At 61.6% G+C, this 112084-nt stretch carries 112 protein-coding genes and 3 pseudogenes (2 of these 115 only partly in view); 71 read left to right on the forward strand and 44 right to left on the reverse strand.

Going from position 1 to position 112084, the window contains the following annotated elements:
* The 5 genes from GA0061105_RS20850 to GA0061105_RS20870 all read left to right on the forward strand — a co-directional run.
* On the forward strand, positions 1–108 hold the end of the coding sequence (locus tag GA0061105_RS20850) for a P-II family nitrogen regulator (RefSeq protein WP_003543684.1). It extends 243 nt beyond the left edge of the window; 108 of the gene's 351 nt are visible here — the last part of the coding sequence; its start codon lies beyond the left edge, outside the window; it ends in the stop codon at positions 106–108.
* A gap of 29 nt (positions 109–137) precedes the next feature.
* Positions 138–1562 carry an ammonium transporter gene (locus GA0061105_RS20855; RefSeq protein ID WP_092752580.1) on the forward strand — a complete coding sequence of 475 codons (1425 nt, stop codon included), beginning with the start codon at positions 138–140 and terminating at the stop codon, positions 1560–1562.
* Positions 1563–1806: 244 nt separating this feature from the next.
* The gene (locus GA0061105_RS20860; RefSeq protein WP_092752582.1) at positions 1807–4479 is read left to right on the forward strand and encodes a DNA translocase FtsK; all 2673 of its coding nucleotides are present in this window, start codon (positions 1807–1809) and stop codon (positions 4477–4479) included.
* A 140-nt stretch (positions 4480–4619) separates the two neighbouring features.
* Positions 4620–5288 carry an outer membrane lipoprotein carrier protein LolA gene (locus GA0061105_RS20865; RefSeq protein WP_064696601.1) on the forward strand — a complete coding sequence of 223 codons (669 nt, stop codon included), beginning with the start codon at positions 4620–4622 and terminating at the stop codon, positions 5286–5288.
* Positions 5289–5441: 153 nt separating this feature from the next.
* Positions 5442–6245, forward strand: a complete 804-nt coding sequence (locus tag GA0061105_RS20870; protein ID WP_064696650.1) for an exodeoxyribonuclease III — start codon at positions 5442–5444, stop codon at positions 6243–6245.
* Positions 6246–6251: 6 nt separating this feature from the next.
* Here GA0061105_RS20870 and GA0061105_RS20875 read toward each other — a convergent pair whose 3' ends face one another.
* Together GA0061105_RS20875 and GA0061105_RS20880 are read right to left on the reverse strand one after the other, a co-directional pair.
* Entirely contained in the window at positions 6252–6707 is a 456-nt protein-coding gene (locus GA0061105_RS20875; protein ID WP_092752584.1) for a cyclic nucleotide-binding domain-containing protein, read from the reverse strand.
* A gap of 135 nt (positions 6708–6842) precedes the next feature.
* On the reverse strand, positions 6843–7526 hold the full coding sequence (locus GA0061105_RS20880) for a response regulator transcription factor (protein ID WP_011427159.1): 684 nt from the start codon (positions 7524–7526) through the stop codon (positions 6843–6845).
* Between the two features lie 168 nt (positions 7527–7694).
* On the opposite strand from GA0061105_RS20880, the gene GA0061105_RS20885 reads away from it, so the two are divergent.
* Together GA0061105_RS20885 and GA0061105_RS20890 are read left to right on the forward strand one after the other, a co-directional pair.
* Positions 7695–8216 carry a L,D-transpeptidase family protein gene (locus GA0061105_RS20885; protein ID WP_092752586.1) on the forward strand — a complete coding sequence of 174 codons (522 nt, stop codon included), beginning with the start codon at positions 7695–7697 and terminating at the stop codon, positions 8214–8216.
* Between the two features lie 131 nt (positions 8217–8347).
* Positions 8348–9178, forward strand: coding sequence for an aldo/keto reductase (locus tag GA0061105_RS20890; protein ID WP_064696598.1), 831 nt, complete (start codon positions 8348–8350; stop codon positions 9176–9178).
* A gap of 108 nt (positions 9179–9286) precedes the next feature.
* On the opposite strand, the gene leuC is transcribed toward GA0061105_RS20890, so the two are convergent.
* From leuC to ffh, 9 genes are all read right to left on the reverse strand, one after another.
* Entirely contained in the window at positions 9287–10696 is a 1410-nt protein-coding gene (leuC, locus tag GA0061105_RS20895) for a 3-isopropylmalate dehydratase large subunit (RefSeq protein ID WP_092752588.1), read from the reverse strand.
* 243 nt (positions 10697–10939) lie between these two features.
* A complete protein-coding gene (locus GA0061105_RS20905; protein WP_092752590.1) occupies positions 10940–11758 on the reverse strand; it encodes an amino acid ABC transporter permease in 819 nt (272 codons plus the stop codon).
* An 11-nt stretch (positions 11759–11769) separates the two neighbouring features.
* Positions 11770–12567 (reverse strand): transporter substrate-binding domain-containing protein, encoded by a 798-nt coding sequence (locus GA0061105_RS20910; protein WP_092752592.1) that lies wholly within the window; start codon positions 12565–12567, stop codon positions 11770–11772.
* A 139-nt stretch (positions 12568–12706) separates the two neighbouring features.
* Complete coding sequence (gene rplS / locus GA0061105_RS20915; protein WP_064696594.1) at positions 12707–13243, reverse strand: 50S ribosomal protein L19; 537 nt, start codon at positions 13241–13243, stop codon at positions 12707–12709.
* 310 nt (positions 13244–13553) lie between these two features.
* Complete coding sequence (gene trmD / locus GA0061105_RS20920; protein ID WP_092752767.1) at positions 13554–14258, reverse strand: tRNA (guanosine(37)-N1)-methyltransferase TrmD; 705 nt, start codon at positions 14256–14258, stop codon at positions 13554–13556.
* A gap of 5 nt (positions 14259–14263) precedes the next feature.
* Complete coding sequence (gene rimM / locus GA0061105_RS20925) at positions 14264–14830, reverse strand: ribosome maturation factor RimM (RefSeq protein WP_064696648.1); 567 nt, start codon at positions 14828–14830, stop codon at positions 14264–14266.
* Between the two features lie 116 nt (positions 14831–14946).
* Complete coding sequence (rpsP, locus tag GA0061105_RS20930; RefSeq protein ID WP_064696593.1) at positions 14947–15318, reverse strand: 30S ribosomal protein S16; 372 nt, start codon at positions 15316–15318, stop codon at positions 14947–14949.
* 48 nt (positions 15319–15366) lie between these two features.
* A complete protein-coding gene (locus GA0061105_RS20935) occupies positions 15367–15687 on the reverse strand; it encodes a chorismate mutase (protein ID WP_064696592.1) in 321 nt (106 codons plus the stop codon).
* A 16-nt stretch (positions 15688–15703) separates the two neighbouring features.
* Positions 15704–17281 (reverse strand): signal recognition particle protein, encoded by a 1578-nt coding sequence (gene ffh / locus GA0061105_RS20940; protein ID WP_064696591.1) that lies wholly within the window; start codon positions 17279–17281, stop codon positions 15704–15706.
* Between the two features lie 399 nt (positions 17282–17680).
* Here ffh and GA0061105_RS20945 point away from each other — a divergent pair.
* From GA0061105_RS20945 to GA0061105_RS20970, 6 genes and pseudogenes are all read left to right on the forward strand, one after another.
* Positions 17681–17887: pseudogene (locus GA0061105_RS20945) on the forward strand (hypothetical protein); the annotation flags it as partial.
* Positions 17888–18015: 128 nt separating this feature from the next.
* On the forward strand, positions 18016–18921 hold the full coding sequence (dapF, locus tag GA0061105_RS20950; RefSeq protein ID WP_092752594.1) for a diaminopimelate epimerase: 906 nt from the start codon (positions 18016–18018) through the stop codon (positions 18919–18921).
* On the forward strand, positions 18918–20189 hold the full coding sequence (gene mtaB / locus GA0061105_RS20955; protein ID WP_064696589.1) for a tRNA (N(6)-L-threonylcarbamoyladenosine(37)-C(2))-methylthiotransferase MtaB: 1272 nt from the start codon (positions 18918–18920) through the stop codon (positions 20187–20189). Before dapF ends, mtaB begins: the two co-directional genes overlap by 4 nt.
* A gap of 16 nt (positions 20190–20205) precedes the next feature.
* On the forward strand, positions 20206–21798 hold the full coding sequence (gene ftsY / locus GA0061105_RS20960; protein WP_092752596.1) for a signal recognition particle-docking protein FtsY: 1593 nt from the start codon (positions 20206–20208) through the stop codon (positions 21796–21798).
* A gap of 78 nt (positions 21799–21876) precedes the next feature.
* Positions 21877–22521: a septation protein A gene (locus GA0061105_RS20965; RefSeq protein WP_092752598.1), complete on the forward strand. Its 645-nt coding sequence runs from the start codon at positions 21877–21879 to the stop codon at positions 22519–22521.
* Positions 22518–23105 carry a DUF2585 domain-containing protein gene (locus tag GA0061105_RS20970; RefSeq protein WP_092752600.1) on the forward strand — a complete coding sequence of 196 codons (588 nt, stop codon included), beginning with the start codon at positions 22518–22520 and terminating at the stop codon, positions 23103–23105. The genes GA0061105_RS20965 and GA0061105_RS20970 overlap by 4 nt, the downstream gene beginning before the upstream one ends.
* A gap of 36 nt (positions 23106–23141) precedes the next feature.
* On the opposite strand, the gene GA0061105_RS20975 is transcribed toward GA0061105_RS20970, so the two are convergent.
* The 5 genes from GA0061105_RS20975 to ccmA all read right to left on the reverse strand — a co-directional run bounded on the left by GA0061105_RS20975 (position 23142) and on the right by ccmA (position 26257).
* On the reverse strand, positions 23142–23747 hold the full coding sequence (locus GA0061105_RS20975) for a DsbE family thiol:disulfide interchange protein (RefSeq protein ID WP_064696585.1): 606 nt from the start codon (positions 23745–23747) through the stop codon (positions 23142–23144).
* Complete coding sequence (ccmD, locus tag GA0061105_RS20980) at positions 23744–23911, reverse strand: heme exporter protein CcmD (protein WP_064696584.1); 168 nt, start codon at positions 23909–23911, stop codon at positions 23744–23746. The genes GA0061105_RS20975 and ccmD overlap by 4 nt, the downstream gene beginning before the upstream one ends.
* Before the next feature lie 3 nt (positions 23912–23914).
* Complete coding sequence (locus GA0061105_RS20985; RefSeq protein WP_064696583.1) at positions 23915–24676, reverse strand: heme ABC transporter permease; 762 nt, start codon at positions 24674–24676, stop codon at positions 23915–23917.
* Between the two features lie 47 nt (positions 24677–24723).
* Positions 24724–25383 carry a heme exporter protein CcmB gene (gene ccmB / locus GA0061105_RS20990; RefSeq protein ID WP_092752602.1) on the reverse strand — a complete coding sequence of 220 codons (660 nt, stop codon included), beginning with the start codon at positions 25381–25383 and terminating at the stop codon, positions 24724–24726.
* A 229-nt stretch (positions 25384–25612) separates the two neighbouring features.
* Positions 25613–26257, reverse strand: coding sequence for a heme ABC exporter ATP-binding protein CcmA (ccmA, locus tag GA0061105_RS21000; RefSeq protein ID WP_092752604.1), 645 nt, complete (start codon positions 26255–26257; stop codon positions 25613–25615).
* Positions 26258–26518: 261 nt separating this feature from the next.
* Between ccmA and acnA the strand changes: the two genes are divergently transcribed.
* The 3 genes from acnA to GA0061105_RS21015 all read left to right on the forward strand — a co-directional run bounded on the left by acnA (position 26519) and on the right by GA0061105_RS21015 (position 31003).
* Complete coding sequence (gene acnA, locus GA0061105_RS21005; RefSeq protein WP_092752606.1) at positions 26519–29209, forward strand: aconitate hydratase AcnA; 2691 nt, start codon at positions 26519–26521, stop codon at positions 29207–29209.
* Between the two features lie 342 nt (positions 29210–29551).
* Positions 29552–30292, forward strand: coding sequence for a DUF1223 domain-containing protein (locus tag GA0061105_RS21010; RefSeq protein ID WP_092752608.1), 741 nt, complete (start codon positions 29552–29554; stop codon positions 30290–30292).
* Positions 30293–30601: 309 nt separating this feature from the next.
* Positions 30602–31003, forward strand: coding sequence for a DUF2794 domain-containing protein (locus GA0061105_RS21015; RefSeq protein ID WP_064696578.1), 402 nt, complete (start codon positions 30602–30604; stop codon positions 31001–31003).
* 69 nt (positions 31004–31072) lie between these two features.
* On the opposite strand, the gene GA0061105_RS21020 is transcribed toward GA0061105_RS21015, so the two are convergent.
* The 4 genes from GA0061105_RS21020 to GA0061105_RS21035 all read right to left on the reverse strand — a co-directional run bounded on the left by GA0061105_RS21020 (position 31073) and on the right by GA0061105_RS21035 (position 35999).
* Positions 31073–31630: a GNAT family N-acetyltransferase gene (locus GA0061105_RS21020; RefSeq protein WP_092752610.1), complete on the reverse strand. Its 558-nt coding sequence runs from the start codon at positions 31628–31630 to the stop codon at positions 31073–31075.
* Between the two features lie 108 nt (positions 31631–31738).
* Positions 31739–32467, reverse strand: coding sequence for a Bax inhibitor-1/YccA family protein (locus GA0061105_RS21025; protein ID WP_092752611.1), 729 nt, complete (start codon positions 32465–32467; stop codon positions 31739–31741).
* A gap of 284 nt (positions 32468–32751) precedes the next feature.
* On the reverse strand, positions 32752–35295 hold the full coding sequence (locus GA0061105_RS21030) for an ABC transporter permease (RefSeq protein ID WP_092752613.1): 2544 nt from the start codon (positions 35293–35295) through the stop codon (positions 32752–32754).
* On the reverse strand, positions 35292–35999 hold the full coding sequence (locus GA0061105_RS21035; protein ID WP_092752615.1) for an ABC transporter ATP-binding protein: 708 nt from the start codon (positions 35997–35999) through the stop codon (positions 35292–35294). Before GA0061105_RS21035 ends, GA0061105_RS21030 begins: the two co-directional genes overlap by 4 nt.
* A 72-nt stretch (positions 36000–36071) precedes the next feature.
* Here GA0061105_RS21035 and GA0061105_RS21040 point away from each other — a divergent pair, with 72 nt between their 5' ends.
* Positions 36072–36716: an arylesterase gene (locus GA0061105_RS21040; RefSeq protein ID WP_092752617.1), complete on the forward strand. Its 645-nt coding sequence runs from the start codon at positions 36072–36074 to the stop codon at positions 36714–36716.
* Positions 36717–36784: 68 nt separating this feature from the next.
* Complete coding sequence (gene thpR, locus GA0061105_RS21045) at positions 36785–37378, forward strand: RNA 2',3'-cyclic phosphodiesterase (protein WP_064696572.1); 594 nt, start codon at positions 36785–36787, stop codon at positions 37376–37378.
* Here thpR and GA0061105_RS21050 read toward each other — a convergent pair.
* Complete coding sequence (locus GA0061105_RS21050; RefSeq protein WP_092752619.1) at positions 37285–37773, reverse strand: low molecular weight protein-tyrosine-phosphatase; 489 nt, start codon at positions 37771–37773, stop codon at positions 37285–37287. The genes thpR and GA0061105_RS21050 overlap by 94 nt on opposite strands.
* A 148-nt stretch (positions 37774–37921) precedes the next feature.
* On the opposite strand from GA0061105_RS21050, the gene GA0061105_RS21055 reads away from it, so the two are divergent.
* Positions 37922–38227 (forward strand): 4a-hydroxytetrahydrobiopterin dehydratase, encoded by a 306-nt coding sequence (locus GA0061105_RS21055; RefSeq protein WP_064696571.1) that lies wholly within the window; start codon positions 37922–37924, stop codon positions 38225–38227.
* Between the two features lie 50 nt (positions 38228–38277).
* Positions 38278–38670, forward strand: coding sequence for a YkvA family protein (locus tag GA0061105_RS21060; RefSeq protein ID WP_064696570.1), 393 nt, complete (start codon positions 38278–38280; stop codon positions 38668–38670).
* A gap of 39 nt (positions 38671–38709) precedes the next feature.
* Here GA0061105_RS21060 and GA0061105_RS21065 read toward each other — a convergent pair.
* Positions 38710–38902 (reverse strand): annotated as a pseudogene (locus tag GA0061105_RS21065) (RNA polymerase subunit sigma); the annotation flags it as partial.
* Positions 38903–39238: 336 nt separating this feature from the next.
* On the opposite strand from GA0061105_RS21065, the gene GA0061105_RS21075 reads away from it, so the two are divergent.
* The 5 genes from GA0061105_RS21075 (at position 39239) to GA0061105_RS21095 (ending at position 44063) form a co-directional block, all read left to right on the forward strand.
* Positions 39239–39748 carry an invasion associated locus B family protein gene (locus tag GA0061105_RS21075; protein WP_064696569.1) on the forward strand — a complete coding sequence of 170 codons (510 nt, stop codon included), beginning with the start codon at positions 39239–39241 and terminating at the stop codon, positions 39746–39748.
* A gap of 247 nt (positions 39749–39995) precedes the next feature.
* Positions 39996–41225, forward strand: a complete 1230-nt coding sequence (rlmN, locus tag GA0061105_RS21080) for a dual-specificity RNA methyltransferase RlmN (protein WP_092752623.1) — start codon at positions 39996–39998, stop codon at positions 41223–41225.
* 93 nt (positions 41226–41318) lie between these two features.
* Entirely contained in the window at positions 41319–42272 is a 954-nt protein-coding gene (locus GA0061105_RS21085) for an ABC transporter substrate-binding protein (protein WP_064696567.1), read from the forward strand.
* 121 nt (positions 42273–42393) lie between these two features.
* Positions 42394–43272: an ABC transporter permease gene (locus GA0061105_RS21090; protein WP_092752625.1), complete on the forward strand. Its 879-nt coding sequence runs from the start codon at positions 42394–42396 to the stop codon at positions 43270–43272.
* Positions 43269–44063 carry an ABC transporter ATP-binding protein gene (locus GA0061105_RS21095; RefSeq protein ID WP_092752627.1) on the forward strand — a complete coding sequence of 265 codons (795 nt, stop codon included), beginning with the start codon at positions 43269–43271 and terminating at the stop codon, positions 44061–44063. Before GA0061105_RS21090 ends, GA0061105_RS21095 begins: the two co-directional genes overlap by 4 nt.
* Positions 44064–44113: 50 nt before the next feature.
* Here the strand turns inward: GA0061105_RS21095 and GA0061105_RS21100 are convergent, their stop codons facing one another.
* Both GA0061105_RS21100 and GA0061105_RS21105 read right to left on the reverse strand, forming a co-directional pair.
* Positions 44114–44755, reverse strand: a complete 642-nt coding sequence (locus GA0061105_RS21100) for a LysE family translocator (protein WP_092752629.1) — start codon at positions 44753–44755, stop codon at positions 44114–44116.
* A gap of 83 nt (positions 44756–44838) precedes the next feature.
* Positions 44839–45690 carry an SDR family NAD(P)-dependent oxidoreductase gene (locus tag GA0061105_RS21105; protein WP_064696563.1) on the reverse strand — a complete coding sequence of 284 codons (852 nt, stop codon included), beginning with the start codon at positions 45688–45690 and terminating at the stop codon, positions 44839–44841.
* A gap of 178 nt (positions 45691–45868) precedes the next feature.
* On the opposite strand from GA0061105_RS21105, the gene GA0061105_RS21110 reads away from it, so the two are divergent.
* From GA0061105_RS21110 to GA0061105_RS21120, 3 genes are all read left to right on the forward strand, one after another.
* Positions 45869–47092 (forward strand): argininosuccinate synthase, encoded by a 1224-nt coding sequence (locus tag GA0061105_RS21110; protein WP_092752769.1) that lies wholly within the window; start codon positions 45869–45871, stop codon positions 47090–47092.
* Positions 47093–47350: 258 nt separating this feature from the next.
* A complete protein-coding gene (locus tag GA0061105_RS21115) occupies positions 47351–48649 on the forward strand; it encodes a mechanosensitive ion channel family protein (protein WP_092752631.1) in 1299 nt (432 codons plus the stop codon).
* Positions 48650–48776: 127 nt separating this feature from the next.
* A complete protein-coding gene (locus tag GA0061105_RS21120) occupies positions 48777–49418 on the forward strand; it encodes a LysE family translocator (RefSeq protein WP_092752633.1) in 642 nt (213 codons plus the stop codon).
* Positions 49419–49424: 6 nt separating this feature from the next.
* Here the strand turns inward: GA0061105_RS21120 and GA0061105_RS21125 are convergent.
* Positions 49425–49855: pseudogene (locus GA0061105_RS21125) on the reverse strand (hypothetical protein).
* A gap of 204 nt (positions 49856–50059) precedes the next feature.
* Between GA0061105_RS21125 and GA0061105_RS21130 the strand changes: the two are divergent.
* The 4 genes from GA0061105_RS21130 to ppa all read left to right on the forward strand — a co-directional run bounded on the left by GA0061105_RS21130 (position 50060) and on the right by ppa (position 55521).
* Positions 50060–52147, forward strand: a complete 2088-nt coding sequence (locus GA0061105_RS21130; RefSeq protein WP_092752635.1) for a M3 family metallopeptidase — start codon at positions 50060–50062, stop codon at positions 52145–52147.
* Between the two features lie 159 nt (positions 52148–52306).
* Positions 52307–54127: a translational GTPase TypA gene (typA, locus tag GA0061105_RS21135; protein WP_092752637.1), complete on the forward strand. Its 1821-nt coding sequence runs from the start codon at positions 52307–52309 to the stop codon at positions 54125–54127.
* Between the two features lie 200 nt (positions 54128–54327).
* Positions 54328–54834, forward strand: a complete 507-nt coding sequence (locus GA0061105_RS21140; RefSeq protein WP_064696556.1) for a GNAT family N-acetyltransferase — start codon at positions 54328–54330, stop codon at positions 54832–54834.
* Between the two features lie 150 nt (positions 54835–54984).
* A complete protein-coding gene (ppa, locus tag GA0061105_RS21145; RefSeq protein ID WP_064696646.1) occupies positions 54985–55521 on the forward strand; it encodes an inorganic diphosphatase in 537 nt (178 codons plus the stop codon).
* A gap of 4 nt (positions 55522–55525) precedes the next feature.
* Here ppa and GA0061105_RS21150 read toward each other — a convergent pair whose 3' ends face one another.
* Both GA0061105_RS21150 and GA0061105_RS21155 read right to left on the reverse strand, forming a co-directional pair.
* Positions 55526–55837, reverse strand: a complete 312-nt coding sequence (locus GA0061105_RS21150) for a DUF167 domain-containing protein (RefSeq protein ID WP_064696555.1) — start codon at positions 55835–55837, stop codon at positions 55526–55528.
* On the reverse strand, positions 55834–56133 hold the full coding sequence (locus GA0061105_RS21155) for a YggT family protein (RefSeq protein WP_064696554.1): 300 nt from the start codon (positions 56131–56133) through the stop codon (positions 55834–55836). The genes GA0061105_RS21150 and GA0061105_RS21155 overlap by 4 nt, the downstream gene beginning before the upstream one ends.
* A gap of 141 nt (positions 56134–56274) precedes the next feature.
* Between GA0061105_RS21155 and GA0061105_RS21160 the strand changes: the two genes are divergently transcribed.
* Complete coding sequence (locus GA0061105_RS21160) at positions 56275–57522, forward strand: MFS transporter (RefSeq protein ID WP_092752639.1); 1248 nt, start codon at positions 56275–56277, stop codon at positions 57520–57522.
* Positions 57523–57537: 15 nt separating this feature from the next.
* Here GA0061105_RS21160 and GA0061105_RS21165 read toward each other — a convergent pair whose 3' ends face one another.
* From GA0061105_RS21165 to hemC, 6 genes are all read right to left on the reverse strand, one after another.
* Positions 57538–58311, reverse strand: a complete 774-nt coding sequence (locus tag GA0061105_RS21165) for a glutamine amidotransferase (RefSeq protein ID WP_092752641.1) — start codon at positions 58309–58311, stop codon at positions 57538–57540.
* A complete protein-coding gene (locus GA0061105_RS21170) occupies positions 58280–58765 on the reverse strand; it encodes a tellurite resistance TerB family protein (protein ID WP_064696552.1) in 486 nt (161 codons plus the stop codon). Before GA0061105_RS21170 ends, GA0061105_RS21165 begins: the two co-directional genes overlap by 32 nt.
* A 16-nt stretch (positions 58766–58781) precedes the next feature.
* Positions 58782–60392 carry a heme biosynthesis protein HemY gene (locus GA0061105_RS21175; protein WP_208601682.1) on the reverse strand — a complete coding sequence of 537 codons (1611 nt, stop codon included), beginning with the start codon at positions 60390–60392 and terminating at the stop codon, positions 58782–58784.
* A gap of 1 nt (position 60393) precedes the next feature.
* Positions 60394–61665: a COG4223 family protein gene (locus tag GA0061105_RS21180; protein ID WP_208601676.1), complete on the reverse strand. Its 1272-nt coding sequence runs from the start codon at positions 61663–61665 to the stop codon at positions 60394–60396.
* A gap of 68 nt (positions 61666–61733) precedes the next feature.
* Positions 61734–62441: a uroporphyrinogen-III synthase gene (locus GA0061105_RS21185; RefSeq protein ID WP_092752646.1), complete on the reverse strand. Its 708-nt coding sequence runs from the start codon at positions 62439–62441 to the stop codon at positions 61734–61736.
* Positions 62442–62448: 7 nt separating this feature from the next.
* Entirely contained in the window at positions 62449–63378 is a 930-nt protein-coding gene (gene hemC / locus GA0061105_RS21190; protein WP_092752648.1) for a hydroxymethylbilane synthase, read from the reverse strand.
* 72 nt (positions 63379–63450) lie between these two features.
* Here hemC and tsaD point away from each other — a divergent pair, with 72 nt between their 5' ends.
* Genes tsaD through GA0061105_RS21215 form a run of 5 tightly spaced genes read left to right on the forward strand, consistent with a single transcriptional unit; the run spans position 63451 to position 66923 of the window.
* Complete coding sequence (tsaD, locus tag GA0061105_RS21195) at positions 63451–64548, forward strand: tRNA (adenosine(37)-N6)-threonylcarbamoyltransferase complex transferase subunit TsaD (protein WP_092752650.1); 1098 nt, start codon at positions 63451–63453, stop codon at positions 64546–64548.
* Positions 64545–65528, forward strand: a complete 984-nt coding sequence (locus GA0061105_RS21200) for an NAD(P)H-dependent glycerol-3-phosphate dehydrogenase (protein WP_092752652.1) — start codon at positions 64545–64547, stop codon at positions 65526–65528. The genes tsaD and GA0061105_RS21200 overlap by 4 nt, the downstream gene beginning before the upstream one ends.
* A 10-nt stretch (positions 65529–65538) precedes the next feature.
* Positions 65539–65832 carry a YciI-like protein gene (locus GA0061105_RS21205; protein WP_064683805.1) on the forward strand — a complete coding sequence of 98 codons (294 nt, stop codon included), beginning with the start codon at positions 65539–65541 and terminating at the stop codon, positions 65830–65832.
* Between the two features lie 2 nt (positions 65833–65834).
* Positions 65835–66266 (forward strand): EVE domain-containing protein, encoded by a 432-nt coding sequence (locus GA0061105_RS21210; protein WP_092752654.1) that lies wholly within the window; start codon positions 65835–65837, stop codon positions 66264–66266.
* 6 nt (positions 66267–66272) lie between these two features.
* Positions 66273–66923 carry a class I SAM-dependent methyltransferase gene (locus GA0061105_RS21215; protein ID WP_092752655.1) on the forward strand — a complete coding sequence of 217 codons (651 nt, stop codon included), beginning with the start codon at positions 66273–66275 and terminating at the stop codon, positions 66921–66923.
* A gap of 8 nt (positions 66924–66931) precedes the next feature.
* Here the strand turns inward: GA0061105_RS21215 and GA0061105_RS21220 are convergent, their stop codons facing one another.
* Positions 66932–67426 (reverse strand): hypothetical protein, encoded by a 495-nt coding sequence (locus GA0061105_RS21220; RefSeq protein ID WP_092752657.1) that lies wholly within the window; start codon positions 67424–67426, stop codon positions 66932–66934.
* A gap of 314 nt (positions 67427–67740) precedes the next feature.
* On the opposite strand from GA0061105_RS21220, the gene sdhC reads away from it, so the two are divergent.
* The 17 genes from sdhC to lpdA all read left to right on the forward strand — a co-directional run bounded on the left by sdhC (position 67741) and on the right by lpdA (position 85480).
* The gene (sdhC, locus tag GA0061105_RS21225) at positions 67741–68136 is read left to right on the forward strand and encodes a succinate dehydrogenase, cytochrome b556 subunit (protein WP_064696541.1); all 396 of its coding nucleotides are present in this window, start codon (positions 67741–67743) and stop codon (positions 68134–68136) included.
* Positions 68137–68146: 10 nt separating this feature from the next.
* Positions 68147–68527, forward strand: a complete 381-nt coding sequence (sdhD, locus tag GA0061105_RS21230) for a succinate dehydrogenase, hydrophobic membrane anchor protein (RefSeq protein WP_010020712.1) — start codon at positions 68147–68149, stop codon at positions 68525–68527.
* 7 nt (positions 68528–68534) lie between these two features.
* Positions 68535–70376 (forward strand): succinate dehydrogenase flavoprotein subunit, encoded by a 1842-nt coding sequence (gene sdhA, locus GA0061105_RS21235; protein ID WP_064696539.1) that lies wholly within the window; start codon positions 68535–68537, stop codon positions 70374–70376.
* An 18-nt stretch (positions 70377–70394) separates the two neighbouring features.
* Complete coding sequence (locus GA0061105_RS21240; protein WP_092752659.1) at positions 70395–71174, forward strand: succinate dehydrogenase iron-sulfur subunit; 780 nt, start codon at positions 70395–70397, stop codon at positions 71172–71174.
* Positions 71175–71178: 4 nt separating this feature from the next.
* On the forward strand, positions 71179–71997 hold the full coding sequence (locus GA0061105_RS21245) for a nucleotidyltransferase domain-containing protein (protein ID WP_092752660.1): 819 nt from the start codon (positions 71179–71181) through the stop codon (positions 71995–71997).
* Positions 71998–72135: 138 nt separating this feature from the next.
* Complete coding sequence (locus GA0061105_RS21250; RefSeq protein WP_064696537.1) at positions 72136–72651, forward strand: protease inhibitor Inh/omp19 family protein; 516 nt, start codon at positions 72136–72138, stop codon at positions 72649–72651.
* A 65-nt stretch (positions 72652–72716) separates the two neighbouring features.
* Complete coding sequence (gene zapE / locus GA0061105_RS21255; RefSeq protein WP_092752662.1) at positions 72717–73880, forward strand: cell division protein ZapE; 1164 nt, start codon at positions 72717–72719, stop codon at positions 73878–73880.
* 174 nt (positions 73881–74054) lie between these two features.
* The gene (mdh, locus tag GA0061105_RS21260) at positions 74055–75017 is read left to right on the forward strand and encodes a malate dehydrogenase (RefSeq protein WP_092752771.1); all 963 of its coding nucleotides are present in this window, start codon (positions 74055–74057) and stop codon (positions 75015–75017) included.
* Between the two features lie 34 nt (positions 75018–75051).
* Positions 75052–76245 (forward strand): ADP-forming succinate--CoA ligase subunit beta, encoded by a 1194-nt coding sequence (gene sucC / locus GA0061105_RS21265; RefSeq protein ID WP_092752664.1) that lies wholly within the window; start codon positions 75052–75054, stop codon positions 76243–76245.
* 17 nt (positions 76246–76262) lie between these two features.
* Complete coding sequence (gene sucD / locus GA0061105_RS21270) at positions 76263–77165, forward strand: succinate--CoA ligase subunit alpha (protein ID WP_092752666.1); 903 nt, start codon at positions 76263–76265, stop codon at positions 77163–77165.
* Positions 77166–77333: 168 nt separating this feature from the next.
* A complete protein-coding gene (locus GA0061105_RS21275; RefSeq protein ID WP_092752773.1) occupies positions 77334–80318 on the forward strand; it encodes a 2-oxoglutarate dehydrogenase E1 component in 2985 nt (994 codons plus the stop codon).
* 17 nt (positions 80319–80335) lie between these two features.
* A complete protein-coding gene (locus GA0061105_RS21280) occupies positions 80336–80644 on the forward strand; it encodes a YciI family protein (RefSeq protein WP_092752668.1) in 309 nt (102 codons plus the stop codon).
* A 39-nt stretch (positions 80645–80683) separates the two neighbouring features.
* Entirely contained in the window at positions 80684–81934 is a 1251-nt protein-coding gene (gene odhB, locus GA0061105_RS21285) for a 2-oxoglutarate dehydrogenase complex dihydrolipoyllysine-residue succinyltransferase (protein WP_092752670.1), read from the forward strand.
* Between the two features lie 12 nt (positions 81935–81946).
* Positions 81947–82696, forward strand: a complete 750-nt coding sequence (locus GA0061105_RS21290; protein ID WP_092752672.1) for a DUF4241 domain-containing protein — start codon at positions 81947–81949, stop codon at positions 82694–82696.
* On the forward strand, positions 82693–83223 hold the full coding sequence (locus GA0061105_RS21295) for a hypothetical protein (protein WP_092752674.1): 531 nt from the start codon (positions 82693–82695) through the stop codon (positions 83221–83223). Before GA0061105_RS21290 ends, GA0061105_RS21295 begins: the two co-directional genes overlap by 4 nt.
* Complete coding sequence (locus GA0061105_RS21300) at positions 83220–83972, forward strand: SDR family oxidoreductase (protein ID WP_092752676.1); 753 nt, start codon at positions 83220–83222, stop codon at positions 83970–83972. Before GA0061105_RS21295 ends, GA0061105_RS21300 begins: the two co-directional genes overlap by 4 nt.
* A gap of 101 nt (positions 83973–84073) precedes the next feature.
* Entirely contained in the window at positions 84074–85480 is a 1407-nt protein-coding gene (gene lpdA / locus GA0061105_RS21305) for a dihydrolipoyl dehydrogenase (protein WP_092752678.1), read from the forward strand.
* Between the two features lie 84 nt (positions 85481–85564).
* On the opposite strand, the gene GA0061105_RS21310 is transcribed toward lpdA, so the two are convergent.
* The gene (locus GA0061105_RS21310; RefSeq protein ID WP_064696527.1) at positions 85565–86641 is read right to left on the reverse strand and encodes a TraB/GumN family protein; all 1077 of its coding nucleotides are present in this window, start codon (positions 86639–86641) and stop codon (positions 85565–85567) included.
* A gap of 85 nt (positions 86642–86726) precedes the next feature.
* On the reverse strand, positions 86727–87662 hold the full coding sequence (locus GA0061105_RS21315) for a tyrosine recombinase XerC (protein WP_064696526.1): 936 nt from the start codon (positions 87660–87662) through the stop codon (positions 86727–86729).
* 139 nt (positions 87663–87801) lie between these two features.
* On the opposite strand from GA0061105_RS21315, the gene GA0061105_RS21320 reads away from it, so the two are divergent.
* Entirely contained in the window at positions 87802–88752 is a 951-nt protein-coding gene (locus tag GA0061105_RS21320) for a GNAT family N-acetyltransferase (RefSeq protein ID WP_092752680.1), read from the forward strand.
* A 5-nt stretch (positions 88753–88757) separates the two neighbouring features.
* Complete coding sequence (locus tag GA0061105_RS21325; protein ID WP_092752682.1) at positions 88758–89198, forward strand: GNAT family N-acetyltransferase; 441 nt, start codon at positions 88758–88760, stop codon at positions 89196–89198.
* A gap of 17 nt (positions 89199–89215) precedes the next feature.
* Here the strand turns inward: GA0061105_RS21325 and GA0061105_RS21330 are convergent, their stop codons facing one another.
* Both GA0061105_RS21330 and GA0061105_RS21335 read right to left on the reverse strand, forming a co-directional pair.
* Entirely contained in the window at positions 89216–90841 is a 1626-nt protein-coding gene (locus tag GA0061105_RS21330) for a GMC family oxidoreductase (protein WP_064696524.1), read from the reverse strand.
* Positions 90838–91770, reverse strand: a complete 933-nt coding sequence (locus GA0061105_RS21335; protein ID WP_092752683.1) for a dihydrodipicolinate synthase family protein — start codon at positions 91768–91770, stop codon at positions 90838–90840. Before GA0061105_RS21335 ends, GA0061105_RS21330 begins: the two co-directional genes overlap by 4 nt.
* Before the next feature lie 184 nt (positions 91771–91954).
* Between GA0061105_RS21335 and GA0061105_RS21340 the strand changes: the two genes are divergently transcribed.
* The 8 genes from GA0061105_RS21340 (at position 91955) to GA0061105_RS21375 (ending at position 99999) form a co-directional block, all read left to right on the forward strand.
* Positions 91955–94171: a primosomal protein N' gene (locus GA0061105_RS21340; RefSeq protein ID WP_092752685.1), complete on the forward strand. Its 2217-nt coding sequence runs from the start codon at positions 91955–91957 to the stop codon at positions 94169–94171.
* A 78-nt stretch (positions 94172–94249) separates the two neighbouring features.
* The gene (locus tag GA0061105_RS21345; protein WP_064696521.1) at positions 94250–94639 is read left to right on the forward strand and encodes an AGROH133_08824 family phage infection protein; all 390 of its coding nucleotides are present in this window, start codon (positions 94250–94252) and stop codon (positions 94637–94639) included.
* A gap of 255 nt (positions 94640–94894) precedes the next feature.
* Positions 94895–95461 (forward strand): F0F1 ATP synthase subunit delta, encoded by a 567-nt coding sequence (locus GA0061105_RS21350; protein WP_208601683.1) that lies wholly within the window; start codon positions 94895–94897, stop codon positions 95459–95461.
* A complete protein-coding gene (gene atpA, locus GA0061105_RS21355) occupies positions 95461–96990 on the forward strand; it encodes a F0F1 ATP synthase subunit alpha (protein ID WP_064683772.1) in 1530 nt (509 codons plus the stop codon). Before GA0061105_RS21350 ends, atpA begins: the two co-directional genes overlap by 1 nt.
* A 28-nt stretch (positions 96991–97018) precedes the next feature.
* The gene (locus tag GA0061105_RS21360; protein WP_064696519.1) at positions 97019–97903 is read left to right on the forward strand and encodes a F0F1 ATP synthase subunit gamma; all 885 of its coding nucleotides are present in this window, start codon (positions 97019–97021) and stop codon (positions 97901–97903) included.
* 22 nt (positions 97904–97925) lie between these two features.
* Complete coding sequence (gene atpD, locus GA0061105_RS21365; protein ID WP_064696518.1) at positions 97926–99353, forward strand: F0F1 ATP synthase subunit beta; 1428 nt, start codon at positions 97926–97928, stop codon at positions 99351–99353.
* Positions 99353–99592: a hypothetical protein gene (locus GA0061105_RS21370; protein WP_064696517.1), complete on the forward strand. Its 240-nt coding sequence runs from the start codon at positions 99353–99355 to the stop codon at positions 99590–99592. Before atpD ends, GA0061105_RS21370 begins: the two co-directional genes overlap by 1 nt.
* Positions 99592–99999, forward strand: coding sequence for a F0F1 ATP synthase subunit epsilon (locus GA0061105_RS21375; RefSeq protein ID WP_010053653.1), 408 nt, complete (start codon positions 99592–99594; stop codon positions 99997–99999). Before GA0061105_RS21370 ends, GA0061105_RS21375 begins: the two co-directional genes overlap by 1 nt.
* Positions 100000–100143: 144 nt before the next feature.
* Here GA0061105_RS21375 and GA0061105_RS21380 read toward each other — a convergent pair whose 3' ends face one another.
* The 6 genes from GA0061105_RS21380 to GA0061105_RS32915 all read right to left on the reverse strand — a co-directional run bounded on the left by GA0061105_RS21380 (position 100144) and on the right by GA0061105_RS32915 (position 105222).
* Positions 100144–100881, reverse strand: a complete 738-nt coding sequence (locus tag GA0061105_RS21380; RefSeq protein WP_064696516.1) for a sugar transferase — start codon at positions 100879–100881, stop codon at positions 100144–100146.
* A gap of 167 nt (positions 100882–101048) precedes the next feature.
* A complete protein-coding gene (locus tag GA0061105_RS21385) occupies positions 101049–102269 on the reverse strand; it encodes an acyltransferase family protein (protein ID WP_064696515.1) in 1221 nt (406 codons plus the stop codon).
* Positions 102270–102356: 87 nt separating this feature from the next.
* Positions 102357–103367, reverse strand: coding sequence for an ABC transporter substrate-binding protein (locus GA0061105_RS21390; RefSeq protein ID WP_064696514.1), 1011 nt, complete (start codon positions 103365–103367; stop codon positions 102357–102359).
* A 69-nt stretch (positions 103368–103436) separates the two neighbouring features.
* Positions 103437–104237, reverse strand: a complete 801-nt coding sequence (locus GA0061105_RS21395) for an ABC transporter ATP-binding protein (RefSeq protein ID WP_425348776.1) — start codon at positions 104235–104237, stop codon at positions 103437–103439.
* A gap of 8 nt (positions 104238–104245) precedes the next feature.
* Positions 104246–105052 (reverse strand): ABC transporter permease, encoded by an 807-nt coding sequence (locus GA0061105_RS21400; RefSeq protein WP_064696512.1) that lies wholly within the window; start codon positions 105050–105052, stop codon positions 104246–104248.
* The gene (locus tag GA0061105_RS32915) at positions 105049–105222 is read right to left on the reverse strand and encodes a hypothetical protein (RefSeq protein ID WP_156668644.1); all 174 of its coding nucleotides are present in this window, start codon (positions 105220–105222) and stop codon (positions 105049–105051) included. The genes GA0061105_RS21400 and GA0061105_RS32915 overlap by 4 nt, the downstream gene beginning before the upstream one ends.
* Before the next feature lie 523 nt (positions 105223–105745).
* Here GA0061105_RS32915 and GA0061105_RS21405 point away from each other — a divergent pair.
* The 6 genes from GA0061105_RS21405 to fdhF all read left to right on the forward strand — a co-directional run.
* A complete protein-coding gene (locus GA0061105_RS21405; RefSeq protein WP_064696644.1) occupies positions 105746–106516 on the forward strand; it encodes an SDR family NAD(P)-dependent oxidoreductase in 771 nt (256 codons plus the stop codon).
* Positions 106517–106619: 103 nt separating this feature from the next.
* A complete protein-coding gene (locus GA0061105_RS21410; protein WP_064696511.1) occupies positions 106620–106961 on the forward strand; it encodes an ArsR/SmtB family transcription factor in 342 nt (113 codons plus the stop codon).
* 77 nt (positions 106962–107038) lie between these two features.
* Positions 107039–107935: a LysR family transcriptional regulator gene (locus GA0061105_RS21415; protein WP_064696510.1), complete on the forward strand. Its 897-nt coding sequence runs from the start codon at positions 107039–107041 to the stop codon at positions 107933–107935.
* 131 nt (positions 107936–108066) lie between these two features.
* On the forward strand, positions 108067–108546 hold the full coding sequence (locus GA0061105_RS21420) for a formate dehydrogenase subunit gamma (RefSeq protein ID WP_064696509.1): 480 nt from the start codon (positions 108067–108069) through the stop codon (positions 108544–108546).
* On the forward strand, positions 108543–110099 hold the full coding sequence (locus GA0061105_RS21425) for a formate dehydrogenase beta subunit (RefSeq protein ID WP_064696508.1): 1557 nt from the start codon (positions 108543–108545) through the stop codon (positions 110097–110099). Before GA0061105_RS21420 ends, GA0061105_RS21425 begins: the two co-directional genes overlap by 4 nt.
* A gap of 66 nt (positions 110100–110165) precedes the next feature.
* Positions 110166–112084 carry the 5' portion of a formate dehydrogenase subunit alpha gene (fdhF, locus tag GA0061105_RS21430; RefSeq protein ID WP_064696507.1) on the forward strand. It continues 961 nt past the right edge of the window, so the window shows 1919 of its 2880 coding nt (coding positions 1–1919); it begins with the start codon at positions 110166–110168; the stop codon falls past the right edge of the window.

The following is a 112084-nucleotide window of genomic DNA, read 5'->3' on the forward strand; positions in this document are numbered from 1 at the left end:
GCGGCGTCGGCCAAGACCGGCCAGATCGGTGACGGCAAGATTTTCGTCTATTCGATCGATCATGCCGTGCGCATCCGTACGGGCGAAACCGATTCAGAAGCGCTGTAAAGAACGGCAGATCAAGGAGCTTAATTCCAATGTCAATTTCGAAGTTTTCCTCCACCTTTGCGCGGGCCAGCGCAGCAACGGCCGCGCTTTTCGCGCCTGCCGTCGCCTTTGCCCAGGAGGCTGCGCCCGCTGCTGCCGCCGCTGCTGCTCCTGCTCTCACGATGGACAAGGGTGACAATACCTGGATGCTCGTCTCGTCGGCGCTCGTCCTTCTGATGACCATCCCTGGCCTTGCGCTTTTCTACGGCGGTCTCGTGCGCGCCAAGAACATGCTCTCCGTGCTGATGCAGGTCTTCATGATCACAGCCGTCGTGGCACTGCTCTGGGTAACCTACGGCTATTCGCTTGCCTTCACCGACGGCGGCTCTCTGAACAGCTTCGTCGGCGGCTTCTCCAAGGCCTTCCTCGCCGGCGTCAACCCCTCGTCGCTGGTCGAGACCTTCTCGAAGGGCGTTGCGATTCCCGAATACACCTTCATCGTCTTCCAGATGACCTTCGCCTGCATCACGCCCGGCCTCATCGTCGGCGCCTTCGCCGAGCGCATCAAGTTCTCGGCCGTCATGCTCTTCGTCGTGCTCTGGGTCACCTTCATCTACTTCCCGATGGCGCATATGGTCTGGTTCTGGGGCGGTCCGAGCTCCTACACCTCGCCGGCCGGCCTGATCTTCTCTTACGGTGCAATCGACTTTGCCGGCGGCACGGTCGTTCACATCAATGCCGGTATCGCCGGTCTTGTCGGCGCCATCATGCTCGGTAAGCGCACGGGCTATAAGAAGGAAATCATGGCCCCGCATTCGATGACGCTGACCATGGTCGGCGCCTCGCTGCTCTGGGTCGGCTGGTTCGGCTTCAACGCCGGTTCCAACCTCGAAGCCAACGGCTATGCATCGCTCGCCATGATCAACACCTTCGTCGCGACGGCCGCCGCCGCCGTATCCTGGTGCATCGTCGAAAGCCTCGCCCGCGGCAAGGCTTCGATGCTCGGTGGCGCTTCCGGTGCCGTCGCCGGCCTCGTCGCCGTCACCCCGGCTGCTGGCTTTGCCGGGCCGATGGGCTCGATCGTTCTCGGCCTCATCGTCTCGCCGGTCTGCTACTTCTTCGTCGACGTCGTGAAGAACAAGTTCAACTACGACGACAGCCTTGACGTCTTCGGCGTCCATTGCATCGGCGGCATCATCGGCGCTCTCGGCACCGGCATCCTCGTCAACCCGGCGCTCGGCGGTGCAGGCATCGTCGACTATTCGACGGCCGATTTCGCCGCCACCTATGCCGGCACGGCAACTCAGGTCTTGAACCAGGCGAAGGGCGTTCTCACGACGCTCCTGTGGTCAGGCATCGGTTCGGCGATCCTCTTCAAGATCGTCGACGTCGTCATCGGCCTGCGCGTGAGCGTCGAAGCCGAGCGCGAAGGTCTCGACCTCGCGACCCACGGCGAAGCCGCCTATCACTCGTAACATCGGCTTTGGGCGCCCGGTATGAGGGCGCCCTGTATGGCCCGTCGCGGCGCTAACCATGAGCCGCTCTTGGCCCGAACCTTCAACGGTTCGGGCCTTTTTTCATTTCATCGCCGGGAATGGGCACGCCGGCACGCATGGTTAACATCGCTTTAACCCGACTCTGGTTAGGTAGAGCGGACGCATTTGGCATGGCGAGGCTTCGGCGATTCGCATGCCCTCAGGCATTGGACGGGTTAGACACATGGCAAGAAGCACGTCGCCGGCAATGGATGGCCGTCCGGATCGGTTCTCCTTCTCGGCATTCATGCTGCGGCAGATCCAGGCACTCATCGGCTTTGCGATCTTTCTGCTGCTGGCGTTCTCAGTCGCGGCGCTGGCGACATGGAACGTCGCCGATCCGAGCTATTCCTACGCTACCGCCAATCTGCCGACGAATATTCTCGGCTACAGCGGCGCTGCCTTTGCCGACATAGTCATGCAGTTCCTGGGGCTTGCCAGCGTCGTGTCCATACTGCCGATCGTCGCGTGGGCGCTGACGATGATCTCTGGCCGTCGCTTCGACCGTATCCCCGCCCGCATCGGCGCCTGGCTTGCCGGCTCTGTGCTTTCCTCAGCCGTCATCGGCTGTTTCCCGCCGCCGCTCACCTGGCCGATCCCGAACGGTATCGGCGGCGTCATCGGCGACATGATCCTGCGCTTTCCCGCACTTTTCGTCGGTGCTTATCCCACCGGCACTTTCGCCATGGTCGTCGGCTGCATCTTTGCAGTGCCGACCGCGTGGATGATGCTCTTTGCGTCGGGCCTTGTCGGCCGCAGCGAGGCGGATGACGAAATCGAGGACGATTATGTCGAGACGAGGAGCAAGGCGCGGGTCGTCGGAGACGAGGACGAGGAAGATGACGAGTCGCGCTGGGTTGCTTTCAGCGGCGCCATGACACATGCCTGGTACATGAGCCAGGGCCGGCTGCGCCGGCTCTTCGGCATGGGACCGCGCAAGCGACGCCAGGGCGATTTCGAGTCGCCCTATGATTTCAACGATGATGAGTTCGGCACGCTGAACGAACCGGTCCGCGCCAAAGCGCCGGCCGGCCGCGGGGAGCGCATGGAGCCGTCGATGGAACCGCGAGCGGCTTCGTCCCGCCGCGTCGCCGCCCCGCCGTCGCTTTCCATCGACGACGAGGATGAGGATGACGATCCGCCCTTCGACGCCGACATGCCGCCGCGCCCGGCCGACATTCTGCCCGACGATGATGACGATGACTGGATGATCCGCGCGCCGGCGAAAGCCGCCGGCAAGCCGGAGCCTCGCGTCGTGCCTGCGATCGCGCGTCCGAAGCCCGGCGCCCGTGGCGAGCGGGAAGCACAGGGTTCGTTCATTCGTCCGGAGGGGTTCCAGCTTCCCTCGATGCATTTGCTCGCTGAGCCCAGGAACGTGGTGCGAGATTCGACACTGTCGGCCGATGCGCTGGAGCAGAATGCCCGCATGCTCGAGGGCGTGCTCGAGGATTTCGGCGTCAAGGGCGAGATCATCCATGTCCGTCCCGGCCCCGTCGTCACCCTTTACGAACTGGAGCCGGCGCCCGGCATCAAGTCGTCGCGCGTCATCGGCCTGGCCGACGATATCGCCCGCTCGATGAGCGCCATTGCCGCCCGCGTTGCCGTCGTGCCGGGCCGCAATGCGATCGGCATCGAACTGCCGAACCAGACGCGCGAGACCGTCTATCTGCGCGAATTGATCGCGTCGCGGGATTTCGACGGCAGCAAGGCCAAGCTCGCCATGGCGCTCGGCAAGACCATCGGCGGCGAAGCCGTCATCGCCGACCTTGCGAAGATGCCGCACCTGCTCGTCGCCGGCACCACCGGTTCGGGCAAATCGGTGGCCATCAACACGATGATCCTGTCGCTGCTCTACCGCATGACGCCGGAACAGTGCCGGCTAATCATGATCGATCCGAAGATGCTCGAACTCTCCGTCTATGACGGGATTCCGCATCTGCTTTCGCCTGTCGTCACCGATCCGAAGAAAGCCGTCGTCGCGCTCAAATGGACGGTGCGCGAGATGGAAGAGCGCTACAAGAAGATGTCGAAGATCGGTGTGCGCAACATCGACGGCTTCAATACGCGCGTCGAACAGGCGCTGTCGAAGGGCGAGGTTATCTCCCGCACGGTGCAGACCGGCTTCGACCGCCATACCGGCGAAGCCATGTACGAGACCGAGGAATTCGACCTCAGGCCGATGCCCTATATCGTCGTCATCATCGACGAGATGGCCGATCTGATGATGGTTGCCGGCAAGGACATCGAAGGGGCGGTCCAACGCCTGGCGCAGATGGCGCGTGCGGCGGGCATCCACGTGATCATGGCGACGCAGCGACCGTCGGTCGACGTCATCACCGGCACGATCAAGGCGAACTTCCCGACCCGCATCTCCTTCCAGGTCACGTCGAAGATCGACAGCCGCACCATTCTCGGCGAACAGGGCGCCGAACAGCTGCTCGGCATGGGCGACATGCTCTACATGGCTGGCGGCGGGCGTATCCAGCGTGTCCACGGTCCGTTCGTTTCGGATGTCGAGGTGGAAGAGATCGTCTCTTACCTGAAGACGCAGGGTTCGCCGCAATATCTCGACGCGATTACCGCCGATGATGACGAGGACGGCGATTATGGCGGTGGCGGCCCGGCAGGCACGTCGAACCTTTCGGAATCGGAAGATCCCTATGATCAGGCCGTCGCCATTGTGTTGCGCGACGGAAAGGCTTCGACCTCCTACGTCCAACGCCGACTCGGTATCGGCTATAACCGCGCCGCCTCGCTGATCGAGCGTATGGAGAAGGAAGGCATCATCGGACCGGCCAACCATGCCGGCAAACGAGAAATCCTCGTTCCGACCGAGGGTGACATCCTCGACCGCTGAGACAAGCGCCATATATTTCTGGTGGGGCCGCTTTGGCGGAAACGTGATGGCATTAACGCCGGTCTCTTTTCGTGCGCCGATCGCAACGCCTTGAAGACGCCGCCTTTCGGCGGCATCCAGATCGCATAAAGGAGATTTAGATGCGTAACTCCGATTCCTTCCTCTCCGGCCTGGCGATGACGCGCCGCGATCTTCTCGGCGCTTGTGCCGTTGCTGCGGTCGCTAGCACGGTCCCCTTGGCCGCCATCGCGCAGGCGGCAGCGCCGGCCTCCGGCACGGCGCAGGCAATCGCCGATCATTTCTCCGGCGTGACGACGATGCAGGGCGAATTCGTCCAGTTCGGTCCGCGCGGCGAACAGACCGGCGGCAAGTTCTTTATCCAGCGCCCGGGCAAGCTGCGGTTCAACTATGACGACCCGTCGCCGATGAGGGTAATCGCCGACGGCAAGAATGTCGCCATCGGCAATAGCAAGCTCAAGACCTGGGATCTCTATCCGCTCTCCAAGACCCCGCTCAGCCTGCTCCTGGCGCAGCGTATCGACCTTTCCGCCGGCATGGTGAAGGGCGTGAAGGAGGAGTCGGACCTGACGACGATCTCGCTCGGCAACAATACGGTGTTCGGAAACTCGACCATCACCATGATGTTCGATCCGAAGACTTACGACCTGCGTCAGTGGACGATCACCGACAACCAGGGCAAGGATACGTCGGTGATGATCTTCAACGTCAAGACGGGCGTGCAGTTCGACGACCGCGTCTTTCGGGTGCCTTACGAAAGCATTCCGGGCACGGCGGCTTCACGCGACTGAATCCTTTTCGGTTGATCTCCGGCCGCTTTTGCAAGCGGCCGGTTCCCTCACGTGTGCCTTTGTTCTAAAGCCCTTTCATGAAAACGCGCCAGGGTCGAGCCACTGTTCTGTGGTTCGGCTGGCAGGCGTGATCGGATGCAAGAGGGCATGGGCATGGGCTTTTCAATCACCACCTGGAACATCAACTCGGTGCGGTTGCGCATGCCGATCGTTGAGCAGCTCGTTCTCAAGCACAGGCCGGATATTCTCTGCCTGCAGGAGACCAAGGTACCGAACGAGCTCTTTCCGGCCGCGCCGTTGCGGGCCATGGGTTACGATCACATCATCATCCACGGCCAGAAGGGCTATCATGGCGTGGCGATCGCCTCGCGCATCCCGCTGACGGAGGATCACCGGCAGGATTATTGCGGCGTCGGCGATGCCCGCCACATATCGGCGGTGTTCGAGCGCGGCAATCGCCGCATCCGGCTGCACAATTTCTACGTCCCGGCCGGCGGCGACGAGCCGGACCGCACGATCAATCCGAAATTCGGCCATAAGCTCGATTTCATCGAGGAGATGAAGCTCTTGAAAGCCAATGGCGAGGCCAATACGTCGGCCATCCTGGTCGGTGACCTCAATATCGCGCCACTGGAGCACGACGTCTGGTCGCACAAGCAGCTGCTGAAAATCGTCAGCCATACGCCTGTCGAAACCGACGGGCTGCTCGAGGTGATGAAACGCGGCGCCTGGCTCGATCTCATGCGCCAGCACGTGCCGGCCAGCGAGAAGCTTTACACCTGGTGGAGCTACCGCGCCAAGGACTGGGAGGCGGCCGACCGCGGCCGCCGACTCGACCATATCTGGTCGTCATCGGATCTCGGGCCGCATCTCCAGCGGATCGAGATCCTGAAGGAGGCGCGCGGCTGGGACCGGCCGTCGGACCACGTGCCGGTGACGGCGCATTTTGATTTCTGATGGCAATCAACTAAAGCGGTGGAACTGGCTTGCGGCCTTTGCCGCAAGTTCCGCCAGGTTGTCGCGGATGCGGTTTTCGATCAGCCGTGCCGCGTCGGGATATTCCTCGAGCAGCCGATGAAAGAGGGCGCGGGTGATGCGGATGATGCCGGTGTCCTCGCGTGCGATCGCGGTGAACTTGCGCTCCACCAGGGTGACCAGCGCCAGCTCGGAAATCAGTGTTCCCGGCCCGGCGACTGCCTCCGCCCGGTGCATGCCGTCGCTGCTCGTCGTGCTGAGTTCCAGACTGCCGCTCAAAATGACATAAGCGCTTTCGGCCGGCGAACCCTGACGAAACAGCATTTGGCCGGCGGCGATCATGCGCCGGTCGGCGCCGAAGGCGATCAGCCGCAACTGGTCCTCGCTCATGTCCCTGAACAATGGAAGCTGCGAGAGCAGATGAATGTCGTCAGTCAGCGCCATCAGGGCTTTTCGCCTTAGAGCAATTCCAGCAAAAGTGCCTGGCCTCTTGCCAGGCAATGCGTGAAACGCTTTTGCCGGGAACTGCGTGAAAACAAGAGATAGAGCATTCCGTGATTCGGAGAAAACGGAAATGCCCTAGGGTATGATCTTGTAGCCGCCGTTTTCCGTCACCAGGATTTCGGCATTGGACGGATCGCGCTCGATCTTCTGGCGCAGCCGGTAGACATGGGTTTCCAGCGTGTGCGTCGTCACGCCTGAGTTATAGCCCCAGACCTCTTCAAGAAGCACGTCGCGGGTGACGACCTTCTGTTCGGCGCGGTAGAGATAGCGGATGATCGCCGCTTCCTTTTCCGTCAGCCGGATCTTCTGGCCATTGTCGGTTGTCAGCAGCTTCTGACTCGGCTTGAAGAGATAGGGGCCGACGGTAAAGGTCGCGTCCTCGCTCTGCTCGTGCTGGCGCAATTGTACGCGGATGCGCGCAAGCAGCACGGCGAAGCGGAAGGGCTTGGTGACATAGTCATTGGCGCCGGCTTCGAGGCCGAGGATCGTGTCCGAATCGGTATCGTGGCCGGTCAGCATGATGATCGGCGCCTTGAAGCCGCCCTTGCGCAAGAGCTTCACCGCCTCGCGGCCGTCCATATCGGGCAGGCCGACATCCATGATCAAGAGGTCGACCGGCGTCGAACGGGCGGTCGCAACACCCTTGCCGGCGTTGGCTTCCTGCAGAACCGTGAATTCCTCATAAAGCGACAATTGCTCCGTCAGTGTCTGGCGAAGGTCCTCGTCGTCATCCACCAGAAGAATGGTTCGTGCGGTCATGCCGTTGCGTCCTCAAAGTTAAGTCCCCTAGTCCTACGCCAAATTGCAGCTTTGGCAAGGATCGGCCGGCGGGGCTGTTGCCCGGCAGGATTTCATATGATTTCAATTAAGTCCTCAAGCAATGCAAGACATGCGAGAAAAATGGAAAAAGCAAGGCGGAGCCAGCGGATGAGGTCATCCACCATCGTGGTGCGCCCGGCGCCGGGGAAGAAGAGCCGCGCGATCGTCCGCTTCGGCGCGATCACTGTGCCTGCCGCGATCGGCCGCTCCGGCCGCACCATCATGAAACGCGAGGGCGACGGCGCCACGCCGATCGCATCGATGAGGCTGATATCAGGCTTTCGGCGCGGCGAGCGGAACGGCCATCTTTCGACTGCACTTTCCCTACGCCGCATCCGCGCCGACATGCTCTGGTGCGACCAGCCCGGCAACGCCAACTATAACCGCCTTGTCCGGGCGCCGTTCGGCGCGAGCCATGAGGAGATACGGCGCAGCGACGGGCTCTACGATATCTGCCTGGTGATGGACTGGAACATCTCCTCGCGGGCGCGCAATCGCGGCTCGGCGATCTTCTTCCATCTCATCCGGCCAGGTTATGAGCCGACGGCGGGCTGCGTCGCCGTAAGCCTCAGCGACATGCGCCGCCTTCTGCCCCACCTTCGCAAGGGAACGATTGTCCGGGTGCTCTGATTGTTTTGCGGAAGCGCCCGCCTATATGCTTTTGGTGACCGAGCGCTCAGGCTGAAACGCGTTCAGGGACGTCCGTGGATCCGCGGGCGCAATTCATGCCCGTCCATTTTTCAAACTCCCGGAGATATATTGTGACCGCTCAACCCATCATCACTTTCCATGACGGACATTCCATTCCGCAGGTCGGCCTCGGCGTCTGGCAGACGCCGCAGGAGATTGCCGCGCCGACGGTGCGCACCGCCATTGCCGCGGGTTATCGCCATATCGATACGGCATCCGGCTACGACAACGAAGAGGGTGTCGGTGAAGGCATCCGCTCCTCCGGTCTCGACCGCAAGGACATCTTCGTCACCACCAAGCTCAGGAACACCGATCAGGGCTACGACAATACGCTGCGCGCTTTCGATGGCAGCCTGAAGAAGCTCGGTTCCGACTATGTCGACCTCTATCTCGTTCACTGGCCGTCGCCGCATCGCGGCCTCTACACCGAGACCTGGAAGGCCTTCGTGCGCATCCGGGAAGAGGGCCGGGCCCGCTCGATCGGCGTGTCGAATTTCTATCCCGAACATCTCGAGCGCATCATCGGCGAGACCGGCGTCGTTCCGGTCATCAACCAGATCGAGCTGCATCCCGACTTCCAGCAAAGGGCGGCGCAAGACGCTCACCAGAAGCTGAACATCGTCACGCAATCCTGGAGCCCGCTCGGACAAGGCAAGTTCATCTCGAACAAGCTCATTGGCGAGATTGCCAAGAAACATCAGAAGACGCCGGCCCAGGTGATCATCCGCTGGCACATCGATACCGGCCTCGTCGTCATCCCGAAGTCGGTGACGCCGTCGCGCATCGAGGAGAACTTCCAGGTGTTCGATTTCAAGCTCGATGCCGAGGACATGGCGGCGATCGCCACGCTCGACAGCGCCTCCGCCCGCATGGGGCCAGATCCGATGACGGCGTCCTTCTGATCGGAGTTGCGGTCAATACCGCCGATCGGCTGTCGACGCCGCAATGGAAGAAGCCGCCCGATGCGCTGAGACGCACGGGCGGCTTTCTGTTTCATGCCGTCGAACGGGTCAGTTCCACTCGCGGATATCGACGAAGTGCCCGGCGATCGCGGCGGCGGCCGCCATGGCCGGAGATACGAGATGCGTACGGCCCTTGAAGCCCTGGCGGCCTTCGAAGTTGCGGTTGGACGTGGAGGCGCAACGCTCGCCCGGCTTCAGGCGGTCGTCGTTCATGGCGAGACACATGGAGCAGCCCGGCTCACGCCAGTCGAAGCCGGCGGCCTTGAAGATCTTGTCGAGGCCTTCGGCTTCCGCCTGTTCCTTGACGAGGCCGGAACCCGGAACGATCATGGCGTTGACGGTCGAGGCGACGGTCTTGCCCTCGACGACCTTGGCGACGGCGCGCAGGTCTTCGATGCGGCCGTTGGTGCAGGAACCGATGAAGACACGATCAATGCTGATATCGGTCATCGGCGTGCCTGGCTTCAGGCCCATATAGTCAAGCGCACGCCACTTGGAGGCACGCTTCGTCTCGTCCTGGATTTCATCCGGGTTCGGCACGGTGCCCTGAACGGAGACGACGTCCTCAGGCGAAGATCCCCAGGAGACGATCGGCGGCAGTTCGGCGGCGTTGAGCTTGACGATCCGGTCGAAATGAGCGCCTTCGTCTGATTTCAGCGTCTTCCAATACGCGATCGCCTGTTCGAGCGCCTCGCCCTTCGGCGCGCGCGGCTTGCCCTTGATATATTCGAAGGTGATCTCGTCAGGGGCGATCAGGCCGGCGCGGGCGCCGCCTTCGATGGACATATTGCAGATCGTCATGCGGCCTTCCATCGACAGAGCGCGGATCGCTTCGCCGGCATATTCGATGACGTAGCCGGTGCCGCCAGCAGTGCCGATCTCGCCGATAATGGCGAGAACAATATCCTTGGCGGTGACGCCTGCCGGCAGCTGGCCATCGACCTGCACCAGCATGTTTTTGGCCTTTTTCTGGATCAGCGTCTGGGTGGCGAGAACGTGCTCGACCTCAGACGTGCCGATGCCGTGAGCGAGCGAGCCGAAGGCGCCATGCGTGGAGGTATGGCTGTCGCCGCAAACGATTGTCATGCCGGGCAGGGTGAAGCCCTGTTCCGGCCCGATGATGTGGACGATGCCCTGGCGCTTATCGTTTTCGGAATAATATTCGACGTTGAATTCGGCGGCATTCTTGGCGAGCTGCTCGACCTGAATGCGGCTTTCCTCGTTCTTGATGCCGAGATGGCGGTCGGCCGAGGTCGGAACGTTGTGGTCGACGACAGCAAGCGTCTTCTCCGGGGCGCGGACCTTGCGGCCGGACATGCGCAGGCCTTCGAAAGCCTGCGGCGAGGTTACTTCGTGGACCAGGTGGCGGTCGATGTAGAGAAGACAGGTTCCGTCTGCCTGCTCGTCGACGAGATGATCGTCCCAGATCTTGTCGTAGAGGGTACGCGGTGCGCTCATGGCGTTAAGTCCGTTTTTGAAAGCTTTGGAAAATCGGAAAAAGCGGATCAGGCTCCGCCGGCCGTCATTCGATCAACGAAGTCGGCTGTTGAGCGCACCGGATACGCAAGCAAAGAACCGTGCCGGCAGGCGATAATGATCCTGCAGCACGAAAATATGCGCACCAATGCAACTGAACTTGGATTCCATGGCGCTGGATATAGCGATTTTCGATCGAAACGGCAATTCGAATCGTGAGGCGCCTTACCGTCGCGGCATCTGCTTCATCTTCTTCTCGATCCGCCGCAGCGCCAGCGATAGGCCGATCGTCAGGATCAGGTAGATATAGGTGACGATCGAATAGGTCTCGAAGAAGCGAAAAGAGCCGGAGGCATAGACCTTGCCCATTTGCGTGATGTCGGCGACGCCGAGAACGGAAACGAGGGAGGAATCCTTCACCATCGAAACGAAGTCGTTGGAGAGCGGCGGGAAGATCACCCTGATCGCCTGCGGGAAGACGACAAGCCGGAAGCGGCGGTAGCGCGACAGACCGAGCGACTTGGCTGCCTCGATCTGGCCGATATCGACCGATTGGAAGCCGGCGCGGAAGATTTCCGCAATGAACGAGGAATAGCCGATCATCAGTGCGATGATGGCGCGCCACATCAGCGACAGGTCGCGCACGAGGATCGGCTCGGCAATACCTGATTTCACCAAGGGTGTGATCATGAGGTTATAGGCCGTCACGAGACCGGGTGCGCCGACGAAGGCGACGTAGAAAAGCAGCACCAGGATGGGGATGCCGCGGATGATCTCGATGTAGAAGCGGGCGATCTGGCGCAGCACGATACTGTCGGACAGGCCAAGCAACGCGATGCCGAGACCAAGCACTGTCGCCAGCATAAAGGCGACCAGTGTCACGAACACGGTAATGCCGGCGCCATTGACGACGGTCCGGAAGACCTGCGTGTAAATGTCGTTGGTGACGATGACGACGGCGAGTACTACGCCTATCAGTATGAGGAGGGCCAGCCACCAGGGGCGGTCTTCCTTCTCCTGTCGCGGGAATGGTTGCGGCGCCATTGCTCGGGGGATTATTCGCCCATCTTGTAGTCGAGGAACCACTTCTTGTTCAGCGCATCGAAGGTGCCCTCCGCCTTCAACGCGGCGATGGCGGCATTGACGGGGGCGACGAGATCCGAACCCTTCGGGAAGATGAAGCCGAAGTCTTCGGTGCCGAGCGGTTCGCCGACCACCTTCAGGGCGCCGTTCGAGGAATCGACGTAGCCCTTGGCAGCGACGCTGTCGGTCAGGACTAGATCGACGTCGCCGGTCTTCAGGGCCTGAACGGTTGCGCCGAAGGTTTCGAAAAGCTTGATCCGCGGGTTCTGTTCGTTGCCGTCGAGGATTTCATAGACGGCGGTGTAGAAAGGCGAAGTACCCGGCTGGGCGCCGATCAGGCCGTCGTTGAAGGCGCCAAAGGACTTGGCATCGGTGAAGCGTTTTTCGTCGCCGCGCACCAGCATGAACTGCTGCGAGCGCATGTAGGAATCGGAGAAGTCCACCTTCTGCTTGCGGTCGTCCTTGATGGTGATGCCGGTCATGCCGATGTTGTACTGGCCGTCGGAAACCGCCTGGATCATCGCGTCCCAGCTGGTGTTCTGGTATTCGACCTTGAAGTTCAGCCGCTTGGCGATCTCGTTCATCGCATCATATTCCCAGCCGATCGCCTTGCCCGATTTCGGATCGACGAACTGCAGCGGCGGATAGGCATTTTCGGTAACGACGACGACGCTCTTGCCGCCAAGATCGGGCAGTTCGGCGGCCGATGCGGTCAGGGGCAGAAGAGCAAGGGCGGCAAAGCCAGCAAGAACGGTACGACGGAACAACATTGAACGGTTTCCCAAATTGAACGGCAAAAACTGTCACGGAAGATAGGTGTGAGGCAAGGCCGCCGGCTGCATGGGGGCGCAAAAAATAGAAAAGGCGGCCCGAAGACCGCCTTTCCACAAACAGAATTTTGCGCAGATATTATTCTGCTGCAGCTTCCGCTGCGGCAGCTGCTTCAGCAGCAGCCTTGGCTTCCGCAGCTTCGGCTGCTGCCTTCTCGGCGGCGAGCGCCTGGGCGGCTGCGACCTTCTCGGCTTCGATGCGTGCCTTTTCCTCGGCGACAGCGGCGCGCTCGGCGTCGTTGAGCTTGCGGGCGCGAACGCCGGTGTCTTCAACGATACGAGCGGACTTGCCGCGACGGTCGCGGAGGTAATAGAGCTTGGCGCGACGGACCTTACCGCGGCGAACGACGTCGACGCTTTCGATCATCGGCGAGTAAACGGGGAATACGCGCTCGACGCCTTCGCCGTAGGAGATCTTGCGGACGGTGAAGTTTTCCTGCAGGCCGCCGCCGGAGCGGGCGATGCAGACGCCTTCGTAGGCCTGCACGCGGGTACGGTTGCCTTCCGTGACCTTCACGTTGACGCGGACGGTGTCGCCCGGGGAGAATTCGGGGAGGGTGCGCTTGGCTTCGATCTTGGCGGCCTGTTCGGCCTCAAGCTGCTGAATGATGTTCATCGTCTTAACCTTTGGTTCTTCTGAAACAGCCAGAGCGCTCGACACGGATCCTTTGGTCTCGCCTCAGGATTTTGCCCTTTCAGGGCTGGAGCGGATTCGCCATTCTTTGTTTGCTGGCAGACGGGGCTAACCCCATTTCCGCGTGCGCCAATACACCATAGGCCGGGGCTTGTCATCCCTCGCGCGACGTTTTTGTGAAAAGGCCGGCGGAATCGGCCGTTTTTCTCGTCTTACAGGGCCGCGCATCGTTCAGATGCGCAAAAGGACGCTGCAACACTTTGAATCCGCGCATCGTCCTTTGCAAAATCGATTAGGACTTTTGGGCGGATGCGCCGGCCCTTTCGAGCAGATCCGGCCGTCGCTCCCCAGTCAGCCGCAACGCCTCCTGGTGACGCCATTTCTCGATGGCGCCGTGGTTGCCCGACGTCAGAATCGCGGGAATGTCGCGCCCTTCCCATTCCTGCGGCCGGGTATAATGCGGATGTTCGAGCAGCCCGCCTTCGAAACTTTCGTGCAGGCCGGAAAGGTCATTGCCCATGACGCCAGGCAGAATGCGGATGATCGCATCGAGCAGGACCAGCGCGGCCGGCTCGCCGCCCGACAGCACATAGTCGCCGATCGAGACCTCTTCCAACCCGCGCGCCTCGATCACCCGCTGATCGACGCCCTCGAAGCGACCGCAGACGATGATGACGCCGTCACCCGCCGCGAGTTCGCGCACGCGCTGCTGCGTCAACGGCCGGCCGCGCGGGCTCATCAGCAGGCGCGGACGGGCGTCGTCTTGCGAAGCACTGTCGATCGCGCGAGCGAGCACATCGGGTTTCAGCACCATGCCGGCGCCGCCGCCAGCCGGGGTGTCGTCGACGGTGCGGTGCTTATCGGTGGCGAAGTCGCGAATCTGCACCGCATCCAGCGACCATTGCCCGCGCTCCATCGCCTTGCCGGCGAGGGAAAAGCCGAGATGCCCCGGAAACATTTCAGGATAGAGCGTTAGCACGCTCGCCCGGAAGGCCATCGGCGTCACTTCTTCTTTTTCGGCTTATCGGGGGTGAATTGCGAAAGCTCGGGGTCGTCGACCAGTCCGGCCGCCAACGGATCGATCAGCAGCGTCCCGGCTTCGAGATCGATCTCGAGCACAGAGGCTTCGGAGAAGGGAATGAGAACCGGGCGTTTGCCCGGGCCCTTGAGCTCCAGGAGATCGCCGGCGCCGAAATCGAAAACGCCGGTGACCATGCCGTAGCTGACGCCCTTGTCATCAAGCGCTTCGAGGCCTTCGAGATCGGCATAGTAGAATTCGTCGTCCTCAAGCTCTTCGTCGGGCAGGTTGTCGCGCTCGATATAAAGTTCCAGCCCGTTCAGCGCCTCGGCGGCGTTGCGGTCGTTGATGCCGCGGAAACGAACTACGACGACGTTTTTCGTCTCGCGGATTTCGAGGACTTCGAAGCTGCGTCCGTCCATGCTGTGCAGATGGCCGTAATCGCCGAGCGCGGCCGGATCGGCCGTATAGGCCTTGGCGCGCACTTCGCCGCGCAGGCCTTGCGCGCCGCCGATCGTCGCCATCAGAACGGGGTTTTCGAGCTTTGTCATGGGTTCCTTCATGTGAAGCCGGAAAGACAGGCTTCTCATAAACGAAGTGCGGGCGATTGGAAACGAAAACGGGCGGCATGTCGCCATGCCGCCCGCTCGATCGACGGATGTCCCGATTATTCCGCGGCGTCGGCAGCAGCAGCTGCGGCGTCGGCGATCTTCTGAGCCTTTTCGGCGGCACGCTCCTGGGCGCGCTTGCCAGGCTTTGCCTTGACCGGGTTGTTCTTGGCTTCGCGCTTGGCAACGCCCGCTTCGTCGAGGAAGCGCAGAACGCGGTCGGTCGGCTGGGCGCCGTTGTCGAGCCAATGCTTGATGCGCTCGGCGTTCAGCTGAACGCGCTTCTCGTCGTCCTTGGCGAGCATCGGGTTCCAGGAGCCGAGGTTTTCGAGGAAGCGGCCGTCACGCGGGCTGCGCGCATCGGCGAGAACGACGTGGTAGTACGGACGCTTCTTGGAGCCACCGCGGGCGAGACGAATTTTCAGTGCCATGTTCTTTACTCCTTAGGCTTTTCTTGACCGCTTCGTAGGGCGGTATGGTTATCGGGCTGCGGCGCTCTGTTCAGCGTGGTCCGCAGCGATCTGCTCATGATGCCGGATGACTTCCTTGATGACGAAGTTCAGGAACTTCTCGGCGAAATCCGGATCCAGATTGGCGGCTTTCGCCAGCTGGCGAAGGCGTTCGATCTGGTATTCCTCGCGCGCCGGGTCGGCCGGCGGCAGATTATATTTGGCCTTCAGCACGCCGACCTCTTTGGTGCAGCGGAAGCGTTCGGCCAGCATGTGCACGAGAGCGGCATCGATATTGTCGATCGACTGACGATAGCTCGCGAGCTGGGCTTTGACTTCTGGATCAATCATGGGGCAAGCGATCCTTTCACTTCTTCTTCGGCAGGCCGGGCAATCCCGGGAAACCACCGCCAAGACCCGGCAGCTTGGCGCCGCCGAGGCCCGGCAAACCACCCGGCAGACCGCCGAGACCGGGCATACCCCCACCCGGCTTTCCGAGCCCCGCCGCTTCCGCCTGCTTCTGCAGGGCTTCGAGCTGACGGGGATCGATATTCGAGAGATCGGGCATGCCGCCCATGCCGCCGCCGCCAAGCCCCATCTTGCCGGCAAGGCCGCCCATCATCTGCTTCATCAGGCCGCCTTTGCCCTTGCCGCCCATCATCTTCATCATGTCGGCCATCTGGCGGTGCATCTTCAGAAGCTTGTTGATGGCGGCGGCATCGGTGCCGGAGCCCGCGGCGATGCGCTTCTTGCGCGAATGCTTGAGCAGGTCGGGATTGGCGCGCTCGGCCCTGGTCATCGACTGGATGATGGCGATCTGGCGGCCGAAAAGCTTGTCGTCGAGACCGGCGGCGGCCATCTTGTCCTTCATGCCGGCCATGCCGGGCATCATGCCCATGATGCCGCCCATGCCGCCCATCTTCTGCATCTGGCGCAGCTGGTCGGCGAGGTCGTCGAGGTCGAATTTGCCCTTGGCCATCTTGGCGGCCATGGCGGCCGCCTTCTCGGCGTCGATGTTTTCGGCCGCGCGCTCGACGAGCGAAACGATGTCGCCCATGCCGAGGATGCGGTCGGCGATGCGGCGGGGATGGAATTCCTCAAGCTCGCTCATCTTTTCGCCGACGCCGATCAGCTTGATCGGCTTGCCGGTGACGGCGCGCATCGAAAGGGCCGCACCGCCGCGGCCGTCGCCGTCCATGCGGGTCAGCACGAGGCCGGTGATGCCGACGCGTTCGTCAAAATTGCGGGCGAGGTTGACGGCGTCCTGGCCGGTGAGGCTATCGGCGACCAGCAGGATTTCATGCGGGTTCGACTTTTTCTTGATGTCGGCCATTTCGACCATCAAGGGCTCGTCGATATGGGTGCGGCCGGCGGTGTCGAGAATGACGACGTCGTGGCCACCAAGCTTGGCCGCCTGCACGGCGCGGGCGGCGATATCGGTCGGCGACTGGCCTGCGATGATCGGCAGCGTGTCGATATTGGTCTGGGCGCCGAGCTGGCGAAGCTGCTCCTGGGCTGCCGGACGGCGCGTGTCGAGCGACGCCATCAGCACCTTCTTCTTGTCGCGCGTCGACAGGCGATTGGCGATCTTGGCCGTCGTCGTCGTCTTGCCCGAGCCCTGCAGACCGACCATCATGACGACCACCGGGGCCGGTGCATGCAGGTCGATGCCCACGCCTTCGCCACCGAGCATCTCGATCAGTTCGTCATGGACGATCTTGACGACCATCTGGCCGGGCTTGATCGACTTCAGGATCTCGGCGCCGACGGCCTTTTCACGCACGCGGTCGGTGAAGGAACGCACGACGTCGAGCGCGACGTCGGCCTCCAGCAGCGCACGGCGAACCTCCCGCAGCGCTGCGGAAACATCGGCTTCCGAAAGCGCGCCACGGCCTGTCAGTCCATTCAGAATGGATCCAAGACGGTCCTGGAGGTTTTCAAACATCGGCTCTTCCTTATACGTTTCGGGCGGGTTCGATATGCCCGGAAACGTCGTGCTTTTCCGTGACGAAAACAAGACGCAAAGCCAAAAAGCACCCGAGGGCGCATCGCGCTGTCGGGTGTTGACCTCCGGGATCTCGAAGTCCCGGTCGGCGGCTCGGAGTCATGCGGCTCGTCGCGGATTGGGCGCGATAAACAGGAAAGCAGCGGGAAAGTCAAGGCGAATGCGGAGAGACGACCGCATGGGGGCTTTCGAAGCCATGCGACAGGGTGCGAGACGTTATAATTTCCGCTCGAAGTCCAAATTAGCTATACAGCCCCGTTGCAAAATATTCGGCTTACGATTCTACTTTCTTCTTAAGTGCATCCTGTAAAAATGATTCGTGAATATCCTTGATGCCGGATGATCCGGCGGAGATATCGAATGATCAATCCCGATATTGAAAGTTGGGCGCTGGCACGGGCCCATAATATTGTCCTGAACGAAGGCCTTAGTCTTGCAAAAGCGGCACAGGATCTGGACCGCAAACGGTCCCGCTCGCTGGTCTACGAGCTCCGAAAGGTCATTACCGCCGCCATCGTCGAGGCGCATTCAGCGTCGTTCGAGCCCGCGGCGAGCAAGATGGAAGCCGGACTGCCTGAAGCCTCGGCCGGCTGCAACGCCTGCATGACACCCACCCACTGGTAATTCCTTAGCGTTTCCGCCATATACAGCGGAAAGACGGACGGAATGATACCATGAGCGCAACGGTCGAATTCGCGAGGATGAACGGGCTTGGCAACAAGATCCTGGTCGTCGACATGCGCGGGCGGGCGGACAAGGTGACGCCCGCAGCGGCGGTGGCGCTCAATGCCGATCCTGAGACCGAGTTCGACCAGATCATGGCGATCCATGATCCGAAGGCCGACGGCACCGATGCCTTTATCGATATCCTGAACTCCGACGGATCGAAGGCGCAGGCTTGCGGCAACGGCACACGCTGCGTCGTGCAGGCGCTTGCCGCCGAGACCGGAAAGAAGGCCTTCACCTTCCAGACGGTCGCCGGCATTCTCAATGCCGTCGAACACGAGGATGGGACAATCTCCGTCGATATGGGCAGGCCGGTCTTCGATTGGGATAGGATCCCGCTGGCGGAAGAATTTCACGACACCAGCCGGATCGAGCTGCAGATCGGGCCGATCGACAGTCCGGTGCTGCATTCGCCATCGGCGATGTCGATGGGCAATCCGCATGCGATCTTCTGGGTGGACAGGGACGTGATGTCCTATGATCTCGCCCGCTTCGGGCCGTTGCTGGAAAACCATCCGATGTTTCCCGAGCGTGCGAATGTCACGCTGGCGCAGGTGACCTCGCCGACATCGTTGACGACGCGCACCTGGGAGCGCGGCGCGGGGCTGACGCTTGCCTGCGGCTCGGCCGCCTGTTCCGCCGCCGTCAGTGCGGCGCGCACCGGTCGCACCGGCCGCAAGGTGACGATCAATGTGGCGAGCGCCAAACCGCCGGCGACACTTTCGATCGAATGGCGCGAGCGTGACGATCATGTCGTCATGACCGGGCCGGCGGAATGGGAATGGTCCGGCCGGGTCGATCCCTCGACCGGTCTCTGGTCGCACGACGGTCCCCGAGAGGTCGAAGCGCAGTGAGCGGTGTCGAGGTCATTACCTTCGGCTGCCGCCTCAACACATATGAATCCGAAGTGATGAAGGCGCAGGCCGAAAAGGCCGGGCTCAACAACGCCATCCTGGTCAACACCTGTGCGGTGACCGGCGAGGCGGTGCGCCAAGCCCGTCAGGCGATTCGCCGGGCGCGGCGCGACAATCCGCACGCCCGCATCATCGTCACCGGCTGCGCCGCGCAAACCGAAAAACAGACGTTCGCCGCCATGGCGGAGGTCGACGCGGTGCTCGGCAACGAGGAAAAGCTCGCAAGCGCCTCCTATCGCAGCCTACCGGATTTCGGCGTTTCGGCCGAAGAGAAGCTGCGCGTCAACGATATCATGAGTGTCAAGGCGACGGCGCCGCAGATGGTCAGGCACATCGACGGCCATGTGCGCGCCTTCATCCAGGTGCAGAACGGCTGCGACCACCGCTGCACCTTCTGCATTATCCCCTATGGCCGCGGCAATTCCCGCTCGGTGCCGATGGGCGCGGTCGTCGACCAGGCCCGCAAGCTCGTCGACAGCGGTTATCGCGAGATCGTGCTGACCGGGGTCGACGCCACCAGCTATGGCGGCGATCTGCCGGGCGCGCCGACGCTCGGGCTGCTGGCGAAGACGCTGCTGAAGCAGCTCCCGGATATTCGCCGCCTCAGGCTTTCCTCGATCGACAGCATCGAGGCAGACGCTCATCTGATGGACCTCATCGCCGACGAGCCGCGTTTCATGCCGCATCTGCATCTGTCGCTGCAGCATGGCGACGATATGATCCTGAAGCGGATGAAGCGCCGGCATTCGCGCGCCGATGCGCTGCGTTTCATCGAGGAGGCGCGCCGGCTTCGCCCCGAAATGAGCTTTGGCGCCGATATGATCGCCGGTTTCCCCACCGAAACGGAAGAGATGTTCGCCAATGCCGTGCGGCTCGCCGAAGAGGCTGGTATCGCGCATCTGCATGTTTTTCCCTACAGCCCGCGTCCAGGCACGCCGGCTGCGCGCATGCCGCAACTCGACCGGTCGCTGGTCAAGGATCGCGCCGCACGGCTGCGCGCGACTGGACATAGGCTGCATCAATCCCATCTCGATGGCATGGTCGGAACCCGGCAGTGGCTGCTTGTCGAAAACAACGGCCTGGCGCATACGGAGAATTTCACGCTGGTCGCTGCCGCCGGGCTTCGTCCCGGTGAACTTGTGCCGGGGACGATCACCGGCCACAATGGCAAGCACCTCGACATGCAATTGACGGCCGCGGCGGCCTGACTTTTACGGAATCCCCATGGCGCTCAGTTTCATTAAAAAGGTCTTCACCTTCGGCAAGCCGGCTGACACGCCTGTGCCAGAGCCTGTGGAACGGGAGCTCGAGCCGCGCTCGCGCGACGAAGACCTGCCGATTGCGGATGATCCGGTTCTTCCCGAGGAAATGGATACGGCCGGCGGACCGGCTGCTGATATTGACGAGGGCGGGGTCGAGGAGACTGTTGCTGATGTCGAACCCTCGATCCTGCCGACTGCGGACCAGCTGAGCGATATCGGCGTCGTGCCGCTTTCATTGCTGGAGGCCGAGGCGGCAGCGGAAGTGCAGGCCGAAATCCAGGCGCCCGTCGAAACCGTTGCGGAAATACCCCCCTCCGTCTCTCCGGGACATCTCCCCCAAAAGGGGGGAGATCGTTCGGAGCTCAAGGCGCCGGCTCCGATCGAGGAGACCGCGGAAGCCGCAGACGCGCTTCCGGAAGAGATTTCGCCCGAGCTTGATGTGGAGCACGAGATTGCCGTTCAGCCGATCTCCCCTCCTGTGGGGGAGATGCCCGGCAGGGCAGAGGGGGGTATCACACCCGCCGAGCCTTCGGAGACGACCGCGGAACGGCCGAAGGCTGAATCTCCCATTCTCCCAAAAGGCTTCGCAACCGCCCCGAAGGTCGCCGAACCCGAACCGGTTGCCCTGCAGCCGAAACTCAGCTGGTTCCAGCGCCTGCGCAACGGCCTCGCGCGCACCTCCTCGCAACTGACCGGCCAGATCACTGCGCTCTTCACCAAGCGCAAGCTCGACGACGAGACGCTGCAGGATCTCGAGGACCTGCTGATCCAGGCCGACCTCGGCGTCGAGACGGCGCTGCGCGTAACCGATACGCTGGCGTCCGAGCGCTATGGCAAGGATGTGACCGGCGAGGATGTCAGCCGTATCATGGCGTCCGAAATCGCCAAGGTTTTGAAGCCTGTCGCCAAGCCGCTGCAACTCGATCTCTCGCACAAACCTCATGTCATCCTCGTCGTCGGCGTCAACGGCACCGGCAAGACGACGACGATCGGCAAGCTGGCTGCGAAGCTCTCCGGCGCCGGGCTGAAGGTGATGCTGGCTGCCGGCGACACGTTCCGAGCGGCGGCGATCGAGCAGCTGAAGATCTGGGCCGAGCGCACCAATTCCGAATTCATCGGCACCAAGCTCGGGGCTGACGCCGCCGGCCTTGCCTATGACGCCTTCGAACAGGCCAAGGCGAAAAAATGCGACGTGCTGATCGTCGATACGGCCGGCCGGCTGCAGAACAAGGCCGAACTGATGGCCGAGCTCGAGAAGATCGTGCGCGTGCTCGGCAAGCTCGATCCCGATGCGCCGCACACCGTGCTGCAGACGCTCGACGCCACGACCGGTCAGAATGCGCTGAGCCAGGTCGAGATTTTCCGCAATGTCGCCGGCGTCAACGGTTTGATCATGACCAAGCTCGACGGCACCGCCCGCGGCGGCATCCTCGTCGCGATTTCCGCCAAGCACAAGCTGCCGGTCTATTTCATCGGCGTCGGCGAGGGTGTGGACGATCTGGAGCCGTTCGAGGCCGAGGATTTCGCCCATGCCATTGCCGGGCTCGGGCAATGATGCCACAGATATGCCGCCGAAAGCCTGCAAGGGACGGTCGGGAAACGGGTTTTCAGCAATAGCAGGTTTGAAGAACGCATGACTACCGAAAGCGATATCACCCCGAGCGCGGCCGACCGCCATCATCCGATGCTGAAACTGGCACTGGAACTCGGGCCGCTGATGATCTTCTTTTTTGCCAATCTGCGCGGTCAGTGGCTGGTGGAAAGATTTCCCGCCCTTTCCGAACTGGGCGGCCCACTGTTCGTCGCGACAGGGCTTTTCATGGCCGCGACGGTGATTTCGCTTGTGGTTTCGAAGATCGTGCTCGGCCATCTGCCGATCATGCCGTTCGTCTCCGGCATCGTCGTCGTCATCTTCGGCTCGCTGTCGATCTGGCTGCAGAACGAGACCTTCATCAAGATGAAGCCCACCATCGTCAACACGCTCTTCGGGGTGGCGCTGCTCGGCGGGCTTGCATTCGGCAGGTCGCTGCTCGGCTACGTCTTCAACGCCGCCTTCCAGCTCGATGCCGAAGGCTGGCGCAAACTCACCAGCCGCTGGGGCGTCTTCTTCCTGTTCCTCGCTGTGCTGAACGAAGTTGTCTGGCGCAATTTTTCGGATGATACCTGGGTCGCCTTCAAGGTCTGGGGCACAATGCCGATCACCATCATCTTCACGCTGGCGCAGATGCCGCTGGTGCTGAAGCATAGCGTCAATCTGGAAACGGGCAGCGAAAAGTGAGCGCAGCGGACGCCGAATATCGCGTAAGACAGCAGACCTTCTGGTTGGTCGCCTGTCTCGCCGTTCTAGTTGCCCAGGTCGTCGCCGAATATCTGATGGGTCGCGTGCCGATCTGCGCCTGCGGCTATGTCAAGCTGTGGGAGGGCGGGGTCAATACCAGCGGCAATTCGCAGCATCTGTCGGACTGGTACACCCCGTCGCATATCATCCACGGCTTCCTGTTCTACGGCCTCGCCCACTTGGTCCTGCGCCGCAAGCCGCTGGCGGCAAAGCTGCTGCTGGCGCTGTTCATTGAAGCCAGTTGGGAACTGCTGGAGAATTCGCCTCTCATTATCGACCGCTACCGCACGGCGACGATCGCGCTCGATTATTACGGCGACAGCATCCTGAATTCGGCGATGGACACCGTCTTCATGTGCCTCGGCTTCTTCTTCGCCTGGCGCGCGCCGGTGGCGCTGACAGTGGCGATCGCCATCTTTTTCGAGATTTTCACCGGTTACGTGATCCGCGACAACCTGACGCTCAATGTCGTGATGCTGATCTGGCCGGTGGAGGCGATCAAGGTCTGGCAGGGTGGGGGTTGATTCCGCATTGCGGGAGGCCCCTCTCCCAAGAGAAACTTACGAGGCCGGCTTCCCCAACGCCTTTTCCATCGCCGGAAATAGCCCTTCCTTGAGGCTGATATCATCGAAGGGGCCGACCCGCTTGTAGAGGATGGTGCCGTCGGGGCCGACCAGATAGCTTTCCGGAATGCCGTAGACGCCCCAATCGATCGCCGCCTTGCCGTTCGGATCGACGCCGATCGCCTTAAAGGGATTGCCGAGTTCGCCGAGGAAGCGGAGCGCGTTCTCGTTCTTGTCCTTGTAATTGATGGCGACGATGTTCAGTCGGCCATCTTTCGCCAGTTCCTTCAGAATAGGATGCTCGTCGCGGCAGGGGATGCACCAGGAGGCGAAGACGTTCACGAGGGTCAGCTTGCCGATGATCGCCGCGTCGGTCAGCGGCGGCAGGTTGGCGCCTTCGAGCGGTGGAAGGTTCAGCGACGGCGCCTTGGTGCCGATCAGGGCGGAAGGAATTTCGGCAATGTTCTTACCGTGAAAATCCTGGTCGTAGAGCATCTTGGCAGCCGTCGCCGCAATGCCGCCGAACACGATCAGCGGCAGAAGCGCCAACGCATAGCGGCCAAATCCGCGTGGCTTGGCCCTTGTGTCGGGCGTCTCGATCATTCGCCGTCCTTTGGCCGCGCCGAACGGCGGCGGATGCCGGCGGCCTCGAGCGCTGCAAGCTCTCGGCGACGTGCCCGGCCGTCGGCCCAGGTCCACAGGATGATGGCGATCGTCACTACGGCGGCGATGCCATAGGATGCATAGACATAGAAGGCGTGGATCACGGCCTATTCCTCCCGGCTGGCCATGCGGGCGGCGAGACGGCGCTGGGCGGCGACGCGGCGGCGCCAGATCTCGTTTCTCATCGCCATGATGTGCAGCGTGAAGAAGAGCAGCGTGAAGGCGATCGCCATGGCGAAAAGCGGACGCAGGAATTCCGGATCGATTGCCGGGCCGCCGAGGCGCATTACGCTTGCCGGCTGATGCAGCGTGTTCCACCAGTCGACCGAGAATTTGATGATCGGGATGTTGACGAAGCCGACCAGGATGAGCACGGCGGAAACGCGCGCCGCCTTTGACGGGTCATCGATGGCGCGGCTGAGCGCAATCAGTCCGAGATACATCAGAAAGAGGATGAAAACAGAGGTCAGCCTGGCATCCCAGACCCACCATGTCCCCCACATCGGTTTGCCCCAGAGAGAGCCGGTGACGAGCGCAAGCAGGGTGAAGGCGGCGCCGAGCGGGGCTGCGGCCTTGGCGGAGACATCGGCGAGCGGATGGCGCCAGACGAGCGTGCCGATCGCCGAAACGCTCATGATCGTGTAGCACATCATCGAAAGCCAGGCCGAGGGCACATGGACATACATGATGCGCACGGTCTCGCCCTGCTGGTAATCGCCTGCGGTGGCGAAGCTCAGATAGAGGCCGGCCGCGAAACAGAGAGTGGTGATGCCGGCCATCCAGGGAATGATGCGCGCCGCCAGCGCCAGAAACCGCGTCGGGTTGGCGAGACCGCTGAATTTGCTGGTGGCAAGGCTCGTTTGGCTCATGAGCGCTTCCTTACCTTGATCCGGCTTTTGCCGCAATCGAATGCCGATCAATCCGCCGTGTTTCGAAGCGCAAGGGCGGCGGCGGCCGGACCGATCACGGCGAAGAAGAGTGTCAACGCAATCAGGATGAGAAAGGGCGGCAGGAATGGCGCCGGCTCCTCGACTGCGGCATAGGTGGCGCTGACGCCGAAGATCAGCACCGGGATGGTCAGCGGCAGCACGAGGATCGAGACCAGCAGGCCGCCGCGGGGCAGGGCGACGGCGACGGCAGCGCCGACGGCGCCGATGAAGGTGATCGCCGGCGATCCGACGAAGAGCGTCAGCATCGTGGCGCCGATCGCCGTCTCGTCCATATTCATGAAGAGGCCGAGCAGCGGCGAGGCGATGACCAGCGGCAGACTTGTGGCGGTCCAATGGGCGAAGCATTTGACGAGCACAGTGAGGACAAGCGGGGTGTCCTGCATCAGCATTAGGTCGAGCGATCCGTCGTCGCGCTCGGCTTGGAACAGGCGGTCGAGGCCGAGAAGGGCCGCGAGCAGCGCGCCGATCCAGACGATGGCAGGGCCAATGCGGGAGAGAAGCTTGAGATCCGGGCCGACGCCGAAGGGAATGACGGCGACGACTGTGAGGAAGAACAGCACGCCGATCAACGCGCCGCCGCCGGCGCGAATCGAGAGTTTGAGGTCGCGGAGGAAGAGGGCGGTCATGCGGGGCGGCTCTCTATGGCGGGCGGGGTACCCCCCTCTGCGCTGCCGGGCATCTCCCCCACAAGGGGGGAGATCGGCAGTGGGCGGTCTTTCGCCCTGGTCAAACGCCGCAAATGGCTCCACCCGCTTGGCGGACGAGCAAGAGGCAAAGCTGGCGCGTCTTGCCTATTTCCCTCCTTGGGGGGGAGATGCCCGGCAGCGCAGAGGGGGGTAGCCATACAGAGATACATCAACCCCAGACTCCCTGATCCACGCCGGCAAAACCCGTCATCTTCAATTCCTGCACATTCTTCAGCCCCAGCGGTTGATGTGTAGCCGCGAGCACGATTCCACCCTCGGCCAGGTGGCTTTCGATCAATCCGGCAAGCAGCCGGTCGGCACCGGCATCCAGTGCCGCTGTGGGTTCATCGAGGATCCAGACGGGGCGGTGGGCGACGAGCAGCTTGGCAAAGGCGAAGCGGCGCTGCTGCCCGGCGGAGAGATAACCGAAGGGAAGATGGGTGATCCCCGAGAGGCCGACCGCTTCGGCGGCGTCTTCGACAGGGCGGCCAGCGGTGGCAGGATGGCCGAGGAAGGACTGCCAAAAATCCAGATTCTCTGCAACTGTAAGTTCATTCTTCATTGCGTTTCGATGGCCGAGGTAGTGGCTGACCTCGCCGGGATGGCGGCCTTGCAGGCTCTCTTCGTCGCGGAAGATCACCGTGCCTTTTTCCGGCCTCAGAAGACCGGCGGCAACGCGCAGCAAAGTGGACTTCCCCGATCCATTTTTGCCGGTCAGGACAAGCGCTTCGCCGGCTGCCAAGTGGAAGGAAACGTTTACGAAAATGAGATCCTCACCGCGCCTAGCAGCCAGATTTTCGGCGGTGAGATGCATGCGTCTGCTCTTTCTTCGTTACGGCTTTCGGCGGGGCCAAAAAATGTCCGATTTTGATCGTTCTCGGGTATGGCAAGTTTTTAGGAAATTATCTATAAGACCGGCAACCACGCCAGCGGTCGGCGTGAATTTCATCCTTGTGCCGAACTTGGAGCGTCTGTTCCACGTGCGGACAGCGGAAATGGCCGTACCCGCATCCTGATGTGCATTAAGTGCATAGGCGTTCGCACGACTGTGTTGGCTATCAGAACGGGGTCTCTCGTGTCTAAATCTCTTGACAGTTTCAATTGTCGTTCCACGCTTTCCGTGAACGGGAAGGACTATGTCTATTACAGCCTGCCCAAGGCTGAGGCAAACGGTCTGGCCGGCGTATCGAAGCTCCCCTATTCGATGAAGGTGTTGCTCGAAAACCTGCTGCGCTTCGAAGACGGCCAGTCGGTCACCAAGGAACACATCGTTGCCGTCGCCGAGTGGCTGAACAACAAGGGTGCGGTCGAAAACGAGATCGCCTATCGCCCGGCGCGCGTGCTGATGCAGGACTTCACCGGCGTTCCCGCCGTCGTCGATCTTGCCGCGATGCGCGACGCGATGGTGTCGCTCGGCGGCGACCCCGAGAAGATCAACCCGCTCGTCCCCGTCGATCTCGTCATCGACCACTCCGTCATCGTCGACGAGTTCGGCACGCCGCAGGCTTTCGCCAAGAACGTCGAGCTGGAATATCAGCGCAACGGCGAGCGCTACCGCTTCCTGAAGTGGGGCCAGCAGGCATTCAAGAATTTCCGCGTCGTTCCTCCGGGCACCGGCATCTGTCACCAGGTCAATCTCGAATATCTCGGCCAGACCGTCTGGACGAAGGAAGAGGACGGCGAGACGATCGCGTATCCCGATACCTGCGTCGGCACCGACAGCCACACGACGATGATCAACGGTCTGGGCGTTCTCGGCTGGGGTGTGGGTGGCATCGAGGCTGAAGCCGCGATGCTCGGCCAGCCGGTTTCGATGCTTCTGCCTGAGGTCATCGGCTTCAAGCTGACCGGCAAGCTCAAGGAAGGCGTGACGGCAACCGACCTCGTCCTGACCGTCGTGCAGATGCTGCGCAAAAAGGGCGTCGTTTCCAAGTTCGTCGAATTCTTCGGCCCCGGCATGGACAACATGCCGCTCGCCGACCGCGCGACGATCGGCAATATGGGCCCGGAATACGGCGCGACCTGCGGCTTCTTCCCGGTCGACGGCGAAACCATCAACTACCTCACCATGTCCGGCCGCACGCACGACCGGATTGCCCTCGTCGAGGCCTATTCGAAGGCCCAGGGCATGTGGCGCGAAGGCGATGGTTCCGATCTCGTCTTCACCGACACGCTGGAACTCGACCTCGGCGACGTCGTGCCGTCGATGGCCGGCCCGAAGCGTCCGGAAGGTCGCATCGCGCTCGAAAACATCGCTTCCGGCTTTGCCGGCTCGATGGACGCCGACTACAAGAAGCCCGGCCAGCTCGCCAACCGCTACGCTGTCGAAGGCACCGATTTCGATCTCGGCCATGGCGATGTCGCGATTGCCGCCATCACCTCCTGCACCAACACCTCCAACCCGTCGGTGCTGATCGCGGCCGGCCTTCTCGCCCGCAACGCCGTTGCCAAGGGTCTGAAGACCAAGCCGTGGGTCAAGACCTCGCTGGCGCCTGGATCGCAGGTCGTCGGCGAATATCTCGCCAAGTCGGGTCTGCAGGCCGATCTCGACAAGCTCGGCTTCAACCTCGTCGGCTTCGGCTGCACCACCTGCATCGGCAATTCCGGCCCGCTGCCGGCGCCGATCTCGAAGACGATCAACGACAAGGGCCTGATCGTATCGGGCGTGCTCTCCGGCAACCGCAACTTCGAAGGCCGTATCTCGCCTGACGTCCAGGCGAACTATCTCGCGTCGCCGCCGCTCGTCGTCGCTTACGCGCTTGCCGGCACGGTGCAGAAGGACCTGACGAAGGAGCCGATCGGCGAAGACCAGAACGGCAACCCCGTCTACCTCAAGGACATCTGGCCGACCTCGCACGAAGTGCAGGAGTTCATCCAGAAGTACGTGACGCGCGAGCTTTACGAAAGCAAATATGCCGACGTCTTCAAGGGCGACGTCAACTGGCAGGCCGTTCAGGTTCCTCCGGGCCAGACCTATGCCTGGGACGACAACTCGACCTATGTCCAGAACCCGCCTTACTTCGTCGGCATGGGCAAGAAGGGCACCGGCGTCGCAGACATCAAGGGCGCCCGCGTCCTTGGCCTGTTCGGCGACAAAATCACCACCGACCACATCTCCCCGGCTGGTTCGATCAAGGCGGCATCGCCCGCAGGCGCCTACCTCATCGGTCACGACGTCGCGGTTGCCGACTTCAACCAGTACGGCACGCGCCGCGGCAACCATGAAGTGATGATGCGCGGCACCTTCGCCAATATCCGCATCCGCAATCACATGCTTGGCCCGAACGGAAAGGAAGGTGGCTACACCATCCACTATCCGTCTAAGGAAGAGACCTCGATCTACGACGCAGCCATGCAGTACAAGGGCGAAGGCGTGCCGCTCGTCATCTTCGCCGGTGTCGAATATGGCAACGGCTCCTCGCGCGACTGGGCTGCCAAGGGCACCAATCTGCTCGGAGTCAAGGCCGTGATCGCGCAGTCCTTCGAGCGCATCCATCGCTCCAACCTGGTCGGCATGGGCGTCATCCCCTTCGTCTTCGAAGAGGGAACGACCTGGCAGAGCCTTGGCCTGAAGGGCGACGAACTCGTCACCATCGAAGGTCTTGATAAGATCAAGCCGCGCGAGAGGAAGATCGCCAAGATCACCTATGGCGACGGCACCGTGAAGGAAGTTCCGCTTCTGTCGCGCGTCGATACGCTCGACGAGGTGATCTACCTCAACAACGGCGGCATTCTGCAGACGGTTTTGCGCGATCTTGCTGCCTGATTTTCAGAGCATGAAAGTGTGAGCGGTTTTCGGACGACATCATGCTCTTCTTCTTTGATGTAGATCCCAGTTTCAAATTTTAGGCAGGTTCGGCCTAAAATCATCCGGGTCTAGAAGATTTGATTGATATCGGCCGCCGGAGAGCAGTTTCCGGCGGCTTTTCCTTTGCGGCAGCGGTATTTGCCGGAGGCTCACGATGATTTGTTTCGGGCGCGTTCCGGCCGAGCCACGGTCTCACCCGTTCGTGATTTTTCGTTTGGGCCCGGAAGGATTATTCGTACGTTCATATCTCAGAGCCTTTGGTTCCAAACGCCGTCGGCGCTGAAAAAGAGGTGCAGGTGAATGTCCCCCCGTTTTTTGATTCCGCTGATCGCCGGCTTAGCTTTTGCAGGCTCGCTGCACGCCGAAGGCGGCAAGCCAAAAGGCGTCGTCGAACTTTTCACGTCACAGGGTTGCTCCTCCTGTCCTCCCGCTGATGCCGCTTTTCGCAAACTGGTAAACCAGGGCGATGTCATCGCCCTGGCCTATCACATCGACTACTGGAATTATCTCGGCTGGGCCGATACGCTGAGCTCGAAGGAAAATACCGAGCGGCAATATGGCTATGCCAGGACGATGGGCCGCAGCAACGTCTATACGCCGCAAGCCATCGTTAACGGACGCGGTCATCTGGCCGGCGCCGACCTGAACGGCATCAACAGCAAGATCGACAGCTACAGCAGCGAAGGCAACGGCCTGACGGTTCCGGTCAGCGCTGCGATGCGCGGCGATGAGCTGGAGATCAAGATCGGCGCAGGGCAGGGCAAGGCCAATGTCGTGATGGTCTATTTCGATAAGGAAAAGACAATCGACGTCGAAAAAGGCGAAAACAGCGGTAAGAAGATCTCCTATCTTCACAGCGTCACCAATGTCGAAACCGTCGGCATGTGGGACGGCAAGGCGACCAGTCTGACGCTGCCGGCGAGCGTCCTGCAGCGGCCGCAGCTCGAGGGTTGCGCGATCCTGCTGCAGGCAGCGACCGCGGACGGTGATCCGGCGGCGATTCTCGGCGCGACCGTGGTGATGGCGGGAAAAAACATTTGATTCATCCGGTTACGGATGAAGTGCCGGGCGGCCCGGCCGAGCGTATTCGGGGCTGGGGTTAAGGTCGATACGCTCCGCCGGACCCTTTGGCGCGCTGGCGCCAAACCGGGATGCATAAATCCCCTGCAAATGAGGCGCTGTTTTGACTGAAATGCGGCGGTGCGGAGAAAGCGTCCGTCCTCCCCAGCCCGTCGTGCCTTTCCCGTGGCGTCGCAGTGCGGCCGAATGTGACGGGCCGCGCTCTTGCAATTTGCGGCCGCTCGGGCAAACTGTCACTCTCCTGTCACAAGCGGAGGCCTTGGAGACCTGATGACAGATCAGCCGGATTTGCGACACGGCGAAAGCCGCTCCGTCGACCATAGTTCCTCAGTCGTCGTCGATCTCAGAGAATACAAACAGAGCAAGGACCCGCTTCCGGTGACCTTCCACCGGCGCGAGCTGGACGCGATCCTCTGGATCTACGGCCGCATGGTCGGTGAGGGTGAATGGCGCGATTACGCCATCGATCATCTCAAAGACAGGGCGGTATTTTCCGTCTTCAAGCGCTCCGGCGAAATGCCGCTCTTCCGCATCGAAAAGAACCCGAAGCTTGCCGCCAAGCAGGGCGCCTACTCCGTCATCAACGTCAACGGCATGATCCTGAAGCGCGGCCATGAGCTGAATCAGGTGCTGAAGGTGTTTGATAAGGCCCTGAAGCTCGTCGACAAATAAGCTGTATGAATTCTTTTGTTTTCAGGCAATCCGGACGGAAGACCGCTTCACACTTTTCCTGGAATTACTCTAGCCGGAAAACAGCGTGCCGGGATATGCGGACGGATCCGGATCGGTCGTCATGCCCTGACCGAGGCTGCGCTGCATAAGCATCGTATCGAGCCAGCGGCCGTGCTTATAACCGGTGCCCTTCATCAGGCCGACCTCCACAAAGCCTGTATTGAGATGAAGCGCGATCGAGGCGGGGCTCGCGCCGCCGATGACCGCCACCATCTGACGGAAACCGAGAGCGGTGCAGCGGTCGATCAGCTCGGTCATCAGTGCCTTGCCGATACCCCGGCCACGCGCTTCACGCGCCAGATAGATTGAATCCTCAACCATCCAGCGATAGGCGGGGCGGGTGCGGAAGGACGAGGCATAGGCGTAGCCGAGGAAGTTTCCACTCGCGTCTGTCGCGGCGATATAGGGATACTGCTGGGCGACGATGGCCGAAAAACGCTGCATCATCTCGGCCTCGGAGGGCGGCGCAATCTCATAGCTTGCCACGCCGTTCAAAACGGAGTCGCGATAGATCTCCGTAATAGCGGGGATATCGGTTTGCGAAGCATCGCGCAGGAGGAAGGACATTTCGGCGGCTGGTCCATGGAAAAGCAGGGCCTTCCTAAAATCATTCCCGGAAAACCGGCGCAACAAAAAAGGCGGCCGAAGCCGCCTTTTCGATCTCTGTGCGCCTGATTATCTGCGGTTGCCCATGAACTGCAGCAGGAACATGAAGAGGTTGAGGAAGTCGAGATAGAGCGTCAGCGCGCCCATGATCGCCTTGCGGCCGGCGACGGCGACGTCGTCGGCTTCATAGTAGAGTTCCTTGATCCGCTGCGTGTCATAGGCGGTGAGGCCTGCGAAGATCAGAACGCCGATCACCGAGATCGCGAACTGCAGCGCGGACGACTGCAGGAACAGATTGACGATTACGGCGATGATCAGGCCGAAGAGACCCATCATCAGGAACGAGCCCATTGCCGACAGGTCACGCCTCGTCGTGTAGCCGTAAAGCGACAGCGCGCCGAACGAGGCGGCGGTGACGAAGAAGGTCTGGACGACGCTCTGACCCGTATAGACCAGGAAGATCGACGACAGCGACAGACCCACCAGGGCGGCATAGACCCAGAAGGTCGTTTGGGCCGCGGATACGCTCATCCGGTGAATGCGGAAGCTCAGGAAGAAGACGACCGCCAGCGGCGCAAGAATGACGACCCAGCGCAACGGCGACTGGAACAGAAGCGCGCCGAACTGGGTAAGCTGGCCGTCCTGAACAGCGAAGTTGAATCCGAGATATGCGGCCACACCAGTGATCGCCAAACCCAGCGCCATCAGGTTGTAGACCTTGAGCATATATGCGCGCAGGCCTTGATCAATCATCTCGCCGGTCTGAGCGCGGCTTTGATAGTTACGAAGATCAGCCATAGTTTCCTCTTACAAGCTCCGATGGAGGTACGGTGTCGGGTGTTCGACCCGGGCGCCGCTGCGGAGCTCCAGCATGCCTGCAGACAATATGAGGCTTTCGCCCATTGCAAACAAGAGGGCTGCAAAGGTGCGGCCGGTTAAATCGCCGTAAGGTGAAGGCTTTTCGGCCGCGTTATCCGTCTAAAGCGCGTCGCGATCTTTCAGATACGCTCCACGCGCTTTAGGTCTTTGTTTTTACGCATGTCGTGATCGCAAAACCGCCGCATACGTTTGCGCGACATGCTCTAAAGCTCACGCAGTACAGGTGCCGCCTTCTGCCCTAGGATTCGCCAGGTGCCGATGAGGCCGATGCCGACGGTGAGCACCAATGCAGTGACGAGCGTCAGTCCCGCCACATCGGGCAGGAAGGTCGACGGCAGGCGCATGATGCGGGCGACGATGAACCAGGCGGCGACGGCGCCGGCGATCAGCGAGAAGATCGCGGTCGCGAGCCCCAGGATCAGATACTCATAGCTGAAGGCGCGGATCAGCATGGCGCGTGTGGCGCCGAGCGTCTTCAGCACCACGGCGTCGTGGGTGCGCGCCCGGTTTCCCGCGGCAAGCGCACCGGCAAGGACGAGGATCGAGGCGACGAGGGCCACGGAAGCTGCGGCACGGATTGCGGTCGCAAGCTGCGCTACGAGCCGATTGACGATATCGATCGCGTCCTTGACGCGAACGCTGGTGATCGTCGGATAGGTGTTTGTGACGGATTTCAGGATCGCTGCATCCTCGGCCGGCGTCGAGGAGGGATCGGTCAGCGTCGCCAGCCAGGCGTGCGGGGCGCCGCGGAAGGTATTGGGCGAGAAGACCATGACGAAATTGATCGACAGCGATTCCCATTCGACACGGCGCAGATTGGCGATCTTCGCCGTGATGTTACGTCCGAGGACGTTGACGGTGACGGTGTCGCCGATCTTGAGGCCAAGCTCGTGCGCCTCTTCCGAGGAGAAGGAGACAAGCGGCTCGCCGCTGTAATCCTTGTCCCACCAGCTGCCTTCGCTGAGGGCGGCATTTTCCGGGAGGGTGTCGGCATAGGTGATGCCGCGATCACCGTTCAGCACCCAGCGACCGGCGGCCGGCACGTTCAACTTCGAGACGTCCTCTCCGTTGAAGGCGATGATCCGGCCGCGCAGCATCGGCACTTCCATGAGCTTGCCTTCCGGCGCCTGTGACTGGACGAGCTTTCGAAAAGCGTCGACCTCGGCGCTCTGGATGTCGACGAAGAAGAAGTTCGGTGCACCCTCGTTCATGCGGCCGGTCAGCTGCCGGCGCAGGTTGCCGTCGATTAGGGTCAGGGTCACCAGCAATGCCAGGCCGAGCCCGAGCGAAAGCACGACCGAGGGTGTCAGCGCGCCGGGGCGGTGGATGTTGCCGATCGCTAGCCTCAGCGCCGGCGAGTTGACGCGCGGGCTGCGGCGCGCAAGCCAAGCGATCAGTGCCGCGACGAGGCGCAGGACGACGAAGGCGAAGATGATCGCGCCGACGAAGACGACGGCGATAAAGCGGTCGTAGGCGGTGAGGATGGCAAGGCCGGCAAGGGCCGCCATGAAGAGGGTGGCAAGCAGGACATAGGGCCAGGACGGCAGATGACGGGCTTCGAAACCCTGCTCTCGGAAGAGCGCTGTTGCCGGCACTTCGCGGGCATGGCCGAGCGGCAGGATGGCGAAGGCGAGCGTCGTCAGGATGCCGAAGAGGCTGGCGAGCAGCAGGGCGCCGGGGTAAAGGGCCGGCGCTGTCGAGACCGGCAGGAATTGGGCAAGGAACTGCGCTGCAAAGATCGGCGACAGAGCGCCGATGACGAGGCCGGCCGCGATGCCGCCGAGGGCGATGATGGCGATCTGCAAGAGATAGATCAGCACGACCGTGGTTGCCGGCGCGCCGAGGCATTTAAAGGTGGCGATGGTGGTGCGCTTGGAATCCAGGAAGGCGCGCACGGCATTGGCGACGCCGACGCCGCCGACGATCAACGCGGTCAAGCCCACCAGCGTCAGGAACTGCGAAAAGCGGGTGATGTTTTCGGTGAGCGAGGGTGCCGCGCGGTCACTGGTGCGGATCGCCCATCCGGCGGAGGGGAATTCCCGGGATGCGCGCGCCTGAATGCCAGACATCGCACCCCTGTCTTCCAGGCGGATCTTATAGGCATGTTCCACCAGGCTTCCCGTCTGGATCAGCCCCGAGGCTTCGAGCGCGCCGCGGCTGACGATCAGACGCGGGGCAAAGCCGAAACCTTCCGACAGTGCATCCGGCTCGGTCTTCACCGTGCCGGTGATGCTGAGCTTGACGTTGCCGAGCAGCAATTCGTCGCCGACCGAAAGGCCGAGCCGATCGAGAAGCAGGGGCGCCGCCACCGCGCCGTAAGTGCCGCCTTCGCCGGAAAGAAGCGCTGCGATGGGGTAGTTGGGCTCGGCTTCGAACCGGCCATAGAGCGGATAGGCGTCGTCGACCGCCTTGACCTCGACCAGCGCCTGGTCGGAACCGTCGGGCTTGCGGGCCATCGAGCGCAGTCCGGTCGAAACCGAGACGGTGCCGAGACCTTCGAGGAAGCCCAATTCGGCAGGTGTGGCCTCGCGATTGTTGAGCTCGAAGCGGACGTCGCCGGCAAGCAGCTCCTGCCCCTGCGAAGCGATCGTGTCGGTAATCGACTGCGAAACGGAATTGACGGCGGCGATCGCCCCCGTGCCGAGCGCAATGCAGGCCAGAAAGATATAGAATCCGCGAACGCCGCCGCGCAGCTCGCGGAGCGCCAGGCGGAGAGCGAGCGAAATACGTGGCGTGACCATCCTCATGCGAATGCCGCCTCGCTGTGGCGGGCGGCGCTGTCGCCTTCGATCCTGCCCGAGCGGACGCGGATCTGGCGCGAGCAGCGGTTTGCAAGCGAGACGTCATGGGTGACGAGAAGCAGCGTCATGCCGCGTTCGGCCTGCTTGGCAAACAGCAGGTCGGCGATCTGGCGGCCGGTCTCGGTATCGAGATTGCCTGTTGGCTCGTCGGCGATCAGGAGGGCGGGCGAGGGGGCAAGCGCCCTTGCGATCGCCACGCGCTGCTGTTCGCCGCCGGAAAGCTGGCCCGGATAGTGGTTCAGCCGCTCCCCGAGCCCGACCGAATTCAGCTCGCGACGTGCGATTTCGAAGGCGTTCGCAACATTGGCGAGCTCCAGCGGCACGGCGACGTTTTCCAGCGCCGTCATATTGGCGATCAGGTGGAAGGATTGGAAGACGATGCCGATGTTGCGACCGCGAAAATCTGCGACCTCATCCTCGCTTAGCGCGTGGAGCGGCGTGTCGTTGATGTTGATTTCGCCGCTGTCGAGCTTCTCCAGTCCGGCAAGCACCATCAGGAGGGTGGACTTGCCGGAACCGGAAGGGCCGACGATGCCGACGGATTCCCCGGCGTCGATATCGAGATCGATGCCCTTCAGCACATGGACGGAGGCGGCCGCACTGCCAAGTGTCAGATCGGCGCTCTTCAACTCGATGATGGTTTTTGCCAAGGGAAATCGCCCTATATAAATCGGTAATCCAATGGCCGCATAACGGCCCCTCGCCAATCTAGGGAAAGCAGGATGAGATTTAAAGTTGCCGCCCTTCAATTCACCGTCATTGCCATCTCGCTGATCTTTGCCGCCGGCGCAAATGCGCGGACGATCAATCTCGTCGGATTCGGCGACAGCCTGATGGCAGGCTATCAGCTGCCGCCCGGTGACGGCTTTCCCGAAAAGCTGCAGGCTGCCCTGAAGGCGAAGGGGCTGGACGTCGCCATCGCCAATGCCGGCGTCTCGGGCGATACGACGACAGGGGGCCTCGCCCGGATCGACTGGTCGGTGCCGGATGGCACAGATGGCGTCATCCTCGAACTCGGCGCCAATGATGCGCTGCGCGGCATCCCGCCGGAGGAGAGCGAGAAAAATCTCGATCAGATGATTAGCCGACTGAAGCAGCGCGGCATCGCCGTGCTGCTCGTCGGTATGATGGCGCCGCCCAATATGGGGGCGGACTATGCCGCACGCTTCAATCCGATTTATCGGAAACTTTCGGAGAAACACGGAGTTCGGCTTTACGACTTCTTCCTTGATGGGGTGGTGCTTGATGCGGGGCTCAAGCTCAGCGACGGCATGCATCCGAATGCGAAGGGCGTCGATGTCATGGTTCAGAAGATGGAAGCCGATGTCACAAATTTCGTCGGGACGATTTCTTCTGTGAAGAATTAGGGGGTTGCACGGCCGTTGATTGCGTGATTCCGTGTAAGCACCTGCAAAAGATTCGGGGAGTGCTCGTTATGCCGAGACTGTTTACCGCCCTCGAAATTCCGCGAAATGCGGCAATGAGTCTTTCATTGCTGCGCGGTGGTCTCCCCGGAGCACGATGGATCGATGTGGAGAATTACCACATCACGTTACGCTTCATCGGTGATGTTGACGGCCGTACGGCCGATGAAATCGTTGAACGCCTCGACCGGATCGACCGGCCGGAATTCCAGTTCCGGCTCGAAGGTGTCGGCTCCTTCGGCTCGAAGAAACCGCATTCGGTCTGGGCAGGCGTCTCGCAATCGCCTGAGATGTACGCCCTGCAGGCCGAGATCGAACGGATCTGCCAGCGTATCGGGCTGCCGTCGGATCCCCGCAAATTCATGCCGCACGTGACGCTGGCGAGACTCAAATCCTCGCGGCTCGACGATGTCGTGCAATATCTGGCCGGACGTGGCAACTTCCACACCGCGACCTTTACGGCGCCGCGCTTCGTGCTGCTTTCATCGCGCGAATCGGTCGGCGGCGGGCCTTACCTCACCGAGGAAGTGTTCCCACTGCACGAAGTGCGTTCGGCGCCCAGCGTTTCGAGCAGGCTGCTGCAGCCGGTGAAGAGCCTGGTATAAACAACCTCGAAACCGTCCGAGCCGCCATAATAGGGATCGGGGATATTCTCTGCGGTTCCGAGCGCTGCATCGCCGAAAAGGCGGATGTTCGCTTCCGGCGTTGCGATCTTTCGAAGCGCCGCCACATTGTCACGATCCATGGTGAGAATCAGATCGAAATCCGTGAAATCCTTCAGTTGGATGCGCCGGGCGCGTTGTCGCGATATGTCGATGCCGTGGCTTTTTGCGGTGGCGACCGAGCGTCGGTCGGGCTGATCGCCCGCCTGCCAGCCGCCGGTGCCGGCGGAATCGATCGTGGAGTGGTCGATCAGGCCAGCCTCGGCGACAAGATGGCCAAAAATTCCTTCCGGCAGAGCATGATGCCGAAAAGTGTGAGCGGTTTCGGACGACATCATGCTCTAACTCTTAGTTAAGAACAGAATTCAGGATCCGACCTGAAATCATCCTGTTCTGGCGGTGAACGGCATATATTGCGCATGCAAACGAAGAGGATGCTGATGCGTTTCATCAGTAGACCTGCCAGACGGATAGGAGGACCATCGCATGAAATGGGAAAAACTGGAACGTGCGGCAGTAGACGCTGAACTGACCAAGCTTGCAGGCTGGACGCTCAACGACGCGGCCTCCGCGATATCGAAGACATACAAGTTTTCGAATTTCATCGAGGCTTTCGGCTTCATGACCGAGGCTGCCATCGTGGCCGAAAAACTCAACCACCATCCGGAATGGTTCAACGTCTATTCGAAGGTGGAGGTGACGCTGAACACGCATGATTCCGGCGGGCTGACGGAGCTGGATTTCAAGCTCGCCAAGGCCATGGAGAAGGCGGCGGCGCGACGTATTGTTTGAAAGCGGAAGCGCCATCACCATATGTTCGCATGGACGAAAGGATGTGAGGGATGGACGAGGTCAAATTCGGGGAAATCCTGCTGCCGGGCGACGAGGACACGCAGAGCCGCCGGGAAAAGACCGTGCGGCAGAAATTCTGGCCGACCTTCCGGCGGGCGGTGCGGCAGATTCCGTTTTCGCGCGACGTCGTAGCCGGTTTCTACTGCGCCCTCGATCCACAGACGCCGACGAAGGTGCGCGGCGTGCTGCTCGCAGCGCTCGCCTATTTCGTCATGCCGGTCGACATGATCCCTGACATTTTTGCCCTCGTCGGTTTTTCCGACGATATCGCCGTGCTCTCGGCCGCCTTCGCCATGGTCCGCGGCCACGTCCGGCCGGGACATTACGAAGCGGCCGACCGCATTCTCGCCGATAAGCCCGAGGAAGCAATGAAGACGATCTAGAGCATGTCGCGCCAAAGTGTGCAGCGGTTTGCGGCGATAGGCCTTGTGCCAGAGCACGATCATGATCTCCTGCACCGGCTCTTCGGCCTCGCCTGACGTCATCTTCTTGCGCATCAGCCAGGTCTTCAAACGCGGAGCGAAATAGTCGAACAAGATGGAAAGGCCTGTTGGTCGCGATCGTCTGCGAAGACCTTTGCGAGGCAGCGAAACGCTGTCTTACCTCGGCATCAATGTCGTCTCACCAGCCCCCTGCGACGAAAATTTCGTCCCGGATTTCCAAAGTCTTAATGAGGTACAACGGATTTTTGTAAGGTCAAACTCTTGCCTGAATCTTTGTGTCTTAGAGTCAGCCGAACGGCCGGCCGGTGCCATCGGCGCACCGGCATCGCAGCCGATTTCAGCAAGGGGCAAAAGTGGTAGTCGAGCTGAAATGACACAGGCACATACAAATCGCAGCTATTGTTGACCATTTGGTAACCTGAATTAAGTCAAAATAAAGCAGATCGTGATTATGCGCCGCCCGCTATGATCACTTCGGGCCTTGAATCGCAAGAACCGGCAGGAATCCATGTTTGTGAAAAGTATCGTATCCGCCCTCGCCCTCACCCTGACAATGGCCGGAGTGGCGGCAGCGCAGCAGGCCGCGCCGAACCGCATCCAGCAGTTCCAGGCATGGGGCGCCTATTCCTACAAGTCGGGCAGCAGCACCGTGTGCTACGTGCTGTCCGTTCCGACGGCAAAGCAGCCGGCAAGCGTCGACCATGGTGACAATTTCTTCATTGTCTCGCAGCGTCCGGGCCAGAACATCTCCTATGAGCCGCAGGCGATGATGGGCTACACCGTCAAGGAAAATTCGAAGATCAATGTCATCATCGACAACAAGACCTTTGTCATGTTCACCAAGGACAAGGCCGGCTGGGTCGAGAATGCAGCTCAAGAGCCGGCCCTTGTCGCTGCGATGAAGACTGGCCATTCGATGACCGTGAGTGCCGTTTCGCGCAAGGGCACCGGCACCTCCTACAGCTATTCGCTGTCGGGCATCTCGGCGGCGCTGAAGCAGATCGAAACCTGCAAGTAAGCGACACCTCGCCTGAGAAGTTTCAAAAGGCCGGCCTTGTGCCGGCCTTTGTTATTCTCCATCTATGGTGACGCGCGTGTAAAATGATGCTAAAGGCCGCGCCAACTGCGGACACATCGCGATGTCAGTCGCTGTCCGCCATCAATTTCTGCCAATGTGCCGTCATGCGCCCGCAAGTCTTCAGGATCAGACCCTGAAGTCCGCGGCTTGCGGAACGGTTACGTGTTCGAATTCGGGATGAAACACTATGTCGGTCATGGATGCGATCGTCGTCAATAAGCCTCAGGCCGCTCGCCCCTCTTCCGGCGTCGAGAAGCCGTCGCTGATCGGGCTCTCCCGCGAGGAGATGGCGGCCGCACTCCGCGAAAGGGGCGTGGCCGAGAAGCAGATCAAGATGCGCGTCTCGCAGCTCTGGAATTGGATCTATGTGCGCGGCGTATCCGATTTCGATCATATGACGAATGTCGCCAAGGACATGCGTGAAATGCTCAAACAGCATTTCACCATCGAGCGTCCCGAGATCGTCGAAGAGCAGGTCTCCAATGACGGCACGCGCAAATGGCTGCTGCGGTTTCCGCCGCGCGGTGCAGGCCGCCCGGTCGAGGTCGAGACGGTCTACATTCCGGAGGAAGGCCGCGGAACGCTCTGCATTTCCAGCCAGGTCGGCTGTTCGCTGACATGTTCCTTCTGTCACACCGGCACGCAGCGCCTGGTGCGCAACCTGACGGCCGAAGAGATCCTCGCGCAGCTGCTGCTCGCCCGCGACCGGCTCGGCGATTTTCCCGATCGCGACGTGCCGGTCGGCGCCATGGTGCCGTCGGAAGGCCGCAAGGTCAGCAATATCGTGATGATGGGCATGGGCGAGCCGCTCTATAATTTCGACAGCGTCAAGCAGGCGCTGCTGATCGCCACGGATGGCGACGGATTGTCATTGTCCAAGCGTCGCGTGACGCTTTCGACCTCCGGCGTCGTACCTGAGATCTTCCGCACCGGTGAGGAGATCGGCGTCATGCTGGCGATCTCGCTGCATGCGGTGCGCGACGACCTGCGCGATATCCTGGTGCCGATCAACAAGAAGTATCCTCTGAAGGAGCTGATCGACGCCTGCCGGGCCTATCCCGGTCTTTCCAACGCCCGGCGCATCACCTTCGAATATGTGATGCTGAAGGATGTCAACGACAGCCTGGAGGATGCCAAGGGGCTGATCAAGCTCCTGAAGGGCGTGCCGGCGAAGATCAACCTCATTCCGTTCAATCCCTGGCCCGGCACCAACTATCAGTGTTCCGACTGGGAACAGATCGAGAAGTTCGCCGATTTCATCAATTCGGCCGGTTACGCTTCGCCGATCCGCACACCGCGCGGCCGCGACATTCTTGCCGCCTGCGGCCAGCTGAAATCTGAATCCGAGCGTATGCGCAAGACCGAGCGGCTGGCCTTCGAGGCGATGATGATCGCCAATCATGGCGCCGACGACTGATCAGCAAGTTTGATCCTCGCTACAATTCTCCTGCATTGATTTAACCATGCGCTTTTCCTAATAGTGCCGCCAAAATCATTCAGGAGGATACCCATGCGCCCGATTCTGCTCGCTCTTGCCGCCACTTTGGCGCTTTCCCTGCCCGCCAAGGCCGATAATGTGACCGTTGCTGTGACGGCGATCGTCGAGCATCCGGCGCTCGATGCAGCCCGCAAGGGCGTTCTCGACGTGCTAACAGCGGCCGGCTACAAAGAAGGCGAAAACCTGAAATTCATGTTCGAATCGGCGCAGGGTAATCCGGCGACGGCGGCCCAGATCGCCCGGCAGTTCGCCGGCGACGAGCCCAATGTCATCGTGCCGATCTCAACACCATCGGCCCAGGCGGTCGTTTCGGCGACGCGCGACATCCCGGTCGTCTTCACGGCCGTGTCCGATCCGCTCGGCGCTCAGCTCGTCAAGAACATGGACAAGCCCGGTGGCAACGTCACCGGCCTTTCCGACATGTCGCCCGTCGCCGAGCATCTGGCGCTAATCAAGGAAATCGTTCCGAAGGCCAAAACGATCGGCTACCTCTACAATTCTGGTGAGGCGAATTCCGTTTCGCTGCTCGCCGTGTTGAAGGCAGAGGCCGAGAAGGCCGGCCTGACGGTTGTCGAATCGGCCGCCACCAAGTCTGCCGAGGTTCAGGGTGCAGCGCGTGCCCTCGTCGGCCGCGCCGATGCGATTTACGTTCCGACCGACAACACGATCATCTCCGCGCTCGAAGGCGCCGTTGCGGTCGCCGAAGAGAGCAAGCTGCCGCTCTTCACCGCCGATACGGATTCGGTTTCGCGCGGTTCGATCGCTGCCCTCGGCTTCAACTATTACGATGTCGGGAAGCAGACGGGCGAGATCGTCGTGCGCGTGCTGAAGGGCGAAAACCCGGGTGATATCTCAGTCAAGACCGCCGCCGGCAGCGATCTGGTGGTCAACAAGGCGGCGGCCCAGAAGATGGGCGTCACCCTGCCCGAGAGCGTGCTTTCGCGCGCCAGCAAGGTCATCGATTAATCGTCCTCAGTTCCATCGATTGTTCACATTCAGCCGCTCCCGTTTGCACGGGGGCGGCTGAAGTATTACAAGGCTGCGGTTTCGCGACGGGCGGAACGGAAACAAAAAGGGGCTGAATGCCTTGAGCCAAATCGCATTCTGGGGGGCCGTCGAGCTCGGCCTGGTCTATTCCTTCGTCGCTCTCGGCGTCTATCTCGCCTTCCGCGTCCTCGATTTTCCCGACCTCACGGTGGACGGTTCCTTCCCGCTCGGCGCGGCGGTGACGGCCGTGCTGATTATCGCCGGCGTCAATGCCTGGCTTGCGGCGTTGATTGCGATGGCGGCAGGTGCTGCGGCCGGCATGGTGACGGCGTTGCTCAACGTGCGCTTCAAGATCCTCAATCTGCTCGCCTCGATCCTGACGATGATCGCGCTGTTTTCCGTCAATCTCAGGGTGATGGGTAAACCCAACCTCGCCCTCATCAATGCCGATACGATGATCAGCCCGTTCTTCGGACATGGCCTGCGCGATTTCTACGTGCGGCCGCTTTTCGTCGGCGTTCTCGTCATCGTCGCGCTGATCCTGGTCTGGCGCTTTCTGGAAAGTGATGCCGGGCTTGCGATGCGGGCGACCGGCGCCAATGCGCGCATGGCCCGCGCCCAGGGCGTCGACACCAGCCGGCAGATCTATCTCGGCATGGCGATCTCGAACGCGCTGGTGGCGTTTGGCGGCGCCTTATTTGCCCAGACCAACGGCTTTGCCGACGTCACTTCGGGCGTCGGCACGATCGTCGTCGGGCTTGCGGCGGTGATCATCGGCGAAACGCTGCTGGGACGACGCGGTCTGTTGATCGCGCTCATCGGCTGTGTGTTTGGGTCGATCCTCTATCGCATCGCAATCCAACTGGCGCTGTCGAGCGACGTCATCGGCCTGCAGGCCTCCGACCTCAATTTCGTAACGGCGGTTCTGGTGACCTTCGCGCTCATTCTTCCCCGTCTTCGCCGAGGTGCCGCATCGTGATCAGTGTTAGGGATATCAAGGTCGTCTTCGGACGCGGCACGCCGCTGCAGAAGCAGGCGCTGAACGGCGTTAGCCTGACCATCGAACAAGGTTCCTTCGTCACCGTCATCGGCTCCAACGGCGCCGGCAAATCGACCCTGCTCGGCGTGCTCGCCGGTGACGTCCTGCCGAGCGAAGGGCAGGTGCTGATCGGCAAGGACGACGTGACGCGGAAATCGACGGCGGCCCGGGCCGGTCTGGTGGCGCGCGTCTTCCAGGATCCGTTGACGGGAAGCTGCGGCGCGCTTTCGATAGAAGAGAATCTTGCTCTGGCTGCCCAGCGCGGCGAGAAGCGCGGGCTCGCGCCAGCGCTTGGCGGCAAGCGCCGGGACTATTTCAGGGAGCGGATCGCCGAGCTGAACCTCGGGCTGGAAAACCGGCTGAAGGACCGCATGGATCTGCTCTCGGGTGGGCAGCGTCAGGCCGTTTCGCTCGTCATGGCGACGCTTGCCGGCTCGGAGGTTCTGCTGCTCGACGAACATACCGCGGCGCTCGATCCGGGGATGGCCGAGTTCGTTATGAACCTGACGCAAAAGATCGTGGCCGAACGTAAGCTGACGACGATGATGGTGACCCACTCCATGCGCCAGGCGCTGGATTACGGCCATCGCACGATCATGCTGCATGGCGGCGAGATCGTTCTAGATGTCGCGGGTGACAACAGAAAGAACCTGCAGGTCGAGGATCTGATCGCCATGTTCCGCAAGATGCGCGGGCAGACGCTCGACGACGATGCTTTGTTGATAGGCTGAGCCGACAGCGTGCTGATCGGATAAACCGACAGCGGGCTGATCGGCTGAGTTCAGCGCGCCTGGGTCATCAGGATCTTGGCGGCGAAGATCGAGAAGACGCCGGCGAAGGTGTAATCCATGCCGCGCAGAACCTTCTTGTTGTTCTGCAACCAGGACGCCAGCCAATCGGCGGCAAAGACGACCGCGGCATTGACGGGCATGCCGATCAGGATGAAGCAAAAGCCAAGAAACAGCAGTTTCTGCGTAACGGCGGGATCGTCGGCGCTGACGAATTGCGGCAGGAAGGTCATGAAGAAGATGATGACCTTAGGGTTCAGGAGATTGACCCAGAAACCGGATGAGATGTTGGCAAGCGCGGTGCCCTTCTGCGTCTCGACCTTGGCGACTGTAAGCTTTGAGCCGAAGCGGATCGCCTGCACCGCCAGCCAGAGCAGATAGGCGGCGCCACCTGTTTTCAGGATGAGGAAGGCGGTGGGCGAAGCGGTGATCAGCGCCGAAATGCCGAAGGCGACCAGCATGGTGTGGACGACGATGCCGAGGCTGGTGCCGACGACGACGAAGAGAGCCGCCTTTTTGCCCTGCGCCAGCGCACGGCTGATCGACAGCGTCATGTCCGGGCCTGGAGTCGCCGCAAGCAGCAGCGTCGCGGCGGCAAAGGCCAGAAGTGTTGGCAGGTCGGGCAGGAAATCCATGGCACGCTCTGAAAGCCGGAAGATCCGACGATCTCTTACCCGGCTTTCAGAAAATTACCAATCAAACCTGCTGATGGCGCCGATCACTTCTGCTCCAGGAAGGCCTTGAACTTGTCGGCATAGTCCTTGTGCCAACGCGACAGCGGTGGGCGGTTTTCGATGATGTCACCTGCGGCCCAGGCCATACGGCGTTCGTCGACGGGGCGGGCAACGTCGTTGTCGGGGCAGAGGATATAGAAATCGCCGCGTCCAAGGCTTTCGATCATGAAATCGACCGTCTGCTCCGGCGTCCAGGCACCGGCGGGCTTTTCCGCGCGGTCGCCCTTGGTGAGGCCGGTGAAGACGAAGCCGGGGATCAGCAGATGCGCGGAGATCTTCGACCCCGCGGTGTTGCGAAGCTCGTGCTCGAGCGCTTCGGTAAAGACCTTCACGCCAGCCTTGGAGATGTTGTAGGCGGGGTTGCCCGGTGGCGTGGTGATGCCCTGCTTGGAGCCGGTGTTGATGATTAGGCCGGGCTCACCGTGAGACAACATCTTCGGGCCGAAGACGCGCGTGCCGTTGACGACTCCCATCAGGTTGACGGCGAAGATATGGTCCCAACTCGCCTGCGAACTGAAGATCGAGGTTTCCGGGCCGATGCCGGCATTGTTCATCAGCACGTGGACGCGGCCGAAACGCTGGAGTACGGCGCGTTCGAGCGCCTCGAGCGAGTCCCGGCTGGCGACATCGGTTTCGACGGCCATCACCTCCTCTTCGCCGGCAATGGCCTTCAGCTCGTCTGCGGCGTTGGCCATCCGGTCGCCGCCGAGATCGGCGATGACGACGCTCATGCCACGACCGGCAAAATACTTCGCCGCCGCAAGTCCGATGCCGGAAGCGCCGCCGGTGATGACGGCAACGTTGGACTTCTTGAAAATGTCTTGAATATTCGTCACGGGGACAGCCCCTCCTCGAGCGTTGTTCGCACGCAGCCGAATATGGGCGCCGCTTTCACACTGTCAAACGCTATCGCCACCTCAGCCATCGCACTTGCCCTTGCGTCACGAGCCAATCTCGCTAAAAGTGCCGCGACACCGGCTTTTCGCCGGCCTTTATGTAACGGACCTTATCACCATGGCATCATACAAAGACGTGAAGAAAGTCGTGCTCGCCTATTCCGGCGGCCTCGACACCTCGATCATCCTGAAGTGGCTGCAGACGGAACTCGGCGCCGAAGTCGTTACCTTCACCGCCGATCTCGGCCAGGGTGAAGAGCTGGAGCCGGCGCGTAAGAAGGCCGAAATGCTCGGCATCAAGGAGATCTACATCGAGGATGTGCGCGAGGAATTCGTGCGCGATTTCGTCTTCCCGATGTTCCGCGCCAATGCCGTCTACGAGGGCGTCTACCTGCTCGGCACCTCGATCGCCCGGCCGCTGATTTCCAAGCATCTGATCGATATCGCCCGCAAGACGGGCGCCGATGCGATCGCCCACGGTGCAACAGGCAAGGGCAACGACCAGGTCCGTTTCGAACTCTCCGCCTATGCCCTGAACCCTGATATCAAGATCATCGCGCCGTGGCGTGACTGGTCCTTCAAGAGCCGTACCGACCTGCTCGAATTTGCAGAGAAGCATCAAATCCCGGTTGCCAAGGACAAGAAGGGCGAGGCTCCCTTCTCCGTTGACGCCAACCTGCTGCATTCCTCCTCCGAAGGCAAGGTTCTGGAAGACCCCGCGCAGGAAGCTCCGGAATATGTGCATATGCGCACGATCTCCCCGGAAACCGCTCCCGACAAGGCGACGACAATCAAGGTCGGCTTCCGCAAGGGCGATGCCGTGTCGATCAACGGTGTCGAGATGTCGCCGGCGACGCTGCTCGCAACCCTCAACAATTATGGCCGCGACAACGGCATCGGCCGCCTCGACCTCGTCGAGAACCGCTTCGTCGGCATGAAATCGCGCGGCGTCTATGAAACACCCGGCGGCACGATCCTCTTGTCGGCGCACCGCGCCATCGAATCGATCACCCTCGACCGGGGTGCGGCCCATCTCAAGGACGAGATCATGCCGCGCTACGCCGAGTTGATCTATTACGGATTCTGGTTCTCGCCGGAGCGCGAAATGCTGCAGGCGCTGATCGACAAGAGCCAGGAGCATGTCGAAGGTGAAGTGACGCTGAAGCTCTACAAGGGCAATGTCATGGTCATCGGCCGCGAAAGCGAAAAGTCGCTCTATTCCGACAAGCTCGTCACTTTCGAGGACGATCAGGGCGCCTACGATCAGAAGGATGCGGCCGGCTTCATAAAGCTCAATGCGCTGCGCCTGCGCACGCTCGGCAAGCGCAACCTGGCGAAATAATCACGCTTCGCTTTCGTACTGGATATGAGCCCGCCGGCTTTGCCGCGCGGGCTTTTTTTAAGGAAGCGGTACTAAGCGTCCAATGCCCGGATGCAGACATCCCCCTGTCCATGACCTTTCTGAACTCCGTCGGTCAAACGAGCATCGCCGAGGCGTTCGTCGGATACGGTGGAACTAGAGCACCGGCCATCGTCAGGAATTGAACAAAACTTGTGTCGACGCCTTTATCTGCCTTGAAGGGCTACAAAGGCCAGGACCATGGATGTCAGGCAGATAATCGACGCGTTCGAACGCTGGTTGAGAACGTTCGTGTTGAGCGAATGGACGTTCTACCAAGTCGGAGTTATCGCCGTCGGTTACGTTGCAGCGTCCTTCTTAGCCTCCCGCACCGAACCTGCACTGGAAGCAAGGGCCAGGCGCATCAAAGGTAATCCCGACCTGTTGCGCGTCATAATCGCCTTTATGCGGCGCTTGAAGTGGCTCTTTCTCGCGGTATGGCTCTGGCTTGCAAACGTCGTTCTGACGCCAAACACCTGGCCGTCGCAAAGGTGGCTCGTCTCGACTGCCCTGACGCTGACGGCGGCGTGGTTCATCATCTCCGTGCTGACCAAGATTATCCGCAATCCCACCTTGTCGCGAACGGTCGCAATCGTCAGTTGGGGCTACGTCGCGTTATACGCGCTCCGGCTTGACGGTCCGGTGCTCTCCGCCCTCGATGGCCTGGCTGTCAATCTGGGGGCTGTGCGCCTTTCACTCCTCCTTGTGCTGAAAGCGGTCGTCTTGGCCGTCGCGCTCATCTGGGTGGCGGTTCTCATCGGCAATGTCCTGTCCCATTGGGTGCAGCGATCGGGCGATCTTTCGCCATCGATCAAGGTCCTGATCAGCAAGTTCATTAAAATCGGCTTGATCATGATCGCCGGCGCAATTGCCTTATCAGCGACAGGCATCGACCTGACCGCATTGACGGTTTTTTCCGGCGCAGTTGGCGTCGGAATAGGCTTCGGCCTTCAGAAAGTCGTATCGAACTTCATCTCCGGCATCATCATCCTTCTCGATAAATCCATCAAGCCAGGCGACACGATCACGCTCGGAGATACCTTCGGTTCGATTCGGGATTTGAGGTCGCGGTTCGTTTCGGTCATCACGCGTGACGGCAAAGAATACCTGATCCCCAACGAGGACTTCATCTCCCAACAGGTCGTCAACTGGTCGTTCTCCAGCGACTACGTCAGGATCGATGTCGACTTCGGTACGGCCTATGACAGCGATCCACATGAGGTCGTTAGAATTGCGATCACGACTGCCTCCACGGTGGATCGCGTTGCAAACAACTACAAGGCGCCGGTATGCTGGCTTACCTGCTTTGGCGCTTCGTCGCTTGATTTCCGGCTCCGCTTCTGGATCTCCGATCCCGCGAATGGCTTGACAAATGTCAGGGGCCAAGTGCTGATGGCGCTTTGGGACGCGTTCAAGGAAGCCGGCGTGTCGATCCCGTTCCCGCACCGCGAAATTATCATGAGGACGCCTGTCGAGATCAAGCAGTCGCGCGAAGACTAAGCGCTGACATTAAGCCTGCCGACAATGCCGCGCGGGCTTCTATTGCTGCTCAAATTACGCTGCTTGGCTACCCTTGACGGCCAACCGTGATCGCCTAATCTGCTCGATCATCCGAGGGAGCATTTCCATGACGCAGTCCTTGCTCTTCGGCGCCTTTCTGGCGGCGCTGTTCTACGTGCTCATTCCGGGACCCGCCTTCCTGCAGCTGCTCGGCATCGGCGCTGGGCAGGGCCGCAAGGCCGGCGCCTTGTTCATGATGGGGCATCTGGTCGGGGATCTCATCTGGTCATCGCTGGCGCTGATTGCGATCGTCGGTGCAAAGACGATCGGGACCTTCGTGTTCGATCTGCTCGGGCTCGCCTGCGGCTTCTACCTTGCCTGGATCGGCTGGAGCGCCGTCAACGCCAAGCCGAAAGCAGATGGGCAGGCGCTTGTCGTGGTCGAGCGGCCATTCCGGCGTGGCCTGATTTTCGGCGTCACCAACCCCAAGGGTTATCCGGTGGCGCTTGCCACGTTCACGGCGCTGGTTGCGGGCTCGGCCGGCGCGCTCGATTTCGAGGCGCTGCCCGTGCTTCTCGTTGTGTCCTTCCTGGGGTTCGTGACCGCCGACATCATCCTGATCGGCATCATTGGCGCGGGTGCGGTGCGCCGTTTCTATCGCGCACATGAGCGGCTGATCGTGCGCTCGTCCGGCGTGCTGTTCATGGGCTTTGCCGCCCAGGCGCTATGGCATGCAGCGCCCGGCCTCATCGGCTGGCGCAGGGCCTGACTGCGATCATGCATTCAGGAAACTGACAATCGATTTCAGCGTCTGGACTTCATGGGGGTCGCCGATCGACATGGCGACCTGCAGCTGGTTTTTATAATAATCGAGGAAATTGAAACTCGTGCCGTCGGTGACGCTGGAGAGATCGATGATATTGCCGAGCGGATCGATTGCATGCATCGGCAAGGGTTCGGAGATCGCGGCATAGGTGTTCTGATCGATCAGGCCGCTATCGAAGCTTTGGCGTGCGTAGTTGCGCAGCTCTCCAGGGCTGACCGCAGTGAAATCAGGCCCTTCGTCAAGATTGTCTTCGATCTGGAACGAGACCGGAGCCGGAGCCTTGGTCTCGATTGGATATCGGCAGTCTTAGAATTTCTTGCGTTATTAGGGTTGTTTTTAAAAAGCAAACTCTGAGAAGACCGCAGGGAAAAAATTTCCATGGCGCATGTCCCCTGGCAGGAAGATCACCGGAAACTAGCGCTTGCGCGTGATTCGCGTCAATCGTTAACAAATGGTTAATTTTCGGCTGTCAAATCTTGTCCACCGCTTCGCCAGACGAGTCAAAAGGCCCGCCGCGACGGCATACCAATTCTGCGGCGGCTCTCCTATATTGACCATCCCCGCATACCAAAAGGAATTCTCCGATGCCTTCTCCCCATGATTTCAATCCGGCGCTGGTCAACTGGGATGGTCTACACGGCCTGCCGCGTTTCGATGCCATCGATGACGGCGATTTTTCTGCCGCCTTCGACGCGGCGCTCGCCGCGCATGAACAGGAGATCGACGAGATTGCCGGAAACGCCGACGCGCCGACCTTCGACAATACGGTGGTAGCGCTGGAGATTGCCGGCGATGCTCTCTCGCGTGTTTCGGCATTGTTCTGGAACAAGGCAGGCGCGCATACCAACGAGCTCATCCAGGCGCTCGAGCGGGAGATATCGCCGAAGATGTCACGGCACTATTCGAAGATCGGAATGAATGCCGCGCTTTTTGCCCGCATTGACACGCTTTGGGAGAACCGCGAGAGCCTCGGCCTGACGCTGGAGCAGACGCGGGTGCTGGAACGCCATTGGAAGGGTTTCGTCAAATCCGGCGCCAAGCTCGAAACACCCGAGCAGGAGAAGCTCGCGGCGATCAACGAAAAGCTCGCGGGCCTCGGAACGCAGTTCGGTCAGAACGTCCTGGCCGATGAGACAGCCTGGGCGCTCGTGCTTTCCGAGGGAGCGGAGCTCGACGGGCTGCCGGAATTCCTCCGCGATGCGATGGCGGCAGCGGCGCGCGACCGCGGCGACGAGGGCAAATATGCGGTGACGCTGTCCCGCTCGATCATCGAGCCATTTCTGACCTTCTCGGAACGCCGGGACCTGCGCGAGCAGGCGTTCAAGGCTTGGGTGGCGCGCGGGGCAAACGGCGGGGAGACTGACAATCGTGCCGTCATCAAGGAAACGCTTGCGCTGCGCCATGAGGTGGCGAGGCTGCTCGGCTACGGCAATTTCGCCGAACTGAAGCTCGATAATACGATGGCGAAGACAGCCGATGCGGTGAACGACCTGCTGAAGGCGGTCTGGGCGCGGGCGGTCAAACGCGCGGGCGAGGAAGAGGTGGACATTGCGACGCTGATTGCCGAAGAGGGCCGGAACCACGAGGTGATGCCATGGGACTGGCGGCACTATGCCGAAAAGATCCGGGCGCGGAAGTTCGATTTCTCCGAGGCCGAACTCAAGCCCTATCTGCAGCTCGAAAAGATCATCGACGCCTGCTTCGACGTGGCGGGCCGGTTGTTCGGTATCCGCGCCGTCGAGAAGAAGGGCGTGCCGACCTATCATCCCGACGTCAGAGTGTTCGAAATCAGGGACCGGGAGGACAGGCTGGTCGCCCTCTTCCTCGGCGACTATTTCGCCCGCAGCTCGAAACGCTCCGGCGCCTGGATGAGCTCGCTGCAATCGCAGCACAGACTGGAGCTGAAGAACGGCCGCCGAGGCGAATTGCCGATCATCTACAATGTCTGCAATTTCGCCAAGCCGGCCGAAGGCAAGCCGGCGCTGCTGTCGCTCGACGATGCCCGCACGCTGTTCCACGAATTTGGCCATGCGCTGCACGGCATGCTTTCTAATGTCACTTACCCTTCCGTTTCCGGCACCGGCGTCTCGCGCGATTTCGTCGAACTGCCTTCGCAGCTCTACGAGCACTGGCTGACGGTTCCCGCCATCCTCAGGCAATACGCCGTGCATTTCGAGACAGGCGAGCCGATGCCGCAAGTCCTGCTCGACAGGGTACTGGCGGCGCGTACCTTCAATGCCGGCTTCAATACCGTCGAGTTCACCTCCTCGGCGCTTGTCGATATGGCGTTTCACACCCGGGAGACTGTCGAGGACCCGATGGCGGTGCAGGCTGAGGTGCTGGCCGAGATCGGCATGCCGAAGTCGATCGTCATGCGCCATGCCACACCGCACTTCCAGCACATCTTCTCCGGCGGTTATTCGGCCGGCTATTATTCCTACATGTGGTCGGAAGTTCTCGACGCCGATGCCTTTGCCGCCTTTGAGGAGACGGGCGACGCTTTCAACGGCGAGATGGCGCGCAAGCTCAAGGAAAACATCTATTCCACCGGAGGCTCGGTCGATCCGGAGGATGCCTACAAGGGCTTCCGCGGCAAGCTGCCGAACCCGAATGCGATGCTGGTCAAAAAGGGCCTCGCCACGTTCGAGGAATTGACAGGCAGCGACGCTTAAGACAGTTTGATGACAGAGAAGCGGGCGGCATGGCGGCAGCCATGCCGCAGCTTTCGCGCGCGACCCCCTTTCGCAATCGCGAAAAAACCGGTAAGAGCGCGCCAAATGTAAATGGCGCGTCCACTTGGCGTAGCGCCCCAGCCTCAGAGATTATGACAAATGGCACTTCGCAACATCGCGATCATCGCGCACGTTGACCATGGCAAGACCACTCTCGTTGACGAGCTCCTGAAACAGTCCGGTTCGTTCCGCGAGAACCAGCGCGTCATGGAACGCGTGATGGACTCCAACGACATCGAAAAAGAGCGCGGCATCACCATTCTCGCCAAGGCAACGTCGATCGAATGGAAAGACACGCGCATCAACATCGTCGATACGCCCGGCCACGCCGACTTCGGCGGCGAAGTCGAGCGCATTCTCTCGATGGTGGACGGCGCGATCGTTCTCGTCGACGCTGCCGAAGGCCCGATGCCGCAGACCAAGTTCGTCGTCGGCAAGGCGCTGAAGGTCGGCCTGCGCCCGATCGTTGCCATCAACAAGATCGACCGTCCCGACGCCCGTGCCGACGAAGTCGTCAACGAAGTCTTCGACCTCTTCGCCGCCCTCGATGCGACCGACGAGCAGCTCGACTTCCCGATCCTCTACGGTTCCGGCCGCGCCGGCTGGATGAACTACGATCCGGCAGGCCCGACCGACGAAGGCCTTGCGCCGCTGCTCGACCTCGTCGTCAAGCACGTGCCCGAGCCGAAGGTCGAGGAAGGTCCGTTCCGCATGATCGGCACGATCCTCGAAGCCAACAACTTCCTCGGCCGCATCATCACCGGCCGTATCGCCTCCGGCTCGATCAAGCCGAACCAGGCCGTCAAGGTTCTCGGCCAGGACGGCAAGCTGATCGAACAGGGCCGTATTTCCAAGATCCTCGCCTTCCGCGGCATCGAGCGCCAGCCGATCGAGGAAGCGCATGCGGGCGACATCGTTGCGATCGCCGGCCTTTCCAAGGGCACGGTCGCCGACACCTTCTGCGATCCGTCCGTCACGGAAGCCATGAAGGCGCAGCCGATCGATCCGCCGACCGTCACCATGTCCTTCATCGTCAACGATTCGCCGCTTGCCGGCACCGAAGGCGACAAGGTGACCTCACGCGTCATCCGCGACCGCCTGCTCAAGGAAGCCGAAGGCAACGTTGCCCTCAAGATCGAGGAAAGCGCCGACAAGGACTCGTTCTTCGTTTCCGGCCGCGGCGAACTTCAGCTCGCCGTTCTGATCGAAAACATGCGCCGCGAAGGCTTCGAGCTTGCCGTTTCGCGTCCGCGTGTCGTCATGCACAAGGATGACAGCGGCCAGCTTCTGGAGCCGATCGAAGAAGTCCTGATCGACGTCGATGAAGAGCATTCCGGCGTCGTCGTGCAGAAGATGTCGGAGCGCAAGGCCGAAATGGTCGAGCTTCGTCCGTCGGGCGGCAACCGCGTCCGTCTGGTCTTCTACGCGCCGACCCGCGGCCTGATCGGCTACCAGTCGGAACTGCTGACGGATACGCGCGGCACCGCAATCATGAACCGCCTGTTCCACAGCTACCAGCCTTACAAGGGCGAGATCGGCGGCCGGGTCAACGGCGTACTGCTGGCCAATGAACCCGGCGAAGCCGTTGCCTATGCGCTGTTCAACCTGGAAGACCGCGGTCCGATGATCATCGACGCCGGTGAAAAGGTCTATATGGGCATGATCATCGGCATCCATACGCGCGACAACGACCTCGAGGTCAATGTACTGAAGGGCAAGAAGCTGACCAACATCCGCGCCGCCGGCAAGGACGAAGCCGTCAAGCTTACCCCGCCGATCCGCATGACGCTCGAGCGTGCACTTTCCTGGATCCAGGAAGACGAGCTGGTCGAGGTAACGCCCAAGTCCATTCGCCTGCGCAAGATGTATCTCGACGCCAACGACCGCAAGCGGATCGAAAAGACGAAGGCGGCTCTCTAAGGTTTCCTCGAGACCCTGTTTTAGAACCCCGGCCTTTGCGCCGGGGTTTTTTATTGTGCGCTGCGTCGATTCCAGCTTGTGACAATCGTTAAAAAAGCGTTAAAATTTGACCATCGTCCACATGTTAAGTCTGTGGGCAATCGAGCCGAATGCATCGTCGCATATGGTTAATTGCCCCCGGCAGGACCAGAGTAAACGTTATGAAGACGTTGTCGATCGATGTCCGGCGGGCCGAACCGCACGATGCCCGAGCCATTTCGGAAACGCACAGGCTCGCCTGGCAACACACCTATGCGGGCATCATTCCGCATCGCGCCCTGACGCAGATGATCGAGCGGCGAGGCGAAAATTGGTGGCGCAAGGCCACCCGCGGGCCGGCGACGTTGCTGGTTCTCGATGTGGCAGGAACAGTCGCCGGCTATGCGACGCTCGGTCTTAACCGCGCCCGCGCACTGCCGCAGGAAGGCGAAATCTACGAGCTTTATCTTCGCCCCGAATATCAGGGCATCGGTCTCGGCAGGATGTTGTTCGGCGAGGCGCGTCGGCTGCTGAAGTCGCTCGGCTGCAACGGGCTGGTCGTCTGGTGCCTTGAGGAAAACGAGACCGCCAGCCGCTTCTACCGCCATCACGGCGGCGTCGATTTCTGCGAAGGCATGGAAAATTTCGACCACAAGCAGTTGAAGAAGATCGGCTTCATCTGGAACTGAAACCGCTCGGCTCGCGGTTCGCTCATCTCTGACTAGAATTTGGAAGTGGTTGCGCGCTGGTGTCATCACGCATTGGTGATCTCCAATGTTGCGTTGCCGCATGAAACCGATTATCTGGCTGCGAGCAATTCAACCTCGCAGGAGTTTCGTATGCGCATCGACGCCGTTTCAATCGGTAAGAATCCACCTGAAGACGTCAACGTTATCGTCGAGGTTCCGGTCGGCGGTCATCCGATCAAGTATGAAATGGACAAGGACGCCGGCACGCTGGTCGTCGATCGTTTCCTCTATACGCCGATGACTTACCCGGGCAATTACGGCTTTGTACCGCACACCCTGTCTGAAGACGGCGACCCGATCGACGTGCTGATCGCCAGCACCCGGCCGCTGGTTCCGGGCTGCGTCATCAACGTGCGACCGATCGGCGTCCTGAAGATGGAAGACAATTCTGGCAAGGACGAGAAGATCATTGCCGTGCCGTCGCCGAAGCTGACGCTGCGCTACGAGAAGGTGAAGGATTACACCGATCTTCCCGAGATCACGCTGAAGCAGATCGAGCACTTCTTCGAGCACTACAAGGATCTGGAGCCCGGCAAGTGGGTGAAGATCTACGGCTGGGGCGACTCGAAGGAAGCCGGCGCCCTCATCCTCGAAGCCATCGAGCGTGCGAAGACGACGAAGGGCTGATCGATCAGCCAAAAAACGCTTCGAGCTTTTTTGCCAAATCCTCCGGATCGCCGTCGATCCGGAGGATTTTTTTGCGCGCGGTCTCGCCGGAGACAAGGCTGACGGAAGATTTGGGTATGCGCAGGGATTCTGCGACCAGAAGGATGAGGGCTTTGTTGGCCTTGCCCTTCTCAGGCACTGATGTAACGCGTGCCTTCAGATGCGTTTCGCCTTCGCCATCCGCTTCGATGCCGTCTATCGCGTCACGCCCGCCATTCGGCGTGAGACGAACGGCAAGGCGCAAATGATCGTCAAATATCTTCCAAGGACGGTTCACATGCGAACGCCGAAGATTGGCGCAACGCTGGTCGCCAGCAGCATGCGGATGAAGAAGATTATCAGAAGCAGAATGATCGGAGAAATATCGATGCCACCGAGATTGGGCAGAAAGCGGCGGATCGGACGCAGGGCAGGCTCGGTGATGTTGTAGAGGAACGTCCCAATCTGATTGACGAATTGGTTATGGGAGTTGATGACGTTGAATGCGTAGAGCCACGAGAAGATGGCGCTGCCGACCAAAATCCAGATATAAATTTGCAAAGCTAAATCAATAGTGGCCAGCAGCGCATACATCGTCATCTCCAAATTTCGTTGTTGACAGACATGTAGACATTGGCGACTAAACGGGCAAGTGCCGTGTCGAAACGCATGGCAGAACATGTTTAACGGGCGGCCTCGCAGCCATTCCGGCGCCCGCTTCCTCGGACAAGACCCATGTCGTTTTCGCCCACCGGAGACCGTTTTGCCGCGTTTCGGCATCCGTCCTACACGCGCTTCTTCTTTGCGCGCTTTCTGCTGTCCTTCTCGCAGCAGATCGTCAGCGTCGCCGTCGGCTGGCAGATGTACGACCAGACGGGCAAGGCGATCTATCTCGGCCTGATCGGGCTTGTACAGTTCCTGCCGTCGCTGCTGCTCATCCTCGTCACCGGTTCGGTGGCCGACCGGCACAATCGGCGCGCCATCGCCGCCCTCTGCTCGCTGGTGGGCGCGTTCTGCACGCTGGCGCTGCTCATCATGACGGCGACGGAGACCTTCTCGCCCTGGCCGGTGTTTGCGGTGCTTCTGATTTTCGGCGTCGAACGCGCCTTCATGTCGCCGGCGGTGCAGTCTCTCGCACCCAATCTTGTGCCGGAGCACGCGCTTTCCAATGCCATCGCCTGGAATTCGTCGTCCTGGCAGCTTGCCGCGATCACCGGGCCGGTCATCGGCGGCCTGCTCTACGGCCTCAGCGCTTCGACCGCCTATACGGTGGCGGTGATCTTTTCCATCCTCGGCGCGGCTCTGCTCTTCACGATCCCGAAGCCGGAACAGAAGACGACGGGCGAGGCCAAGAGCTGGGCAATGATCCTCGGCGGCTTCAGTTTCATCCGCGCTGAAAAGGTTGTGCTCGGCGCGATCTCGCTCGATCTCTTCGCGGTGCTGCTCGGCGGCGCCACCGCACTGATGCCGATTTTCGCCCGCGATATTCTCACGCTCGGTCCCTGGGGGCTAGGACTGCTGCGTGCAGCGCCGGGGCTCGGCGCCATCGTCATGGCGATCTTCCTTGCGGCCTATCCGCTGAAACACCGCGCCGGCCTCTACATGTTCATCGGCGTCGCTCTCTTCGGTGTCGGCACCATCATCTTCGGGGCCTCGACCAATACCGAAGTTTCGATTGCAGCGCTGGCGCTGATGGGGGCGGCCGACATGATATCGGTCTATGTGCGCGAGAGCCTGATCGCGCTCTGGACGCCCGACCATCTGCGTGGCCGTGTCAATGCGGTCAACATGGTCTTTGTCGGTGCTTCGAACGAGCTTGGAGAATTCAGGGCGGGCACGATGGCATCGGTCTTCGGCGCGGTGCCGGCGGTCATCATCGGCGGCATCGGAACGCTGGCGGTGGCGGCGATCTGGGCTTCCAGTTTTCCCAAGCTGCGCAGGATCGACACGCTCGACGCGCCCGCCCAATCCCTTCAAGCCTGAATCATTTTGAAAGGATTATGCGCGGAGCGCGATAGACGGTGTCGCCTTCGCCGACTTTCCCTCGAAGACCAGATCGAGGAATTCTGTCAGCCAGGCTTTCAGAGGCGCGTCGAACAGCATGCGGCCTTCGAGATGTTCGCGGCCCTGTTGGGCGTTCGGCAGAATGAAGCGGTGCGCGCCGTGCACGACCCAGCGATGCATCATCACCCGCGTGAGTTCGGCATGGAATTGCAGACCCCAGGCGTTGCCGTCGTAACGGAAGGCCTGGTTCGGGTAGGCATCGCCTTCGGCTAGCAGTTCGGCGCCGTGCGGCAGCTCAAAGCCTTCGCGGTGAAAATGATAGACCATCCTCGGCCAGTGCATCAGCAGGCGGCCTTTCTCGGTCGGGTGCAGCGGGTACCAGCCGATCTCCGTCGAGCCATCGGCATTCGGCTGCACTTTGCCGCCGAGCTGACGCACCAGCATCTGGGCGCCGAGGCAGATGCCGAGAAAGGGGCGCCTCTCCCTGAGCGGGACCTCGATCCAGTCGATCTCCTTCTTGATGAAGTCATCGGGATCATTGGCGCTCATCGGTCCGCCGAAGACGACGGCGCCGGCATGGTCTGCGAGCGTCGTCGGAAGCGGATCGCCGAGGACCGGGCGACGGATATCGAGGCCGTAGCCTTTTTCGACCAATAATTGCCCGACACGGCCGGGGCTAGAGCGCTCCTGATGCAGGACGATGAGGATCGGGCGCCGGTCGCGCTGCGGATTTTGCTCAGTCGGCATCATCTTGCGCAACCTGGACATCCGTGACCCTGGCGGCGGCCTCCTGCCGCTTCTGGATGCGTTCGCGTGAGGAGACTCCGAGCAGATCGGCAATGCGCCAGATGATATGGTCTTCCATCTCGCTGCGCTCACCGTCGGCGTAAACGATGTCCCAGAGAATGCCGATCAGCTCCAGCCTTTGCTCGGTATCGAGATGGCGTTTCAGGTCGGCAGTGAAGCGATAGTAGTCGACAGCGGAGCTTTCGGCTTCGAGGCCGGCGGCCATCAGGGCGTCGAGCTGTTTGCCGTCCAGCGAATACTGCTCCTTCAAAAGGTTGCGCAGCCGCTTCTTTTCGCTGGCCTTGATCTTGCCGTCGGCCTCCATGACCTGCATGCAGAGTGCCGCCACTGCGATGCGCGGATCATCGGGAGCAAAACCCTTCTTCGGACGGTCGGCGGTGAGGTTTTGGAAGAATGCCTGGAAGCGTTCGAACATGCGGATTTCGTCCCTTTCAGAAAAGGCGGAGCCGTGTCCTGGATTCCGGTTCCGCCCTCGGATCGCGGACGCCTGGATCATCCGGCAGTCCGCCGAAAAAGGGCTTTGCGTCGTTCGCTGCTGGCGCTTTATCACTGGCGGCAGGTTCGACGGGCTTCGGCTTTGCCGGTGCCGGTGCGGGGCGCACAGCCTCGGCGATCGTCGCGGCGCGTTCCAGCTCAATGATGCGGTGATCGTTGACCGGGCTCTCCGGCTTGACGTCACGCAGCGGCGGCAGGGTCTTCAGGGCGGTTTCGATCGAGGCGGGCGCCGAACCGTCCTCGAGCGGCCCCTCGATCTGGCCGAAAGGCGCCTTCCATTCGAAGGCATCGAGACGGCCGGTGACGGGCGACACCGGCAGCCATTTGTCGGAGACGTAACCATCCGCCACCCAGGCCGGATCGCGCGGGGCTTTCAACGCCTGGGCCAGCCAGTGGCGCACGCGGCCCTGGTCGCCGGTCTCGGCTTCCTCGATGTCGGCGAGCAGCAGGAAGGCGGCTTCACGCGGCTCAATGCGCGCCGCCGCTTCCGCCTTGGCGCGCGCCTTGGCGAATTCCTGCGCGTCGAGTGCTGCCTGGGCGACGACGAGAAGGGATTCGACATTGTTCGGGCGCATCGCTTCCAGCCGTTCGGCACGCTTCAGCCGGTCGAGCGTGGAATCGCCGCTGCGGGCTCTGACATAGGTCTGGCCAATCTCGGGATGAGGCGCCGATTTCCATGCCTGTTCGAGGATCGAAGCAGCCTTGCGCAGGCCGCCTTCGCGGAACAGTGCCCTGGCGGCAATGAGGGCGGCCGGAATGAAATCGGCGGCGAGCTTCAGCGCCTGCAGGGCGTCGTCGCGAGCGCCGGCAGGGTTGCCTTCGAGCTTCTCGGTGGCGCGCGCCGTCAGGAGCACGGCGTGCAGGCGGTTGGCCTCGGGTTTTTCGACGACGCGAGCAGCCTTCTGCTGTTCGAGCAAGCGGATCGCATCGTCCCAGCGGCCGGCCTGGCTGCGATATTCGAGCGTCGCCTGGGCGGCCCAGGGCAGATAGGGAGCGTCGTCGGCCGCCTTTTCGGCATATTGGCGGGCGGCTTCATTGGCGCCGAGACGGCGGGCTTCGAGATAGAGACCGCGCAGGCCAAGCTCGCGCGTTTCCGGGTCGTTGGCCATGGCTTCGAACTTGGCGCGCGCCTCGTCATGGCGGCCCTCGATCAGCGCGGCCTGGGCCTCGAGCAGGTTGATCAGCGGCTCCTGATCGGCGCGGATGAGGCCGCGTGAACGGGCGGCCATCTTGCGGGCGAGCAATGCATTGCCGGCACCGGCGGCAATCAGGCCGGTCGATAGCGCCTGATAGCCGCGATCGCGCTTGCGGGCGCGGAAATAGCGGGTCACCGAATGCGGCGAGGTCCAGACCAAGCGGACGAACCACCAGGCGATCATCACGGCGGCGATGAGGGCGATGATCGCGCTCACGGCGACGATCAGCTTGGTCTGGTAGATCTGGCCTTCCCAGATCAGCGAGATGTCGCCGGGACGATCGGCGAACCAGGAGAAGCCATAGGCGAGAAGCAGCACGAGCAGGGCGAAGACGACAAGTCTGATCATGATCTCAACCCTCCTTGCCGGTGCCGCTGACGGCCTTCGACAATGCCCCGCCGACCAGCTCCTCGACGCGGATGCGCGCCTCCAGCGACTGCTTGAAGGCGGCAGACGCCTGCTTGCCGGGAGCGGGCAGAGCGTTCCATTCGGCGGACGCGCCGGGCAGATCGCCGTTCTTCACCTTGTCCTCCATACGGGCGGCGATCGCTTCGACGCTTTCACCTTCGATATTGCCGACGGGACGGACCGTCACCAGCGATTTCGCGCTCGCCATCAGCCGGTCCGACCAGCTCTGGTTCGGATCCGGCTGGTTGACGGCCTCGACGATCGCGGTGGCAACGTCGGGAGCCTGACGCATCAGCTCGGCGCGCGAGGGGACGCCGGTCTCGGCGAAGGAACGCAGGTCGGCGATGGCAGGATCGTCGGACGCGACGCCGGCGAAGGTGTCGAGCTCGGCCAGGAACGGCCCGCCGCGGTCGATCGCCGCCTTGAGGGCGGCTGCCGCGATCGCGCGGGCGACGGCAACATCTTCACGCGGCTCGTTAAGTTTCTTTTCGGCCTCGGCGAGGCGCTTGGCGATATCGGCGTCGCTGCTCGTCTGCTGGTCGGAGGACTGAGCAAGCGTCGAACGCAGCTGGTCGACCTGGCTGCTCAGCTCTGCAATCTTCTGGTTGAGCGCCTCGACACTTGCCGGGTCGGCCGATGGTGCCGCGGCGGGGTTCTTCGCAGCCGTTTCCAGCGCGGCGACACGCGTTTCAAGCGCGCCGTCACCTGGGCTTGCGGGACTGGCGGCAAGGTTGGCGACGGTCTGTTTCAAGCCGTCGATCTCGCCGGAGAGGTCGGCGAGTTCGGGCGACGCGGTCTGCGGGGCCGAGGAGCCCGGGAGGTAACCGGCATATTGAATGACGCCTGCGCCGAGCAGCGCCACGAGGCCGCCGAAAATGCCGGCGGCGATAAGACCGGAGGTGCCGGAGCTCTTCGGTGAGGGCTGTTCGGCAGGGGGCGTGAAGGACGGTTCGGCGGCTGCCGCCGGTGTCTCTTCCGCCGCTTCCGCGTCGGGCCTGCTTTCAGGTTCAGCCTGCGACACCGCTTCGTTTTCGGGCGTCGGGCCGACATCGGCCGGGGCGCTGTCGGTGTCGCCGGCCTCCTTGTTCACCGGCTTTTCGGTATCGGCTACGGAAGCGAAGTCCTGAGAATCGAGGTCGATCGTGACCGGCTCGTCGGCGCTCTTCGAATGGCGTGGCGGGTTTCCCGATACCATGAGGTCCTCTTTATCCTGCATTGCAACGAAACTAGACAGTGATGCCAATTAAGGGAAGAGGTTAGATCAAATTTGGGCGGCTAACGCATTCAAAGCAGCGACAAAAGACTTTGCTCATCCGGCATCGGCGCAATCGCCACGTTTTTTTTCAGGGCCGCCGGAACGGCTTGCGCCACTGCCTCGCTGAGGCAGAGCAGGCGGATATAGCTGTGCTTCGACAGCGCCGATCGCAGCTCCGCCACGTGAAAAAAATCCTCTGCCGTCTGCCGGGAATAGAAGAGAACGGCGTCGGGGCGGCAGTCGGAAAAAAGAGCTTCGATCTCGGCCGGGTTCGGAGCAACGGGCTGCATGCGATAGCATTCGACGACGGAAAAGCGGATGCCGAGTTCGCGCAATCTTCCTTCAAATGTTTCGGCGCGCGGCATGCCGGCGAGGTAGAGCAACTCTTCCTCTGCCCCAGCGGCGACGAGATCGGCGAGATCGCGGCCGTTGCCTGAGGACGCGGCGACCGAGTGGAAGCCAAGGCGACGCGCCTCTTGCGCCGTCATCTCGCCGACCGTAAAAAGCGGGCGGACAAGATGTGGGCGAAGTTTCTCGCCGAGAGCGGACATGACCCTGACGGCTTCGGCGCTGGTCACCGCGATCGCGCCGCTGGTGGCTTCAAGCGCGCCGGCGGCTGCGGCGCGGTCGTGCTGTGGCCGGCGCAGCGGCAGCAGCAGCGGCTCGTGGCCCCTATCGCGCAGACGTTGTGCTGTTCTTGTCGCCGAATGCGCGGGGCGGGTGACGAGCACGCGCATGGCGGCTTCAGTGCCAGTCGTCGAAGAAGGCGCTGCCGGCTCGCGCGCGCACGTCCTGCCCGGCGCGAGTGCCGAGTGCGGCCGCGTCGCGGCGGTGGCCGTCGGTGGTCACCGCATGCTGGCTGCGGCCGTCGGCTGTGATGATCAGGCCGGAGAAACGGATCAGGTCGCCTTCGCAAACGGCATAGCCGCCGATCGGCGTGCGGCAGGAGCCGTCGAGAGCGGCGAGGAAGGCGCGCTCGCAGGAGACAGTGTCGAAGGTCGCGGCATCGTTGACCGCTGCCAACAGGTCGTCGATCCTGTGATCGCCGATGCGGCTTTCGATGCAGATCGCCCCCTGTGCCGGCGCCGGCGGGAAGGTGTCGGGGTCGAGGATATCGGTGATCACCTCGACCTTGCCAAGGCGTTTCAGGCCGGCCAGCGCCAGCAGGGTCGCGTCCACCTGGCCCTCTTCGAGCTTGCGCAGGCGGGTTTCGACCGCGCCGCGGAAGGTGATGACGTTGATGTCGGGCCGCATGCGGCGGATCAGCGCCTGGCGGCGCAGCGATGAAGAGCCGACGGTGGCGCCATGCGGCAGGTCGATCAGCTTGCGCGCCGTGCGGCCGATCACAGCGTCGCGGATATCTTCGCGCGGCAGGTAGGCGGAGAGATGAAGGCCGTCCGGCAGGTGCGTCGGCATATCTTTAGTGGAGTGCACGGCGAAATCCAATTCGCCTGAGACAAGCTTCTGTTCGAGCTCCTCGGTGAAGAGGCCCTTGCCGCCGATCTCGGCCAGCGACCGGTCGGTGATGCGGTCGCCCTTGGTGGTCAGCACGACTATCTCGAACATCTTTTCGGGCAGGTTGTGCGCCGCCATCAGCCTGTCGCGGGCCTCATGCGCCTGGGCAAGCGCCAGCGGGCTGCCCCGCGTGCCGATCCGGAAAGGTTTTGTTTGCATCCGCTCTGTTCCGTTGTTACCGGAATTCTCGTAAACGGGTTTCCGTTCCATCGCAATGAACGAACAGGCCACATGGTTCCCTTTATGCGCATCCTCGGCATCGAAACAAGCTGCGACGAGACCGCCGCAGCCGTCGTCGAGCGCGATGCGGAGGGACGTGGAAATGTCCTATCGGATGTCGTGCTTTCCCAGCTCGACGAACATAGTGCCTATGGCGGCGTGGTGCCGGAGATCGCAGCGCGTGCCCATGTCGAGGCGCTGGACGAGCTGATCGAGGAGGCGCTGAAGCGCGCCAATGTGTCGCTTGATGATGTCGACGCCATCGCCGCCACTTCAGGTCCCGGCCTGATAGGCGGACTGCTTGTCGGATTGATGACGGGCAAGGCGATCGCCAGGGCCGCCGGCAAGCCGCTCTATGCGGTCAACCATCTCGAGGGTCATGCGCTGACGGCGCGGCTGACCGACGGGCTCGCCTTTCCTTATCTGATGCTGCTCGTTTCCGGCGGTCACACCCAACTCATCCTGGTGCGCGGCGTCGGACAGTATGAACGTTGGGGCACGACGATCGACGATGCGCTTGGCGAAGCGTTCGACAAGACGGCAAAACTGCTCGGCCTGCCCTATCCCGGCGGGCCGGCGGTGGAGCGGATGGCGCGCGACGGCAATGCCGATCGCTTCGATTTTCCGCGCCCGCTCGTCGGCGAGGCGCGGCTCGACTTCTCGTTTTCCGGCTTGAAGACGGCGGTGCGGCAGGCGGCACAGGAGATCGCGCCGCTCAGCGACCAGGACGTGGCCGACATTTGCGCCTCGTTCCAGAAGGCGATTTCGCGCACGCTGAAGGACCGCATCGGCCGCGGCCTGCAGCGGTTCAAGAGGGAGTTCCCGACGACCGGTGAGAAGCCGGCGCTGGTGGTTGCCGGCGGTGTCGCTGCGAATCTCGAGCTGCGGGCGACGCTGCAGGCGCTCTGCGACAAGAACGGTTTCCGTTTCATTGCGCCGCCGCTCAGCCTCTGCACCGACAATGCGGTGATGATCGCCTGGGCGGGGCTCGAGCGCATGGCGATCGGCGCGGCGCCTGATACGCTCGACGTGCAGCCGCGTTCGCGCTGGCCGCTCGATGCCAATGCCGAAACGCTGATCGGCTTTGGAAAGAGAGGAGCCAAGGCATGAGCGAAAAAATCGCCGTCATCGGATCAGGTGCTTTCGGAACGGCGCTGGCCGCCGTCATTGCGCTTGCCGGCCGCAGCGCGGTAACGCTTGTCGGGCGCGATCCGTCACTGATAGCCGATCTGAAGGCCGAACGGCTGCATGACGCGGTTCTGCCGGGTATTCTCCTGCCCGATACGCTCGAATTTTCCGCGGAGGCGGATGCGATCGCGGACGCCTCCATCGTGCTCTTTGCGATGCCGTCGCAGGCGCAGGCCGATGCGGCGCGGCAATACGGTCCCTATCTCGGCAAGGATGCCGTCGTCGTCACCTGCGCCAAAGGCATCGAGCGGGCGACGGGCAATCTTCTCACCGACATGCTGGAACGGGAGCTGCCGGACCATCCGGTCGCGGTTCTCTCCGGTCCGGGATTTGCCACCGACATCGCCAAAGGGCTGCCGACGGCGATGGCGATCGCGGCTGATGACATGGAGACTGCGGAGCGGCTTGCCGTGGCGATATCCGGCCGGACTTTTCGGCTCTACGCCTCCAATGACCGGATCGGCGTTCAGCTCGGCGGTGCACTGAAGAACGTGCTGGCGATCGCCTGCGGCATTGTCGAAGGCCGCGGCATCGGCGATTCCGCGCGGGCGGCGCTGATTGCCCGCGGGCTTGCGGAAATGTCGCGCTTCGTCGCGGCCAAGGGCGGCCAAGCCGATACGGTGCGCGGGCTTTCCGGCCTCGGCGATCTGGTGCTGACGGCGACGAGCCATCAATCGCGAAACCTGCGTTTCGGCATTGCGCTCGGGCGCGGCGAAAAGGTCGATCCGTTGCAGGGCACGCTGGTGGAAGGCGCGCTTGCCGCCTCCGTCGCCGCGCGGCTGGCGGCGGAGCTTTCGATCAGCATGCCGATCACCGACGCCGTTTCCGCCATCATCGACGGCCGTCTCGATATATCGGACGCCATCGAGCAGTTGATGACGCGCCCAATTACCACCGAATAGGAGAATAGACATGCTTTTCGCTTTGCTCTGCAAGGACAAGCCGGGACATTTGAACGTCCGCATGGAGACGCGGCCGACGCACCTTGCCTATCTCGATAAGCTCAATGCCGAAGGGAAGCTCTCCATGGCCGGTCCTTTCCTCGACGACGAAGGCAAGGCTTGCGGCAGCCTGGTGCTCGTCAAGGCGGAGACGGCGCAGGAGGCAAAGGCGCTCGCCGATGCCGACCCCTATGCCCAGGCCGGGCTGTTCGAAAGCGTCGAGATCAAGCCCTTCAACTGGGTCTTCAACAAGCCGGAGGCGTAAGCATGGCGCATTGGCTCTATAAATCCGAACCTGCCTCCTGGTCCTGGGAGCAGCAGAAGGCTGCCGGCGACAAGGGTACGGAATGGACGGGCGTGCGCAACTATCTCGCCCGCAACAACATGCGGGCGATGCAGATCGGCGACAAAGGGTTCTTCTATCATTCCAATGACGGGCTGGAGATCGTCGGCATCGTCGAAGTCTGCGCCTTGTCGCACCCGGACTCGACCGCCAAAGGCGACCCGAAGTGGGATTGCGTCGATATCCGCGCCGTCATGGACATGCCGAAGCCGGTGACGCTGAAGGATATCAAGGCGAACGAGACCCTCGCCAAGATGTCGCTCGTCACCTCCATGCGGCTTTCCGTCCAGCCGGTGACGGATGACGAATGGGCTGAAGTCTGCCGCATGGGCGGGCTCGACAATCCACCGCGCTGAAAACCCTTGAAGACCGATCCGGAAGCCTTCATTCGCGCCAATACCAGTCTGATGCCGCCGCCGCATGTGCCGGAGATTTCGCTTTATCTGGCAAGCGAGGCGCATGAGCTCTGGCTGAAAACGGAGGAGGAACTGGAGGCGATTGGTCTGCCGCCGCCTTTCTGGGCCTTTGCCTGGGCGGGCGGGCAGGGGCTGGCGCGCTACATCCTCGATCATCCGGAACTGGTGCGCGGCAAGCGGGTGCTGGATTTCGCCAGCGGTTCCGGCCTTGTCGGCATTGCCGCTGCCATGGCCGGAGCCCGTGAGGTGATGGCTGCCGATATCGACCCTTGGGCAGAGACGGCAATCAGGCTCAATGCCGAGGCCAATCATGTTGCGCTCGGATTTACCGACGCCGACCTGGTCGGTACGAGCGTCGAGGCGGATATCGTGCTTGCGGGCGACGTCTTTTACGACCGCATCTTCGCCGACGCGCTCGTCCCCTGGTTCGCGAGGCTTGCGGCCGAGGGCAGCCCGGTGCTGGTCGGCGATCCCGGGCGCAGCTACCTGCCCAAGGACCGGCTGGAATTCTGCGCGGCCTATCAGGTGCCGGTGACGCGGGCACTGGAGGACAGCGACGTCAAGAAGACGACGGTGTGGCGCTTCGCGCCCAGTTGATGCGAATTTTAAGGCCGGATGACGCAGACATTGGCTTCATAGGAGCAGGGGTCGTCCTGGATGGCGACGTCGATGACCTTTGCCTTCGGCGCCAGCGGCGCGGGCCTGACTGCGGGATAGTAGCCGTAGCTGCCACCCCCGACATAGGTTCCTCCATCGACCTGATAAACGTAGGAGGAGCCGGAATAGGTGCCGCCTACGTCCCAAGCTGGTGCCTGCGGGGCGAGGATGACGAGATTGCTGCGGACCACGCGGTTTGTTGCCCCCGACGAAAACCGCGTCAGCATCGGCATCCTGTTCCTGCCGGCCCGGCGGCCGTAAGTATGGTCGAAACGAATGCCGCGATCGCGCCAGTTCACACGCTCGCCGAGACGAAATTCGCCGTGAAACGCGTGGCGATGGCCGGAAAAGCGGCCATCGTAGCGGCGTTCGCCCGCTGTGGCGGGAAGTGCTGCAAGAGCGGCGAGCGCGAGGAAGGTGACTGCGGACAGGCTGCGAAACATGGGCGCCGGACTCCGGAAATCCAATCGTTAACAAATCGTTAACGCAAGATTGCGCCAAAAACGGCGGCTTGTCCATTCGCCCGCAAAGAACGGCATCAATACTGAGTGCAAAAGCCTAGTTTCCTTGGCCCGCAAACTTCGCGGTAACCCGAATCGATTAAATTTAAAGCAGACAGCAATTGTGCTTGTCGTATCGCCTTCCGGTGATTAAACGTCGCATTTGATGCAACGCACACAAAGAATTTTGTCATTCGTGTGGTTGACTGAGCATGCTCCGAAACCCGGGAGCGCAGAGAAGCCGCCGCGAGGTTCTGATGGCGAACGTGACAAATAACCGGCCCCTGTCGCCGCATTTGCAAATTTACAAACCTATTCCCACTATGGTCATGTCCATCGTCCACCGCATTACCGGCGGTGCGCTGTACGTCGGCACATTGCTCGTCGCCTGGTGGCTGATCGCCGCGGCAAGCGGCCAGAGCTCTTACGACTGGGCCAATTGGGTGCTCGGCAGCCTTCTCGGCAAGCTTGTGCTGCTCGGTTATACCTGGGCACTGCTGCACCACATGCTCGGCGGCTTCCGCCATCTGATGTGGGATCTCGGCTACGGCTTCGAGAAGGAAGTCTCGACCAAGCTCGCCATCGCCAACGTCATCGGGTCGCTCTGTCTGACCGTGCTGGTCTGGTCGATCGGCCTCCTCATTCGCTTCTGAAGGTCGTCTCATGGATATGCGCACCCCCCTCGGCAAGGTTCGCGGGCTCGGCTCCGCCAAGGAAGGCACGAGCCATTTCTGGCGTCAGCGGCTGACCGCCGTTTCCAACATTCCGCTGATCCTTTTCTTCGTCATCTTCATGATCGCCTATGCCGGCGCGCCCTATGCGGATGTGGTTCGCGCGCTGTCGAACCCCTTCGTCGCCGTCGTGATGGGATTGATGGTGATATCCGGCGTCATCCATATGAAGCTCGGCATGCAGGTCATCATCGAAGACTACGTGCATGGCGAATTCGGCAAGATCGCTCTGCTGATGCTGAACACGTTCTTTGCGATCGTGATCGCCGGCCTCTGTCTCTTCGCCATTCTGAAAATCGCATTCGTAGGATAAGCTCGATATGGCACCGACCTCACCCGCCCAGAACGGCAAGGCCTACAAATATGTCGACCACTCCTATGACGTGATCGTCGTCGGCGCCGGTGGCGCCGGCCTGCGCGCCACGCTCGGCATGGCCGAGCAGGGTTTCCGCACCGCCTGCATCACCAAGGTGTTTCCGACCCGCTCGCATACGGTTGCCGCTCAAGGCGGCATCGCCGCCTCATTGCGCAACATGACGCCGGACAGCTGGCAGTGGCATCTCTACGACACCGTCAAGGGCTCCGACTGGCTCGGCGACGTCGACGCCATGCAGTATTTGACCATGGAAGCTCCGAAAGCGGTCTATGAGCTCGAGCATTACGGCGTGCCCTTCTCGCGCAATGAGGAAGGCAAGATCTACCAGCGTCCGTTCGGCGGCCATATGCAGAATTACGGCGAAGGCCCGCCGGTTCAGCGCACCTGCGCCGTTGCCGACCGCACCGGCCACGCGATCCTGCACACGCTCTACGGCCAGTCGCTGCGCAACAACGCCGAATTCTTCATCGAATACTTCGCGCTCGACCTGATCATGTCGGAAGACGGCAGCCGCTGCACTGGCGTCGTTGCCTGGTGCCTCGATGACGGCACGATCCATCGCTTCGCCGCCAAGATGGTGGTGCTGGCGACCGGCGGCTACGGCCGCGCCTATTTCTCGGCGACGTCAGCCCATACCTGCACCGGCGACGGCGGCGGCATGGTGGCGCGCGCCGGTCTGCCGCTGCAGGACATGGAATTCGTGCAATTCCATCCCACCGGCATCTACGGATCGGGCTGTCTGATCACCGAGGGCGCGCGCGGCGAAGGCGGTTACCTCGTCAACTCCGAGGGCGAGCGCTTCATGGAGCGTTATGCGCCTTCGGCTAAGGACCTCGCCTCACGCGACGTCGTTTCGCGCTGCATGACGCTTGAGATTCGTGAGGGCCGCGGCGTCGGCAAGAACAAGGACCACATCTTCCTGCATCTCGACCATCTCGATCCGGCCGTTCTGCATGAGCGCCTGCCGGGCATTTCCGAGAGCGCCAAGATCTTTGCCGGCGTCGATGTGACCCGCGAACCGATCCCGGTCCTGCCGACCGTTCACTACAATATGGGCGGCATTCCGACCAATTATTGGGGCGAAGTTCTGAACGCCGACAGCGCCAATCCCGAACGCATCATCCCGGGGCTGATGGCTGTGGGTGAAGCGGGCTGCGCCTCGGTGCACGGCGCCAACCGTCTCGGCTCCAACTCGCTGATCGATCTCGTGGTCTTCGGCCGCGCCGCTGCGATCCGGGCCGGCGAGGTCATCGACCGCGCAGCGCCGATCCCGCATCTCAATCTCGCCGCCTGCGATAGGATCATGGACCGTTTCGACGGCCTGCGTAACGCCAGCGGCGGCACGCCGACGGCGGACCTGCGCGAGAAGATGCAGCGCGCCATGCAGGAAGATGCGGCCGTGTTCCGCACGCAGGAATCGCTGGAATCCGGTTGCCGGCGCATTTCGGCGATCTGGGGCGAAATGAAGGACATCAAGGTCACCGACCGTTCGATGGTCTGGAACTCCGATCTCGTGGAAACGCTCGAGTTGCAGAATCTGATGGCCAACGCCATCACGACGATCTATGGAGCCGAGGCCCGCAAGGAGAGCCGCGGTTCGCACGCACGCGAGGATTATACCGAGGGCGCATTCGCCGGTCGCGACGACATCAACTGGCGCAAGCATACGCTTGCCTGGGTGAACGAGGCAGGCGACGTCAAGCTCGACTATCGCCCTGTTCACACCGAGCTCATCGCCGAAGGCATCGATCCGCATAAGATCGAGCCGAAAGCTCGCGTGTATTGATTTCAAGAGGAACCGGATATGGTTGAACTCGCTCTCCCCAAGAATTCTCAAATGCGCGAAGGCAAGGTCTGGCCGAAGCCGGCGGGTGCGACGAACACCCGCGAGTTCCGCGTCTACCGCTGGAGCCCGGATGACGGCCAGAACCCGTCGATCGACACCTTCTACGTCGATGTCGACGATTGCGGCCCGATGGTGCTCGACGGTCTGCTCTACATCAAGAACAAGATCGACCCGACGCTGACATTGCGCCGCTCCTGTCGCGAGGGCATCTGCGGTTCCTGCGCGATGAACATTGATGGCACCAACACGCTCGCCTGCACCAAGGGTCTCGACGATATCACCGGCGCGGTGAAGATTTATCCGCTGCCGCATCTACCCGTCGTCAAGGATCTGGTGCCCGACCTCAGCAACTTCTACGCCCAGCATCGCTCAATCGAGCCCTGGCTGAAGACGGTGTCGCCGACGCCTGCCAAGGAATGGAAGCAGAGCCACGAGGACCGGCAGAAGCTCGACGGCCTTTATGAATGCATCCTCTGCGCCTGCTGCTCGACCTCCTGTCCGAGCTACTGGTGGAACGGCGACCGTTATCTTGGTCCGGCCGTTCTGCTGCAGGCCTATCGCTGGCTGATCGATTCCAGAGACGAGGCGACCGGCGAACGCCTCGACAATCTCGAGGATCCGTTCCGCCTCTATCGCTGCCATACGATCATGAACTGCGCGCAGACCTGCCCGAAGGGCCTCAACCCGGCCAAGGCGATCGCCGAAATCAAGAAGATGATGGTCGAGCGCCGGGTCTGATCACATGCATGCCGATGGCGGAATAGACGGCTTCGATCCCGAAGCCGTCAAAGAGATCAAGTCGCGGCTCGCATCGGTGCGCGAACAGGGCATCCGCATCGGTTTTGCCATTGAAAGCGGCAGCCGCGCCTGGGGATTTCCGTCTCCTGACAGCGATTATGACTGCCGCTTCGTCTATATCCGTCCGGTCGAGCATCATCTCACGCTGACTTCTTTGCGCGATGTCATCGAGTTTCCGATCGTTGGCGACATCGATACCGGCGGCTGGGATCTGCGAAAGGCGCTGCTGCTCGCCCTTAAGGGAAACGCGGTGGTGGTTGAATGGCTGAAATCGCCGATCGCTTATGAAGAGGAAGCGGGTTTTCGCTCACGTCTTGGCGCGCTGCTCGATCTCATCATGGTCCCGGAAAAGGTAGCTTCCCATTATGTGGGGCTCATGCGACAGCATTTTCAGAGCGAGGGCGAAGGGGCGATCAAGCTGAAGAAGCTCCTTTACGCCGTACGCCCGGCCATAGCGCTCGAATGGATGCGGCAGCGTTCGTTTCTCGTGCTGCCGCCGATGAATATGTTGGAATGCCTCGAGGCGATCTCGATCTCTCCCGACCTTCGAACCGCGATACTCGATCTCGTGCATGTCAAGAAACAGACGCGCGAAATGGGGGAAGGTCTGCCGCCGATGCTGGTGCAAGCCTTTCTGAAGAACTCATTTGAACGTTATTCCGAGACATTGCGAGAGTTCGACAGGGATCCCGACAGAGATCAACGCGTGCAACACCTTGCTGACAAATTCTACGTGCAGGAAGTTTTGCAGCGGGGCAGTTGAACTGTATCGTTTTTCGGCTAGTTGTTGTCACGGGCAATTTATGCCGCCCGACTTGATTAACCAAAGCGAATTACGATAATCGGATCTTGTCTCACGTCCGTTTCTCTGCGGCGACAGCCGAATTTCAGGAGTATGATGATGCAGTTGCGATATGCGATGACAGGTCTGGTGGTGGCTCTCGCGCTAGCCGGTTGTCAGCGTACGGCATATGATTACAGCTCCAACTCGAACGCCGGGCCGGCGCCGCTGACGGCGCAGCCAGTTCCCTCGGTGCAGGGCGGGCAGCTTCCGCCGCCGACCGGTGGTTCGCAGTTTCCAGCCGCGCCGACGGCGACGGCACCGATGCCGGGAGCGCAGGCCGGCGCGGTTGCAGCCAATGCGCTCGACGTCACCAAGGAGTCGATGGTCGGAAACTGGCGCGTCAACGGCAGTTGCGACATGTTCCTGACGCTCACCAATCTCGGCAGCGGGTCGCGCGGCGGAACGCGCGGCTGTGTCGGTGAGTTGACGGCGATGGGCTCCTGGGAGGTGGCGGGCAAGCAGGTGCTGCTCAAAGACCGTTCGGGCAACCAGATAGGCAGCGTCTACAAGACGGCCGACAATCGCTTCCAGGGCCAGACGAATTCGGGTCAGCAGATCAGCCTCAGCCGGTGAACGAACCTGCGCGGTAAACGATCCGGCGGCGCCCACGCCGATGACTGACAGGCGGACATGCCCTCATGCAGCCAATGCCAGATTACGCGCTCAGCGTTTGCGAACAGCTTAAATCGCTGACGCTTGCCGGTGCGTTGCAGGTCGATTCCGCCCAAATGGACGTGGCCAAAAGCCTGGACCGGGTGCTTGCCGGACTGAAGCAATTGCGGCCGGCGGCCAAAGCGAGCGCGCTTGGCTGGCTGTTTGCCAAGAAGAAGAAATCCCCCGACGGCATCAAAGGCCTCTATATCCACGGCAGCGTCGGACGCGGCAAGACCATGCTGATGGACATGTTCTTCTCGATGGCGCCGTGCAGGAAGAAGCGGCGAGCGCATTTTCATGAATTCATGGCCGACGTGCACAATCGCATCGCGGCGCACCGGCTGAAGCTCAAGAACGGCGAGACGAAGCAGGCCGACCCGATGCCGCCGGTTGCCGCAGCCCTCTACGAGGAAGCGGAACTGCTCTGCTTCGATGAATTCACCGTCACCGACATCGCCGACGCGATGATCCTGTCGCGGCTGTTTTCCGAACTCTTCGCGCGGGGATGCGTGCTGGTCGCGACTTCGAATGTCGAGCCGGACAATCTCTACAAGGACGGTCTCAATCGCGGCCTGTTCCTGCCTTTCGTCGCCCTGCTCAAACAACATGTCGATATCGTCACGCTGGACTCGCCGACCGATTATCGGATGGAGAAGCTGAGCAGCCATCCGGTCTATCTGGTACCGATCAACGACCATAATGACATGGCGATGGAAGCCTCTTGGACGCAGGCGCTGCATGGGCGCAAGGCGCAGCCGCTCGATATTCCGATGAAGGGGCGCTCCATTCACGTACCGCTTGCAGCCGATCGAATGGCGCGGTTCTCTTTCGCCGATCTCTGCGAAAAGCCGCTCGGGGCTGCCGACTTCCTGGCCATCGCCGAGCGGTTCGATACCGTCTTCCTTGATCACGTGCCCTTGCTCGGGCCGGAGAAGCGGAACCAGATCAAGCGGTTCATCATTCTTGTCGATACATTCTACGATCATGCCGTGCGGCTTTATATATCGGCGGCGGCGATGCCGGAGGAGCTGCTCGTCAACCGCCGTGGCACCGAAGGCTTCGAATTCGATCGCACGGCATCGCGCCTGTTCGAGATGCGGAGCGCGGAATATCTTGCGCTGCACCATGAGAAACGTGCCGCCGAGTAACAACAGGGTGACAAAATTCCTTACGTTTACGTAAGAATTTTTGTATCTAAACGATTGAAAACGCTGCATCAAAATTAATGGATTGCCATTTTTGGGCTTTGGGTCTATGCGATTGCGTCATTGGGCGGCCTCGCAGCGTCGTTCGACGAATTTGATCGCAAAGGAAACAGCGAAATGGCGCGTAACAAGATCGCACTCATTGGTTCTGGCATGATTGGTGGCACGCTGGCGCATCTCGCCGGCCTGAAGGAGCTGGGTGATATCGTCCTCTTCGACATTGCCGACGGCATTCCCCAGGGCAAGGGTCTCGACATCGCACAGTCCTCTCCGGTCGAAGGCTTCGACGCCAACCTGACCGGCGCCAGCGACTATTCGGCGATCGAGGGTGCCGACGTCTGCATCGTCACTGCCGGCGTTCCGCGCAAGCCGGGCATGAGCCGCGACGACCTTCTCGGCATCAACCTCAAGGTCATGGAGCAGGTCGGCGCCGGCATCAAGAAATACGCGCCGAACGCCTTCGTGATCTGCATCACCAACCCGCTCGACGCCATGGTCTGGGCGCTGCAGAAGTTTTCCGGCCTTCCGGCCAACAAGGTCGTCGGCATGGCCGGCGTTCTCGACTCCTCGCGCTTCCGCCTCTTCCTTGCCAAGGAATTCAACGTTTCCGTTCAGGACGTGACCGCCTTCGTTCTCGGCGGCCACGGCGACACGATGGTGCCGCTCGCCCGCTATTCGACGGTCGGCGGCATTCCGCTCACCGACCTCGTTACCATGGGCTGGGTCACCAAGGAGCGCCTCGAAGAGATCATCCAGCGCACCCGTGACGGCGGCGCCGAAATCGTCGGCCTGCTGAAGACCGGCTCGGCCTATTATGCTCCGGCTGCCTCGGCGATCGAAATGGCCGAATCCTACCTCAAGGACAAGAAGCGCGTCCTGCCCTGCGCCGCTCATCTGACCGGCCAATACGGGGTCAAGGACATGTATGTCGGCGTTCCCACCGTCATCGGCGCCGGCGGCGTAGAGCGCGTCATCGAGATCGACCTCAACAAGGCCGAGAAGGAGGCCTTCGACAAGTCGGTTGCCGCCGTCGCTGGTCTCTGCGAGGCCTGCATCAACATCGCGCCTGCCCTGAAATAATCAGCGCTGAAGCAATCGAAACAGGGATAGACCCATGAACATTCATGAATATCAGGCCAAGGCTCTGCTGAAGGGCTATGGCGCGCCGGTTGCCGAAGGTGTGGCAATTCTCAAGGCTGAAGAAGCCGAGGCTGCCGCCAAATCGCTCCCCGGCCCGCTTTACGTGGTCAAGAGCCAGATCCATGCGGGCGGTCGCGGCAAGGGCAAGTTCAAGGAACTGTCGCCGGAAGCAAAGGGCGGCGTGCGTCTCGCCAAGTCGATCGAAGACGTCGTTGCCAACGTCAAGGAGATGCTCGGCAACACGCTGGTGACCGCGCAGACCGGCGAAGCCGGCAAGCAGGTCAACCGTCTCTATATCGAGGACGGCGCCGACATTGAACGCGAACTCTACTGCTCGCTGCTGGTCGACCGTTCGGTCGGCAAGGTCGCCTTCGTCGTCTCCACTGAAGGCGGCATGGACATCGAAGCCGTCGCCCACGATACGCCCGAGAAGATCCAGACGATCGCGATCGATCCGGAAGCCGGCGTCACGGCTGCCGACGTCGCCAACATCTCAGCCGCCCTCAAGCTCGACGGCGCTGCCGGCAAAGACGCCGAGTCGCTCTTCCCGCTGCTCTACAAGGCCTTCAACGAGAAGGACATGTCGCTTCTCGAAATCAACCCGCTGATCGTCATGAAGAATGGCCATCTGCGCGTTCTCGACGCCAAGATGTCGTTCGACGGCAATGCGCTGTTCCGTCACGACGACGTCCGGGCGCTGCGCGACGAGACCGAAGAAGACGCCAAGGAAATCGAGGCCTCCAAGTGGGACCTCGCCTATGTTGCGCTCGACGGCAATATCGGCTGCATGGTCAACGGCGCAGGCCTTGCCATGGCAACGATGGACATCATCAAGCTTTACGGCAAGGAGCCGGCTAATTTCTGCGACGTCGGCGGCGGCGCCGGCAAGGAGAAGGTCGCAGCGGCCTTCAAGATCATCACCGCCGACCCCAAGGTCGAGGGCATTCTCGTCAACATCTTCGGCGGCATCATGAAGTGCGATGTCATCGCCGAGGGCGTCATTGCCGCGGTCAAGGAAGTCGGTCTCAAGGTTCCGCTCGTCGTGCGCCTTGAAGGCACCAATGTCGAACTCGGCAAGAAGATCCTGAACGAGTCGGGTCTCGCGATCACGGCGGCCGACGACTTGGACGATGCGGCCAAGAAGATCGTCGCGGCGATCAACGGCTAATTTGAGGGATCGAAAGAATGTCTATTCTCGTCAATAAAGACACCAAGGTCCTCGTTCAGGGTCTGACCGGCAAGACCGGCACGTTCCATACCGAACAGGCGCTTGCTTACTACGGCACGCAGATGGTTGGCGGTATCCACCCGAAGAAGGGCGGCGAAACTTGGGCCGGCTCGAAGGGTGAAAGCCTGCCGATCTTCGCCACCGTCGCTGAAGGCAAGGAAAAGACCAGCGCCAACGCATCGGTCATCTATGTTCCGCCGGCCGGTGCTGCCGACGCGATCATCGAGGCAATCGACGCCGAGATCCCGTTCATTACCTGCATCACCGAAGGCATCCCGGTCATGGACATGGTGCGCGTCAAGGCTCGCCTCGACCGCTCCAAGTCACGCCTGCTTGGGCCCAACTGCCCGGGCATCATGACGCCGGAAGAATGCAAGATCGGCATCATGCCGGGCTCGATCTTCCGCAAGGGTTCCGTCGGCATCGTGTCCCGCTCGGGCACGCTGACCTATGAAGCCGTCTTCCAGACCTCCAACGAGGGTCTCGGCCAGACCACGGCCGTCGGCATCGGCGGCGACCCGGTCAAGGGCACCGAGTTCATCGACGTGCTCGAGATGTTCCTGGCCGACGAAGCCACGACCTCGATCATCATGATCGGCGAAATCGGCGGCTCGGCTGAGGAGGATGCAGCCCAGTTCCTCAAGGACGAAGCCAAGAAGGGCCGCAAGAAGCCGATGGCCGGCTTCATCGCCGGCCGCACGGCGCCGAAGGGCCGCACCATGGGCCATGCCGGCGCCGTGGTATCGGGCGGCAAGGGCGACGCGGAATCGAAGATCGCGGCGATGGAATCGGCAGGCATCAAGGTGTCTCCGTCTCCGGCCCGCCTCGGCAAAACGCTGGTTGAAGTCCTCAAGGGCTAAAGCCGCTTAAAGGCCGGGCGGAGGAATGGCATCTGCGCCTTCCGCCCGGCACGAACACGAGACCAGCAGATGCGCCGCGGACAGGCGGCAATCGGAATGCGGCAGCCGGCGTTCAAACCGGCAAATTCATCAAAGTCAGGAGGCGGACGGAAGCGTCCGCATATCACCATGGCACGGCAAGAAGCCAACGAGCAGTTTCAGATCACCTCGTTTCTGGATGGCGCCAACGCGGCCTATATCGAGCAGCTCTATGCGCGCTACGAAGAGGATCCGGCGTCGGTCGACGATCAGTGGCGCACCTTCTTCAAGGCGCTGGAAGACGATCCTGCCGATGTGAAGAAGGCCGCCAAGGGGGCTTCCTGGCGCAGGAAGAACTGGCCTCTGGCCGCCGGCGGCGATCTGGTATCGGCGCTCGACGGCGACTGGGGCATCGTCGAGAAGGTGATCGAGACCAAGGTGAAGGCCAAGGCCGAGGCTCAGGGCAAGCCCGCCGACACCACCGACGTGCTGCAGGCGACGCGCGATTCCGTGCGCGCCATCATGATGATCCGCGCCTATCGCATGCGCGGCCACCTGCATGCCAAGCTCGACCCGCTCGGCATCGCCGCTACCGTCGACGACTATCGCGAGCTGTCGCCGGAAAATTACGGCTTCACCGCTGCCGATTACGACCGCAAAATCTTCATCGACAACGTGCTCGGCCTGGAATATGCGACACTTCACGAGATGATCGAGATTCTCGAGCGCACCTATTGCTCGACGCTCGGCGTCGAGTTCATGCATATCTCCAATCCTGAGGAGAAGGCGTGGATCCAGGAGCGCATTGAAGGTCCGGACAAGGGTGTGGCCTTCACGCCTGAAGGAAAGAAGGCGATCCTTTCCAAACTCGTCGAAGCCGAAGGCTACGAACAGTTCCTCGACGTCAAGTTCAAGGGCACCAAGCGTTTCGGCCTAGACGGCGGTGAATCGCTGATCCCCGCATTGGAGCAGATCCTGAAGCGCGGCGGCCATCTCGGTCTCAAGGAGGCCGTGTTCGGCATGGCCCATCGCGGCCGCCTGAACGTACTCTCCCAGGTCATGGGCAAGCCGCACCGCGCGATCTTCCATGAGTTCAAGGGCGGCTCCTATGCCCCTGACGAAGTCGAAGGCTCGGGCGACGTCAAGTACCATCTCGGCGCTTCCTCCGACCGCGAATTCGACGGCAACAAGGTGCACGTCTCGCTGACGGCGAACCCGTCGCATCTTGAAATCGTTGATCCCGTCGTCATGGGCAAGGCCCGGGCCAAGCAGGACATGAGCGCCACCGTCTGGGAAGGCGACATCATTCCGCTTTCCGAACGCGCGAAGGTTCTGCCGCTGCTGATCCATGGCGACGCGGCCTTCGCGGGCCAGGGCGTCATCGCCGAAATCCTCGGCCTGTCCGGTCTGCGCGGCCACCGTGTTGCCGGTACCATGCACGTGATCATCAACAACCAGATCGGCTTCACGACGAACCCGGCCTTTTCACGCTCGTCACCCTATCCGTCCGACGTCGCCAAGATGATCGAGGCGCCGATCCTGCACGTCAACGGCGACGATCCGGAAGCGGTCGTCTACGCAGCCAAGATCGCGACCGAATTCCGCATGAAGTTCCACAAGCCTGTGGTGCTCGACATGTTCTGCTATCGCCGCTACGGCCATAATGAAGGCGACGAGCCGTCCTTCACGCAGCCGAAGATGTACAAGATCATCCGCGGCCACAAGACCGTGCTGCAGCTCTATGCGGCGCGCCTTGTCGCCGAGGGCCTGCTCACCGAAGGCGAAGTCGAGAAGATGAAGGCCGACTGGCGCGCGCATCTCGAGCAGGAGTTCGACGCCGGCCAACACTACAAGCCTAACAAGGCCGACTGGCTGGACGGCGAGTGGTCGGGCCTGCGTACCGCCGACAATGCCGACGAACAGCGCCGCGGCAAGACGGCGGTGCCGATGAAGACGCTGAAGGAGATCGGCCGGAAGCTGTCGGAGATCCCAACCGGCTTCAATGCGCACCGCACGATCCAGCGCTTCATGGAAAACCGCGCGAATATGATCGCCACCGGCGAGGGGATCGACTGGGCGATGGCCGAAGCGCTTGCCTTCGGCGCGCTTTGCCTCGAAGGCCACAAGATCCGCCTGTCCGGTCAGGATTGCGAACGCGGCACCTTCTCGCAGCGCCATTCGGTTCTCTACGATCAGGAAACCGAGGAGCGGTACATTCCGCTCGCCAATCTTGCGCCGACGCAGGCCCGTTACGAGGTCATCAATTCGATGCTTTCGGAAGAGGCCGTGCTCGGCTTCGAATACGGTTACTCACTCGCCCGCCCGAACGCACTGACGCTCTGGGAAGCGCAGTTCGGCGATTTCGCCAATGGTGCGCAGGTGGTCTTCGACCAGTTCATCTCGTCGGGCGAACGCAAGTGGCTGCGCATGTCGGGCCTCGTCTGCCTGCTGCCGCACGGTTATGAAGGCCAGGGTCCGGAGCACTCCTCGGCTCGCCTGGAGCGCTTCCTGCAGCTTTGCGCAGAAGACAACATGCAGGTCGCCAACGTCACGACGCCGGCGAACTACTTCCACGTCCTGCGCCGGCAGCTGAAGCGCGACTTCCGCAAGCCGCTGATCCTGATGACGCCGAAGTCGCTGCTGCGCCATAAGCGGGCGGTCTCAACGCTTGCCGAAATGGCCGGCGAATCGGCTTTTCATCGCCTGCTGTGGGACGATGCCGAGGTGATCAAGGACGGCCCGATCAAGCTGCAGAAGGACAACAAGATCCGCCGCGTCGTCATGTGCTCCGGCAAGGTCTATTACGATCTTCTTGAAGAGCGTGAAAAGCGCGGTATCGACGACATCTATCTGCTGCGCGTCGAGCAGCTCTATCCCTTCCCGGCCAAGGCGCTCATCAACGAGCTGTCGCGCTTCCGCAATGCCGAAATGGTCTGGTGCCAGGAAGAGCCGAAGAATATGGGCGCATGGTCGTTCATCGACCCGTTCCTCGAATGGGTGCTTGCCCATATCGATGCGAAATACCAGCGCGTCCGCTACACCGGCCGTCCGGCCGCCGCCTCGCCGGCGACGGGCCTGATGTCCAAGCATCTGTCACAGCTCGCCGCATTCCTCGAGGATGCACTGGGCGGCTAAAACAAGGGGGGGGCGCAATGGCTTACTTCTTTCTGAGACTGCTGCCGCCGCGCCCCACTTTCCCGCATGACGGAACGGGCGATGAAATGGCGGCGATGAAACGCCATGTCGAATACTGGCATCGGCACGCCCTTGCGGGATCGGCGATCGTCGTCGGTCCCGTCTTCGAGGGTCAAGGCGCCTTCGGCATGGCGATCGTCGAAGTCGAGGATCAGGCGGCGGCGCAGGCTATTGCCGACGGCGATCCGATCATCACTTCCGGTTTCGGTTTCCGTTTCGATATTCTGCCGATGCCTTCGATCATTTTGCGGCCGCCCGCCGTCTGAAACGCATAAACGAAAACACACGAAATCAGGATTTGAACAATGGCCACAGAAATCCGCGTTCCAACTCTCGGTGAGTCCGTCAGCGAGGCAACCGTCGGCACCTGGTTCAAGAAGGTCGGCGACGCCATCAAGGTCGACGAGCCGATTCTGGAGCTTGAAACCGACAAGGTGACCATCGAAGTTCCCGCACCGGTCTCGGGCACGCTTTCGGAGATCGTCGCTGCCGCCGGCGAGACCGTCGGCCTCGGCGCGTTGCTCGGCCAGATCGCCGACGGCGCTGGTGCAACCGCCGCTCCGGCGGCAGCTGCGCCTGTCGCTGCCCCTGCCCAGCCGGCTGCCCCTGCCCAGCCGGCTGCCGCCGCCGCATCATCGTCGAGCGCTTCCGTCTCCACCATGCCGCCGGCGCCGGCGGCCGCGAAGATGTTGGCCGAAAGCAATCTTTCCGCCGATCAGGTCGACGGCAGCGGCAAACGCGGCCAGGTGCTGAAGGGCGATGTCATTGCCGCAGTTGCCAAGGGTATTTCCGCTCCGGCCGCAGCACCGGCAGCAGCGCCGGCCGCAGCACGCGGTCCGTCGACGGTCGAGGATGCCTCGCGCGAAGAGCGCGTGAAGATGACGCGCCTGCGCCAGACGATCGCCAAGCGCCTGAAGGACGCGCAGAACACCGCCGCCATGCTGACCACCTACAATGAGGTGGACATGAAGGCGGTCATGGACCTGCGCAACAAGTACAAGGACATTTTCGAGAAGAAGCACGGCGTCAAGCTCGGCTTCATGGGCTTCTTCACCAAGGCGGTGACGCATGCGCTGAAAGAACTGCCGGCGGTCAACGCCGAAATCGACGGCACCGACGTCATCTACAAGAACTACTGCCATGTCGGCATGGCCGTCGGCACCGACAAGGGTCTGGTCGTTCCCGTCATCCGCGACGCCGACCAGATGTCGATCGCCGAAATCGAGAAGGAACTCGGACGTCTTGCCAAGGCAGCCCGCGACGGCTCGCTGGCTATGGCCGACATGCAGGGCGGCACCTTCACCATCACCAATGGCGGCGTTTACGGCTCGCTGATGTCCTCGCCGATCCTCAACGCGCCGCAATCGGGCATTCTCGGCATGCACAAGATCCAGGAGCGGCCGGTGGCAATCGGCGGCCAGGTGGTCATCCGTCCGATGATGTATCTGGCGCTGTCCTACGATCACCGCATCGTCGACGGTAAGGAAGCCGTCACCTTCCTCGTGCGCGTCAAGGAGAGCCTCGAAGATCCGGAACGCCTGGTTCTCGATCTCTAAGGAGCGCTTTCGATGCGGAACCGGATCTTGCGAGCGGCGCGCCTTGTTTTTTGCGCTGCCGCCGCGCATGCCCCGGTCTCCGCATCGGCTGCCGGCTGGGATGTCGGCAAAGCGAGCAGCAATTTCGAACTGGTGGCGCTTGGCGAAGCCGAACTCTTGGGACGCTCGATCGGCGTGATCCATATGGGCAATGTCGAGCTGACGTCGGGACGCATCGTCGCTGCCGATCCGCTCGCCCAGCCGGATCGTCCGGCGCTGGCAAGAACGGTTACGCCGGGCGAATATTCGGTGGCGCTCTACCAGGCCTTCGGGCGCATCGCGGCGGCCAGCATGCGGTTTGCCGAGGGCAAGCCCGATCACTGGGAGTTGGCCGTCCTGCCCGGCCAGGACCCGGCGACCTTGAAGGATGACGAGATCTTCGGCTATCCCGTCGATGCCGGCGTCGGCTGTTACATGGATGCCGATACGCTCGCGTTAATCGACGAGCGGCAAGCGCAGGTCCAGGCGCAGAAGCCGGACGGCGACGTCAACTATTACGACGACGTGTTGGCTTCGGATCTCGATGCCAACAAGAACCACTATGCGCTGCACCGGCCGATTGCCGGCAAGAAGGGCAACGTCGCCGTGTTCTGGAGCGGCTGGGGCGACGGCGTCTATCCTGTCTTCTGGGGCCTCGACAAGGCCGGCCGCCCATTGGTGCTGTTGACCGATTTTGGTCTAATCGAGAATGCCGACGGACGGCGAGAGCCGAAGGTGCAATGAGCGGGACGATCGGGATCAAGGCAGGGCAGAAAGGCGTGGCCGCGATTGCAGCCGTGGCGTTTTTCGCCGTTCCGATTGCCGCGTTCGCCGTCGACTGCAAGCAGGAGCAGGCCGTGTACGTCGACCGGGACGGCGCCTATGAACTGCGTTTTGCGCCGCTGAATTCTCCCTCGGCTGCCGCCAGCAACCAGTTCAAGGTCACTGCACTCAAGACAACTGTCGTCATGGAAGGCTACGTGATGCCATCGGAAGATCCGGTGCGGGCGATCGGCATCCTGATGTTCAACTGCCCAGAGGGAGATGCGACCGGCGCCGACCTCGATGCCTGCACCGTCTGGCAGGGTGCCGTCTATGGCATGAATGCCAAGGGCGAGATGGATAATCTGCAGCCGGAGGGTGCTGCGGCGGCCGAAAAACTCGTGCTTCCCGGGCTTGGTCCGGCCATTCGTGAATCGAGCGCCTGGGGCGAGGGCAAGGCTTCGGTGGCGCCCTGGGACGTGCTGACTTTCAAGGAGTGCGCGACATGAGTGATGCACCTGTTGTTCTTGTGACCGGCGGCAGCCGGGGTATCGGCGCGGCGATCTGCCGGCTCGCCGCGCGCCAGGGCTGGCGCGTCGCGGTGAATTATGCCTCCAGCCGAGAGGCGGCGGAGGCTGTCGTTGCGGCGATCACTGAGGCCGGTGGCGAGGCCGTGGCAATCCAGGGTGATGTCGGCAAGGCGGGCGATATCGCCTCGATGTTTGCCGCCGTCGATCGTCATTTTGGCCGGCTCGACGGGCTCGTCAACAATGCCGGCATCGTAGACTACCCGCAACGGGTCGACGAGATGTCGATGGAGCGGATCGAAAGGATGCTGCGCGTCAATGTGACCGGCTCCATCCTGTGTGCCGGAGAGGCCATTCGCCGCATGGCGAGCCGTCATGGTGGGCGGGGCGGCGCGATCGTCAACGTCTCGTCGATGGCGGCAATCCTCGGTTCGGCGACGCAGTATGTCGATTATGCGGCCTCGAAGGCGGCGATCGATACCTTCACCATCGGGCTCGCGCGTGAGGTCGCAGCGGAGGGGATTCGCGTGAATGCCGTCAGGCCCGGCATCATCGAAACCGATCTGCATGCTTCGGGCGGACTGCCGGACCGGGCGCGTGAAATGGCGCCGTCGGTCCCGATGCAGCGGCCGGGCACCGCCGAGGAGGTGGCGGACGCTATTCTCTATCTTCTTTCTCCTTCTGCCTCCTATGTAACGGGCGCGATCCTCAATGTGAGCGGCGGTCGCTAGAAGAACGGGGCGAAACAGCATGCCATCTTTGTCGAATTCGTCGGCCTGATCGCTCTCGCGCTTGCAGCCGACCAAACGAAAAATTTAAAGGGAAATAAGCAATGTCCTACGATGTGATCATTATCGGAACCGGCCCGGGTGGCTATGTCTGCGCGGTCAAGGCAGCCCAGCTCGGGCTTAAGGTGGCTGTCGTCGAAAAGCGCGCGACCTATGGCGGCACCTGCCTGAACGTCGGCTGCATCCCGTCGAAGGCGCTGCTGCATGCTTCCGAAATGTTCCATCAGGCCGGCCACGGGATGAGTGCACTCGGCATCGACATTCCCGCGCCGACGCTGAACCTCGGCAATATGATGGCCCACAAGGACGCGACGGTGAAGGCGAATGTCGACGGCGTCGCCTTCCTCTTCAAAAAGAACAAGATCGATGCCTTTCAGGGCGCTGGCAAGATCGTTTCGGCCGGCAAGGTTTCCGTCATCGCCGAGGACGGCACGGCGCAGGAGATCGAAGGCAAGAACATCGTCATCGCAACCGGTTCGGATGTTGCCGGCATTCCCGGCGTACAGGTCGAAATCGATGAAAAGACCATCATCTCGTCCACCGGCGGCATCGCGCTGGAGAAGGTGCCGGAAACGCTGATCGTCGTCGGCGGCGGCGTCATCGGTCTCGAGCTCGGTTCGGTCTGGTCGCGCCTCGGCGCCAAGGTCACGGTCGTCGAATACCTCGACACCATCCTCGGCGGCATGGACGGCGAGGTCTCCAAGCAGTTCCAGCGCATGCTCGCCAAGCAGGGCATCGATTTCAATCTCAGCGCCAAGGTTACCGGTGTCGAAAAGGGCGACCAGGGCGCCAAGGTCACGTTCGAGCCGGTCAAGGGTGGCGACAAGGTGACGCTCGACGCCGAAGTCGTGCTGATCGCCACCGGCCGCAAGCCGTACACATCGGGTCTCGGCCTCGAAGAGGCAGGTGTGGCGCTCGACAATCGCGGCCGCGTCGAGATCGACAGTCACTTCAAGACCAATGTCGCCGGCATCTATGCGATCGGCGATGTGGTCAAGGGCCCGATGCTGGCCCATAAGGCGGAAGACGAGGGCGTGGCGCTCGCCGAGATCCTCGCCGGCCAGCATGGCCACGTCAATTATGAGGTCATTCCGAGCGTCGTCTATACCCAGCCGGAAATCGCTTCGGTCGGCAAGACGGAGGAGGAACTGAAGGCGGCGGGTGTCGCTTACAAGGTCGGCAAGTTTCCGTTCACGGCGAACGGCCGCGCCCGCGCGATGCTGGCCACCGACGGCTTCGTCAAGATCCTCGCCGACAAGGAGACCGACCGCGTGCTCGGCGGCCACATCGTCGGCTTCGGCGCCGGCGAGATGATCCACGAGATCGCCGTGCTGATGGAATTCGGCGGATCGTCGGAAGATCTCGGCCGCAGCTGCCATGCGCATCCGACAATGTCCGAAGCCGTGAAGGAAGCCGCGCTCGCGACCTTCTTCAAGCCGATCCATATGTAGGTTGTAGATATCGCCGCGAAAATGCGCAGCCGCTTGCCGTCAGGCGAGCGGCTGTTTTATTTGCCGTCCGTCGGGCCGACAGGCTTAATTTACCGCCGTTACCGTAAAGCCCTGCTTGCGCAGTAGCTCGATGACGCCGTCCTTTCCAGGCAGATGCAGGGCGCCGACGGCCATGAAGACATTGCCGCCGTCGAGGATCGGAGCGGCACGCTCGGCCATCACCTTGTTGCGGTCGAGGATGACGCGCTGTTCGAAGGCGGCGTAGTCACTAGTCTCGTCTTCATTTGCCGGCGTCACTGTTTTCAGCATCGGCATGGTCATGCCGATATCGCCGGAGAGGTAGAGATCGGTCATCGTTTCGACGACGTCGTTCATCTTGGCTCCGAGTTCCAGCGTCTCGATCAGCGATTTCATATGAAATTCGACCGGCAGATCGGCCATCGCCTGGATCTGCTCGGCAAGGCTCTCCAGCCCCTTAACGTCCTTGCCTTCGGCAACGGCGTCGCTGGCGATTTTCTGGTCGAGAAACTGTACGCCTCTGGCCTTGCGGGCGAGCTCGCAGGCCGGAAGGGCGACGGCGCTGGAGATCATCCATGGCCGCATGCGGGAAACGGCGCTGAGCGGAATACCTCGCTGCTTGAGGCCGGCTTCCAGGCGCTTGTAATCCTCGGCAGAGAGCAGTTTGTCAATCGTCGTGCCGTCGGTGAACATCGTCAGTTCCGGTCGCGCGAGCAGGGCGGCGGTCGCCTTGCGCTCATCGAGGATCTCGTCGGATTCGATGATGATCGTATCGGCTGCGTCATGGGCGGCCTGGGCGCGCGGCGGCAGGGCGAGTACACGCGGGTCGGTCACGTGCATGCTGCCGAGCAGCCATGAAGGGGCAAGTCCAGACTTCTCGATTTTCCAGAAGATGCCCTTGCCGTTCGGCGTGGCGTCGGCTTCCTTCACCGCCCCGGCATAGCGGGCGGGATCGTTCTGCTGCAACTCGACCATCAGGTTGCGACCGGTGCAGGCCGCGTCTTCGGCCGCCGCCGGCCTTGCCACGAGGAAGGCGATAAACAAGGCCGCGAGCAACAGCATATGAAAGGCTGCGATCAACCAGAGAAGCAGATTGGCCGACACTGCGAGGTAAGACGTCCGGCGGCCGATTGATATCGTCATGATGGTATTCCCCACATGCCTTATGCGTGCCATGCTCTACGCCCGGCTTGCGCATATTCCCTTAAGAGAATGCGTTAACGAAAGCTTAGGCGCGCGGGTGGGCGCGATCATACACCTCCAGCAGCCGCGAGGCATCCACCCCAGTATAGACCTGCGTTGTGGAAAGGCTGGCATGGCCGAGCAGTTCCTGAATGGTGCGCAGATCGCCGCCGCCGGCCAGCAGATGGGTGGCGAAGGAGTGGCGGAGCGCATGCGGCGTTGCCGTCTCAGGCAGGCCGAAGGCGGCGCGCAGCTTCTGCATGGCGCGCTGGATGATCGCCGCCTGCAGCTTGCCGCCGCGGGCGCCACGAAACAGCGGCTCGTCGCTTTCGAGATGGTAGGGGCAGAGTGTGCGATATTTCTCGACCGCGTCGAAAACCACGGGCAGAAGCGGCACCAGCCGGGTCTTGTTGCCTTTGCCGGTGATGCGCAGCGCTGTGGCGCCCTTCGGCAGGTCGGCGGGAACGAGATCCAGCGCCTCGGAAATACGCAGGCCGCAGCCGTAGAGCAAGGTCATGACAGCCGCATCGCGGGCGGCGATCCAGGGTTCGTCATGGAGCTGTGCTTCGTCGCTGACGACGGTGATCGCCTGCGTGTCGGAGAGCGGCTTGGGCAGCGACTTAGGCTGTTTCGGCGAACGGATCGCCCCGGCGCCGGCGGCATTGACCAGGCCCTTCTTTTCGAGATGGCGCAGCAGGGAACGAAGGCCGGCGAGATTGCGGCCGAGCGAACGGGCGCCGGAGCCCTGCCTGCGCCGGGCGGCCAGGAAGGCGCGGAAATCGGCAGGGCGCAATTCCCGGATATCGCCGAGCGTCGCCGGGCCGGCGAGATGACCGGTCAAAAAGGTCAGAAACTGGCGGGTGTCCCGCTCGTATGCGTCGAGCGTATGCTCGGAAAGCCGGCGTTCGCGAGCGAGGTTTTCGAGCCACGCAGCGCGTTCCGCCATCAGGCGCGGGTCGGCGATTACAAGCAGTTCATTCACGTCGCTGGCCTTGAATTTGCCTTCAAGTCCGCCAATTTGAAGCAGGAACGGTTATGGAATTGCTAATGCCGGCCAAGCCTTTGTCATCCTTCGATCATATTGTACTGCGATAGCTTACAGCCCATAGACAGGATCTTTCATGGCACGGCGCGATTCCATGACGGCTTTCGGACAACTCGCGGAAGCGATCGCACTTGTTTCGCAGGGAAAGCCCGGTCACATCGTCGATACGCTGATTGCCGAACGCGGCCAGAGGATCGTCAAGCATCCGCTCTGGCCGGTCATGCGACCGTTCCTCTACACGCTTCTGCGCTACAACAAGGCGATCGAATTCGCCAATGCGGTTGCCAAGATGCCGGGTTTCCAGTCGTTCGAATATCTGAGCGACGTGCTGAAGCTCGACATCGGCGTCGCCAACGGCGAACGCATTCCCGATAGCGGCGGCTTCATCCTCGTCAGCAATCACCCCACAGGCATTGCCGACGGCGTCGCCGTTTTCGACCTCCTGAAAACGCGCCGGCCCGATATGATGTTCTTTGCCAATCGCGATGCGATCCGCGTCAATCCGCATTTTGCCGAAATGGTCATCCCCGTCGAATGGCGGGAGGAGCACAAGAGCAAGCTCAAGGCGCGCGAGACGCTGCAATTGACGAACCATGCAGTGCGGGAAGGCAAGGCGACGGTGCTCTTTCCATCAGGCCGCATCGCCTATTGGGCCAACGGCCGGCTGAATGAACGCCCTTGGAAGACGTCGGCCGTCGGGCTGGCACGCAAATATAATCTGCCGATCCTGCCCGTCCACATGACGGCGCGCAACTCCGGCCTTTTCTATTGGCTGGCGAAGTGGTCGACGGAGCTTCGCGACATGACGGTTTTCCACGAACTCTTGAACAAACGCGGCGACCGTTTCGATTTCGTGATCGGCAATCTCATTCCCGCCGAACATCTCGATGGCGACGTCAACGAGGTGACGAAGGCGCTGGAGAAACATACGGTGCACGACTTGGCTCGCGATGGCGACGCGGGTTTCGTGCCGGTCGGCGGGCCGGCTGCGGCGATGCCGCGCGAAATTCCGGTTCTTGCCGTCTAGTTGCCATGACGATTGATATCCGCATCTTCCGTGATCGCCTGCCGGAGGCGATAGCAGGTCTTGCGCGCGAAGCACGGCAGGAAGGCCATCTCCATATCGCCCGCCTCGTCGACGAATGGTCGGCGGGCGAGACCCGCTTCTCGCGTGACGGCGAAACGCTGCTCGGCGCTTTTGCGGGCGAAACGCTCGTGGGTGTCGGAGGCGTGACCGTCGAACCTGCTATGCCGGAAGCGTTACGGATGCGGCGTTTTTACGTTTGCCCCGGGATGCGCGGTCGCGGCGTCGGCCGGATGCTTGCTCTCACTCTTCTCAATCACGCGCGGCCCTTCTGCCGTTGCGTCACCGTGCATGTCGAAAACGACGGTGCGACGAAGTTTTGGGAGTCGCTTGAGTTTCGTCCCCGCGACCAGAATGGCTATACCCATGTTCTCGACCTGCGCGGTTGAGGCGAGGTCGCGCTTTATCATCGATAATCCTCGGCAATCAAGCTTGCCGCCTTCGATCCGATCGCCATCGCCGGTGCGTTGGTATTGCCTGACGGGATAAAGGGAATGATCGAGCAGTCGATCACCCTTAGCCCGTCCACACCGCGCACACGCAGCCTGCCGTCGACGACCGACATGGGATCCGTCTGTGGTCCCATCCTCAGGCTGCCGGAGGGATGGTAATTCGTCTTGACCGTTTGGCCGGCGAACTTCGCCAGCGACGTCTCGTCCTGGAGTGATCGTCCGGGGAGGATTTCATCGGCGATCTTGTCCTTGAAAGGTGCTGTCTCCAGCAGCCGCCGCGCCGTCTTCAGCGAGGCGAGCGTCAGCCGGAGGTCGTCGGGATCGCCGAAGAAATTGCAATCGACGAGCGGTTGGTCGGCAGGGTTCGGCGAGCGAAGCTTCACACTGCCACGCGCCTTCGGTCTCAGCAGGCAGGAGGTGAAGGTCACTCCGTAGGTCGGCTTGGCCGACGAGACATCGCGGTCGAGATAGACGATCGGCGCGCAATAAAGCTGGATCGTCGGGCGGTCGCCGCCATCGGGATCGTAGAAGAGGCAGGATTCGATGCCCGTCGTGGTGACGGGACCGGAATTGAACAAGAGATATTGCAGGCCGTTGCGGATCATCGGCCAGCCGCGATCCTCGCCGAAGTAGCCGGATTTCGATTTCGTCGAGGCGATCACCGGCACTTCGTGATGGTCCTGGAGATTGGCGCCGACACCGGGAAGGTCTGCTGCAACCGCGATGCCATGTTCGCGAAGATCATCGGCCGGACCGATGCCGGACAGCATCATCAGCTTGGCGCTGTTGTAGGTGCCGGCGGCGATTAGCACCTCGTGTGTGGCCAATACACTGCGGCTCTCGCCATTGCTGGTGTAAACGACGCCGACAGCCCGCCCGCCTTCGATCAGAATGCGATCGACCCGGGCCTGCGTGACGATCTCCAATCGGCTGTCGCCGGCGAGAGGATCGAGAAAGGCTTTCTTGGCATCCGATCGCTCGATGCGCCGGCCCCATGGCGCAAAGGTATGCTGCATGATGCCGACGCCGTTCTGCCGCGCACCGTTGAAGTCCGGATTATAGGGGTGGCCAAGCCCCTGCGCCGCCAGGATGAAATCTTCCGTCGTATCGGAGATATGACGCGGTTCCGATACACGCAGGTTGCCCGAAATGCCGTGATAAAGGTTGTTGAAGCGGCTATTGGCCTCGATGCCCTTGAAGTGCGGGAGCATGTCCTCGTAGGACCATTCACTGCCATTGCCGAGATGGGCGGCCCAGCCGTCGTAATCTTCCTTCTGGCCGCGCATATAGACCATGGCGTTGACGGCGCTGCCGCCGCCGAGGGCCCTGGCGACCGGCACGACCGGCCCCCGCCCGCCGAGCTGGGGTTGCGGCACCGTATGGTGCATCTCGAGAAAGTCGTCGCGGGCGAGATATTTCATATAGCCGGCGGGAAAGGACATCAGCCTCGCCGTATTGCGGGGGCCGCGCTCGATGATAAGCACGGAAAAGCCGAAGTCGCGCACCAGCCGCATGGCGGCAACGCATGCCGCCGATCCGCCGCCTGCTATGATGAAGTCGAAACTCCGGTCGGGCGTCATGCGCCGATCTCCTTCAGGCGGATGGCCTGGCGCGCCAAAAGCCGTTCGACATCGGCAATGTCGAGCGCCGAAAGCCTGGGAGCCGGCTTGCGCAAGGTGGCGGACTTGATGACGCCGCGCTTGGCAAGGACGTATTTGCGGCAGGCAAGACCGATGCCCTGCTGCTGTTCGTAGCGGGCGAGCGGCAGATAGGCATCGAAGATTTCGTGGGCGCGATCGGCATTGCCTGCGCTATAGGCCTCGACGACTCCGACCATCATCTCGGGGTAACAGAAGCCGGTCATGGCGCCATCGGCGCCGCGGCCCATTTCTTCGGGCAGGAAAAGCCCGCCATTGCCGCAGAGGATGGAGATGCGCCGCATGCCGCGCGTGTCGCTGGCGGCGCGAAGAGCGGTGATTTTCGACAGGCCCGGCCAATCCTCATGCTTGAGCATGACGCAATTGGGCACATCCCTGACGATCCGCTCGATGACCGCCGGTGCGATCGTCACATTGGTGGTGAGTGGATAGTCCTGCAGCACGAAAGGCGTATCCCCGAGGGTTTCACCAACCGATTGGTAGAAGGAAAAGACCTGGTCGTCGGTTCTGATGGTCCAGGGCGGCGCAACCATGACGCCGGCGGCACCTTCGCCCATGACGGCTTTGGCGAGCTCGCCCATCGGAGCAAGTCCGGGCGCCGACACGCCGACGACCACCGGCAGGCGCCCGTCAAGGCGCTTCAGCACACGCTCGACCACGGTCCGCGATTCCTCGGCGGTCAGCTTCGGGGCCTCGCCGAGCTGGCCGAGCACCGTCAGGCCGGTGACGCCGACGCCTTCGTAGAAATCGACCATGCCGTCGATGCTTTCGAGATCGAGCGCGCCGTCATCGGCAAAGGGCGTTACGGCGATAACGTAGATGCCCTTGGCATTCGCAGTCAGTCTGGCCATTCGTGCTCTCCGATTGACGGGCGAACAAATCTTCCGGCAATCTATGCGGCCAATTGCTTGCCGGGCAACCCTCTCGTCGATGGGCGGTCCACTTGGCGGGTCTTCCCAATCCGAATTTTTGCCCGATGAACCATCTCGTCTTTGCGGTTCCAATTGCATCGATTTGCGGGCATGGTCTCGCGCGATGAGCATAGATTCGTCCGATCTCTTTGGCGCGCTTTTCGAAACACCGCCCGCGAACCGAACGGTTCCGGTGCTGGTGCCGATGCCGGCGCCGAAACCCTATTCCTACGCGGTGCCTGAGGGCATGGCGGTCGAGCCCGGCTCGGTCGTGCAGGTGCCGCTTGGGCCGCGGCAGGTGATCGGCGTCGTCTGGGACGGCGGCGAAGACGGCGTCGATCCGAAGAAGCTGCGGCCGATCAGCCATGTCTTCGATTGCCCGCCGCTTTGCAAGGACATGCGGGATTTCATCGATTGGGTGGCGAGCTATACGCTCTCCCCGCCCGGCCTGGTCGCGCGCATGGCGCTCAGGGCGCCGAATGCCTTCGAGCCGGAGCCGATGGTGGAGGGGTTGAAATTCGTCGGCGGCGAACCGGAGCGGATGACGCCGGCGCGTGCGCGCGTGCTCGCGGCGGCTTCCGACGGCCTGTCCTGGACGCGCAGCGGCCTGGCACATGCGGCCGGCGTTTCGACCAGCGTCGTCGATGGGCTGATCACGCTCGGGATTTTCGAAACGGTGTTCCTGCCGCCGCCGCCGGTTGTGGCGATGCCGGATCCCAGCTTTTCCGCCGCCCGCCTCGAAGGGCCACAGAAAGAGGCGGCCGCGGAGATCGTCTCCGACGTCCGCAAGGGCGAATTTTCGGTATCGCTGATCGATGGCGTGACCGGCTCCGGCAAGACCGAGGTCTATTTCGAGGCGATCGCCGAGACGCTGAAACGTGGCAAGCAGGTGCTGATCCTGCTGCCGGAAATCGCGCTGACAGCCAGTTTCATGGAGCGCTTCCAGGATCGCTTCGGGGCAAAGCCTGCCGAATGGCATTCCGATCTCGCCCCGCGCATGCGCGAAAAGGTCTGGCGCCAGGCGGTGACCGGCGAGGTACGGGTCGTCGCCGGCGCCCGCTCGGCGCTCTTCCTGCCCTTCGAGGATCTCGGTCTCATCATCGTCGACGAGGAGCACGATCCCGCCTACAAGCAGGAGGATCGGGTCTTCTACAATGCCCGCGATATGGCGGTGGTGCGCGGCCGCATCGGCGACTTTCCCATCATCCTCGTCTCTGCGACGCCGTCGGTCGAGAGCCAGGTCAACGGACAGAACGGCCGCTACAGCACCGTCCACCTGCCGACACGATTCGGCGATGCCGCGCTGCCCGACCTGCATCTCATCGATATGCGCAGGCACGCGCCGGAGCGCGGCGGTTTCCTGTCGCCGGTGCTTATCCGGGCGATCGGCAAGACCGTGGAGAAGCGCGAGCAGGCGCTGCTGTTTCTCAATCGGCGCGGATATGCGCCGCTGACGCTCTGCCGCGTCTGCGGCCACCGCTTCCAATGCCCGCAATGTTCGAGCTGGCTGGTCGAGCATCGCTTCCGCAAGCAGCTGCAATGCCATCAATGCGGTCATGCCGAGCGCACGCCGGAGGCGTGCCCGGAATGCGGGACGCTCGACCACCTGGTCGCCTGCGGGCCCGGCGTCGAGCGTATCGCCGAAGAGGTGGAGCGGCATTTCCCTGAGGCGCGAACGATCGTTCTCTCCTCCGATATGATGGGCGGGGTCAAGCGGCTGCGGCTGGAGCTCGACGCGATCGCCAAGGGTGAGGCCGATATCGTCATCGGTACCCAGCTCGTCGCCAAGGGCCATAATTTTCCGCTGATGACGCTGGTCGGCATCGTCGATGCCGATCTCGGCCTTGCCAATGGCGATCCGCGCGCGGCCGAGCGCACCTTCCAGCTTCTGTCGCAGGTGACGGGCCGGGCCGGGCGCACCGGTCTCAAGAGCCATGGGCTGCTGCAGACCTATCAGCCGCAGCATCCCGTCATGCAGGCGATTGTATCAGGCGATTCCGACGCCTTCTATGAGCGCGAGATCACCGAACGCGAACGCGCCGCATTGCCGCCCTTCGGCCGGCTCGCCTCGATCATCGTTTCGGCCGAAGCCCGCCACGATGCCGAAAACCATGCCCGCGGCATGCGCAACGCGGCGCCGCAAGTTACCGGCATTTCGGTGCTCGGCCCGGCGGAAGCGCCGCTTGCCCTGGTGCGAGGCCGGCACCGCTTCCGCCTTTTGGTGCACGGGCGCCGCAACTCCGACATGCAGGGCTTTCTGCGGGCGATGCTGTCGCAATCACCCAAGGAACGTGGATCGGTACAAGTCCAGCTCGACATCGATCCGCAGAGTTTTCTCTAAAACATGACCCCGGCATTTCCTCCTTTTCCGGCGCGTGCCATAAAACACCGAATCATCCGGGCGATTTGGGGCTGACGCATGGAGTTTTATTTTCCGATCGAGCTTGGCGAGCAGCTTGCCTTTTGCTCCGCCGCTTTCACGGCGCTCGCCGGCTTCATCATGATGTTTGCGCCCGGTCATACGTTGCGCCTTCTCGGCCTCCAGGCGCAGGAGGGGCGGCCGGAAGGCTTCGGCGAGGGGCGGTCGATCGGCGGTTTCTATCTCGGCTTCGGTCTGTCGGCGATCATGCTCGCCCAGAACTGGATCTATATGGCGCTCGGCGCTTCCTTCGCCATGGCTGCCTTTGCCCGCATCATCTCGATCCTGTCCGATAAGGGGAGCAATCTGGTCAACTATTTACTTCTGGTTGTGCAGGTCGCTTTGGCCGCGTTGCCGCTGCTCTACGTTTTCGGCTTCATCCAGACATAGATCTTGCAGCCGGCAGAGGGCTCCTAAGGCCTGCTTCCAGGCCATTGCGCAATTTTGCGAACAGAAATTCATGTGAAAGGCTTATTCGGGCATTACGCGTGTTGCGAGTCCGAACATCCTATGTTAGACGGACCCCGAATTTCGGAAGAAGCAAGAGGCTTCTCTTGTGATTTCTGGGGGAAATCAAAACGAATTCAAGATCATAGGTTCGGCGCCCGCCGAGAGCCGGATTTTGGATTGAAATCAGGGAAATTTGTGCCAGTGGCAGACACGTCCCAGCTTACTTCTGGTGTTGCAGAGCGCTATGCCTCGTCGCTTTTCGAGCTGGCGCTCGAACAGGGTGCCGTCGACAGCGTAACCGCCGATCTCGACCGATTCCAGGCGATGCTGGATGAAAGCGCCGAACTGAAGCGCTTCGTCGCGAGCCCGGTTTTCTCCGCCGAGGATCAGCTGAAGGCAATTGTCGCCATCAGCGAGAGGGCCGGCATCAGCGGCTTCTTCGCCAATTTCCTGAAGGTCGTGGCGCGCAACCGCCGCCTGTTCGCCCTGCCGGGCATGATCAGGGCCTTCCGCGTCATCGCCGCGAATCATCGCGGTGAAATCTCCGCCGAGGTTACCTCGGCACATGCGCTTTCCCAAGCGCAGGAAACCGAATTGAAGGCGGCACTCAAGGGCGTCACCGGCAAAGACGTGACGATTGCCGTCACGGTTGATCCGTCAATTCTTGGTGGTCTGATCGTAAAGGTCGGGTCCCGTCAGATTGATACGTCTCTTCGTACCAAACTCTCTACCCTTAAGCTCGCATTGAAAGAGGTTGGCTGATGGATATCCGCGCCGCGGAAATTTCCGCAATTCTCAAAGACCAGATCAAAAATTTCGGCAAAGAGGCAGAAGTCTCGGAAGTCGGCCAGGTTCTCTCCGTCGGTGACGGTATTGCTCGCGTTTACGGTCTGGACAATGTCCAAGCCGGTGAAATGGTCGAGTTCCCCGGCGGCATCCGCGGCATGGCTCTGAACCTTGAATCAGACAACGTCGGTGTCGTTATTTTCGGCTCCGACCGCGACATCAAGGAAGGCGACACCGTCAAGCGGACCGGCGCCATCGTCGACGTGCCGGTCGGTCCGGAGCTGCTCGGCCGCGTCGTCGACGCGCTCGGCAATCCGATCGACGGCAAGGGCCCGATCAACGCGACCCGCCGTTCGCGCGTCGACGTCAAGGCTCCGGGTATCATTCCACGCAAGTCCGTTCATGAGCCGATGTCGACCGGCCTCAAGGCCATCGACGCCCTCATCCCGGTCGGCCGTGGCCAGCGCGAGCTCGTCATCGGTGACCGCCAGACCGGCAAGACCGCCATCCTGCTCGACGCCTTCCTCAACCAGAAGGCCATTCACGACAACGGTCCGGAAGGCGAGAAGCTTTACTGCGTCTACGTCGCCGTCGGCCAGAAGCGTTCGACCGTCGCTCAGTTCGTCAAGGTGCTCGAAGAGCGCGGCGCGCTGAAGTATTCGATCATCGTCGCCGCGACGGCTTCCGATCCGGCTCCGATGCAGTTCCTCGCTCCATTCGCAGGCTGCGCCATGGGCGAATATTTCCGCGACAACGGCATGCACGCGCTGATCGGTTACGACGACCTGTCGAAGCAGGCCGTATCCTACCGTCAGATGTCACTACTGCTGCGCCGCCCGCCGGGCCGCGAAGCTTATCCGGGCGACGTTTTCTACCTGCACTCGCGCCTGCTTGAGCGCGCTGCAAAGATGAACGACGATAAGGGCGCCGGTTCGCTGACCGCTCTTCCGGTCATCGAAACGCAGGGCAACGACGTGTCGGCCTTCATTCCGACCAACGTGATCTCGATCACCGACGGCCAGATCTTCCTCGAAACCGACCTGTTCTATCAGGGTATCCGCCCGGCCGTTAACGTCGGTCTCTCGGTTTCCCGCGTCGGCTCGTCGGCGCAGATCAAGGCGATGAAGCAGGTCGCCGGCTCGATCAAGGGCGAACTTGCCCAGTATCGTGAAATGGCCGCTTTCGCCCAGTTCGGTTCGGACCTCGACGCCGCAACGCAGCGCCTGCTGAACCGCGGTGCACGCCTGACCGAACTCCTGAAGCAGCCGCAGTTCTCGCCGCTGAAGACGGAAGAGCAGGTCGCCGTGATCTTCGCCGGCGTCAACGGCTATCTCGACAAGCTGCCGGTCGCTCAGGTCGGCAAGTTCGAGCAGGGCCTGTTGTCCTACCTGCGTTCGGAAGGCTCCGCCATCCTCGATGCGATCCGCACGGAAAAGGCTATCAGCGATGACACGAAGGGCAAGCTCGTTGCTGCCCTCGACAGCTTCGCCAAGTCTTTCCAGTAATCGGGCCCTAAGTTAGGACGGATCACGGATGCCTTCACTCAAGGATCTGAAAAACCGGATCGCCTCCGTCAAGGCGACGCAGAAGATCACCAAGGCGATGAAAATGGTCGCCGCGGCGAAGCTTCGGCGTGCGCAGGAGGCGGCCGAGGCCGCTCGGCCTTATTCGCAGCGCATGGGTGCGGTTCTGGCTAATATCGCCAAGGCCGTCACCGATGCGGATGGCGCACCGGCCCTGATGACCGGCACTGGCCAGGACAAGGTTCATCTGCTGGTTGTCTGCACGGCCGAACGCGGTCTTTGCGGCGGTTTCAATTCGCAGATCGCCCGTTTTGCTCGCGACCATGTCCGCAAGCTGCTGGCCGAGGGCAAGACGGTGAAGATCTTCACCGTCGGCAAGAAGGGCTACGATATCCTTCGCCGCGAATTTGCGCCGCTGATCATCGAGCGCAAGGAACTGCGCGAAGTCAAGAAGATCGGTTTCGAAAACGCCGACCAGATCGGCAAGCGCATCATCGAGATGTTTGCCGCCGGCGAGTTCGACGTCTGCACGCTGTTCTACTCCGAATTCAAGTCGGTGATCAGCCAGGTCCCGACCGCGCAGCAGCTGATCCCGGCAAAGGCTCCGGAAACCGTTGCCGAAGATGCCGCCCATGCAGGCGCCGTCTACGAATATGAGCCGGATCCGGCGTCGATCCTCGGCGACCTGATCCCGCGCAACATCTCCGTCCAGATCTTCCGCGCGCTTCTCGAGAACGTCGCAGGCGAGATGGGCGCGAAGATGAGCGCCATGGACAATGCCACGCGCAATGCCGGTGAGATGATCAACAAGCTGACGCTGAACTACAACCGTCAGCGTCAGGCTCAGATCACCAAGGAACTGATTGAAATCATTTCGGGCGCGGAAGCGCTCTGAATTAGGGAAAGAGGGTAAGAAAATGGCTGAGGCAGCTACCCGCTCTGTCGGCAAAGTCACCCAGGTTATCGGCGCCGTCGTCGACGTTGCTTTCGAAGGCGAACTGCCGGCGATTTTGAACGCGCTTGAAACCGACAACAACGGCAACCGCCTGGTTCTCGAAGTCGCTCAGCATCTGGGCGAAAACGAAGTCCGCACGATCGCGATGGACTCGAGCGAAGGTCTCGTTCGCGGCCAGCAGGTCACCGATACCGGCGCTCCGATCATGGTTCCGGTCGGCAACGAAACGCTCGGCCGCATCATGAACGTCATCGGCGAGCCGGTCGACGAAGCAGGTCCGCTGGTCACCGCACACAAGCGCGCCATCCACCAGGATGCGCCGGCTTATGTCGAGCAGTCGACGGAAGCACAGATCCTTGTCACCGGCATCAAGGTCGTCGACCTTCTGGCGCCTTATGCCAGGGGCGGCAAGATCGGCCTGTTCGGCGGCGCCGGCGTCGGCAAGACCGTTCTGATCATGGAACTGATCAACAACGTCGCCAAGGCGCACGGTGGTTACTCGGTCTTCGCAGGCGTGGGTGAGCGTACCCGCGAAGGCAACGACCTTTACCATGAAATGATCGAATCGAACGTCAACAAGCATGGCGGCGGCGAAGGCTCCAAGGCCGCGCTGGTTTACGGGCAGATGAACGAACCGCCGGGCGCCCGCGCCCGCGTCGCTCTGACCGGCCTGACCGTCGCGGAACATTTCCGCGATCAGGGCCAGGACGTTCTGTTCTTCGTCGACAACATCTTCCGCTTCACCCAGGCAGGGTCCGAAGTGTCGGCTCTGCTCGGCCGCATCCCTTCGGCCGTGGGTTATCAGCCGACGCTGGCAACCGACATGGGCCAGATGCAGGAGCGCATCACCACGACGACGACCGGCTCGATCACCTCGGTTCAGGCCATTTACGTTCCGGCCGACGACTTGACCGACCCGGCACCGGCAACCTCGTTCGCCCACCTCGACGCAACGACGGTTCTGTCGCGCTCGATCGCTGAAAAGGGCATCTACCCGGCTGTCGACCCGCTCGACTCCACCTCGCGCATGCTCGACCCGATGGTGGTCGGCGAAGAGCACTACGAAGTTGCCCGTAAGGTTCAGTCGACGCTGCAGCGCTACAAGGCCCTGCAGGACATCATCGCCATCCTGGGCATGGACGAACTGTCGGAAGAGGACAAGATCGCCGTCGCCCGCGCCCGCAAGATCGAACGCTTCCTGTCGCAACCGTTCTTCGTCGCCGAAGTCTTCACCGGTTCGCCGGGCAAGCTCGTCGCCCTCGAAGACACGATCAAGGGCTTCAAGGGTCTCGTCAACGGCGAATATGATCACCTGCCGGAAGCCGCCTTCTACATGGTCGGTTCGATGGAGGAAGCCATCGAGAAGGCCAAGAAGCTCGCTGCCGCCTGATGAGCGATGCTCAGGACGAGATATTCTGCTGCGACTCCCTAAAGGGGGTCGTGGCGGAACTTCCGGAACCAGCCGCGCCGACCGTCTACCGTGCCGATAACGGTGTGCTGATGATGGTTGTCGGACTGGTTCAGACCGAGGAAGGCCTTGGATATCTCGACCAGGCGATACTGCACTGCCCGTTCTGCGGGACAAAATTGCAAGATGCAAAAGCCATAGCCGAGAAGGTAAGTCACTGATGGCTGACAATTTCAACTTTGAGCTCGTTTCGCCGGAGCGTCTGCTGCTGTCGGAGATGGTGACCGAGGTCGTCATTCCTGCGACCGAGGGCGAAATGACCGTCATGGCGCACCACGCGCCGACGATGACGACGATCAAGCCCGGCGTCGTGAGCGTGCGTTCGGCATCCGGCAAGAAGCAGGACTATGTCGTGTTCGGCGGTTTTGCCGATATCCTGCCGACGGGCTGCACATTGCTGGCAGAGTCCGCGGTTCCGGTCGAGGAACTCCATAAGGACGAACTGACCCGCCGCATCGAGGCTGCCCGCAAGGAACTCGAACACGCCGAACTGCATGAGCACAAGTCGAAGCTCGAGCACTTCATCATGGAACTGACGCATCTTCGCGGCATCGTCCAGCAGGATTGATCGGCGCTCTACGGCATGAATGAAAGGCGGCCTCGATGGCCGCTTTTTTTGTTTGTGCATTTTTCCAGTAAGGCGGGGAATGGCGTCATCGAACGGCTTGATGAACGGGCCGGAAATGGCCGCTTTGACGGAGCGATGGCTCTCTCAGAAGCCGGTGCCGCCGCGCAGCTCGATGACCAGCGTCTTGAACAGGATCTTCACGTCGAGAAGCAGGCTGAAATTCCTGACATAATAGATATCGCAAGCGATGCGGGCGCGGGCTTGCAGCGGCCGTGCCGTCGGTCCGCGCCAGCCGCGTGTCTGCGCGAGGCCGGTGATGCCGGGGCGCATGATGTGGCGGTGGTGGTAGTTCGGCACTAGCTCCTCATAGAGCCGGCCGGCTGCGCGCATGTTGATGGCATGGCAGCGTGGACCCACCAAGGACATTTCGCCCTTGAGGACGTTCAGGAGTTGCGGCAGTTCATCGATATTGGTCCTGCGAAGTATTGCGCCGATAACGGTTACCCGGCTGTCGCCCTTGACGGTCTGCTGAACGCCGCTGGGATCGCAAGCTTTCGCGTGCATCGAGCGGAATTTGAAGACGTTGATCTTCCGCCCGTTCAGGCCCCACCGGATCTGACGGAAGAACACCGGGCCGCCATCGTCGAGTTTGATGAAGAGAGCGATTGCCAGGAAAAGCGGCGCCAGCACGAGGAGGGCGCTGGCCGAGACAACGATGTCGATCAGCCGCTTTACGGCCAATCGCAGAGTCGTCTTTCCTACGAGATCGGAAAAGCTCTCCGGTTGGCGAATGTTGGAGTTCGCAACAACCAGGGTCCTAGTTTTGTTCTGACGCTGAGACGGATCGAAGCGTGAACTTATCTTCGAAGTAAAAGCATTCATTACTCAAGGCCCAAAAGTGTGTAAGCAATACTGAACTGCACGGAGACAGATACATGCTCCCGTATGATTTGTCATCGGTATAAAGAAGAAATCGTTAAGGCTAAAGACACCAAAAATGGGAGTATTTCGCGTTAACCTTAATGCCTCTAGTTGAGGTCTGGGCAAAATTATACTTTGAAAGGAGTAGCCCGATCAGGTGGGCGCGATGTCAGGCGGTTCGCGAAACCGATCGCCGGCCGTTCCAACAGGTAATAACTCAGGCTTGCCACCAGAAAAACGAGTACCACCGCCAGGCTGCAAGATTGCAGCCAGCCGCTGACGACATTGTCCGAGGAGGCGCCGAACGAGCCGGGGTCGAGCCTCTGGATCAATGTCAGAATGATCTCCTGCCAGATATAAATGCCGAAGGAGATCTTGGCGACGTAACGCACAGGAGCGTTGTCTAACACCCCGCCCAGGTACTGCGAATGGCTGAGCGAAAACAGCGCGGTGGCGACCGCCAGCGGAAAGACCGGAAATCCATAGGGGATGTCAAGCCAGCCGTAAGCTTCGGCCGAGCCGCCGGGCGATATCAGGAGGCGGTGGCCGGCAACGGCAAGGGCAAGGAGTGCGGCTGCATCGAACCAGCAGGAGCGTCTTGCGGGCAAGAGGATTTCGATGCCGGAGGCAAGGGCGCCGAGTGCGAAGACGGCGAAGAAGCCGATCGGATTGTATTTGGGCATCCATTCCTTCGCTCCACCCTGCAGGCCATAGGACCAGCCGCGCCCGACGTCGTCGAGTGCAAAGAGGCTCAGGATCGCCATATGAGCAAGAAGGACGACGGCAATGACGCAGAGCCAGGCGCAGCGGGCGAGGAACGGGCGCCGCCGCAGCAGGGGCAAGCGAAACAGCAGGAGAAAGCAGCCCGGCAGCAGCACATAGCTGGTAACCTCGAAGGGAATCGACCAGAGCGGCCCATTGGCTTCGACAGGAAAGAAGGTGCGCCAATGCCACTGGCTCATGAACAGCAGCCCGGAGATGTAGCGTAGGGCAAGCTCCGGCGTCAGCGGCAGGGCAAGTAGCGTCAGACTGAGAACGAAGCCGACGCTCGCGGCGACCCAGAAGCCCGGAGCGATGCGCGCCGCCCTGCGGATGGCGTAGTGCCTGAGGCTCGGCATGGCGCGGTCGGCGTCGAGCGCCCGCCAGAAGGGGCGGGCAAGAAGGAAGCCGCTGAGCACGAAGAAGATGGCGACGCCGAAATTGCCGAAGCGGAGGACGTTTGCCGTCGGCGCCAATTCGTCCGGAATTCTGCGCATATCCAGCCGGAGCGCGAGATGATGAACGAGCACCAGCAAGCAGGCCATCGCGCGCAAAAAATCGGCTCCGGCCAATCTCTCCTGTGGTCGCATTTCATTCCCCGCCCTGCCGATTCGACTTGAACCGCCCAAGCTCAGAGCATTGCCGCAGAAGGCCGCGTCGGCAAGGCGGGGGCGGGATCAGCCGAGGAGTTCGTTGGTATAATAGGTGGAAAAGTCCGGCTTCTCCTTGAGCGCGACACCATTGGCATCGACCAGGATGCCATTCTCGACCAAGAAGCCGCCGATCGCATCGGCCTTTGCCGGGTCAAGGGTGCCGATCACGCCGGTCTCGGATTTCAGGAAATGGCCTTCGATCAGCGCCTTCTGAGAAGCCTTGACCAATTCCGTATTCATCAGTGCGCCATTACTTCCGGAAATCAGCAAATCGCAGGCTTCGTCCGGATGGTCGATGGAGTAGGCATAGCCTTGGCGTGTGGCCTGGATGAAGGCGCGCGCCTGTTCCCGACTCGCCGAGAGATAGGCGTCGCTGGAGACGATAACCGTCGTCTGCTCGTCGGGAATGCCATAATCGGAATAGTGGAACCGGCCGATCTTCCGGTTTTCCAGCTCGGCGGCGATGCCTTCCCAGGTGTAGATCTCCAGCGTGAAGTCAATCGAGCCATTGTCCAGCGCCTCATAGGCGGAGGTGCCGAGGGTTACGGTCTTGACGTCACCCTTGCCGCCGTCGTTGCGGATCATCGCCGAGACCAACGCGCTCTCCCAGGTGCCGCCGAAGCCGCCATAGGTCTTGCCGTCGAGATCTTTAGGGCTCTTGATGTCGTCGCGCCCGCCCTTGAAGATCAGGCGTGCGGTCTCCGTCTGGACAACGCCGTAGACCATCTTGACGTCACCGCCGCCGGCGCGTTGCGTTATCGCCTCGATCTCGCTGCTGATGCCGAAGTCGGCGACGCCGTTGGACACCAGCGTGCCGGCGCTGGTGTCGGTAAAGGGTAGAATTTCAACATCCAGGCCGGAGGCGGCATAGAAGCCCTTCTCCTTTGCGACATAGATGCCAATATGGTTGGTGTTGGGGGTCCAGTCGAGCGCGATGCGAACCTTCGCGGGCGCCGACTGGGCGAAGGCGGTGCGGCCGGCGAGGCTTGTGGCGATCGCGGCGAGAATGGTCTGTCGACGGGTGAGAAGCGGCATGGTGACCTCCTCAGGTCTCTAGAACATGATGCCGAAAAGGTGCGAGCGCTTTTCGGGCGACATCATGCTCTAACTCTTTAAATTGGAACGGGATTCAGATTTTAGACCGACTGGCCTAAAATCATCCTGTTCTTGCGGATGAAGCAGGGTTTGCAGAATTTCAGTCTCGATCGCCTGTGCCGCTGGCGAGCCGAGATCGGCGATGCTTCTCGGGCGGGGCAGGGGCACGTGGAATTCGCGGATGATACGCGCGGGACGGGCTGACAGCACGTAGATCCGGTCGGAGAGAAATACCGCTTCCCGGACATCATGGGTGATCAGCAGCGCCGTCCAGCGATGTTCGGTCCACATGCCCTGCAGCCACTCCTGGATCTGCGTGCGGGTCAGCGCATCGAGCGCGCCGAAGGGCTCGTCAAGCAGCAGCATGTCCTGTTTCTGGATGACGGTCCGCAGCAGCGCAGCGCGCTGGCGCATGCCGCCGGAAAGGGAGGCGGGATAATGGTGTTCGAAGCCGGCGAGGCCGAACCGCTCGAAGAGGGGTGCGACGGCGGCGCGGGCCGCCCGACGACTCATGCCCTTCACTTCCAGGCCGAGAGCGGCATTGTCGATGATCCGGCGCCAGGGCATCAGCGCATCGCGTTGCGGCATGAAGGCGAAGGAATGCGGCGTCTGTTCCAGCGCTGTGCCGTTGAAAAGCATGGTGCCGGAATCGGGGCGCAACGCCTGTGTCAGCAGCCTGAGCACGGTCGATTTTCCGGAGCCGGACGGACCGACGATCGAGACGAACTCGCCGTCTGCGACGGTGAGGGAAATGTTGCCCAGAACCTTCATCCCGTCGAAGGATTTCGAGATGTGCCGCAGCTCAAGCATCTGGCCGGTCACCGGCGTCGCTCCTGAGTTGGCTGCCAGGGCATGATGAAACGCTGGATAACCAGCGTCAGTGCGAAGAGGCAGAGGGTCAACAGAGCGCTGACGATGACGGCGGCAAGCACGAGATCGGGACGGAAATTGTTCTTGGCGTTGAGGATATAGATGCCGAGGCCGCGCGCGGCGCCGGCATACTCGGCAAAGATTGCGCCGACGACGGCATAGGTGATCGAGATCCTGAGGCCGGCGAAGAAATAGGGCAGCGACGAGGGAAGCCGCGCTAGGCAGAAAATGCGCCAGCGGCCCGCCTTCATCGAGTTCAGGAGCTCGGCGATATCGCGGTCAGTCGATTCATAGCCCTGCAGCAGGGCGACGAGCAGCGGAAAGAAGGTAACGAGTGCCACCAGCAAAATCTTCGGCAACAGGCCGAAACCGAACCAGAGAACGACGAGGGGCGCGATCGCCACCAGCGGCAGGGTCTGGCTGGCAATGAAGATCGGCAGCAACGCCCGCCGCATGAAGGGCATGAAATCCATCAGGATCGAAGAGGCGAAGGCGAAGACGAGCGACAGGGCGAAACCGCCGAGCGTTGCACCGAGCGTCGGCCAGGTGTTGGATATCAGCGCCTCACGGTTCAGCCAGCCCTGGATAAGGATGCGTGAAGGCGCCGGCAGAATGGACGGTTTGATACCGGAAATATCGACATAAAGCTCCCATGCCGCCAGAAAGGCAAAGCCGGCGAGCAAGGCGGGCATTGCCCGATACAGGGCGAGGCATAGCGTCGCAAGGCGCGAATCCGATGGTCGTGGCGATGTCATCGGCGTTCGATTTCAGGCTTTCGTCGGGCCGTTCGCAGAAACCTGTCGAGGGCATCGATCTCGATGCGCAGCCTGTCGCGATTGGGATCGATTGCCTTGACAGCATCGAGAATGATGCCGGCGAGATTGCCGGGCACCGGGTAGAATGACACTTGCGCGCCGGAAAGCATCGGGACCTCGCTCCGCTGGCATTACCCAGATCAGCTTTGAAGGGTCCGGAGGCTTGCGCTTCACATCTCAGCCCCGGCGACACGGAGCTCCCCTGTTATTTCAGCGAAAACTATCATCGGGGTTTTCTTCCCGCAACCGCAAAATTGCAAAGCCGTCCGCGCGACCGGAACCGGACCGCGGATGAAAAAACACCCGGACGGAGGTCCTGCCCGGGTGTTTTCCGAGGTTCCGTACCTGCCGGGGACGGAACCCGAACTCTGGCCTCAGGCGGCAATGTCGGTGCGACCGGTTATGCAGATGCCGTCATTTCCGCTTGTTATCGACACGAGGGATATCGCTCTCGCTCCTCCCGCGCAGGCTTAATGGCCGGGGGAACGGACGTTATAAAACCTCAACTAATATTGAGGTCAAGGGGCGATGGAGCCGGGAAAGATCGATGTCTGCCTTTCTTTCGGCCGGCGCGCTCATATGTTAAGGGCGAATGGCGCAACCGGCGGCATTGTCCGCGAGGAGGACGGCTTCGTGTTCCATCCGAGACTATTTGAAAATCGTAATGTCGTCGTGACCGGCGGCGGGCGGGGCATCGGCCTCGAAGTGGCCCGGCAGTTTCTGGATTGCGGGGCGAAAGTGATCGTCCATACCGGACGCAAGCCGGGGCGTGACCTGCCGGATTTTCTGCTGACGGCCGAATCCGAAAGACGGGCGCTGTTGCTGCACGCTGATTTTACCGCCATCGGCGGCGCTGTGCAATTTGCCGAAAATGCGCTCGCCTTCTTTGAAAAGGTGCATGTGCTCGTCAACAACGCCGGCACCATGCTCGGCCGTTATCCGGCTGCCACACTGACCGACACAGATTATGAAACGATCGTGCGTTTGAACCAGACGTCGGTGGTGGCGCTGACGCGTGCGTTGCTGCCGGCATTGAAGGCGGCGGAAGGCGCTGCCATCGTCAACACCGTTTCGATTTCCGCGCTGACCGGCGGCAGCCCCGGTTCTTCGATTTATTCTGCCTCGAAAGCCTTCGTTTCGACCTATTCCAAGGCACTTGCCCGCGAGCTTGCGCCGGATGGCATCCGCGTCAATTGCGTCTCGCCCGGAACGATCGAGACGGATTTCCACGAGCGCTATTCCTCCCGCGAGAAGCTGGAGCAGACGAGAAAGTCTATTCCCTTGCAGCGGTTGGGCACTGCGGAGGATTGCGCTCCCGCCTATCTGTTCTTGGCGGCGCCCTCCCTCTCCGGATACATTACCGGCCAAGTCCTCGAGATTAATGGCGGCCAGCTTATCTGCTGATTTACTTAGACCTTTTTTGGCATTTCATCACTTTTGGCGAATTCGTCTGTGCGAATATGCTATTGTGCTGATCTCTCTTTTCGCTTCCCGTCCGAGATGCCGAATGCCGTTGCCAAAACCCGAGCCGGGAATGCCCGGTCAGGAACTGCACAAACTCGCTGGACATGCCCGTGAAGCGAGCGATCTGCTGAAAGCCCTGGCGCATCAGACCCGGCTTTTGATCCTCTGCATACTCGCGAACGAGGAGCGGACGGTGGGTGAAATCGAAAACATTCTCGGCATACAGCAGGCAATGGTCTCGCAGCAGCTTGCGCGTTTGCGGCTCGAAGGGCTGGTCAATACGCGCCGTCAGGGCAGGCTGGTCTATTACAGTATCGGCAGTGCTAGCGTGCTCGCCTTCCTCGAAACGCTGTTCGATCTTTTTCCGGCAGCAGAAAACAATTAGTACCGCCCTTGCGGAGCACGGTTGCTGCGTCGAAGATAGGCTGATCCGGCTGATTTCGCGCCGGATCGGGAGACCGGATGATCGACAAGCTGGAATTTTTCATCGCCCTTGCCAACGAAAAGCATTTCGGCCGCGCCGCGGAGGAGTGCGGGATCTCCCAACCCACTCTCTCGGCCGCCATCAGGCAGCTTGAAGATCAGCTTGGCGTCATGCTGGTGCAACGCGGCTCGCGGTTTCAGGGGCTGACGCCGGAGGGGCAGCGTGTGCTCGAATGGGCCCGGCGTATCGTCGGTGATGCCCGCACCATGCGCGAGGAAATGCGCGCCGCGCGCCGTGGTCTTTCCGGCCACATCCGCCTTGCCGCCATTCCGACCGCACTCGCCATGCTTTCGCGCATCACCACGCCCTTTCAGGAACGGCATCCCGGCGTCACCTTCTCGATCGTTTCGCGCAACTCGCTGCAGGTGCTGAGCATGCTCGAAAATCTCGAAATCGATGCCGGCATCACTTATCTCGAAAACGAACCGCTTGGCCGCGTCACCACGGTTCCTCTCTATGCCGAGCGCTATAATCTCATCACGGCCGCGGGCAGCCCGCTCTCCGATCGCGATAGTGTGACCTGGCGGGAGGTCGGCGATCTTCGGCTTTGTCTATTAACTGCCGATATGCAGAACCGCCGCATCATCAACCGGCACTTGATTGAAGCCGGCGCCACGGTGCATCCGACGCTCGAATCCAACTCGATGATCGTGCTGTTCTCGCATGTCCGGACCGGACGCTGGGCAAGCATCATGCCGCGCAACGTGGCAAAATCCTTCGGTTTCCCCATTGAAATCCGTATGATTCCGATCGTCGAGCCGGAGGCGCATCATCTTGTTGGCCTCGTTGCGCCCTATCGCGAACCTTTTACGCCGCTTGTGTCGGCACTGCTGCACGAAGCGAGAGTGCTCGTGCAGGAAGAGGAGCTTCAATAGAATATTCCTATCAATCCACGGGACAGCTTTATTGATCGCTGGCGGCTTCCTTGAGATGCTGCCTGATGAAATGGCGTTCGGCTGGGGAGGCTGCCATTTTGTAAACGAGCAAGCCGTGGGAGGGCTGCCTTATGACCATTCATATCGCCGAAGGCGATATCGCAGCGCGTACCCGTTCCATCGTCGCCGATCTTCGCTTCCTCGAAGGGCCGCTTCTTCCCATATTACACGAGGTTCAGGCAGAATTCGGCTATGTGCCGCAGGAAGCCCTGCCTGTCATCGCGGAGGAGTTGAACCTCTCGCGCGCCGAAGTGCATGGCGTGGTCACCTTCTATCACGATTATCGCGACCATCCCGCCGGCCGGCATGTGCTTAAACTCTGTCGCGCCGAGGCCTGCCAATCGATGGGCGGCGATGCGGTGGCCGAACGCGTGAAGGGCCTGCTCGGTATCGATTTTCACCAAACGACCCTCGATGGCAGCGTGACGCTGGAGCCGGTTTACTGTCTCGGGCTCTGCGCCTGCCCGCCGGCGGCAATGCTCGACGGCGAGGTCCACGGTCGTGTCGATGGTCAGATGGCGGCGGAACTCATCGCGGAGATGCGCCGATGACGATCAAGATTTATGTTCCGCGCGACGCCGCTGCGCTGGCGCTCGGGGCCGAAAAGGTGGCAAAGGCGATTGCCCAGGAGATCGCCGCCCGCGGCCTCGATGCTGAGCTCGTGCGCAACGGCTCGCGCGGAATGTTCTGGCTGGAGCCGCTGGTCGAAGTCGAGTTTGCCGGCAAGCGTATCGGCTACGGGCCGGTCAAGGCGCAAGATGTGCCTGTTCTGCTCGACGCCGGAATGATGAACGGCGGCGGTCATCCGCTCTGTCTCGGGGAGGTTGAAGACCTCCCGTTCCTGAAGGAACAAACCCGCCTGACCTTCGCCCGCTGCGGCGTCACCGATCCGCTCTCGCTTGCCGATTACGAGGCCCATGGCGGTCTTGCCGGTCTTCGCCGCGCTGTTTCGATGACGCCGGCCGACGTCGTCAAGGAAGTCACCGACTCGGGCCTGCGCGGGCGTGGCGGCGCGGGCTTCCCCACAGGCATCAAGTGGAAGACCGTTCTCGATGCTGGCGGCGAACGCAAATATATCGTCTGCAACGCCGATGAGGGCGACAGCGGCACCTTTGCCGACCGGATGATCATGGAGGGCGATCCGTTCGTACTGATCGAGGGCATGGCGATCGCGGGACTTGCAACGGGCGCCACCAAGGGTTTCGTCTATACGCGTTCGGAATATCCGCACGCGATCGCAGCGATGACGGCGGCGATCGGCATTGCCCGGCAGGCCGGAATTCTCGGGCTATCCGTGCTGGGCTCCGGCCGCGCCTTCGATATCGAGGTCCGCACCGGCGCCGGCGCCTATGTCTGCGGCGAGGAGACGGCGCTTCTGAACAGTCTCGAAGGCAAGCGCGGCATCGTGCGCGCCAAACCGCCGCTGCCGGCGCATAAGGGGCTGTTCGACTGTCCGACGGTCATCAACAATGTGATTTCGCTGGCCTCCGTGCCCGTCATCATGGACAAGGGCGCCGCCTTCTACCGGGATTTCGGCATGGGCCGCTCACGCGGCACGATTCCGCTGCAGATCGCCGGCAATGTCCGATATGGCGGGCTTTATGAGACCGCATTCGGTCTTTCACTCGGCGATATCGTCGACCGGATCGGCGGCGGCACGGCGACCGGCCGCCCGGTCAAGGCCGTGCAGGTCGGCGGACCGCTCGGCGCCTATTTCCCCAGAACACTGTTCGACACGCCGTTCGACTACGAATCCTTTGCCGCCAAGGATGGGCTGATCGGCCATGCCGGCATCGTCGTCTTCGACGACACGGCCGACATGCTGAAGCAGGCGCGTTTCGCCATGGAGTTCTGCGCGGTCGAAAGCTGCGGCAAGTGCACTCCCTGCCGCATCGGCTCGACGCGCGGCGTGGAGACGGCCGACAAGATCGCACATGGCATCGAGCCGGAGAAAAACCGGGCGCTGCTGGCCGATCTTTGCAACACGATGAAATTCGGCTCACTGTGTGCGCTCGGCGGTTTCACGCCCTACCCCGTAATGAGCGCCATGACGCATTTCCCTGAGGATTTTTTGCCGGCGCCAATAGCGGAGGCGGCTGAATGATGACCTTCCCAGCTACTGCCGCGCGACCTGACCTGCTCAAATTCATTTCCGTACAGGAGGCCGACCATGTCTCTCATCCATGAAATCGACTACGGCACTCCCGCTTCTAAATCGGAAACCATGGTGACGCTCACCATCGATGGGCAGCAGATCAGTGTACCTGAAGGCACATCCATCATGCGGGCGTCGATGGAAGCCGGCATCAAAGTTCCAAAACTCTGCGCCACCGATATGGTCGATGCCTTCGGCTCCTGCCGTCTCTGCCTCGTCGAGATCGAGGGCCGCAACGGCACTCCCTCCTCCTGCACGACGCCGGTGGCGGCAAACATGGTGGTTCACACGCAGACGGGGCGGCTCAAGGATATCCGCCGTGGCGTGATGGAGCTCTATATTTCCGACCATCCGCTCGACTGTCTCACCTGTGCCGCTAACGGCGACTGCGAATTGCAGGACATGGCCGGCGCCGTCGGTCTGCGCGATGTGCGCTACGGCTATGAGGGCGACAATCACGTCAAGGTCCGCAACAACGGCGACATCAATCTGAAATGGATGCCGAAGGACGAATCCAATCCCTATTTCACCTATGATCCTTCCAAGTGCATCGTCTGTTCGCGTTGCGTGCGCGCCTGCGAGGAAGTGCAGGGCACTTTCGCGCTGACGATCGAGGGGCGTGGTTTTGGTTCCCGCGTTTCGCCCGGCATGCACGAGCATTTCATCGATTCGGAGTGCGTTTCCTGCGGCGCTTGCGTCCAGGCCTGCCCGACCGCGACGCTGACGGAGAAGTCGGTCATCCAGATCGGCCAGCCGGAGCATTCCGCCGTCACCACCTGCGCCTATTGCGGCGTCGGCTGCTCTTTCAAGGCGGAAATGCGCGGCGAGGAGCTGGTGCGCATGGTGCCGTGGAAGGACGGCCAGGCCAATCGCGGGCATTCCTGCGTCAAGGGCCGCTTCGCCTACGGCTATTCGACGCACAAGGACCGCATCCTCAACCCGATGATCCGCGAAAAGGTCAGCGACCCCTGGCGGGAGGTGAGCTGGGACGAGGCCTTCGCGCATGTGGCGTCGGAGTTCCGCCGCATCCAGTACCAATATGGCCGCGAAGCCGTCGGCGGCATCACTTCCTCACGCTGCACCAATGAGGAAACCTATCTGGTGCAGAAGCTGATCCGCGCCGGCTTCGGCAACAACAATGTCGATACATGCGCCCGCGTTTGCCATTCGCCGACCGGTTATGGGCTCGGCCAAACATTCGGGACGTCGGCAGGCACGCAAAATTTCGACAGCGTCGAACATTCGGACGTCGTCGTCATCATCGGCGCCAATCCGACCGACGGACATCCGGTCTTCGCCTCGCGGCTGAAGAAGCGGCTGCGCCAGGGCGCCAAGCTCATCGTCATCGATCCCCGCCGCACTGATATCGTCCGCTCGCCGCATGTCGAGGCTTCCTACCATCTGCCGCTGAAGCCGGGCACCAATGTCGCGGTGATGACGGCGCTGGCGCATGTGATCGTCACCGAGGGGCTCTATGACGAGACGTTCATCCGCGAGCGCTGCGACTGGTCGGAGTTCGAGGATTGGGCGGCCTTTGTCGCCGAGCCGCAGCACGGCCCCGAGCAGACCGAGATCTTCACCGGCGTGCCGGCAGCGGACCTGCGCGGCGCGGCGCGGCTCTTTGCCAAGGGCGGCAACGGCGCGATCTATTACGGCCTCGGCGTCACCGAACACAGCCAGGGTTCGACCACCGTTATCGCCATCGCCAACCTTGCGATGGCGACCGGCAATATCGGCCGTCCCGGTGTGGGCGTGAACCCGCTGCGCGGCCAGAACAACGTGCAGGGCTCCTGCGACATGGGTTCTTTCCCGCACGAGCTGCCCGGCTACCGACACATTTCCGACGATGCGACGCGCGATATTTTCGAGAAGCTCTGGGGCGTGAAGCTCAACAACGAGCCGGGGCTGCGTATCCCGAACATGTTGGATGCGGC

Origin of the sequence: Rhizobium aethiopicum, from assembly GCF_900094625.1 — a bacterium.
Taxonomy (GTDB): Bacteria; Pseudomonadota; Alphaproteobacteria; order Rhizobiales; family Rhizobiaceae; genus Rhizobium; species Rhizobium aethiopicum.

What these genes read in the sequence shown, in the direction of transcription:
- GA0061105_RS20855 (WP_092752580.1), top strand. Translation starts at nt 138, where the DNA reads ATGTCAATTTCGAAGTTTTCCTCCACCTTTGCGCGGGCCAGCGCAGCA.
- GA0061105_RS20860 (WP_092752582.1), top strand. Translation starts at nt 1,807, where the DNA reads ATGGCAAGAAGCACGTCGCCGGCAATGGATGGCCGTCCGGATCGGTTC.
- GA0061105_RS20865 (WP_064696601.1), top strand. Translation starts at nt 4,620, where the DNA reads ATGCGTAACTCCGATTCCTTCCTCTCCGGCCTGGCGATGACGCGCCGC.
- GA0061105_RS20870 (WP_064696650.1), top strand. Translation starts at nt 5,442, where the DNA reads ATGGGCTTTTCAATCACCACCTGGAACATCAACTCGGTGCGGTTGCGC.
- GA0061105_RS20875 (WP_092752584.1), bottom strand. Translation starts at nt 6,707, where the DNA reads ATGGCGCTGACTGACGACATTCATCTGCTCTCGCAGCTTCCATTGTTC.
- GA0061105_RS20880 (WP_011427159.1), bottom strand. Translation starts at nt 7,526, where the DNA reads ATGACCGCACGAACCATTCTTCTGGTGGATGACGACGAGGACCTTCGC.
- GA0061105_RS20885 (WP_092752586.1), top strand. Translation starts at nt 7,695, where the DNA reads ATGAGGTCATCCACCATCGTGGTGCGCCCGGCGCCGGGGAAGAAGAGC.
- leuC (WP_092752588.1), bottom strand. Translation starts at nt 10,696, where the DNA reads ATGAGCGCACCGCGTACCCTCTACGACAAGATCTGGGACGATCATCTC.
- GA0061105_RS20905 (WP_092752590.1), bottom strand. Translation starts at nt 11,758, where the DNA reads ATGGCGCCGCAACCATTCCCGCGACAGGAGAAGGAAGACCGCCCCTGG.
- GA0061105_RS20910 (WP_092752592.1), bottom strand. Translation starts at nt 12,567, where the DNA reads ATGTTGTTCCGTCGTACCGTTCTTGCTGGCTTTGCCGCCCTTGCTCTT.
- rplS (WP_064696594.1), bottom strand. Translation starts at nt 13,243, where the DNA reads ATGAACATCATTCAGCAGCTTGAGGCCGAACAGGCCGCCAAGATCGAA.
- trmD (WP_092752767.1), bottom strand. Translation starts at nt 14,258, where the DNA reads ATGGCCTTCCGGGCGAGCGTGCTAACGCTCTATCCTGAAATGTTTCCG.
- rimM (WP_064696648.1), bottom strand. Translation starts at nt 14,830, where the DNA reads ATGACAAAGCTCGAAAACCCCGTTCTGATGGCGACGATCGGCGGCGCG.
- rpsP (WP_064696593.1), bottom strand. Translation starts at nt 15,318, where the DNA reads ATGGCACTGAAAATTCGTCTCGCCCGCGGTGGCTCCAAGAAGCGTCCG.
- GA0061105_RS20935 (WP_064696592.1), bottom strand. Translation starts at nt 15,687, where the DNA reads ATGATTGATCCAGAAGTCAAAGCCCAGCTCGCGAGCTATCGTCAGTCG.
- ffh (WP_064696591.1), bottom strand. Translation starts at nt 17,281, where the DNA reads ATGTTTGAAAACCTCCAGGACCGTCTTGGATCCATTCTGAATGGACTG.
- dapF (WP_092752594.1), top strand. Translation starts at nt 18,016, where the DNA reads ATGAGCGCAACGGTCGAATTCGCGAGGATGAACGGGCTTGGCAACAAG.
- ftsY (WP_092752596.1), top strand. Translation starts at nt 20,206, where the DNA reads ATGGCGCTCAGTTTCATTAAAAAGGTCTTCACCTTCGGCAAGCCGGCT.
- GA0061105_RS20965 (WP_092752598.1), top strand. Translation starts at nt 21,877, where the DNA reads ATGACTACCGAAAGCGATATCACCCCGAGCGCGGCCGACCGCCATCAT.
- GA0061105_RS20975 (WP_064696585.1), bottom strand. Translation starts at nt 23,747, where the DNA reads ATGATCGAGACGCCCGACACAAGGGCCAAGCCACGCGGATTTGGCCGC.
- GA0061105_RS20985 (WP_064696583.1), bottom strand. Translation starts at nt 24,676, where the DNA reads ATGAGCCAAACGAGCCTTGCCACCAGCAAATTCAGCGGTCTCGCCAAC.
- ccmB (WP_092752602.1), bottom strand. Translation starts at nt 25,383, where the DNA reads ATGACCGCCCTCTTCCTCCGCGACCTCAAACTCTCGATTCGCGCCGGC.
- ccmA (WP_092752604.1), bottom strand. Translation starts at nt 26,257, where the DNA reads ATGCATCTCACCGCCGAAAATCTGGCTGCTAGGCGCGGTGAGGATCTC.
- GA0061105_RS21010 (WP_092752608.1), top strand. Translation starts at nt 29,552, where the DNA reads ATGTCCCCCCGTTTTTTGATTCCGCTGATCGCCGGCTTAGCTTTTGCA.
- GA0061105_RS21015 (WP_064696578.1), top strand. Translation starts at nt 30,602, where the DNA reads ATGACAGATCAGCCGGATTTGCGACACGGCGAAAGCCGCTCCGTCGAC.
- GA0061105_RS21020 (WP_092752610.1), bottom strand. Translation starts at nt 31,630, where the DNA reads ATGTCCTTCCTCCTGCGCGATGCTTCGCAAACCGATATCCCCGCTATT.
- GA0061105_RS21025 (WP_092752611.1), bottom strand. Translation starts at nt 32,467, where the DNA reads ATGGCTGATCTTCGTAACTATCAAAGCCGCGCTCAGACCGGCGAGATG.
- GA0061105_RS21030 (WP_092752613.1), bottom strand. Translation starts at nt 35,295, where the DNA reads ATGAGGATGGTCACGCCACGTATTTCGCTCGCTCTCCGCCTGGCGCTC.
- GA0061105_RS21040 (WP_092752617.1), top strand. Translation starts at nt 36,072, where the DNA reads ATGAGATTTAAAGTTGCCGCCCTTCAATTCACCGTCATTGCCATCTCG.
- thpR (WP_064696572.1), top strand. Translation starts at nt 36,785, where the DNA reads ATGCCGAGACTGTTTACCGCCCTCGAAATTCCGCGAAATGCGGCAATG.
- GA0061105_RS21050 (WP_092752619.1), bottom strand. Translation starts at nt 37,773, where the DNA reads ATGATGTCGTCCGAAACCGCTCACACTTTTCGGCATCATGCTCTGCCG.
- GA0061105_RS21055 (WP_064696571.1), top strand. Translation starts at nt 37,922, where the DNA reads ATGAAATGGGAAAAACTGGAACGTGCGGCAGTAGACGCTGAACTGACC.
- GA0061105_RS21060 (WP_064696570.1), top strand. Translation starts at nt 38,278, where the DNA reads ATGGACGAGGTCAAATTCGGGGAAATCCTGCTGCCGGGCGACGAGGAC.
- GA0061105_RS21075 (WP_064696569.1), top strand. Translation starts at nt 39,239, where the DNA reads ATGTTTGTGAAAAGTATCGTATCCGCCCTCGCCCTCACCCTGACAATG.
- rlmN (WP_092752623.1), top strand. Translation starts at nt 39,996, where the DNA reads ATGTCGGTCATGGATGCGATCGTCGTCAATAAGCCTCAGGCCGCTCGC.
- GA0061105_RS21085 (WP_064696567.1), top strand. Translation starts at nt 41,319, where the DNA reads ATGCGCCCGATTCTGCTCGCTCTTGCCGCCACTTTGGCGCTTTCCCTG.
- GA0061105_RS21100 (WP_092752629.1), bottom strand. Translation starts at nt 44,755, where the DNA reads ATGGATTTCCTGCCCGACCTGCCAACACTTCTGGCCTTTGCCGCCGCG.
- GA0061105_RS21110 (WP_092752769.1), top strand. Translation starts at nt 45,869, where the DNA reads ATGGCATCATACAAAGACGTGAAGAAAGTCGTGCTCGCCTATTCCGGC.
- GA0061105_RS21115 (WP_092752631.1), top strand. Translation starts at nt 47,351, where the DNA reads ATGGATGTCAGGCAGATAATCGACGCGTTCGAACGCTGGTTGAGAACG.
- GA0061105_RS21120 (WP_092752633.1), top strand. Translation starts at nt 48,777, where the DNA reads ATGACGCAGTCCTTGCTCTTCGGCGCCTTTCTGGCGGCGCTGTTCTAC.
- GA0061105_RS21130 (WP_092752635.1), top strand. Translation starts at nt 50,060, where the DNA reads ATGCCTTCTCCCCATGATTTCAATCCGGCGCTGGTCAACTGGGATGGT.
- typA (WP_092752637.1), top strand. Translation starts at nt 52,307, where the DNA reads ATGGCACTTCGCAACATCGCGATCATCGCGCACGTTGACCATGGCAAG.
- GA0061105_RS21140 (WP_064696556.1), top strand. Translation starts at nt 54,328, where the DNA reads ATGAAGACGTTGTCGATCGATGTCCGGCGGGCCGAACCGCACGATGCC.
- ppa (WP_064696646.1), top strand. Translation starts at nt 54,985, where the DNA reads ATGCGCATCGACGCCGTTTCAATCGGTAAGAATCCACCTGAAGACGTC.
- GA0061105_RS21155 (WP_064696554.1), bottom strand. Translation starts at nt 56,133, where the DNA reads ATGTATGCGCTGCTGGCCACTATTGATTTAGCTTTGCAAATTTATATC.
- GA0061105_RS21160 (WP_092752639.1), top strand. Translation starts at nt 56,275, where the DNA reads ATGTCGTTTTCGCCCACCGGAGACCGTTTTGCCGCGTTTCGGCATCCG.
- GA0061105_RS21165 (WP_092752641.1), bottom strand. Translation starts at nt 58,311, where the DNA reads ATGTCCAGGTTGCGCAAGATGATGCCGACTGAGCAAAATCCGCAGCGC.
- GA0061105_RS21170 (WP_064696552.1), bottom strand. Translation starts at nt 58,765, where the DNA reads ATGTTCGAACGCTTCCAGGCATTCTTCCAAAACCTCACCGCCGACCGT.
- GA0061105_RS21180 (WP_208601676.1), bottom strand. Translation starts at nt 61,665, where the DNA reads ATGCAGGATAAAGAGGACCTCATGGTATCGGGAAACCCGCCACGCCAT.
- GA0061105_RS21185 (WP_092752646.1), bottom strand. Translation starts at nt 62,441, where the DNA reads ATGCGCGTGCTCGTCACCCGCCCCGCGCATTCGGCGACAAGAACAGCA.
- hemC (WP_092752648.1), bottom strand. Translation starts at nt 63,378, where the DNA reads ATGCAAACAAAACCTTTCCGGATCGGCACGCGGGGCAGCCCGCTGGCG.
- tsaD (WP_092752650.1), top strand. Translation starts at nt 63,451, where the DNA reads ATGGTTCCCTTTATGCGCATCCTCGGCATCGAAACAAGCTGCGACGAG.
- GA0061105_RS21200 (WP_092752652.1), top strand. Translation starts at nt 64,545, where the DNA reads ATGAGCGAAAAAATCGCCGTCATCGGATCAGGTGCTTTCGGAACGGCG.
- GA0061105_RS21205 (WP_064683805.1), top strand. Translation starts at nt 65,539, where the DNA reads ATGCTTTTCGCTTTGCTCTGCAAGGACAAGCCGGGACATTTGAACGTC.
- GA0061105_RS21210 (WP_092752654.1), top strand. Translation starts at nt 65,835, where the DNA reads ATGGCGCATTGGCTCTATAAATCCGAACCTGCCTCCTGGTCCTGGGAG.
- GA0061105_RS21220 (WP_092752657.1), bottom strand. Translation starts at nt 67,426, where the DNA reads ATGTTTCGCAGCCTGTCCGCAGTCACCTTCCTCGCGCTCGCCGCTCTT.
- sdhC (WP_064696541.1), top strand. Translation starts at nt 67,741, where the DNA reads ATGGCGAACGTGACAAATAACCGGCCCCTGTCGCCGCATTTGCAAATT.
- sdhD (WP_010020712.1), top strand. Translation starts at nt 68,147, where the DNA reads ATGGATATGCGCACCCCCCTCGGCAAGGTTCGCGGGCTCGGCTCCGCC.
- sdhA (WP_064696539.1), top strand. Translation starts at nt 68,535, where the DNA reads ATGGCACCGACCTCACCCGCCCAGAACGGCAAGGCCTACAAATATGTC.
- GA0061105_RS21240 (WP_092752659.1), top strand. Translation starts at nt 70,395, where the DNA reads ATGGTTGAACTCGCTCTCCCCAAGAATTCTCAAATGCGCGAAGGCAAG.
- GA0061105_RS21245 (WP_092752660.1), top strand. Translation starts at nt 71,179, where the DNA reads ATGCATGCCGATGGCGGAATAGACGGCTTCGATCCCGAAGCCGTCAAA.
- GA0061105_RS21250 (WP_064696537.1), top strand. Translation starts at nt 72,136, where the DNA reads ATGCAGTTGCGATATGCGATGACAGGTCTGGTGGTGGCTCTCGCGCTA.
- zapE (WP_092752662.1), top strand. Translation starts at nt 72,717, where the DNA reads ATGCAGCCAATGCCAGATTACGCGCTCAGCGTTTGCGAACAGCTTAAA.
- mdh (WP_092752771.1), top strand. Translation starts at nt 74,055, where the DNA reads ATGGCGCGTAACAAGATCGCACTCATTGGTTCTGGCATGATTGGTGGC.
- sucC (WP_092752664.1), top strand. Translation starts at nt 75,052, where the DNA reads ATGAACATTCATGAATATCAGGCCAAGGCTCTGCTGAAGGGCTATGGC.
- sucD (WP_092752666.1), top strand. Translation starts at nt 76,263, where the DNA reads ATGTCTATTCTCGTCAATAAAGACACCAAGGTCCTCGTTCAGGGTCTG.
- GA0061105_RS21275 (WP_092752773.1), top strand. Translation starts at nt 77,334, where the DNA reads ATGGCACGGCAAGAAGCCAACGAGCAGTTTCAGATCACCTCGTTTCTG.
- GA0061105_RS21280 (WP_092752668.1), top strand. Translation starts at nt 80,336, where the DNA reads ATGGCTTACTTCTTTCTGAGACTGCTGCCGCCGCGCCCCACTTTCCCG.
- odhB (WP_092752670.1), top strand. Translation starts at nt 80,684, where the DNA reads ATGGCCACAGAAATCCGCGTTCCAACTCTCGGTGAGTCCGTCAGCGAG.
- GA0061105_RS21290 (WP_092752672.1), top strand. Translation starts at nt 81,947, where the DNA reads ATGCGGAACCGGATCTTGCGAGCGGCGCGCCTTGTTTTTTGCGCTGCC.
- GA0061105_RS21295 (WP_092752674.1), top strand. Translation starts at nt 82,693, where the DNA reads ATGAGCGGGACGATCGGGATCAAGGCAGGGCAGAAAGGCGTGGCCGCG.
- GA0061105_RS21300 (WP_092752676.1), top strand. Translation starts at nt 83,220, where the DNA reads ATGAGTGATGCACCTGTTGTTCTTGTGACCGGCGGCAGCCGGGGTATC.
- lpdA (WP_092752678.1), top strand. Translation starts at nt 84,074, where the DNA reads ATGTCCTACGATGTGATCATTATCGGAACCGGCCCGGGTGGCTATGTC.
- GA0061105_RS21310 (WP_064696527.1), bottom strand. Translation starts at nt 86,641, where the DNA reads ATGACGATATCAATCGGCCGCCGGACGTCTTACCTCGCAGTGTCGGCC.
- GA0061105_RS21320 (WP_092752680.1), top strand. Translation starts at nt 87,802, where the DNA reads ATGGCACGGCGCGATTCCATGACGGCTTTCGGACAACTCGCGGAAGCG.
- GA0061105_RS21325 (WP_092752682.1), top strand. Translation starts at nt 88,758, where the DNA reads ATGACGATTGATATCCGCATCTTCCGTGATCGCCTGCCGGAGGCGATA.
- GA0061105_RS21330 (WP_064696524.1), bottom strand. Translation starts at nt 90,841, where the DNA reads ATGACGCCCGACCGGAGTTTCGACTTCATCATAGCAGGCGGCGGATCG.
- GA0061105_RS21335 (WP_092752683.1), bottom strand. Translation starts at nt 91,770, where the DNA reads ATGGCCAGACTGACTGCGAATGCCAAGGGCATCTACGTTATCGCCGTA.
- GA0061105_RS21340 (WP_092752685.1), top strand. Translation starts at nt 91,955, where the DNA reads ATGAGCATAGATTCGTCCGATCTCTTTGGCGCGCTTTTCGAAACACCG.
- GA0061105_RS21345 (WP_064696521.1), top strand. Translation starts at nt 94,250, where the DNA reads ATGGAGTTTTATTTTCCGATCGAGCTTGGCGAGCAGCTTGCCTTTTGC.
- atpA (WP_064683772.1), top strand. Translation starts at nt 95,461, where the DNA reads ATGGATATCCGCGCCGCGGAAATTTCCGCAATTCTCAAAGACCAGATC.
- GA0061105_RS21360 (WP_064696519.1), top strand. Translation starts at nt 97,019, where the DNA reads ATGCCTTCACTCAAGGATCTGAAAAACCGGATCGCCTCCGTCAAGGCG.
- atpD (WP_064696518.1), top strand. Translation starts at nt 97,926, where the DNA reads ATGGCTGAGGCAGCTACCCGCTCTGTCGGCAAAGTCACCCAGGTTATC.
- GA0061105_RS21370 (WP_064696517.1), top strand. Translation starts at nt 99,353, where the DNA reads ATGAGCGATGCTCAGGACGAGATATTCTGCTGCGACTCCCTAAAGGGG.
- GA0061105_RS21375 (WP_010053653.1), top strand. Translation starts at nt 99,592, where the DNA reads ATGGCTGACAATTTCAACTTTGAGCTCGTTTCGCCGGAGCGTCTGCTG.
- GA0061105_RS21380 (WP_064696516.1), bottom strand. Translation starts at nt 100,881, where the DNA reads ATGAATGCTTTTACTTCGAAGATAAGTTCACGCTTCGATCCGTCTCAG.
- GA0061105_RS21385 (WP_064696515.1), bottom strand. Translation starts at nt 102,269, where the DNA reads ATGCGACCACAGGAGAGATTGGCCGGAGCCGATTTTTTGCGCGCGATG.
- GA0061105_RS21390 (WP_064696514.1), bottom strand. Translation starts at nt 103,367, where the DNA reads ATGCCGCTTCTCACCCGTCGACAGACCATTCTCGCCGCGATCGCCACA.
- GA0061105_RS21395 (WP_425348776.1), bottom strand. Translation starts at nt 104,237, where the DNA reads ATGCTTGAGCTGCGGCACATCTCGAAATCCTTCGACGGGATGAAGGTT.
- GA0061105_RS21400 (WP_064696512.1), bottom strand. Translation starts at nt 105,052, where the DNA reads ATGACATCGCCACGACCATCGGATTCGCGCCTTGCGACGCTATGCCTC.
- GA0061105_RS32915 (WP_156668644.1), bottom strand. Translation starts at nt 105,222, where the DNA reads ATGCTTTCCGGCGCGCAAGTGTCATTCTACCCGGTGCCCGGCAATCTC.
- GA0061105_RS21410 (WP_064696511.1), top strand. Translation starts at nt 106,620, where the DNA reads ATGCCGTTGCCAAAACCCGAGCCGGGAATGCCCGGTCAGGAACTGCAC.
- GA0061105_RS21415 (WP_064696510.1), top strand. Translation starts at nt 107,039, where the DNA reads ATGATCGACAAGCTGGAATTTTTCATCGCCCTTGCCAACGAAAAGCAT.
- GA0061105_RS21420 (WP_064696509.1), top strand. Translation starts at nt 108,067, where the DNA reads ATGACCATTCATATCGCCGAAGGCGATATCGCAGCGCGTACCCGTTCC.
- GA0061105_RS21425 (WP_064696508.1), top strand. Translation starts at nt 108,543, where the DNA reads ATGACGATCAAGATTTATGTTCCGCGCGACGCCGCTGCGCTGGCGCTC.